The sequence below is a fragment of the Streptococcus sp. S1 genome, from assembly GCF_034137685.1.
GTDB lineage: Bacteria > Bacillota > Bacilli > Lactobacillales > Streptococcaceae > Streptococcus > Streptococcus dentalis.
In genome coordinates this window covers 173015-270000 of the sequence record NZ_CP139418.1, presented here as the reverse complement: position 1 = coordinate 270000, position 96986 = coordinate 173015, and the positions used below count along the sequence as shown (strand labels likewise).

Annotated in this window: 90 protein-coding genes, 1 tRNA gene, 1 other RNA gene and 2 pseudogenes (2 of these 94 running past the window's edge); 75 read left to right on the top strand and 19 right to left on the bottom strand. The window is 43.2% G+C overall.

What is annotated here, in order from left to right:
- The 4 genes from SM121_RS01265 to SM121_RS01250 all read left to right on the top strand — a co-directional run.
- Positions 1-500: the 3' portion of a metal ABC transporter ATP-binding protein gene (locus tag SM121_RS01265; protein ID WP_003009673.1), read on the top strand. The gene continues 205 nt to the left of window position 1, outside the view; only the last 500 of its 705 coding nucleotides appear in the window; its start codon lies off the left edge, out of view; it ends in the stop codon at positions 498-500.
- A complete protein-coding gene (locus SM121_RS01260; protein WP_003009676.1) occupies positions 493-1296 on the top strand; it encodes a metal ABC transporter permease in 804 nt (267 codons plus the stop codon). Before SM121_RS01265 ends, SM121_RS01260 begins: the two co-directional genes overlap by 8 nt.
- 2 nt (positions 1297-1298) lie before the next feature.
- A complete protein-coding gene (locus SM121_RS01255; RefSeq protein WP_320910999.1) occupies positions 1299-2804 on the top strand; it encodes a zinc ABC transporter substrate-binding protein AdcA in 1506 nt (501 codons plus the stop codon).
- Positions 2805-2942: 138 nt separating this feature from the next.
- On the top strand, positions 2943-3491 hold the full coding sequence (locus SM121_RS01250) for a DUF6287 domain-containing protein (protein WP_320910998.1): 549 nt from the start codon (positions 2943-2945) through the stop codon (positions 3489-3491).
- A 36-nt stretch (positions 3492-3527) separates the two neighbouring features.
- On the opposite strand, the gene SM121_RS01245 is transcribed toward SM121_RS01250, so the two are convergent.
- Entirely contained in the window at positions 3528-5603 is a 2076-nt protein-coding gene (locus SM121_RS01245; protein ID WP_320910997.1) for a GH92 family glycosyl hydrolase, read from the bottom strand.
- Positions 5604-5819: 216 nt separating this feature from the next.
- Between SM121_RS01245 and SM121_RS01240 the strand changes: the two genes are divergently transcribed.
- The 12 genes from SM121_RS01240 (at position 5820) to SM121_RS01185 (ending at position 21528) form a co-directional block, all read left to right on the top strand.
- Positions 5820-7100 (top strand): glycoside hydrolase family 125 protein, encoded by a 1281-nt coding sequence (locus SM121_RS01240; protein WP_270299863.1) that lies wholly within the window; start codon positions 5820-5822, stop codon positions 7098-7100.
- 185 nt (positions 7101-7285) lie between these two features.
- Positions 7286-9931 carry an alpha-mannosidase gene (locus SM121_RS01235; RefSeq protein WP_320910996.1) on the top strand — a complete coding sequence of 882 codons (2646 nt, stop codon included), beginning with the start codon at positions 7286-7288 and terminating at the stop codon, positions 9929-9931.
- Positions 9932-10021: 90 nt separating this feature from the next.
- Positions 10022-10891 (top strand): ROK family protein, encoded by an 870-nt coding sequence (locus SM121_RS01230; protein WP_320910995.1) that lies wholly within the window; start codon positions 10022-10024, stop codon positions 10889-10891.
- Positions 10885-12765, top strand: a complete 1881-nt coding sequence (locus tag SM121_RS01225; protein ID WP_320910994.1) for a beta-N-acetylhexosaminidase — start codon at positions 10885-10887, stop codon at positions 12763-12765. The genes SM121_RS01230 and SM121_RS01225 overlap by 7 nt, the downstream gene beginning before the upstream one ends.
- A 226-nt stretch (positions 12766-12991) precedes the next feature.
- On the top strand, positions 12992-13921 hold the full coding sequence (locus tag SM121_RS01220; protein WP_003009701.1) for an ABC transporter permease: 930 nt from the start codon (positions 12992-12994) through the stop codon (positions 13919-13921).
- Positions 13922-13934: 13 nt separating this feature from the next.
- Entirely contained in the window at positions 13935-14867 is a 933-nt protein-coding gene (locus tag SM121_RS01215; protein WP_003004100.1) for a carbohydrate ABC transporter permease, read from the top strand.
- Between the two features lie 79 nt (positions 14868-14946).
- The gene (locus SM121_RS01210; protein ID WP_101770923.1) at positions 14947-16428 is read left to right on the top strand and encodes an ABC transporter substrate-binding protein; all 1482 of its coding nucleotides are present in this window, start codon (positions 14947-14949) and stop codon (positions 16426-16428) included.
- Positions 16429-16598: 170 nt separating this feature from the next.
- Positions 16599-17210, top strand: a complete 612-nt coding sequence (locus SM121_RS01205; protein WP_045758983.1) for a YesL family protein — start codon at positions 16599-16601, stop codon at positions 17208-17210.
- Positions 17211-17212: 2 nt separating this feature from the next.
- Complete coding sequence (locus tag SM121_RS01200) at positions 17213-18859, top strand: sensor histidine kinase (RefSeq protein WP_320910993.1); 1647 nt, start codon at positions 17213-17215, stop codon at positions 18857-18859.
- Between the two features lie 10 nt (positions 18860-18869).
- On the top strand, positions 18870-20174 hold the full coding sequence (locus SM121_RS01195) for a response regulator transcription factor (RefSeq protein ID WP_320910992.1): 1305 nt from the start codon (positions 18870-18872) through the stop codon (positions 20172-20174).
- 197 nt (positions 20175-20371) lie between these two features.
- Positions 20372-20965: a TetR/AcrR family transcriptional regulator gene (locus SM121_RS01190; protein ID WP_320910991.1), complete on the top strand. Its 594-nt coding sequence runs from the start codon at positions 20372-20374 to the stop codon at positions 20963-20965.
- Entirely contained in the window at positions 20965-21528 is a 564-nt protein-coding gene (locus SM121_RS01185; protein ID WP_003004666.1) for an NAD(P)H-dependent oxidoreductase, read from the top strand. The genes SM121_RS01190 and SM121_RS01185 overlap by 1 nt, the downstream gene beginning before the upstream one ends.
- Before the next feature lie 198 nt (positions 21529-21726).
- Here the strand turns inward: SM121_RS01185 and SM121_RS01180 are convergent, their stop codons facing one another.
- A complete protein-coding gene (locus tag SM121_RS01180; RefSeq protein ID WP_320910990.1) occupies positions 21727-22581 on the bottom strand; it encodes a methyltransferase domain-containing protein in 855 nt (284 codons plus the stop codon).
- Positions 22582-22639: 58 nt separating this feature from the next.
- Between SM121_RS01180 and SM121_RS01175 the strand changes: the two are divergent.
- From SM121_RS01175 to SM121_RS01155, 5 genes and pseudogenes are all read left to right on the top strand, one after another.
- Positions 22640-22726 (top strand): annotated as a pseudogene (locus SM121_RS01175) (winged helix-turn-helix transcriptional regulator); the annotation flags it as partial.
- 124 nt (positions 22727-22850) lie between these two features.
- Positions 22851-23717: an ABC transporter ATP-binding protein gene (locus SM121_RS01170; RefSeq protein ID WP_320910989.1), complete on the top strand. Its 867-nt coding sequence runs from the start codon at positions 22851-22853 to the stop codon at positions 23715-23717.
- Positions 23717-24559: an ABC transporter permease gene (locus SM121_RS01165; protein ID WP_320910988.1), complete on the top strand. Its 843-nt coding sequence runs from the start codon at positions 23717-23719 to the stop codon at positions 24557-24559. Before SM121_RS01170 ends, SM121_RS01165 begins: the two co-directional genes overlap by 1 nt.
- An 18-nt stretch (positions 24560-24577) precedes the next feature.
- Positions 24578-25033 carry a LytTR family DNA-binding domain-containing protein gene (locus tag SM121_RS01160; RefSeq protein ID WP_155172865.1) on the top strand — a complete coding sequence of 152 codons (456 nt, stop codon included), beginning with the start codon at positions 24578-24580 and terminating at the stop codon, positions 25031-25033.
- A gap of 9 nt (positions 25034-25042) precedes the next feature.
- Positions 25043-25456 (top strand): DUF3021 domain-containing protein, encoded by a 414-nt coding sequence (locus tag SM121_RS01155; RefSeq protein ID WP_031572583.1) that lies wholly within the window; start codon positions 25043-25045, stop codon positions 25454-25456.
- A 62-nt stretch (positions 25457-25518) separates the two neighbouring features.
- On the opposite strand, the gene tyrS is transcribed toward SM121_RS01155, so the two are convergent.
- On the bottom strand, positions 25519-26775 hold the full coding sequence (gene tyrS / locus SM121_RS01150; RefSeq protein WP_320910987.1) for a tyrosine--tRNA ligase: 1257 nt from the start codon (positions 26773-26775) through the stop codon (positions 25519-25521).
- A gap of 182 nt (positions 26776-26957) precedes the next feature.
- Between tyrS and pbp1b the strand changes: the two genes are divergently transcribed.
- From pbp1b to folK, 23 genes are all read left to right on the top strand, one after another.
- Positions 26958-29429 carry a penicillin-binding protein PBP1B gene (gene pbp1b, locus SM121_RS01145; protein ID WP_320910986.1) on the top strand — a complete coding sequence of 824 codons (2472 nt, stop codon included), beginning with the start codon at positions 26958-26960 and terminating at the stop codon, positions 29427-29429.
- Positions 29430-29780: 351 nt separating this feature from the next.
- Positions 29781-33350: a DNA-directed RNA polymerase subunit beta gene (rpoB, locus tag SM121_RS01140; RefSeq protein WP_003004415.1), complete on the top strand. Its 3570-nt coding sequence runs from the start codon at positions 29781-29783 to the stop codon at positions 33348-33350.
- Positions 33351-33509: 159 nt separating this feature from the next.
- Complete coding sequence (rpoC, locus tag SM121_RS01135) at positions 33510-37163, top strand: DNA-directed RNA polymerase subunit beta' (RefSeq protein ID WP_320910985.1); 3654 nt, start codon at positions 33510-33512, stop codon at positions 37161-37163.
- A 322-nt stretch (positions 37164-37485) separates the two neighbouring features.
- Positions 37486-38640 carry a non-hydrolyzing UDP-N-acetylglucosamine 2-epimerase gene (gene wecB, locus SM121_RS01130; RefSeq protein WP_320910984.1) on the top strand — a complete coding sequence of 385 codons (1155 nt, stop codon included), beginning with the start codon at positions 37486-37488 and terminating at the stop codon, positions 38638-38640.
- A complete protein-coding gene (locus SM121_RS01125; protein ID WP_003004116.1) occupies positions 38641-39429 on the top strand; it encodes a hypothetical protein in 789 nt (262 codons plus the stop codon).
- 9 nt (positions 39430-39438) lie between these two features.
- Positions 39439-39579 carry a hypothetical protein gene (locus SM121_RS01120; RefSeq protein WP_003004308.1) on the top strand — a complete coding sequence of 47 codons (141 nt, stop codon included), beginning with the start codon at positions 39439-39441 and terminating at the stop codon, positions 39577-39579.
- Positions 39572-40882, top strand: coding sequence for a glycosyltransferase family 2 protein (locus tag SM121_RS01115; RefSeq protein ID WP_003004511.1), 1311 nt, complete (start codon positions 39572-39574; stop codon positions 40880-40882). The genes SM121_RS01120 and SM121_RS01115 overlap by 8 nt, the downstream gene beginning before the upstream one ends.
- An 8-nt stretch (positions 40883-40890) precedes the next feature.
- The gene (locus tag SM121_RS01110) at positions 40891-41994 is read left to right on the top strand and encodes a glycosyl hydrolase family 8 (protein WP_320910983.1); all 1104 of its coding nucleotides are present in this window, start codon (positions 40891-40893) and stop codon (positions 41992-41994) included.
- Positions 41995-42215: 221 nt separating this feature from the next.
- On the top strand, positions 42216-42605 hold the full coding sequence (locus SM121_RS01105) for a DUF1033 family protein (RefSeq protein ID WP_037615753.1): 390 nt from the start codon (positions 42216-42218) through the stop codon (positions 42603-42605).
- Positions 42606-42692: 87 nt separating this feature from the next.
- Positions 42693-43634, top strand: a complete 942-nt coding sequence (gene comGA / locus SM121_RS01100; RefSeq protein WP_155127112.1) for a competence type IV pilus ATPase ComGA — start codon at positions 42693-42695, stop codon at positions 43632-43634.
- Complete coding sequence (gene comGB / locus SM121_RS01095; protein ID WP_320911301.1) at positions 43567-44598, top strand: competence type IV pilus assembly protein ComGB; 1032 nt, start codon at positions 43567-43569, stop codon at positions 44596-44598. The genes comGA and comGB overlap by 68 nt, the downstream gene beginning before the upstream one ends.
- A complete protein-coding gene (gene comGC, locus SM121_RS01090; RefSeq protein WP_003013558.1) occupies positions 44595-44912 on the top strand; it encodes a competence type IV pilus major pilin ComGC in 318 nt (105 codons plus the stop codon). The genes comGB and comGC overlap by 4 nt, the downstream gene beginning before the upstream one ends.
- Complete coding sequence (comGD, locus tag SM121_RS01085) at positions 44902-45306, top strand: competence type IV pilus minor pilin ComGD (RefSeq protein WP_003004513.1); 405 nt, start codon at positions 44902-44904, stop codon at positions 45304-45306. The genes comGC and comGD overlap by 11 nt, the downstream gene beginning before the upstream one ends.
- Positions 45272-45559, top strand: a complete 288-nt coding sequence (comGE, locus tag SM121_RS01080) for a competence type IV pilus minor pilin ComGE (RefSeq protein WP_003004353.1) — start codon at positions 45272-45274, stop codon at positions 45557-45559. Before comGD ends, comGE begins: the two co-directional genes overlap by 35 nt.
- Positions 45549-46001 (top strand): competence type IV pilus minor pilin ComGF, encoded by a 453-nt coding sequence (comGF, locus tag SM121_RS01075; protein ID WP_151190960.1) that lies wholly within the window; start codon positions 45549-45551, stop codon positions 45999-46001. The genes comGE and comGF overlap by 11 nt, the downstream gene beginning before the upstream one ends.
- Positions 45988-46425, top strand: coding sequence for a competence type IV pilus minor pilin ComGG (gene comGG / locus SM121_RS01070; RefSeq protein WP_320910982.1), 438 nt, complete (start codon positions 45988-45990; stop codon positions 46423-46425). The genes comGF and comGG overlap by 14 nt, the downstream gene beginning before the upstream one ends.
- Before the next feature lie 30 nt (positions 46426-46455).
- A complete protein-coding gene (locus SM121_RS01065; protein WP_155127115.1) occupies positions 46456-47409 on the top strand; it encodes a class I SAM-dependent methyltransferase in 954 nt (317 codons plus the stop codon).
- A gap of 51 nt (positions 47410-47460) precedes the next feature.
- Positions 47461-48654 carry an acetate kinase gene (locus SM121_RS01060; protein WP_003004202.1) on the top strand — a complete coding sequence of 398 codons (1194 nt, stop codon included), beginning with the start codon at positions 47461-47463 and terminating at the stop codon, positions 48652-48654.
- A 72-nt stretch (positions 48655-48726) separates the two neighbouring features.
- Entirely contained in the window at positions 48727-49458 is a 732-nt protein-coding gene (locus SM121_RS01055) for a CPBP family intramembrane glutamic endopeptidase (RefSeq protein WP_320910981.1), read from the top strand.
- 162 nt (positions 49459-49620) lie between these two features.
- Complete coding sequence (folP, locus tag SM121_RS01050) at positions 49621-50571, top strand: dihydropteroate synthase (RefSeq protein ID WP_320910980.1); 951 nt, start codon at positions 49621-49623, stop codon at positions 50569-50571.
- A complete protein-coding gene (locus SM121_RS01045) occupies positions 50572-51882 on the top strand; it encodes a bifunctional folylpolyglutamate synthase/dihydrofolate synthase (RefSeq protein WP_320910979.1) in 1311 nt (436 codons plus the stop codon).
- 8 nt (positions 51883-51890) lie between these two features.
- Positions 51891-52445, top strand: coding sequence for a GTP cyclohydrolase I FolE (gene folE / locus SM121_RS01040; protein WP_155127127.1), 555 nt, complete (start codon positions 51891-51893; stop codon positions 52443-52445).
- 25 nt (positions 52446-52470) lie between these two features.
- Positions 52471-53280 (top strand): 2-amino-4-hydroxy-6-hydroxymethyldihydropteridine diphosphokinase, encoded by an 810-nt coding sequence (gene folK, locus SM121_RS01035; protein WP_320910978.1) that lies wholly within the window; start codon positions 52471-52473, stop codon positions 53278-53280.
- 335 nt (positions 53281-53615) lie between these two features.
- Here folK and SM121_RS01030 read toward each other — a convergent pair whose 3' ends face one another.
- Both SM121_RS01030 and pepA read right to left on the bottom strand, forming a co-directional pair.
- Entirely contained in the window at positions 53616-55100 is a 1485-nt protein-coding gene (locus SM121_RS01030) for a DUF1846 domain-containing protein (protein WP_320910977.1), read from the bottom strand.
- A gap of 244 nt (positions 55101-55344) precedes the next feature.
- Positions 55345-56409, bottom strand: coding sequence for a glutamyl aminopeptidase (gene pepA, locus SM121_RS01025; RefSeq protein ID WP_070661102.1), 1065 nt, complete (start codon positions 56407-56409; stop codon positions 55345-55347).
- A gap of 142 nt (positions 56410-56551) precedes the next feature.
- Here pepA and SM121_RS01020 point away from each other — a divergent pair, with 142 nt between their 5' ends.
- From SM121_RS01020 to SM121_RS00930, 19 genes are all read left to right on the top strand, one after another.
- Positions 56552-56842 carry a DUF4651 domain-containing protein gene (locus SM121_RS01020; RefSeq protein WP_003004245.1) on the top strand — a complete coding sequence of 97 codons (291 nt, stop codon included), beginning with the start codon at positions 56552-56554 and terminating at the stop codon, positions 56840-56842.
- Positions 56839-57156: a thioredoxin family protein gene (locus SM121_RS01015; protein WP_320910976.1), complete on the top strand. Its 318-nt coding sequence runs from the start codon at positions 56839-56841 to the stop codon at positions 57154-57156. The genes SM121_RS01020 and SM121_RS01015 overlap by 4 nt, the downstream gene beginning before the upstream one ends.
- A 9-nt stretch (positions 57157-57165) precedes the next feature.
- Positions 57166-57792 (top strand): YtpR family tRNA-binding protein, encoded by a 627-nt coding sequence (ytpR, locus tag SM121_RS01010; protein WP_003013664.1) that lies wholly within the window; start codon positions 57166-57168, stop codon positions 57790-57792.
- A gap of 101 nt (positions 57793-57893) precedes the next feature.
- Positions 57894-58289 carry a single-stranded DNA-binding protein gene (locus SM121_RS01005; RefSeq protein ID WP_003004675.1) on the top strand — a complete coding sequence of 132 codons (396 nt, stop codon included), beginning with the start codon at positions 57894-57896 and terminating at the stop codon, positions 58287-58289.
- A gap of 188 nt (positions 58290-58477) precedes the next feature.
- Positions 58478-59461 (top strand): substrate-binding domain-containing protein, encoded by a 984-nt coding sequence (locus SM121_RS01000; protein WP_320910975.1) that lies wholly within the window; start codon positions 58478-58480, stop codon positions 59459-59461.
- A complete protein-coding gene (locus SM121_RS00995; RefSeq protein ID WP_155172889.1) occupies positions 59461-60777 on the top strand; it encodes a sensor histidine kinase in 1317 nt (438 codons plus the stop codon). The genes SM121_RS01000 and SM121_RS00995 overlap by 1 nt, the downstream gene beginning before the upstream one ends.
- 5 nt (positions 60778-60782) lie before the next feature.
- Positions 60783-61466: a response regulator transcription factor gene (locus SM121_RS00990; RefSeq protein WP_037585171.1), complete on the top strand. Its 684-nt coding sequence runs from the start codon at positions 60783-60785 to the stop codon at positions 61464-61466.
- On the top strand, positions 61463-62761 hold the full coding sequence (locus SM121_RS00985) for an ABC transporter substrate-binding protein (protein WP_155172893.1): 1299 nt from the start codon (positions 61463-61465) through the stop codon (positions 62759-62761). The genes SM121_RS00990 and SM121_RS00985 overlap by 4 nt, the downstream gene beginning before the upstream one ends.
- Before the next feature lie 140 nt (positions 62762-62901).
- On the top strand, positions 62902-63339 hold the full coding sequence (locus SM121_RS00980) for a PTS sugar transporter subunit IIA (protein WP_003019069.1): 438 nt from the start codon (positions 62902-62904) through the stop codon (positions 63337-63339).
- Positions 63340-63353: 14 nt separating this feature from the next.
- On the top strand, positions 63354-63848 hold the full coding sequence (locus SM121_RS00975) for a PTS system mannose/fructose/N-acetylgalactosamine-transporter subunit IIB (protein WP_000261775.1): 495 nt from the start codon (positions 63354-63356) through the stop codon (positions 63846-63848).
- Positions 63849-63904: 56 nt separating this feature from the next.
- Positions 63905-64747 (top strand): PTS mannose/fructose/sorbose/N-acetylgalactosamine transporter subunit IIC, encoded by an 843-nt coding sequence (locus tag SM121_RS00970; protein ID WP_003019182.1) that lies wholly within the window; start codon positions 63905-63907, stop codon positions 64745-64747.
- Complete coding sequence (locus tag SM121_RS00965; RefSeq protein WP_037585172.1) at positions 64731-65585, top strand: PTS system mannose/fructose/sorbose family transporter subunit IID; 855 nt, start codon at positions 64731-64733, stop codon at positions 65583-65585. Before SM121_RS00970 ends, SM121_RS00965 begins: the two co-directional genes overlap by 17 nt.
- A gap of 101 nt (positions 65586-65686) precedes the next feature.
- The gene (locus tag SM121_RS00960) at positions 65687-65980 is read left to right on the top strand and encodes a hypothetical protein (protein WP_003004348.1); all 294 of its coding nucleotides are present in this window, start codon (positions 65687-65689) and stop codon (positions 65978-65980) included.
- 129 nt (positions 65981-66109) lie between these two features.
- Complete coding sequence (gene groES / locus SM121_RS00955; RefSeq protein ID WP_024055367.1) at positions 66110-66391, top strand: co-chaperone GroES; 282 nt, start codon at positions 66110-66112, stop codon at positions 66389-66391.
- 21 nt (positions 66392-66412) lie between these two features.
- The gene (groL, locus tag SM121_RS00950) at positions 66413-68038 is read left to right on the top strand and encodes a chaperonin GroEL (protein WP_003004647.1); all 1626 of its coding nucleotides are present in this window, start codon (positions 66413-66415) and stop codon (positions 68036-68038) included.
- A gap of 876 nt (positions 68039-68914) precedes the next feature.
- Positions 68915-69649 carry a response regulator transcription factor gene (locus tag SM121_RS00945; RefSeq protein WP_031577029.1) on the top strand — a complete coding sequence of 245 codons (735 nt, stop codon included), beginning with the start codon at positions 68915-68917 and terminating at the stop codon, positions 69647-69649.
- A gap of 31 nt (positions 69650-69680) precedes the next feature.
- Positions 69681-70967: a sensor histidine kinase gene (locus SM121_RS00940; protein WP_238676505.1), complete on the top strand. Its 1287-nt coding sequence runs from the start codon at positions 69681-69683 to the stop codon at positions 70965-70967.
- Between the two features lie 288 nt (positions 70968-71255).
- Positions 71256-71936 (top strand): ABC transporter ATP-binding protein, encoded by a 681-nt coding sequence (locus tag SM121_RS00935; RefSeq protein ID WP_320910974.1) that lies wholly within the window; start codon positions 71256-71258, stop codon positions 71934-71936.
- Positions 71933-72640: an ABC transporter gene (locus SM121_RS00930; RefSeq protein ID WP_320910973.1), complete on the top strand. Its 708-nt coding sequence runs from the start codon at positions 71933-71935 to the stop codon at positions 72638-72640. Before SM121_RS00935 ends, SM121_RS00930 begins: the two co-directional genes overlap by 4 nt.
- A gap of 199 nt (positions 72641-72839) precedes the next feature.
- On the opposite strand, the gene SM121_RS00925 is transcribed toward SM121_RS00930, so the two are convergent.
- The 3 genes from SM121_RS00925 to SM121_RS00915 all read right to left on the bottom strand — a co-directional run bounded on the left by SM121_RS00925 (position 72840) and on the right by SM121_RS00915 (position 76230).
- Positions 72840-73370 carry a hypothetical protein gene (locus SM121_RS00925; RefSeq protein WP_129824460.1) on the bottom strand — a complete coding sequence of 177 codons (531 nt, stop codon included), beginning with the start codon at positions 73368-73370 and terminating at the stop codon, positions 72840-72842.
- A gap of 562 nt (positions 73371-73932) precedes the next feature.
- Positions 73933-75084, bottom strand: a complete 1152-nt coding sequence (locus SM121_RS00920) for a low temperature requirement protein A (protein ID WP_320910972.1) — start codon at positions 75082-75084, stop codon at positions 73933-73935.
- Positions 75085-75387: 303 nt separating this feature from the next.
- Positions 75388-76230 carry an aldo/keto reductase gene (locus SM121_RS00915; protein WP_070465251.1) on the bottom strand — a complete coding sequence of 281 codons (843 nt, stop codon included), beginning with the start codon at positions 76228-76230 and terminating at the stop codon, positions 75388-75390.
- Positions 76231-76333: 103 nt separating this feature from the next.
- On the opposite strand from SM121_RS00915, the pseudogene SM121_RS00910 reads away from it, so the two are divergent.
- Positions 76334-76675, top strand: a pseudogene (locus SM121_RS00910) (T6SS immunity protein Tdi1 domain-containing protein); the annotation flags it as partial.
- Between the two features lie 531 nt (positions 76676-77206).
- Here SM121_RS00910 and SM121_RS00905 read toward each other — a convergent pair.
- From SM121_RS00905 to SM121_RS00885, 5 genes are all read right to left on the bottom strand, one after another.
- Positions 77207-77722: an HdeD family acid-resistance protein gene (locus SM121_RS00905; RefSeq protein WP_023022109.1), complete on the bottom strand. Its 516-nt coding sequence runs from the start codon at positions 77720-77722 to the stop codon at positions 77207-77209.
- A 218-nt stretch (positions 77723-77940) separates the two neighbouring features.
- Positions 77941-78357, bottom strand: coding sequence for a helix-turn-helix domain-containing protein (locus SM121_RS00900; RefSeq protein WP_225305933.1), 417 nt, complete (start codon positions 78355-78357; stop codon positions 77941-77943).
- Positions 78358-78453: 96 nt separating this feature from the next.
- Positions 78454-78526: transfer RNA gene (locus tag SM121_RS00895), tRNA-Lys, on the bottom strand.
- A 5-nt stretch (positions 78527-78531) separates the two neighbouring features.
- Positions 78532-78724: non-coding RNA, 6S RNA (gene ssrS / locus SM121_RS00890), on the bottom strand.
- A gap of 66 nt (positions 78725-78790) precedes the next feature.
- Complete coding sequence (locus tag SM121_RS00885) at positions 78791-80062, bottom strand: replication-associated recombination protein A (RefSeq protein ID WP_151379101.1); 1272 nt, start codon at positions 80060-80062, stop codon at positions 78791-78793.
- Between the two features lie 114 nt (positions 80063-80176).
- Between SM121_RS00885 and SM121_RS00880 the strand changes: the two genes are divergently transcribed.
- The 7 genes from SM121_RS00880 to dtd all read left to right on the top strand — a co-directional run bounded on the left by SM121_RS00880 (position 80177) and on the right by dtd (position 86505).
- Positions 80177-80647: a DUF3013 family protein gene (locus SM121_RS00880; protein ID WP_227223514.1), complete on the top strand. Its 471-nt coding sequence runs from the start codon at positions 80177-80179 to the stop codon at positions 80645-80647.
- A 12-nt stretch (positions 80648-80659) separates the two neighbouring features.
- Positions 80660-81100 (top strand): NUDIX hydrolase, encoded by a 441-nt coding sequence (locus SM121_RS00875; protein WP_151379103.1) that lies wholly within the window; start codon positions 80660-80662, stop codon positions 81098-81100.
- Positions 81097-81570 (top strand): GNAT family N-acetyltransferase, encoded by a 474-nt coding sequence (locus SM121_RS00870; protein ID WP_045759021.1) that lies wholly within the window; start codon positions 81097-81099, stop codon positions 81568-81570. The genes SM121_RS00875 and SM121_RS00870 overlap by 4 nt, the downstream gene beginning before the upstream one ends.
- Positions 81571-81707: 137 nt before the next feature.
- Entirely contained in the window at positions 81708-82658 is a 951-nt protein-coding gene (prmA, locus tag SM121_RS00865; RefSeq protein ID WP_320910009.1) for a 50S ribosomal protein L11 methyltransferase, read from the top strand.
- 1 nt (position 82659) lies between these two features.
- Complete coding sequence (locus SM121_RS00860; protein WP_070845857.1) at positions 82660-83403, top strand: 16S rRNA (uracil(1498)-N(3))-methyltransferase; 744 nt, start codon at positions 82660-82662, stop codon at positions 83401-83403.
- 162 nt (positions 83404-83565) lie between these two features.
- Positions 83566-85785 carry a RelA/SpoT family protein gene (locus tag SM121_RS00855; protein ID WP_320910971.1) on the top strand — a complete coding sequence of 740 codons (2220 nt, stop codon included), beginning with the start codon at positions 83566-83568 and terminating at the stop codon, positions 85783-85785.
- A 276-nt stretch (positions 85786-86061) separates the two neighbouring features.
- Positions 86062-86505 (top strand): D-aminoacyl-tRNA deacylase, encoded by a 444-nt coding sequence (dtd, locus tag SM121_RS00850; protein ID WP_320910970.1) that lies wholly within the window; start codon positions 86062-86064, stop codon positions 86503-86505.
- A 22-nt stretch (positions 86506-86527) separates the two neighbouring features.
- Here the strand turns inward: dtd and SM121_RS00845 are convergent, their stop codons facing one another.
- Positions 86528-87181, bottom strand: a complete 654-nt coding sequence (locus SM121_RS00845) for a metal-dependent transcriptional regulator (protein ID WP_320910969.1) — start codon at positions 87179-87181, stop codon at positions 86528-86530.
- Positions 87182-87305: 124 nt separating this feature from the next.
- Between SM121_RS00845 and SM121_RS00840 the strand changes: the two genes are divergently transcribed.
- Positions 87306-88331 (top strand): DUF3114 domain-containing protein, encoded by a 1026-nt coding sequence (locus SM121_RS00840; RefSeq protein WP_320910968.1) that lies wholly within the window; start codon positions 87306-87308, stop codon positions 88329-88331.
- A gap of 33 nt (positions 88332-88364) precedes the next feature.
- Here SM121_RS00840 and tpx read toward each other — a convergent pair whose 3' ends face one another.
- From tpx to SM121_RS00820, 4 genes are all read right to left on the bottom strand, one after another.
- Positions 88365-88859, bottom strand: a complete 495-nt coding sequence (gene tpx / locus SM121_RS00835) for a thiol peroxidase (RefSeq protein WP_003013564.1) — start codon at positions 88857-88859, stop codon at positions 88365-88367.
- Positions 88860-88937: 78 nt separating this feature from the next.
- Positions 88938-89870 (bottom strand): metal ABC transporter substrate-binding lipoprotein/fibrin-binding adhesin FimA, encoded by a 933-nt coding sequence (fimA, locus tag SM121_RS00830; protein WP_320910967.1) that lies wholly within the window; start codon positions 89868-89870, stop codon positions 88938-88940.
- An 11-nt stretch (positions 89871-89881) separates the two neighbouring features.
- Positions 89882-90724 (bottom strand): metal ABC transporter permease, encoded by an 843-nt coding sequence (locus tag SM121_RS00825; protein ID WP_003013629.1) that lies wholly within the window; start codon positions 90722-90724, stop codon positions 89882-89884.
- Positions 90721-91443, bottom strand: a complete 723-nt coding sequence (locus SM121_RS00820; protein WP_270299817.1) for a metal ABC transporter ATP-binding protein — start codon at positions 91441-91443, stop codon at positions 90721-90723. Before SM121_RS00820 ends, SM121_RS00825 begins: the two co-directional genes overlap by 4 nt.
- 148 nt (positions 91444-91591) lie before the next feature.
- Between SM121_RS00820 and SM121_RS00815 the strand changes: the two genes are divergently transcribed.
- On the top strand, positions 91592-93487 hold the full coding sequence (locus SM121_RS00815) for a M13 family metallopeptidase (RefSeq protein WP_320910966.1): 1896 nt from the start codon (positions 91592-91594) through the stop codon (positions 93485-93487).
- Positions 93488-93902: 415 nt separating this feature from the next.
- Positions 93903-94994, top strand: coding sequence for a glycerol dehydrogenase (locus SM121_RS00810; RefSeq protein WP_003004290.1), 1092 nt, complete (start codon positions 93903-93905; stop codon positions 94992-94994).
- A gap of 316 nt (positions 94995-95310) precedes the next feature.
- Here SM121_RS00810 and SM121_RS00805 read toward each other — a convergent pair whose 3' ends face one another.
- Positions 95311-96633: a DUF1958 domain-containing protein gene (locus SM121_RS00805; protein ID WP_050783833.1), complete on the bottom strand. Its 1323-nt coding sequence runs from the start codon at positions 96631-96633 to the stop codon at positions 95311-95313.
- Between the two features lie 165 nt (positions 96634-96798).
- On the opposite strand from SM121_RS00805, the gene SM121_RS00800 reads away from it, so the two are divergent.
- A protein-coding gene (locus tag SM121_RS00800) for a peptide ABC transporter substrate-binding protein (protein ID WP_003004166.1) crosses the window boundary here: on the top strand, positions 96799-96986 show its start. 1789 nt of this gene lie beyond the right edge of the window; the window shows 188 of its 1977 coding nt (coding positions 1-188); the start codon lies at positions 96799-96801; its stop codon lies off the right edge, out of view.

Below are 96986 nucleotides of genomic sequence, written 5' to 3'. Positions count from 1 at the left end.
GAAAGAAGTTAAGGATTGCTTATTTGCCACAACAGATTGCTAGTTTTAATGCAGGATTTCCCAGTACGGTCTATGAATTTGTGAAGTCAGGTCGGTATCCTCGTAAAGGCTGGTTTCGAAAGTTGAATGAGCACGATGAAAAGCATATTCTAAAGAGTTTAGAATCTGTTGGGATGCTGGAGTTCAAGGATAGGGCGATTGGTTCTTTGTCTGGTGGTCAGAAACAACGGGCTGTCATTGCTCGGATGTTTGCTTCAGATCCGGATATCTTTGTTTTAGATGAACCGACAACAGGGATGGATGCGACGACAAAGAGTGATTTTTATGAGTTGATGCATCACAGTGCGCATCACCATCAAAAATCTGTTTTGATGATTACGCATGATCCTGAAGAGGTTAACCAGTTTGCGGATCGGAATATTCATTTGGTTCGCGACCAGAGCTCTCCTTGGAGATGTTTTAACGTCCATGATATAGAAGGGGAGGGTGACCATGCTTGATTTATTCCAGTATGATTTTATGCAGCGAGCCTTGTTGGCTATGGTTGCCATGAGTCTTTTTTCTCCTGTATTAGGGATTTTCTTGATTTTGAGACGGCAGAGTCTGATGAGTGATACGCTGAGTCACGTCTCTCTTGCGGGTGTCGCTTTTGGGCTTTTCCTTGGGATCTCTCCGACGCTTTCGACTATGATCATTGTCATTATAGCTGCGGTTTTTCTTGAGTATTTGCGGACCTTATTTAAGGACTTTATGGAGATCGGGACGGCAATTCTAATGTCCACTGGTCTTGCCCTAGCTTTGGTACTGATGCGTGGTGGTGGGAAAAGCTCGATGAGCTTGGATCAATATTTGTTTGGTTCTACCTTAACCATTACAGATGAACAGGTGATCGCCTTGTTTGTGATTGCTTTCGTTGTATTAGTGCTGACGGCCTTATTCTTGCGGCCTATGTATATTTTGACCTTTGATGAAGATACGGCCTTCGTAGATGGCCTTCCTGTCCGGACTATGTCCATTTTATTTAATGTGGTAACGGGGGTTGCTATCGCCTTAATGATTCCTGCAGCAGGATCGTTATTGGTTTCAACCATCATGGTCTTACCGGCTAGTATTGCCCTGAAATTAGGGAAGAACTTCCGTGGGGTCATGCTGATTGCGGTCATCATTGGTTTTATCGGGATGTTTAGTGGGTTGATTTTGTCTTATATTGCAGATACACCAGCGAGTGCCAGTATTACGCTTTTATTTGTGGCACTGTTCTTGCTTGTGAATCTTGGATCACGTTTGAGGAAGTAGATATGAACGTTAAAAAATTTGGTTGGTTATTGTTAGTGGCTTTGGCCCTTGTTTTGACAGCTTGTGGCAAAAGTCAGAGTCAAAATGGGAAATTAAAAGTGATGACCACTTTCTATCCGGTTTATGATTTTACAAAAAATATTGTCGGAGATGAAGGAACGGTAGACCTGCTCATTGGAGCGGGATCAGAGCCTCATGAATATGAATTGTCTGCTAAGGGGCGGGCTATGATTCAAGATTCGGATGTTTTCGTCTATGAAAATGAAAACATGGAAACCTGGGTTCCAAATCTTTTGAAATCAATGAAGGATAAGAAAACCAAAGTGATCGATGCTACCAAGGGCATGGTCTTGCTTCCTGGATTGGAAGAGGAACATGAACACGAAGGGGGCGAAGAACACCATCATGAATATGATCCTCACCTTTGGCTCTCTCCACATCGTGCCATGAGGATGGTAGAGTCGATTCGTGATCAGTTGATGGCAGCTTATCCAGATAAGAAAAAGACGTTTGAGAAAAATGCCCAAGCCTATCTAAAGAAATTACAGGCCTTGGATCAAGCTTATCAGGATGGCTTGAAAGATGCGAAACAAAAGAATTTCGTGACCCAACACGCGGCTTTCCGTTACTTGGCCTTGGATTATGGCTTAAACCAGGTGGCCATTTCAGGGATTTCACCTGATAGTGAGCCTTCTGTTGCACGATTGCGTGAATTGACAGAGTATATCAAGAAAAATGAGATCAAGGTCATTTACTTTGAGGAAAATGCTTCTAATTCCTTGGCGAAAACCTTGTCTTCTGAAGCTGGTGTTGAGTTAGCTGTCTTAAATCCTTTGGAAAGCTTGACGGATCAAGAAATGAAAGATGGCGAAGACTACGTGTCTGTTATGAAGGAAAATCTGAAGGCGCTCGAGAAAACAACGTCACAAGCTGGTAAGGATATTCAACCGGAACATGAGGAAGATGATAAGACAGTTCAAAAGGGCTATTTCGAGGATAGTCAAGTGAAGGATCGTAGCTTGGAAAATTATGCGGGTGATTGGAAATCGGTTTATCCATATTTGCAAGATGGAACTTTGGATCAGGTCTTTGATTATAAGGCAAAATTAAATCCAACTATGACGGCTGCTGAGTATAAGGAATATTATACCAAGGGTTACCAAACAGATATTGATCGGATTAAGATTGATAAGGATTCAATGGAGTTTTATCAAAAAGGATCTTCTAAGAAATATACTTATAAATACGTTGGTAAGCACATTTTGACTTATAAGAAGGGGAATCGTGGTGTTCGTTATCTCTTTGAAGCGAAAGAGAGCGATGCGGGAGACTTCAAATATGTTCAATTTAGTGACCATGAAATTACTCCGGTAAAGGCAGCTCACTTCCACATTTTCCATGGAGGAAAGAGTCAAGAAGCGCTTTATGATGAGTTAGAAAATTGGCCAACTTATTATCCTTCCAACTTATCTGGTTTAGAAGTGGCACAGGAAATGCTGGCTCATTAAGAGCTGTATCAAAAGAGAGACTAGGACTGATTATCCCGGTCTCTTTTTGATTAAAAATGGGGAGTGAAGCTTGTCAAATGCTTGAAAATACGTTACAATGAAAGGGCTTTAAATTAAAAAATGTATGGGGAATTTTAAATGAAAAAAGTTGGTGCAATTCTTGTGAGTCTTCTCAGTGTGGTTCTGTTGGTAGCTTGTTCGCAACGGGGAGCGAGCAAAAAATCAACCGCCTCCTCTAGTCAAACGACGACCTCTTCTGAAGTCAAAAAGACGGATGCTTCTAGTTCGGAAGTGAAGGAGAAAGAAGAAAAAAAAGAAGTGAAGAAAATGGATCTTGAAGCGATTGCCAATGGAGATTACAGTAGTATTGCTGGTGTCTGGCAAGATGATAAAGGAAATAAGCTGGTCTTTAACGACAAAGGGTTGGTCTCACAAGAGTTAGAGGGCTATGGAGCTTCTTTGACAGATTATGGAACAGCATCAGAAGGCATTTATGGTGGTCGTGATGGGGGCTTCTTGTTGGAGTATATTCCTGCGGGAGTAACCATTGGTGATCAGGTCGATGATCAAGGACAAGTCGTCTTTAAGGACACATCAGATGCCTCTAAAAACCGCTTGTGGACTGGTGTTGGTATCGCTAGTTTTGGGGAACAAGGCTCGATCTACTATCAAGTAGGAGATGAATAACAGAAAAAAAGTCGTCTGTTTTCAGACGACTTTTTCTTATGCTTGTGGGGGGAGCCAAGAAAGCTCAAATTGGAGTACTTGGGCTTCAAGGAGATCTTGATGGGAAACCTCTTGTTTCTCTTTGCCATCTAACAGGGCTTTTTGGATGAAATAGGCGCCTGCAGTGTGTGAATTGGCGCAAATCTTGAGCTCTTGCTTGGGAAGATGGAGAAGGACTTCTTTAAAGAGAGGGAGTCCCAGATCATAGATTGGTTTTCCTGGGCAAGTTGGATAGAGTCCAAGGGCTGACCAGATGTACCAAGCAGATAGACTACCATTGTCCTCATCACCTGGATAGGCTTGGAAATCTTGATGAAAAGCTTGGGAACGGATCTGGTGGATCAGGAGATTGGTGTATTCGGGATGAAGGCTGTGACGGAAGAGGTAGGGAATGTGAAAGCTGGGTTGATTGGAGATGGCAATCTGCCCAAATGGGGCTTGGGCCATTTCACTCATTTCGTGGATTTCATAGCCATATCCTCTTACATCAAATTGAGGTTTTTGATTGGCCAGATCCAGCAGTCGTTGGGTGAAGGCTTTTTTGCCACCCATCAGCTCTATTAGGCCGGAGAGGTCGTGTAAGGCTCCAAAAGTAGCTTGGGTTGCAGAGCATTCTGCATAATCTCCTCCCCAGCTGGTAGGAGAGAAGGGCTCTTTAAAGTTTCCATTGGTGGATCGTGCTCTCACAAAGCCTGTTTGGGCATCATACAATGTTCGGTAGGAGAGGCTAGAAGCAGCATACCGAGCGGCTGTTTCTGTCTGACCCAATTGCTTGGCAACGGTAGCAATGCAAAAATCACTATAGGCATAATCTAGGCTATGGCTCACACTTTCGTGAAAATCTTCGGGGAGGTAGCCAAGGACCTTGTAGCTTTCATTACCATGGCGACCAAAATGTTGAGTAGGATCTGTTTTTTGGGCTGTCTGGAGCATGGATGTGAGCATGTTTTCATGTAGGTCTGGTGCGATCCCCTTTGTGACAGCATCCGCAAAGACTCCATCGATAAGGGTACCTGGCATCATTCCACGTTCATCTGGGGCCAACCATTTTGGCAGAAAACCAGTATCCTGGTAAGTGTTTAAAAATCCTTCGAGAAAGCGACGGTAGTAATCGGGGTAGACAAGGCTAAAGAGCGGAAAAGATGTCCGAAAGAGGTCCCAAAATCCGATATTGGTATAAGCTTTTCCTGGTTTGATTTTCTGATGGGTGACATCCAGGTGCCAGTCATTCCCCGTGCTATCTGTTTCATAAAAGGTTTGAGGGAAAAGGAGGAGTCGGTACAGGCAATGGTCGAAAAAGGCTTGGTCACGCCCTCCGGCATCTTTTACTTCAATTCGTTTTAGCAGCTGATTCCATTGATCGGCTGCTTCTTTTTTAGCTTCCTCTAAGGAAAGGTTGGGAAGATAGCTGTGAGCCATATCTTGGGACAGATAAGACGTTCCTAATTGGACGGTCACTTCATTGCTAGAAAAGGTGAGAAAAAGATCTTGATCGATGTGAGTGACGCTCTCAATCGGCTGGCTAAATTGCCACTGGAGATAGAAAGAGTAGGAAGTATCTGCGGTATGAGCTTGATCCAGAATGTGGAAGTGGCAAGTTTGGCCTGTCAGAGTCAAGTCCTCTAGTTCATTTGCTGCATGAAAGCAGAGTGTCAGCTTTTCTGGTGCTCGAAAGCGCATGACAGCCCCGTAGCGGCTTGGAACTAGCTCGCTTTGAATCTGATAACGTTCCGAAAAAATACGAAGGTAGTGAGGCTGGAAAAGAGCCTTTTTCATCGAATAACTGCTTTGGCGACGGAAGAGGTCGGAACTTGTAACTTCTCCTGTGATGGGCGTGATGAGGCACCAAGCGTAGTCTCCTATCCAAGGACTAGGCTGGTGGGTGAGACGAAATCCCTGAAAAATAGGGAGATTGGGGTTAAAAAACCAAGCTCCTTGTTCGTGTGTCGTCTGGGGAAGGAAGTAGTTCATCCCAAAAGGGACCCCGGTATAAGGGAGGGTATTTCCGTGGGAATAGTGGGGATGATTATCGCTTCCCCAGCGGGTATCGATGGTTTGGCAATGTGTGCGCATCTTGTCTCCTTTTTCTTCATCAACCTTAAATGATCTGTGTTTTTCTTGGAACACGCAGTGGTATTTTCTTCAATTGTATCAAAGCGTTGTCAAATATGATAGCGTTTTTATCAAATGGAAAATTTTGTAGAAAAAGGGCTATAGTTTGCGTATGTATTTCCCCTTTGAAATCTTTTATACTGAATAGGAAAGAATCGATACGTGTGAGGAAAATAAATGACTTATTCAAAAGAAATTGTGCGAGAATGGTTGGATCAAGTGGCTGAGCGAGCTAAAGAGTACCCTGAGTGGGTGTATGTCTTTGAACGTTGCTATACAGACACTTTGGATAATACAGTTGAAATTTTAGAAGACGGTTCAACCTTTGTGTTAACAGGGGACATCCCAGCTATGTGGTTGCGTGACTCAACGGCTCAATTGAGACCCTATCTTCATGTGGCTAAACGAGATCCCCAATTGCGCCAGACCATTGCTGGCTTGGTCAAACGCCAGATGACTTTGATTCTCAAGGATCCCTATGCCAACTCTTTTAATATTGAGGAGAACTGGAAAGGCCATCACGAGACTGACCATACAGATCTCAATGGCTGGATTTGGGAGCGCAAGTATGAGGTGGATTCGCTGTGCTATCCCTTGCAACTGGCTTATCTTCTTTGGAAGGAAACTGGTGAGACTAGCCAATTTGATGAAACCTTTGTCACTGCGACCAAGGAAATCCTTCATCTCTGGGCAGTGGAACAAGACCACAAGAACTCCCCTTATCGCTTTGTTCGGGATACAGATCGTAAGGAAGACACGCTGGTGAATGACGGCTTTGGACCTGACTTTGCCGTGACAGGGATGACCTGGTCAGCCTTTCGTCCAAGTGATGACTGCTGTCAGTATAGTTACTTGATTCCGTCCAATATGTTCGCAGTCGTTGTCTTGGGCTATGTCCAAGAAATCTTTGCAACATTGAATCTAGCTGATAGCGAAAGCATCATTGCAGATGCCAAACGCCTGCAAGCTGAGATTCAAGAAGGGATTGAAAACTACGCCTACACGACTAACAGCAAGGGCGAGAAAATCTATGCCTTTGAGGTAGACGGTCTAGGAAATGCTAGTATCATGGATGACCCTAACGTCCCAAGCTTATTGGCGGCTCCCTATCTTGGCTACTGCGCGATCGACGATGAGGTCTACCAAGCCACTCGTCGGACGATTTTGAGCCCTGAAAATCCTTACTTCTATGAAGGGAAGTACGCAAGTGGACTCGGGAGTTCTCATACCTTTTATCGCTATATCTGGCCGATTGCTTTATCTATTCAAGGATTGACAACAAATGATAAAGCTGAGAAAAAACATTTGCTGGACCAGTTGGTTGCCTGCGATGGAGGCACGGGTGTCATGCACGAAAGTTTCCATGTAGATGATCCAACCAAATACTCGCGTGAATGGTTCTCGTGGGCCAACATGATGTTCTGCGAGTTGGTCTTGGATTACTTGGATATTCGCTAATACTCTTCGAAAATCAAATTCAAACCACGTCAGCTTCGCCTTGCCGTACTCAAGTACAGCCTGCGGCTAGCTTCCTAGTTTGCTCTTTGATTTTCATTGAGTATAAGGAGCACGCTTTAGCTTCACTGATTCTTGTTAGAATCACAAATAGATCTTTAAATTTAAGTTAGAATGAGGTTTTACTCATGGAAAATGTTGTTGTACATATCATCTCTCATAGCCACTGGGATCGTGAGTGGTATCTACCTTTTGAAAGCCACCGCATGCAATTGGTGGAACTGTTTGACAATCTGTTTGATCTTTTTGAAAATGATCCGGAGTTCAAAAGTTTCCACTTAGATGGACAAACCATTGTCCTTGACGACTATTTAGAAATTCGCCCTGAAAACCGCGACAAGGTGCAACGTTATATCGACGAGGGCAAGCTCAAGATTGGTCCTTTCTATATCTTGCAGGATGATTACCTGATCTCCAGTGAAGCCAACGTCCGCAATACCTTGATTGGACAGGCTGAATGCGCTAAATGGGGCAAATCCACTCAGATTGGTTACTTCCCAGATACCTTTGGAAATATGGGGCAAGCACCTCAAATTCTTCAAAAATCAGGTATCCACGTAGCAGCCTTTGGTCGTGGAGTCAAACCAATCGGATTTGACAACCAAGTCCTCGAAGATGAGCAGTTTACCTCTCAATTTTCTGAAATGTACTGGCAAGGGGCGGATGGTAGTCGCGTACTCGGTATTCTTTTTGCCAACTGGTACAGTAATGGGAATGAAATTCCAGTGGATAAAGATGAAGCCTTGGCTTTCTGGAAACAAAAATTAGCAGACGTTCGTGATTATGCCTCAACCAACCAATGGTTGATGATGAACGGTTGTGACCATCAACCAGTTCAACGGAACTTGAGTGAAGCTATTCGCGTGGCCAATGAACTCTTCCCTGACGTGACCTTTATTCATAGCTCTTTTGATGAATATGTTCAAGCAGTGGAAAGTGCGCTTCCTGAGCAATTATCTACGGTTACGGGAGAATTGACCAGTCAGGAAACCGATGGTTGGTACACACTGGCAAATACGTCTTCCTCTCGGATTTATCTCAAGCAAGCCTTCCAAGAAAACAGCAACTTGCTCGAGCAAGTGGTGGAACCTTTGACCATCATTACTGGTGGGCACAACCACAAGGATCAATTGACCTATGCCTGGAAGACACTCTTACAAAATGCGCCACACGATAGTATTTGTGGATGTAGCGTGGATGATGTTCACCGTGAAATGGAAGTTCGTTTTGCCAAGGTCAACCAAGTTGGAAACTTTGTCAAGACCAACCTTCTGAACGAATGGAAGGGTAAACTAGCAACTCAAAAAGCCCAGAGTGAGCACCTCTTTACGGTCATCAATACTGGCTTGCATAATAAGGTAGATACCGTCAGCACGATTGTCAATGTAGCAGTTTGTCCATTTAAGGAATTGCACCCGACAGAGGGCTTCAAGAAAATGGCCGCTTTGAGCTTGCCAGACTACCACGTAGAAGATTTAGATGGGCATCTTGTAGAAGCAGAGATTGAGGACTTGGGAGCAAGCTTTGGCTATACTCTGCCTAAGGATAAATTCCGCCAACCCTATATCGCGCGTCAAGTGCGCGTGACGGTTCCGGTTCACCTAGCGCCTCTTTCTTGGACCACCTTCCAGCTCTTGGAAGGCAAAGCACCTCATCATGATGGCCTTTTCCAAAATGGGGTGATCGATACGCCATTTGTAACCCTTAGTATCGATGATGGCTTGACCCTCTATGATAAAACGACCAATGAGGCTTATGAGGATTTCCTTCGTTTTGAAGATCGTGGTGATATCGGAAATGAATATATCTACTTCCAACCAAAAGGAACAGAGCCGATCTATGCGGAGTTAACAGCTTATGAGGTCTTGGAAAACAATGCTCGCTATGCTAAGGTCTTGCTCAAACATGACTTGACCATTCCAGTTAGCGCAGATGAACAATTGGATGCGGAGCAAAGAGGCATTATCGAGTTTATGAACCGCAAGGCAAGTCGCTCAGAAGAGGTGATAACTATCCCTCTTGAAACGGAGATGACCATTTTTGTAGATGATCCGCAAATTCGCTTCAAGACGCGCTTTACCAATACAGCCAAGGATCACCGCATCCGTCTCTTGGTCAAGACTCACAATACACGTCCAAGCAACGATTCTGAAAGTATCTATGAAGTTGTGACACGGCCAAATAAACCGGCTGCTTCTTGGGAAAATCCTGAAAATCCCCAACACCAACAAGCCTTTGTCAGCTTGTATGATGACGTTAAAGGAGTGACCGTATCTAACAAAGGATTGAACGAATACGAAATCCTTGGAGACGACACGATAGCTGTAACCCTTCTTCGTGCTTCAGGGGAACTCGGTGACTGGGGCTACTTCCCAACACCAGAAGCACAATGCTTACGGGACTTTGAGGTTGAATATGCAGTAGAATGCCATCAAGCTCAGGGGCGCTTCTCCGCTTATCGCCGAGCGAAAGCTTTGCAGACACCGATGACCAGCCTTCAAGTTGAAAAACAAGAAGGAAGTGTAGCAGCGTCTGGTAGCTTACTCAAGCATACAGCCTTGACGCATCCTCAGGTTTGTCCAACAGCCTTTAAGGTAGCAGAAAATGAAGAAGGTTACATCCTTCGCTATTACAACATGAGCCAAGAAAATGTGCGCGTGTCAGAAGGACAACAAACGGTTGTCGATCTTCTGGAACAACCGTATCCGGTCCATACAGGTTTATTGGCACCGCAAGAAATCCGGACAGAATGGATTAAAAAAGAAGAAGTATAGCTGTTTGCAGCTGAAGAAACAATAAAAGGAAAGGAGGAGCGAAAAAGTAAGAACCGACTGCTGACTCGCTCCTTTTTACAGGTAAAAGCCATGACCATTGCAACGATTGATATCGGAGGGACTGGGATTAAGTTTGCTAGTCTCACTCCGGATGGAAAGATTTTAGATAAGGCCAGTACCCCAACTACAGAAACTCTAGAAGATTTGCTAGCTTGGCTGGACCAGCGATTGTCAGAACGTGACTACCGTGGGATTGCCATGAGTGTGCCAGGGGCTGTTAACCAAGAAACAGGGGTAATTGAGGGGATCAGTGCCATTCCATACATCCATGGTTTCTCATGGTATGAGGCGCTTGCTCATCATAAGCTACCTGTCCATCTAGAAAATGATGCCAACTGTGTTGGACTTAGTGAACTGCTAGCTCATCCTGAGATTGAAAATGCAGCCTGTGTTGTCATTGGCACAGGGATTGGCGGGGCTATGATTATTAATGGCAAAATTCACCGTGGTCGCCATGGCTTGGGTGGAGAGTTTGGTTACATGACAACTATCGAACCAGCAGAAAAACTCAATAACTGGTCACAACTAGCTTCTACAGGAAACATGGTTCGTTATGTGATTGAAAAATCGGGTCAGTCAGACTGGGATGGCCGTAAGGTTTATCAAGAGGCTGCAGCAGGCAATGCCCTTTGCCAAGAAGCCATTGAGCGTATGAATCGTAATCTAGCTCAAGGCTTGCTCAATATCCAGTATCTAATCGACCCAGATGTCATTAGCCTAGGTGGCTCTATTAGTCAGAACCCAGATTTTATCAAAGGGGTGCAAAAAGCGGTAGACGTCTTTGTGGAAAGATATGAAGAATATACAATTGCGCCAGTCATCCAAGCCTGCACCTATCAGGCAGATGCCAATCTCTACGGTGCCCTTGTCAACTGGTTACAGGAGGAAAACCAATGGTAAATTTTACCGGAATTAGCAGTAAACAACAGCAAGCTATAGACTTACTTCAAAAGCACATTTCTCTACCAGATGTAGAAGTGGCAGTCGCTCAGTCTGACCAAGCTTCTATCTCTATCAAGGGTGAGGGCGGAGAATATCAATTGACTTATCGCAAATCTCATCAGCTTTACCGTGCCTTATCGGTTCTCGCAACAGCATTAGCAGAAGGGGACAAGGTAGAGATTGAAGAGCAGGCGGCTTATGAAGATTTAGCCTACATGGCGGATTGTTCGCGCAATGCCGTGATCAATGTTGCATCTGCCAAGCAGATGATTGAAGTCTTAGCTCTGATGGGCTACTCAACCTTTGAGCTTTATATGGAAGACACCTATCAGATTGAAGGGCAACCTTATTTTGGTTATTTCCGTGGGGCTTATTCAGCTGAAGAATTACAGGAAATCGAAGCCTATGCCCAGCAGTTTGATATGACCTTTGTACCATGTATTCAGACCTTGGCTCACTTATCAGCCTTTGTCAAATGGGGTGTCAAAGAAGTTCAGCAACTCCGTGATGTAGAGGACATTCTCCTTATCGGCGAAGAAAAAGTTTACGACCTAATCGACGGCATGTTTGCGACTTTGTCTGAGCTACAAACACGCAAGGTCAATATCGGCATGGACGAAGCCCACTTGGTTGGTTTGGGTCGCTATTTGATTCTCAATGGTGTTGTGGATCGTAGTCTCCTTATGTGCCAACACTTGGAGCGCGTGCTGGATATTGCAGACAAGTATGGTTTCCACTGCCAGATGTGGAGCGATATGTTCTTCAAACTCATGTCAGCAGATGGCCAGTACGACCGTGATGTTGAAATTCCAGAGGAAACACGAGTTTTTCTTGACCGTCTCAAAGACCGTGTCACCTTGGTTTACTGGGATTATTATCAAGATAGCGAGGAAAAATACAACCGAAACTTCCGTAATCACCATAAGATTAGTCAGGATATTGCCTTTGCTGGTGGTGCCTGGAAGTGGATTGGTTTTACGCCCCACAACCAATTTAGTCGCTTAGTAGCTATTGAAGCCAATAAAGCCTGCCGTGCCAACCAGATCAAGGAAGTCATCGTGACAGGTTGGGGGGACAACGGTGGTGAAACGGCCCAGTTCTCGATCCTGCCTAGCTTACAAATCTGGGCGGAGCTCAGCTACCGCAATGATTTAGAGCGTCTGTCTGCTCACTTTAAGGGCAATACAGGCCTCTCAGTTGAGGACTTTATGCAGCTGGATCTGGCCAATCTCTTGCCAGACCTACCAGCTAATCTCAGTGGGATTAACCCCAACCGCTATGTTTTTTATCAGGATGTTCTTTGCCCAATTCTTGACAAGCACATGACTCCTGAACAGGACAAACCTCACTTTGCCAAGGCAGCTGAGATTCTTTCTGACATTAAAGAAAAAGCGGGCGTCTACGCCTATCTCTTTGAAACTCAGGCTCAGTTGAATGCTATTTTAAGTAGTAAAGTCGATGTAGGACGACGCATCCGGGAGGCTTATCACGCAGGTGATAAAGAGAGCTTGCAACAAATCGCTCAGGAAGAATTGCCAAAACTTAGAAGCCAGATTGAACACTTCCATGCTCTCTTTAGCCACCAATGGTTGAAAGAAAACAAGGTATTTGGTTTGGATACCGTAGATATTCGTATGGGTGGACTCTTGCAGCGGATCAAGCGAGCTGAAAGCCGTATTGAAAACTACCTAGCAGGCGAAATCCCTCGTATCGATGAACTAGAAGTAGAGATCTTGCCATTCAACGATTTCTACGGGGATCAGGACTTCGCAGCCACAACGGCTAACCAGTGGCATACTATTGCGACGGCTTCAACCATTTATACAACGTAAAAAATGCCAAGTTGGATGACAGAAGTCTCATCCACAGTGGCTAGGAGTAGAAGAGGAGCTGTCTTTACGACCACCCTTTTCTACTCTTTTTTAAAACTATGTCATAAATTTGTAGAATTTTTTCTATAATTAGGAGTTTGAAAATGTAAATGGGCTATCTTATAATAGGTGATGTAAACGCTACCAAAGCAAATAAACACGCTCAAGGCTCAAAGGGGGGAGTTAAATGAAAAAGTTTGTAAGGACTCTGAGAGAAAATTTCATTTTTCTTTTAATGGTCTTACCTGGTGCAGCGTGGTTAATCTTATTCTTCTATATTCCGGTTTTTGGGAATATCGTAGCATTTAAGGACTATCATATTACGGGAGAGGGCTTCATTGACAGTGTCATGAAGAGTAAGTGGGTTGGCTTTGACAATTTCAAGTTCCTCTTTAGTTCCAAAGATGCCTACATTATTACAAGAAACACGGTATTGTACAACTTAGGATTCATCTTCTTAGGATTGATTGTTTCCGTTGGGATCGCCATCATCTTTAGTGAGTTGAGATCAAAAAGAGTGGTCAAGGTGCTTCAAACCTCCATGCTCTTCCCATACTTCCTATCATGGGTTATCATCAGCTTCTTCACCGATGCCTTTCTTAACGTGGACAAAGGATTGGTCAACCACATCTTAACTTCATTTGGTATGAAAGCCATCAATTTCTACTCGGAATTGTGGATCTGGCCAGCGCTTCTCCTCTTCTTAGGAATCTGGAAAGGCTTTGGTTATAGTAGTGTCATGTACTATGCAACCATCATGGGAATTGACCCAACTTACTATGAAGCAGCGACTGTGGATGGTGCGTCTAAGTGGCAACGCATTCGCAACATCACCATTCCTCAGTTGTCTTCCTTGATTACGGTTTTGACTATTCTTGCAGTCGGAAATATCTTCCGCGCAGATTTCGGTCTTTTCTACCAAATCCCGCATAATGCTGGAGCGCTCTATAGTGTGACCAACGTTATTGATGTTTATGTCTACAACGGTTTGACCAAGTCAGGGGATATCGGGATGACAGCAGCAGCCGGTCTTTACCAATCGGTAGTCGGTTTGGTTCTTGTTTTAATCTCAAATATCATTGCCCGTCGCATTGATAAGAATGCCGCTCTCTTCTAGAAAGGAGGATCGTATGAAAAAATCAACCATTCAAAAAGAAAAAATTGATAATGTCGGGATCCATTCTTTCAGTAAGAAGAGCAACTTCTTCTTTACCTTGTTGTTGACCTTGGTCGGCTTGACCTGTGTGCTTCCCTTCATCTTCGTTGTCATGATCTCTTTGACAGACGAACAAAGTTTGGCAGTCCATGGTTTCCAATTCTGGCCAGCAAAATTTGGATTTGATGGTTACCTCTTCTTGGTACAGTTCAAAGACAAAATCTTGCAAGCCCTCTTCATTACCTTGTTTGTGACCATTGTGGGAACAGCATGTAATGTCTTTATCACCACAACTTATGCTTACGCAATCTCACGGAGTACCTTTAAATACCGCAAGTTCTTTACCGTATTTTCACTCCTTAGTATGCTCTTTAGTGCAGGGTTGGTTCCAAGCTACATTGTGACCACTCAACTCTTGCAGTTAGGTGATACCATCGGAGCTTTGATTATCCCAATGTTGCTCAGTCCATTTAACATCATATTGATGCGGACCTTCTTTAAACGGACCATTCCAGAAGCTATCCTTGAATCCGCTCGGATCGATGGGGCAAGTGAAACACGGATCTTCTTCCAAATCTGCTTGCCATTGTCTCTACCAGGGATTGCGACTATCAGTTTGTTCACTGCTTTAGGGTTCTGGAACGACTGGTTCAATGCCCTCCTCTATATTAAGAGTGACAACCTTTACCCATTGCAATACCTCTTGATGCAAATCCAAAACAATATGGATTACATCGCTAAAAACGTCGGGGTATCCGGCCAATTGGCAGGAGCTGTACAATCCATCCCACGGGAAACAGGACGTATGGCCATGGTGGTTGTGGCAACAGTGCCAATCGCCATTCTCTATCCATTCTTCCAACGCTACTTTGTAAAAGGCTTGACCATCGGTGGTGTGAAAGAATAACATCGTTCATTGAAAATCAGCAGGATTTTCAACTCATAACTTAGTCTAAAAAGAAAATAACATAAAGGAGATTTTTCTTATGAAAAATTGGAAAAAATACGCGTTAGCATCTGCTAGTGTCATCGCTCTTGGAGCTACTCTTGCTGCTTGTGGAAGCCTTACAGGTAACAACAAGAAATCTGCAACAACTGAAGACGGTAAACCAATCATCAAGATGTACCAAATCGGTGATAAACCAGATAACTTGGATGTTCTTCTTAAAAATGCCAACAAGATCATTGAAAAGAAAGTTGGCGCAAAATTGGATATCCAATATCTTGGTTGGGGTGACTACGCACAAAAAATGAACGTTATCATCTCATCTGGTGAAAACTATGATATTGCCTTTGCTAATAACTACGTTATCAACGCTCAAAAAGGTGCTTATGCTGACTTGACAGAATTGTACAAGAAAGAAGGAAAAGACCTTTACAAAGCACTTGACCCAGCTTACATCAAAGGGAACACTGTAAATGGCAAGATCTATGCTGTTCCAGTAGCAGCTAACGTGGCATCTTCTCAAAACTTTGCCTTCAACGGACCACTTCTTGAAAAATATGGTATCGACGTTTCAAACGTGAAAGACTATGCTTCTCTTGAACCAGTCTTGAAAGCTATCAAAGAAAAAGATCCAAACGTTGTTCCATTTGCAATGAACAAGAGCTACGGTGGACCTTCAGATGACTTCGACTATGTGGCTGTTGATGGACTTCCATTCGTTGTTGACTTGAAAGGTGACACCACTAAGATCGTTGACCGTTACACAATTCCTCGTTATGTAGAAAACTTGAAGACTCTTCACAAATACTACGAAGCAGGATACATTCCAAAAGACGTAGCAACGAGCGACACTGGTTATGATCTTTCTCAAGATACATGGTTGGTTCGTGAAGAAACAGTAGGACCAGCTGACTACGGTAACAGCTTGCTTACTCGTGTAGCAAACCGTAAGATCGAAATCAAACCATTTACTGAACTTTACAAGAAGAACAACACTACTCAAGTAGCTAACTTTGTTATCTCAAACAACTCTAAGAACAAAGAAAAAGCAATGGAAGTGTTGAACCTCTTGAACACTGATCCAGAACTCTTGAACGGCCTTGTTTATGGACCAGAAGGCAAGAACTGGGAAAAAGTTCCTGGCAAAGAAAACCGTGTCAAAGTCTTGGATGGCTACAACGGAAACACTCACATGTCTGGATGGAACACTGGTAACAACTGGATTCTTTACATCAACGAAAACGTAACAGATGAACAAATTGCACAATCTAAGAAAGACTTGGAAACTGCAAAAGAATCTCCAGCACTTGGCTTCATCTTTAACACAGATAAAGTGAAATCAGAAATCACTGCTCTTACAAATACTTTGAACCAATTCGCAGGTGCTATCAATACTGGTACAGTGGATCCTGAAGTAGAAGTTCCTAAGATGCTTGAAAAATTGAAATCAGAAGGTGCTTACCAAAAAGTGCTTGACGAAATGCAAAAACAATACGACGAATTCCTTGCTTCTAAAAAATAAGAACAGGTAGTGCGAAAAGGCTTTGGAGGGATCTCCAAAGTCTTTTTGTGTCTTTATGAAAATGAATCCTGTAAATGAAAATCAATATTTCAATTTACCAATGCAAATAGGGGGAAAGCGTTTTATTTTTATGGTATAATAGAATCACTAATTGGAAAAGAGGCTGAATGATGGGAAAAATCATCGAGTTCATTTTTACGAGAGTCTATGTTGCTATGCTGGTAACAGGGATTTTTTGGGTCTTGACGATCTGTGGGGGTGTTCTGCTAGGAGTAGGACCGGCTAGTGCCACTATCATGAGCCTCTATGCGGAAAATGGCATGACCTACAAGGACTATCATTGGTCACGCGCTTGGGAACTCTTCAAAGAAAATCTACGCCCGGCTAATCAAGTCTTTTATACCTTCTTTGCCATTGAAGGGGTTCTCCTATATGGCATGTACCTCATGGTCCAGATTCCTCACTTGAATTTCTTCCAAATTTTGGTTCTCTTGTTTAATCTGGTTTTCCTCTTGGTTGCGCCTCTAGCTTACGCCGTTTATTTGAAATTGCAAGTTCATTTTGATCTCTCTTATGCCAACAGTATCAAGCTCAGTTTGATCGGAATGTTGCTGGACATTCGTCCGGTTCTGAAGCTCATCCTTGGAACAGCGCTACTTGGGGTCATTAGCTACTATATGCCAGCCCTTCTCTTTTTCGTCTTGATCGGTGTATGGCATTTCTTTGTCAATGATATCTTTGACCCTGTTTATCAAAACATCCACGAAAAATTGGTATCCTAACGATGAAAAAAATCTGGTTAAGTACGCTTTTAAAATTCTACGCCTATGTCATGGTGGTCATTTTGACCATTATGGGCCTAGTTGTCGCGGGGATCTCTTGGAAAAACCAGCAAGCTGAAGCCGACCGGATCGCCCAACGGGTCTTGACCGAAGTGGTGACGGATCTCGAGACTTCTTATCAACGGGTCACACAAGAAGGACGTAGCCTCGTTGAAAACCCTGCAAAATTAGAAGGAGTTTATCGCTATTTTACCTTGTCACCATCGGAGTATGAGACTTGGCGATTGAATGCCCAATTCCCTTCTTATATCCAATTGTCCCTACATAAGAATATTGACAGTCTCTATTTGAGCAATAAAAACATCGAGGGTATCGATGTCACCTTGTCTGATTACAAGACGGTATTTGTCTCTACCCGGCAATCACAGGGAGGCAAGCAAGTCTCAGCGGACCATTACAAGGCTCCTGCGACAGCCATTCCGGTTCCTTTGACAGATCCGACTACGGGTGCTGGAGTTGGGATTGCTTATATGACGCTGAACCAAGAAATTTTGACGGCAGCGATTGATAATGCCAGAGGCGATCTTCCGGTCGCTGTACGGATCTTCACTCCCTTTGGGAAAGAGATGTACCATGAAGGGGATAAGGGACAATCAAAAGATGTTAAATGGCAAACCCGTAGCACGATCTATGGCTACAAGGTGGATGTAGCTGTTTCTGAAAGTTATCTGGTCAAAAAGGGTCTAGCTAACCTGACCACTTTTCTCTCCATTGCTTTCCTAATTTTCTTGATCCTTTACTTGTTATTAGGTCAGATTTTCAAAAATTACCGGCGTCAAGTCCTTGATTTGGTCGATACCATGAATCAGATCAGTCAAGGGGAGAGTGAACGACGGATTGATATCTCGACCAAGGACCAAGAACTTCTGGTTATTGGGAATATGATCAATACCATGTTAGACAATATGGATAAGAATATTCGGGATATCTACCAGCTACAGCTCAGCCAAAAAGATGCCAATATGCGGGCACTACAAGCCCAGATCAATCCCCACTTCATGTACAATACACTGGAATTTATCCGGATGTATGCCGTCATGCAAGAGCAGGATGAGTTGGGTGATATTATCTATGAGTTTAGTAGTCTCTTGCGCAATAATATCTCAGATGAGCGAGTGACGACAGTTGAAAATGAGCTCGAATTTTGTCGCAAATACAGCTACCTCTGCATGGTGCGTTATCCAAAATCGATTGCCTATGGCTTTAAGATCGATCCAGGCTTGGAAAAAATGAAGATTCCAAAATTCACCATCCAGCCTTTGGTCGAGAACTATTTTGCGCATGGAGTGGACCACAAACGCAAGGACAATGTGATTAGTGTCAAAGTCTTGCAAGGAGAAAGGCAAGTCATGATCCTGATCAGTGATAATGGGCGCGGGATGGAAGAAGAACAGCTAGAAAAAATTCAAGAGATACTAGCCAATCGCAATTCACGCTCAGAAATCGAAGAAAAGAGTGGGCGGCAGTCCATCGGAATTGTCAATGTCCATGAACGCATGCTACTCTATTTTGGAGATCGCTACCATATCCAAGTCTTCTCCCAACCTCACCATGGAGTGACCTATACGATAACTATTCAAGATGAATAAAGGAGACAGAATGTACAAAGTCTTATTAGTAGACGATGAGTATATGATTACAGAAGGGTTAAAAAAATTAATCCCCTTTGACCACTGGAATATGGAAGTGGTCGCAACTGCAGAAGATGCAGACCAGGCCCTTGATTATGTGCGAGAGCATCCGGTGGATGTAGTGATCACGGATGTCAATATGCCTGGAAAGACCGGACTTCAGATGATTGCAGAGATGAAGGATTTGATGCCAGATGCTGCTTTTATCATTATGTCAGGCTATCAGGATTTTGAATATGTCAAGACAGCTCTCAATTTGCGCGTGGCAGACTACCTGCTCAAACCTGTCAATAAGGTGGAGATGGGCAATATCCTAGAAAAAATTCAGCACCAAATCCAGCAACCAAGCCAAGAGTTGGCCAACCGCTTGATTCACGATGATATCTCTGAGGAAGAGTTTTGTCGGTATATCGCAGGACGAAATTCACTGTGGATTGGGGTTGCTAAGGAGAAAAAAGGTTTTATCAGCTCGTCTTACCAAGTTCTCGGGCAAAATCTTCAACTCTTTATCTCAGATCAAGAAGAAGAAGCCATGATTGAGAAGGCCTTTGAGCCCCCTTATAAGGAGCACTTTCATCAATTTAAGGACCTAGTGGAGCGGAGTCTCTTTTATGGAGCGACCCCTCTCAATCAAGATGAAGAGGTCTTCCATTACTACGAGCCGGCCTACCGGGTGATCATGCAAGGAAATATCCAACAGATCTTAGAAGAACTGGATTGGTTGGAAAAAATGATCCTTGAGAAGACACCTAAGGTTTCACTGACCAAGCAGCTCTTTATCCAATTTTTGATGGATGTCTTTCATTTGTTTGAATACCTGCAAGGAGATGATTTGGCTGATGTAGTCAAGAAAGTCCATGATGCTGCCACCTTTAGCGAGATGATTAGCTTCATCCAGGAAGAGTTGTCCCGTTTCTTATCCCACTATCGAATGAACGAAAATGTAGCGAGTGTCCTCCAAGTGATTAGCCGTGATTACCAAAAAGAGCTGTCACTCAAGGATATTAGTCAGGCTCTCTTTATCAATCCAGTCTATTTAGGCCAATTGATTAAACGAGAAACCAACGCAACGTTCGCAGAACTCCTCAACAAACAGCGGATTAAGGCTGCCCAGCAGCTCCTCTTATCGACCAATGACAGTATTGAAGATATCTGTTATAAAGTCGGTTACAGCAATGTGGGCTATTTCTACAAGGTTTTCCGTAAACTCTGTGGGAAATCACCTAAAACCTATCGCTTACAAGTCATGACAGAGCATGCAGAAGATGAGTAAAAGGCTGAGACGATTTGTCTCAGCCTTTTGATTGAAGACAACGTCTTCTTAGAAACTTTCCTTAGGTGAGTACATAACAGAAGGTCAGAGACTATGAAGCTAACTTTTGAGTATTTTTTTATTTGACAAATATAAGTAGACAGTGTATACTTTATAAAAAGTAGACGGCGTATACTTTGATAAGGAAAGGTGATCAAATGAAACGGAATACGGAAGAACTGAAAGAAAAGTTAATTTTGGTCGGCATTGAAGAAATCAGAACTAACGGGATTGACCGGATGTCTATGCGTACAATAGCTCAAAAATGTGGGGTGACTCATGGAGCTCCCTATAAGCATTTTGGAAGTAAAGATAGATATATTCAAGTGGTTATGGAACACTTATCAATGTTCTTTTTGAAAGATATGATACAAGGGATTGATACTTCCATAGATGCAAGAACTCAACTAACTCTGATGGGCTGTAACTTTGTAAGGTTTGCCCAAGAGGAAACCTATCTATTTGAAGCATTATTTATCAAATTTCCATATAACTATATGGAGTTATCCCATGAAACTATTTCAGTCAACTCCTCTTTACCAGGATTTGAACATTTTAAGTCGGTAGCGTTAAGACTTAAAGATGAGGAAAATCTTTCTAATAGTGACGCAGAAGTTTTGATCCATTTTTGGAGTTTTATTGCTGGTTTGGCTCTATTGGTAAGGAGTCCCGTTGGAGAAAGCTTTAAAGAAAATGATGTTCAAAAGACCGTCAGAACGATGCTTGATATTTATATAAAAGGAGATAGCTGATGAATGTTTTAATAATCTATTCACATCCGAATGAAACAAGTTATAATGCATCAATCCTTCAAACTGTGCAAAAGCATTTAGCACCAGAGCATGAGGTTAAAATAGTAGACTTATATAAAGAAAACTTTGATCCGGTTTTACGTTTTGATGAAAGGCATAAAAGGAGAGATTTACAGCATAATGAAGACATGAAACCGTATAGAGATTTATTGAGTTGGGCGGATCAGTTGATTTTTATTTTCCCTACTTGGTGGAGTGGAATGCCAGCTATTTTAAAAGGTTTTATTGATCGTGTTTTTGTTGCAGGTTTTGCTTATCAGAATGGACCTCGAGGTCCGGTGGGGCAACTAGATGGAAAAGCGTGGATCATTACGACGCATAATACGCCAAAAATTTTTCTTCCTTTTTCTCAAGACTACGCAAAGGTTCTAAAATCCCAAATCTTGAAACCCTGTGGTATTAAACCGGTTAAAGTGACACAAGTTACACGAGTGGAGTATATGAGTGATCGTCAACGGAAAGAAGAACTCGAAAAAATCGCACAAATAGCAAAAAGGATTTAAAATGAGCTTTACAAGTCATGACAGAGCATGCAGAAGATGAGTAAAAGGCTGAGACAAATCGTCTCAGCCTTTTTACTTTTCATTTTACGTTCTTTGTATCTTGATTGAAATGAACACGGACTGCGGATTGTGTCAAAAAGATGTATCCTCCTAGAATCTAATGATTCTGCGTCGAATACCCTATTTTGACTTTATCCGCTACGTCCTTTGTATCTTGATTTTCCCAACTAGCAGCTCCGCTTCAATGGTGATTTCTGTGAGTTGATTCCAGTCGATCTTTTCTTGATCTACGTTAAATAGAAGGGGGGTCATGGCGAGGAGCGCTTGGCGTTCTTCAGGAGTTAAACTCTTGGTGAGGCTGACCGTTTCGGATGAGAGGATCTGGCAGTGGTCTTCAAAGTGCACCAAAATTTCCTGGTTGGAGTAGGACTGCTTGGTCAATTGATCTTGGGCCAACTGACGAATTTCTTTTAGATGAGAAGAGGTTGGAACGACCTTAATGATGACCCCTTCAGCCTTTAAGACACGCTCAAATTCAGCGTAATTAGCCGGGGAGAAGATGTCCAAAATGACATCCATACTCTTGGATTGAATGGGTAGATGAGCCAAGTCTCCTACAAACCAATTGACCTTCCAGCTAGCGTCGCTCTTGGCAGCTAGTTGCACAGATTCCTTGGAAAGATCAAAGGCATAGAAAGTAGCTTCGGGATAAGCTTCTTGTAGCTTTCGGGAGTAATAGCCTTCTCCACAACCGATATCTAGAATCTTGGCATCACTGGTCGGAATTTTTTGTCCGATCGCTGTTAGAATCGGCTCATAAAAACCTGCTTCCAAGATTAGCTGACGATTCTGGAAATTTTCTTTGTCATAGTCCTTCGATTGCTTGATCTGAGGTGCCAGGTTGACATAGCCGAATTTCGCTAAATCAAAAGAATGGCCCCTGGGACATTTAAAACTGGTCTCCACAAGTTCTAGGTCCAGTTGACAGATGGGACAGGCAAAAGCAGTGGCTGTTTGAAATCGTTGTAATTTTGGTTTAATCGGTGTATTCATATTAGTAGTGTAACAAAAGAGCCTCTAGATAGCAACCGATGCTCTAATAGAGTACCGAACAGAATATGAGCTGACAGAAAAAGGCAAGTCACTGATGCCAATTTTAAAGGACTTGAATCAATGGGGAAAAGAATGGCTGCAATAAATTTTTTACTCATTTTAATCTCTCCGATCTCGCCACTCATCTCTTTATTTTAACCACTTATCCCCAAAAGCCGTTTTTTAAATGGCTTTTTTGCTAGACTGGTTCTATCAAAAGGAGAGAGAACATGATATTACAAGCTAAAAACATCAGTAAACGATATGGAAATCATTTAGCCGTAAACAATATTCACTTACAGTTTGAAAAGGGAACCTTTAATGCGATTCTAGGACCAAATGGGGCGGGGAAATCAACGACGATTTCCATGTTGATTGGTTTGAAACAAGCAACGCAAGGTGAAATCATCTATGAACCAGGTACTAAAATTGGTGTGGTCTTCCAGACTAGTGTCTTAGATGAGATGCTGACGGTTAGGGAAAATCTGACCATTCGTGCGAGACAGTACAAAGACCTAAAACCAAATCGTGTGTCTGATCTTATTGATCGGCTAGGCCTATCAGCTTTCCAAAAACAGAAATATGGGACGCTTTCAGGTGGCCAAAAGCGTCGGGTTGACATTGCGCGTGCCCTGCTCTCACAACCAGATATTCTTTTCTTAGACGAACCAACGACAGGTTTGGATATCCAAACTCGGAAGTCTATCTGGGATTTGCTCTATCAATTGCAGAGAGAAGAGGGAATGACTGTTGTATTGACCACGCATTATCTTGACGAAGCAGATGAAGCTGATCAAATTTATATTGTAGACCGTGGGGAAGTGATTGCTCAAGGATCAGCACTAGATATTAAGAGCCAGTATGCAAAAAACATCTTGAAGATTCGTTTCAAGGAGAGACAGCAGATAGAAAGTCTCAAATCTTCGGGAATGTCAGTAGAACAACAAGGACCATTAGAATATGTTTTTCAACCCGAGAGTGAAAGGGAAGCCATTGATTACCTGGCACAAGTTAGAGATAGAATAGCCCATTTTGAGTTTCGCCCAGGGACCATGGATGATGCCTTTATTGCACTTACAGGAAGGGAGGTTCGCTAATGCTAGCCTTACTAAAGCGAAATTTTTTATTGTACTTCAGAAATCGTTCAGGAGTTTTCTTCTCTCTGTTGGGAGCCTTGATTTCCTTTGTTCTTTATATTATTTTTCTTCAAAAAAATCTAACAGATGCTTGGGCTCAGCTCCCCAATAGTGGTCCTGTGTTAAATAATTGGTTAATGAGTGGGACGCTGGCTGTGACAGGGATTACGACAAGTCTGGCTGCCCTGACTCAGTTAGTAAAGGACCGTGAACATCAAGTAGATCAGGATCTTTATTTATCGGATCAGGGAAAGTGGCGGTTACCATTTTCGTATCTAACGAGCGCAATCATCATCTCTTTTTTCATGCAGGCCCTTATGTATGTGCTGATGTGTGGCTATTTTAGAGAAGTTCCAACCCTTTCTCTATTACCTGAGGTACTCCTCATCATGTTGCTTAGTAGCCTGCTTTCTAGTTTAGTGAATGCCATTTTTGTTTATTTTTTCCAATCCGTAGACAGTCTTGGGAAGTTTTCGACCATAGTGGGGACAGCTTCTGGTTTTTTGGTAGGGACTTATGTACCTTTAGGTGTTCTACCTGATTTTGCACAATTTCTAATGAAGTGCACGCCAGCAACTTATATTGCATCACTTTATCGGCAAGTACTCATGAAAGAAGCATTAAATGAAACATTTAAAGGTCAAGATAATCTTCTTCGAGAATTTCAAGAAAAAATGGGTGTTCAGCTCAAATGGCAAGCTTTATTGACAAAGGAACAAACATACCTTATAGTGTTAGGAGGTATTCTTCTAGCTTTGGGGATTTGGATTTCCTTGGCAAAAAGATCGAGTAAAAGAAAGTAAGTGAAAATTGGAGTAGGAATGAAGATTCGTTTTGAGGAAAAACAGGATATCCCAGAAAACAACCCCTGTGTGGTCATTCAAGCCAAGCAATTATCTGATCAAGCACGAGAGGTGATGGACTATCTCGAACAGTTTTCGACAGTGAATCAAGTAGTGATTCCTATCAAAACAGATGATCATTTGATCATGGTGAAAATTGATGACATTATTTTAGCCGAGATTGATAAGAATCAGCTAACCATTTATACGACAGACAAAACGTTTACCGTCAGAGATACTTTGACAAATTTTCAACATCGGATTAATCGTCGTAATTTTTTACAGATATCCCGCCACGCGGTGATGAATATCGACCATTTGGAATCGCTATCGGATAGTTTTTCAGGCAATATGATGGCTAAACTGACACGCGGCGTGAAATCAAGTGTCAGTCGGAAATATGTCAAATCCTTGATGGATTATTTAGGGGTATAGGAGAAAGTGATGAAACGAGTTATAGCTTATTTTGTATCTGGTATGAGGACAGGTTCCTTCTTTTATTTGTGTTTGGTGTTATTATCCCATGTCTATCCCAACATCGTCTATCCCGCTGTAAATGTCCGCAACATCCTAGCGATCTTTTTGATGAGTGGGACAATGGGGGTCTTGACATTCATTCTTGAGGAAGAAGAGTTTTTGACCTATAGTTTGCGTGTGATCTTGCATTTAGTTGTGACAGCTACCATCTTAGCATTGACCTACTTATTTTTTGGCTGGGGGGCAGCCTTACGGAGCCCGATTCCTTGGTTGATCTTTCTAGCTATTTACGGCCTGATCTGGCTTTATCAGATTTGGCAGCTCCATAAAAAAACTCAACGAATCAACCAAGCTTTGTTGCATCGCAGAAAAGGGAAATAGTCCCAGAAAAAAGTGTATAAGAAAACCACGAAGTTCATACCAAACTTCGTGGTTTTACTTTCTTAATATGTCAAAACAAAGTATTTTTTCTTACCGCGACGGATAACGGTCAATTCATTTTCTAATTTATCGCTATCGCTTAAGACATAGTCAAGGTCTTGGATGCGTTCGCCGTTGACGTAGATAGCTCCGTTCTGAACATCTTCGCGGGCTTGGCGTTTAGAATTTACCACCCCAGCTGTGACCAAGAGTTCAACAATGTTGAGGTTGTCTTCTGCTTGGACCTGGTAGTTTGGCACACCACGAAGGCCTTGTTTGAGTTCTTTGACAGAAAGGTTTTTGATGTTTCCTGCAAAGAGTTGTTCTGTGATGTTGAGGGCTTCCTTGTAGGCTTCTTCACCGTGGACAAGGGTGACCACTTCACGCGCCAAGATCTTTTGAGCCAAGCGTTCATGAGGAGCAGCTTCAAACTGTTTACGGATCTCTTCAATCTCATCAAGTGACAAGAATGTGAAGATCTTCAAGAAGCGCACAGCATCTGCATCCATCACATTCATCCAGAATTGGTACATTTCGTATGGAGATGTTTTGTCTGCATTGAGCCAAACCGCATTGCCTTCTGATTTACCAAATTTCTTACCAGTTGCATCTGTGATCAAAGGCACAGTCATAACATGACCGGTTTTATCTGCTTTACGACGCATCAACTCAGTACCGGCTGTCATGTTTCCCCATTGGTCAGATCCACCGATTTGAAGGGTTACATTGTGTTCTTGATTGAGGACGTAGAAGTCATAGCCTTGCATAATTTGGTAGGCAAACTCTGTGTAAGAAATCCCTGTCTCAATCCGTTTTTTAACAGATTCTTTACTCATCATAGCATTGACCGTAAAGTATTTTCCGACATCACGAAGGAAGTCAATAAAGCTAATGCTTCCGAACCAATCGTAGTTGTTGACCATTTCGGCTTTATTGTCACCATTTTCAAAATTGAGGAAACGAGACAATTGCCCTTGAATGGAGCGAACCCATTCTTGTACAGTTTCTTTTGTTTGGAGACTACGTTCAGCATCTTTGAAGGACGGATCACCAATGAGACCAGTCGCACCGCCAACGAGCGCATAAGGTTTGTGGCCTGCTAGTTGAAGACGACGACTCGTCAAGATGGCAACCAAGTGACCAAGATGAAGGCTGTCAGCAGTTGGATCATAACCAGTATAATAAGAAACCTGACCTTCTTCCAGTGCTTTGCGTAAGGCTTCTTCATCCGTCGTTTGAAATACCAAACCACGCTCTTTTAGCTCATCAAAAATGTGCATATGTCTTTTCTCCTTTATAAGATTATTCATTTCTCTATTCTACCATAAACCACGGAAATGGCAATGCTTTCCATCATTTTCTTGTCCTTACCCAAGAAGAATGAGCGACAATTTTTATGATATTGTAATTGAAAATAAAGTGCCTAATCTGCTATAATATAGGGAACAAGGAGAAAGAATCAGTGAATCAATTAAAAGAGAAGTTGCAAGAATTTTGGAAGAAGGTTCAAAAATTCTTTGAAAATATGTATACAGAAACTCCGAATAAGGAAAAAAATGAGGAAAGTAACTGGTCTGTCGGTGATGTTTTTGCGACCTTTTTGAGGACCCTCAAACTCTTGTGGGATGTGATGATCGCCCTGTTCGTGTGCCTCTTTTTATTTGGCGCAGGGATCGGGATTGGTTATGCAGCGAGCCTCTTTAGTAATGTCAAGGTTCCAAAGACAGAAGAATTGGTCCAGCAGGTTCGCAATGTCAGTAGTGTTTCAAAACTAACCTATTCCGATAAGAGCTTGATTGCAGAAGTAGACAGTGATCTGATCCGCACGCCGGTAGCTGGAGATGCCATTTCTGATAATGTCAAAAAGGCTGTGATCGCTACTGAGGATGAGAATTTTGAAAGCCACAAGGGGGTTGTGCCCAAGGCTGTTCTTCGGGCGACGCTTGGATCTGTAGCCGGTGTGGGTTCCTCTAGTGGGGGATCAACCCTGACCCAGCAGTTGATCAAACAGCAAGTCGTGGGAGATGCTCCAACCTTTACTCGTAAGGCGACAGAGATTGTCGATGCCTTGGCTTTAGAGCGGGGGATGGATAAAAATGAAATCCTAACTACCTACTTAAACGTCTCGCCTTTTGGACGAAACAATCGGGGACAAAATATTGCAGGTGTGGAAGCCGCAGCTCAGGGGATTTTTGGCGTCTCTGCGAAAGACTTGTCCGTTCCACAAGCGGCCTTTATCGCTGGCTTGCCACAAAGTCCGATTGTCTACTCCCCTTATGCTGCTGATGGTAGCCTAAAGAGCAAGGAAAACCTAGAGTTAGGTTTGGCGCGTGCTAAAGATGTCTTGTTCAACATGTACCGGACGGGAGTCTTGTCGGAAAAAGACTATGAAACCTATGCTAAGTACGACTTAACCAAAGACTTCATCGATCCAGATGGTATCGAGAAAACACCGCATGACTACCTCTACTTCCAAGCCATGGCAGAAGCTAAAGAGGCCATGTATGACTACTTGATCAAGCGAGACAATGTAACCAAGCAAGACCTAAAAAACAATGAAACCGTCAAGGCTTATCAAGAATTAGCTGAGAGTGAGTTGCGCGAAGGTGGCTACACCATCCAAACCACTATAAACAAACCGGTTCACAATGCGATGCAGGCCGCAGTAGCGAATTTTGGAAGCGTCTTGGATGATGGAACGGGACTTGTAGAAGTTGGGAATGTCCTTATGGACAACCGAACAGGTGCCGTTTTAGGCTTTATCGGCGGACGTAATTTTGATGGTAACCAAAACAACCATGCCTTTGATACAGAGCGTTCACCAGGATCTACTATTAAGCCACTGTTGGCTTATGGGATTGCGATCGACCAAGGCTTGATGGGAAGCAATAGCATCCTTTCTAACTACCCAACTAATTTCTCAAGTGGTGAGCCAATCATGCACGTGGATAGCCGAGGGACAGCGATGATGGATCTCCGTGAGGCCCTCAATACCTCGTGGAATATTCCAGCTTACTGGACTTACCGAACTCTTCGCGAAAAGGGTGTGGATGTTCCATCCTACATGAAGAAAATGGGGTATGATATTCCTGAATATGGCATTGAGAGTCTGCCGATGGGCGGAGGAATTGAGGTCACCGTTGCCCAACATACCAATGGTTTCCAAACCATTGCTAACAATGGGGACTACCTCAAACGCTACATGGTAGAGCAAATTATTGATCGAGATGGAGATGTGGTTTACAAGCACGAGGCAGATCCTGTTCGTGTCTACTCTCCAGCAACGGCAACGATTATGCAGGATCTCTTGCGAGGGGTTATTACGTCTGGTGCTACAACGACCTTTAAGTCACGGATTAGCCAAATCAATCCAACACTGGCGGGTGCTGACTGGATTGGAAAAACCGGTACGACCAACTCAAATGGGGATATGTGGTTGATGTTATCCACACCAAGTGTTTCTTTAGGAGGTTGGATCGGCCATGACAACAATGCTTCCATGCAGACCTTGACCGGCTACAACAACAATGCTCAATACATGGCGCAGTTGGCGAATGCTATCTACCAAGCAGATCCAAGTCTCTTTGGGATTCAGGATAAATTCACTCTCGATAAGAGTGTGATCCGTTCTGAAGTGCTCAAAGCGACTGGTGAAAGACCAGGTCGCGTCAATGTCAATGGCCGGGATATCGATGTGAGCGGTCAAATGGTGACGAGCCTTTGGGCTAAAAACGGAGCTCCAACTACTCAATATCGTTTTGCAATCGGAGGATCGGATAGCGATTATCAAAGTGCTTGGGCGGCGATGCTGGGCAATACCAGTGGGAATCAGTCGAATAATAAGAACAATTCAACAACAAATAGTTCATCAAACAATAGCTCAAATCGAAACAGCTCAAATCGAAACAGCTCAAATCGTGACAATCGGCGCTAGTCTTATCTCGTAGAAAACCTAGTGAAAGTCTTGATTTTTGAAGGAAAAAACGGTATAATAGTGACAACTAATTTGTCGTGTGCTTTATTTGAAATATTGTCCAAATAAGAGCTTACAGCAGTTAAATCTTACTTGAATAAGTCGATTTAGCTGCTCTTTTTGTGCCTATTTTTTAAGAAACTTGTAGTTTGTTACACAAATTTAATTTTTCTAAAAATTGCAAAAAGCGACGAATGAGATGAAGAGACAACTCTTCACGTGATGCAAATCACACAATTGTAGTTAAAACCGGATAGGTGGTAGGAGTGATGCTACCAAGCTATCCTAGTATGGAAAAAGGAGCTAAAAACTTTGGCAGGACATGACGTTCAATACGGGAAACATCGGACCCGTCGTAGTTTTTCAAGAATCAAAGAGGTTCTTGATTTACCAAACTTGATTGAAATCCAGACAGATTCATTCAAAGATTTCTTGAATCATGGCTTGAAGGAAGTCTTTGAAGATGTGCTTCCGATCTCAAACTTCACGGATACAATGGAATTGGAATTTGTGGGTTATGAAATCCGCGAACCCAAGTATTCGCTTGAAGAAGCGCGCATCCACGATGCCAGCTACTCAGCACCAATCTTTGTGACCTTCCGTTTGGTTAACAAAGAAACAGGTGAAATCAAGACCCAAGAAGTTTTCTTTGGTGATTTCCCAATCATGACTGAAATGGGAACCTTCATCATCAATGGTGGAGAACGGATTATCGTTTCTCAGTTGGTCCGTTCACCAGGTGTCTACTTCAATGATAAGGTGGACAAGAATGGTAAGGTTGGTTATGGATCAACTGTTATCCCTAACCGTGGGGCTTGGTTAGAACTTGAAACCGACTCAAAAGACATTGCCTACACCCGCATCGACCGCACACGTAAAATTCCATTTACAACGCTTGTGCGTGCTCTTGGATTTTCAGGAGATGATGAAATCATTGATATCTTTGGGGACAGCGAATTGGTTCGCAATACCATCGAAAAAGATATCCACAAAAACCCAATGGACTCACGGACAGATGAAGCCCTCAAAGAAATCTACGAGCGTCTTCGTCCAGGTGAACCAAAAACAGCGGAAAGCTCACGTAGCTTGTTGGTAGCCCGTTTCTTTGATCCACGTCGTTATGATTTGGCACCAGTTGGTCGCTACAAGATCAACAAGAAACTCAATATCAAGAACCGCTTGTTGAATCAAACAATCGCAGAACCATTGGTGGATGCTGAAACAGGGGAAATTCTTGTAGAAGCTGGCACAGTGATGACGCGCGATGTGATTGACAGCATCTCAGAACAATTGGATAACGGTTTGAACAAAATCACCTACATTCCAAATGATGCTGCTGTTTTGACAGAGCCAGTAGAATTGCAAAAATTCAAAGTTGTCGCTCCGACAGATCCAGACCGCGTTGTCACCATCATCGGAAATGCTAACCCATCTGACAAAGTGCGCATCATCACACCTGCTGATATCTTGGCAGAGATGAGCTATTTCTTGAACCTTGCAGAAGGTCTTGGCCGTGTAGATGATATCGACCACCTTGGAAACCGTCGGATTCGTGCTGTTGGTGAATTGCTTGCCAACCAAGTGCGTCTTGGACTTTCACGGATGGAGCGAAACGTTCGCGAACGGATGTCTGTACAAGATAATGATGCCTTGACACCACAACAAATCATCAACATTCGTCCAGTAACTGCAGCGATTAAAGAATTCTTTGGATCTTCCCAATTGTCACAGTTCATGGACCAACACAACCCACTTTCTGAGTTGTCACACAAACGTCGTTTGTCTGCCTTAGGGCCTGGTGGTTTGACACGTGACCGTGCCGGATATGAAGTGCGCGACGTGCACTATACCCACTATGGTCGTATGTGTCCAATCGAAACACCTGAAGGACCAAACATCGGTTTGATCAACAACTTGTCTTCATATGGACATTTGAACAAATATGGCTTCATTCAAACACCATACCGTAAGGTAGACCGTGCAACTGGTAAAGTAACTAACGAAATCGTTTGGTTGACAGCTGATGAAGAAGATGAATACACAGTTGCGCAAGCTAACTCAAAATTAAACGCCGATGGAACTTTCGCAGAAAAAGTTGTCATGGGACGCCACCAAGGGGTTAACCAAGAATATCCAGCATCAAGTGTTGATTATATGGATGTTTCTCCAAAACAGGTAGTTGCCGTTGCGACTGCATGTATTCCTTTCTTGGAAAATGATGACTCAAACCGTGCCCTCATGGGTGCCAACATGCAACGTCAGGCTGTGCCATTGATTGATCCCAAAGCCCCTTATGTGGGTACTGGTATGGAATACCAAGCAGCACATGACTCTGGAGCGGCTGTTATCGCTCAATACGATGGTAAAGTTACTTATGCAGATGCGGACAAGGTAGAAGTTCGTCGGGAAGATGGATCTCTTGATGTTTACCATATCCAAAAATTCCGTCGTTCAAACTCAGGTACGGCCTATAACCAACGTACTCTTGTAAAAGTTGGCGATGTCGTTGAAAAAGGTGATTTTATCGCTGATGGCCCTTCTATGGAAAAAGGTGAAATGGCGCTTGGACAAAACCCAATCGTTGCCTACATGACATGGGAAGGGTACAACTTCGAGGATGCCGTTATCATGAGCGAACGCTTGGTGAAAGACGATGTCTACACATCTGTTCATTTGGAAGAATTCGAATCAGAAACACGCGATACCAAGTTAGGCCCTGAAGAAATTACTCGTGAAATTCCAAACGTTGGGGAAGATGCTCTTCGTGACTTGGATGAAACAGGTATTATCCGTATTGGTGCGGAAGTAAAAGAAGGCGATATCCTTGTCGGTAAGGTCACACCGAAGGGTGAAAAAGACCTTTCTGCTGAAGAACGTCTCCTTCACGCGATCTTTGGAGATAAATCTCGTGAAGTGCGTGATACATCACTCCGTGTACCTCACGGTGGAGATGGGGTCGTTCGCGACGTTAAGATCTTTACCCGTGCAAACGGAGATGAATTGCAATCGGGTGTCAACATGTTGGTTCGTGTTTACATCGCACAAAAACGCAAGATCCGCGTCGGAGATAAGATGGCTGGTCGTCACGGAAACAAAGGGGTTGTGTCTCGTATTGTTCCAGTTGAAGATATGCCTTACCTTCCAGATGGTACACCGGTTGATATCATGTTGAACCCTCTTGGGGTGCCATCTCGTATGAATATCGGTCAGGTTATGGAACTTCACCTTGGTATGGCAGCTCGTAACTTGGGTATTCACATCGCAACACCAGTCTTTGATGGAGCAAGCTCAGAAGATCTCTGGGATACTGTGAAAGAAGCTGGTATGGATAGCGATGCCAAGACCATCCTTTACGATGGACGTACAGGTGAGCCGTTTGACAACCGTGTTTCTGTCGGTGTCATGTACATGATCAAGCTTCACCACATGGTTGATGATAAACTCCATGCCCGTTCAGTCGGACCATACTCAATGGTTACCCAACAACCACTCGGAGGGAAAGCTCAGTTTGGTGGACAACGTTTCGGGGAAATGGAAGTGTGGGCCCTTGAGGCTTATGGTGCATCAAATGTCCTTCAAGAAATCTTGACCTACAAGTCAGATGATGTCAACGGACGTTTGAAAGCTTATGAAGCGATTACCAAAGGTAAACCAATTCCAAAACCAGGTGTACCAGAATCCTTCCGCGTTCTTGTCAAAGAATTGCAATCACTTGGTCTTGACATGCGTGTCTTGGACGAAGATGATCAAGAAGTGGAACTTCGTGACCTTGATGAAGGGGAAGACGATGATGTGATTCATGTGGATGACCTTGAAAAAGCACGTGAAAAAGCAGCCAAGGAAGCAAAAGCAGCCTTTGATGCTGAAGAATCAGAAAAATAATCAGTAAAAATGATTGTCCTGTGAGAAACGAATGCTTCTGACAGGATGATTCGATAACAAGATACAGACACAAGGAGGTGGAAAGAAAGTTTCTTTTCTTCCCCCACCTAAGCTGTATCCAAATGAAACAAGTATGAAAACAAGGAAAGGTAAGAAATAGTGGTTGATGTAAATCGTTTTAAAAGTATGCAAATCACCCTAGCTTCTCCAAGCAAGGTCCGTTCATGGTCTTATGGAGAGGTCAAGAAACCTGAAACAATCAACTACCGTACATTGAAACCAGAACGTGAAGGTCTCTTTGATGAAGTCATCTTTGGACCTACAAAAGACTGGGAATGTGCGTGTGGGAAATACAAACGGATCCGTTACAAAGGGATCGTTTGTGACCGCTGTGGGGTTGAAGTAACACGTGCCAAGGTTCGTCGTGAACGTATGGGACACATCGAGTTGAAAGCGCCTGTATCACACATCTGGTACTTCAAAGGCATCCCTTCTCGTATGGGATTGACCTTGGATATGAGCCCTCGTGCCCTTGAAGAAGTTATTTACTTCGCAGCTTACGTGGTGATCGATCCAAAAGATACACCACTTGAGCACAAATCCATCATGACAGAACGTGAATACCGTGAACGCTTGCGTGAATACGGACCAGGTTCCTTTGTGGCTAAGATGGGTGCAGAAGCGATCCAAGACCTCTTGAAACAAGTGGATTTGGAAGCTGAAATTGCTCTCTTGAAAGAAGAATTGAAGACTGCAACTGGTCAAAAACGTGTGAAGGCTGTTCGTCGTTTGGATGTCTTGGATGCCTTCTACAAATCTGGTAACAAGCCAGAATGGATGGTTCTCAACATCCTTCCGGTTATTCCACCAGATCTTCGTCCGATGGTCCAATTGGATGGTGGCCGTTTTGCTGCCTCTGACTTGAACGACCTCTATCGTCGTGTGATTAACCGGAACAACCGTTTGGCACGTTTGCTTGAGTTGAATGCCCCTGGTATCATCGTGCAAAACGAAAAACGGATGCTCCAAGAAGCCGTTGATGCTTTGATCGATAACGGTCGTCGTGGTCGTCCAATCACAGGACCAGGTAGCCGTCCATTGAAATCATTGAGCCACATGCTCAAAGGGAAACAAGGACGTTTCCGTCAAAACTTGCTCGGTAAACGGGTTGACTTCTCAGGACGTTCCGTTATCGCCGTTGGTCCAACTCTTAAGATGTACCAATGTGGTGTGCCACGTGAAATGGCGATCGAGCTCTTCAAACCATTCGTCATGCGTGAAATCGTTGCGCGTGATATCGTGCAAAACGTCAAAGCTGCAAAACGCTTGGTCGAACGTGGAGATGAACGCATCTGGGATATCCTAGAAGAAGTGATCAAAGAACACCCAGTTCTTTTGAACCGCGCACCGACCCTTCACCGTTTAGGGATCCAAGCCTTTGAACCTGTCTTGATTGACGGGAAAGCCCTTCGCTTGCACCCACTTGTCTGTGAAGCCTATAATGCCGACTTTGACGGTGACCAAATGGCCATCCACGTACCGCTTTCAGAAGAAGCTCAAGCAGAAGCTCGCATCTTGATGTTGGCTGCTGAGCACATCTTGAATCCAAAAGACGGGAAGCCGGTCGTTACCCCATCTCAGGATATGGTATTGGGGAACTACTACCTCACTATGGAAGAAGCTGGTCGTGAAGGCGAAGGCATGGTCTTTAAAGACCGTGATGAAGCGGTGATGGCTCTTCGCAATGGCTATGTTCACTTGCATACACGTGTCGGAATTGCGACAGATAGCTTGAACAAACCATGGACAGAAGCGCAACAACACAAGATTCTCTTGACAACTGTTGGTAAGATCCTCTTTAACGATATCATGCCTGCAGAACTTCCATACCTTCAAGAGCCAAATAATGCCAACTTGACTGAAGGCGTTCCAGCTAAGTACTTCTTGGAGACTGGTCAAGATGTCAAAGCAGCGATTGAGAAATTGGAATTAAACGTTCCATTCAAGAAGAAAAATCTTGGAAATATCATCGCAGAAATCTTCAAACGCTTCCGTACAACTGAAACGTCTGCTTTCTTGGACCGTTTGAAAGACTTGGGTTACCATCATTCAACCCTTGCTGGTTTGACAGTGGGGATTGCCGATATTCCGGTCGTTGAAGACAAGGCAGAAATCATTGAAGAATCTCACAAACGTGTGGAACAAATCACCAAACAATTCCGTCGTGGTTTGATCACAGATGACGAACGCTACAATGCCGTTACAGCTGAATGGCGTGCAGCCCGTGAAAAATTGGAAAAACGCTTGGTGGATAACCAAGATCCGAAGAACCCAATCGTTATGATGATGGACTCTGGAGCCCGTGGTAACATTTCAAACTTCTCGCAACTTGCCGGTATGCGTGGTTTGATGGCCGCTCCAAACGGACGGATCATGGAATTGCCAATCCTGTCAAACTTCCGCGAAGGTTTGTCAGTACTCGAAATGTTCTTCTCAACTCACGGTGCCCGTAAAGGGATGACCGATACGGCCTTGAAGACAGCCGACTCAGGTTACTTGACTCGTCGTTTGGTTGACGTGGCCCAAGACGTGATTATTCGTGAAGACGACTGTGGAACAGACCGTGGACTTGTGATCCGTGCCATTACTGATGGTAAGGAAATGATCGAGCCACTCGAAGAACGTTTGACTGGTCGTTATACCAAGAAATCTGTTAAACATCCTGAAACAGGTGAAGTCATCGTTGGTCCAGATACCTTGATTTCAGAAGACCTAGCACGTGAAATTGTCAATGCTGGTGTGGAAGAAGTCACTATCCGCTCTGTCTTTACATGTAACACTCGCCATGGTGTCTGCCGTCACTGTTATGGTATCAACTTGGCGACGGGTGATGCGGTTGAAGTAGGTGAAGCAGTCGGAACTATCGCTGCCCAATCTATCGGGGAACCTGGTACACAGTTGACCATGCGTACCTTCCACACGGGTGGGGTTGCCTCAAATACCGATATCACTCAAGGTCTTCCTCGTGTCCAAGAAATCTTTGAAGCCCGCAATCCAAAAGGGGAAGCGGTCATCACTGAGGTCAAAGGGGAAGTCACAGCGATCGAAGAAGATGCTTCTACACGGACCAAGAAAGTCTTTGTTAGCGGAGCAACTGGTGAGGGTGAATATGTTGTCCCTTACACTGCCCGCATGAAAGTCGAAGTGGGAGATCAAGTCTCTCGTGGTGCGGCTCTTACAGAAGGGTCTATCCAACCAAAACGTCTCCTTGCCGTTCGTGATGTCTTGTCTGTTGAAACTTACCTTCTTGCGGAAGTACAAAAAGTATACCGTAGCCAAGGGGTAGAAATCGGCGACAAACACATCGAGGTAATGGTGCGTCAAATGATCCGTAAAGTACGTGTCATGGATCCAGGAGATACAGACCTTCTCATGGGTACTCTGATGGACATTACAGACTTTACAGATGCCAATAAGGATGTCCTTATTTCTGGTGGAGTTCCTGCGACTGCTCGTCCAGTCCTTATGGGAATTACCAAAGCCTCACTTGAAACCAACAGTTTCTTGTCTGCGGCTTCCTTCCAGGAAACAACTCGTGTTCTTACAGACGCAGCGATCCGTGGTAAGAAAGACCATCTCCTTGGACTTAAGGAAAATGTTATCATTGGTAAGATTATTCCTGCAGGTACAGGTATGGCTCGTTACCGTAACTTGGAACCACAAGCGATTAATGAAGTTGAAATTATCGAAGAAGTGCCATTAACAGATGGAACAGTTGATGAAGTTCAAACAGCTGAAGTCGTAGAAGAATAAGAAAATTAGTCGGAACTACAAGTTCCGGCTTTTTTTTGAAAAAATTATAAAAATTTATTATTTGAAAAATAATTGTATAATTATTGAATTATTTTTTTACCAAAAATATTAGCCCGTAAAAAGCAATGTCTTATTTGCTTACAATTAGTGATAAAATGGATATGTATTCTAAACTTCAAAATAATAAAATGACTAACTATTAGTAATTTCTTTATAAAACCCAAAATCGGTTTGACAATTCAAGTCATTGGCAGTAGAATGAAAAAAGATGTACACAAATTAAAAAAATGTCGAATTACATGCATGTCGACGGGGGAAGTTTATGGGAAAATTGAAAATTATGGTTGTGTTTGGGACGCGACCGGAGGCCATTAAAATGGCCCCTTTGGTGTTGGAGTTGCAAAAACAAAAGGAGGTTATTGAGACCATCACAGTGGTCACTGCCCAGCACCGTCAAATGCTGGACCAGGTTTTAGAAACCTTTAACATCGTACCTGATTACGATTTGGATATTATGGGGAAAAGCCAGACCTTATTAGACATTACCTCTAAAATTCTGAATCAATTAGATCCAGTTATCAAAAAAGAAAAGCCGGATATGGTGCTCGTCCATGGAGATACGACAACCACCTTTGCGGCGAGTCTGGTTGCCTTTTACAACCAAGTCCGCATTGGTCACGTCGAAGCTGGTTTGAGAACCTTTGATAAATATTCTCCATATCCAGAAGAGATGAATCGTCAAATGACGGATGATTTAGCGGATCTGTATTTTGCGCCGACGGGTGAAAGTAAGGCCAATCTCTTAAAAGAAAATCATCCGGAATCCTCTATTGTGGTGACAGGAAATACTGCCATTGATGCGCTGAAACTCACGGTTCAAGAGGACTATCACCACGAAGTGTTGGATCAATTGGATCCAGCTAAAAAAGTCATCCTGGTCACCATGCATCGAAGAGAAAATCAAGGCCAACCCATGCGAGCGGTCTTTGGGGCTCTGAGAGAAATGGTGGATCAAGAACCGACTATTGAAGTGGTTTACCCAGTGCATCTTAGTCCAGCGGTCCAAGAGGCGGCAAACGATCTATTAGGAGATCATGATCGGATCCACCTCATCGCACCTTTAGATGTGCTTGACTTCCACAACTTAGCTTCTAGAAGTTACTTTATCATGTCGGATTCAGGTGGGGTGCAAGAGGAGGCACCATCATTAGGAAAACCGGTATTGGTATTGCGCGATACAACGGAACGCCCAGAAGGGGTCAAAGCAGGGACCTTGAAATTAGTTGGAACGGATCCTGCCGTCGTTAAAATGACGATGACAGAGCTCTTAACCAACGAAAGCCTGTATCTTCAAATGGCAAATGCCCGAAATCCTTATGGGGATGGAAAAGCTTCTGAGCGAATCGTACAAGCCATTAAACATTCCTTTGGCCAGGGGGAGGCTGCCGAAGAATTTCATGAGGGAGAGAAAGAATAAATGAAAAAAACGGAAAAGTTAAGTAGATGGTTGCTGATTTTGATTGTTTTTGAAGTACTTCTTTTACTTTACTGCTTGTTTTTTGCAAGAGAGATTCTGATTGAAGAAGGATTATTCTTTGTTTTAGGATTATTTTCTGCCATTGTTTTATCGGATTTATTGTTGACATGGACCATCCTGTTGTCATTTGCCCTAGGGATTGTCTTTTTGGTGGCGGGTGTTGTCTATATCCCGTTCCATCAAGCCTTACTCTTACTTTTTAGTTTTCCGATCTTGATTGGAATCTTGATTCAAATTCGTTATCACCTCTTTAAAGAGATTGCAAAAGTAAAGGATCAAGAGCCAGAAGCTTACGCAGATTACCGCAATCGCATCGCTTCTTACAGCGGACAAACCAATGATACGATTCAAGCCTTACTCATTCACTGGTCGCACGAGGAATTGTTCTTCCAATTGCAACCGAGGGAATACAATCGGACCTTGAACCAAATCAACTATTTGTTAACGCATCATCTGAAACCAAATGAAAGCTTGTATTATGTATCAGACGGTAATTTTTTGATCTTATCTTCTAATAGTGAGCAGGATCTGCAGAGCAATTATATGACGGTCTTAAAACCGCAGTTGGAAGGACTGGTTTTCCAAGGAGAAGATGGAATTCAGGGCATCCAATTTCAGTCAGGATTTCTTGTAGTGGATCAATCCAATCGAACTAAATACTATCGCTATAAAGAAGTGATTCGTTACTTAAAACGTCAACTTGAAACAGATATTATTGTGGAATATTAGGAGGAAGACATGTCTCTTACAAATATATTTTTTAATATAGCTGTAGGCATTAGTGTATTTTTTGCCTTGTGCTTTATTGTATTATTTGTAGCTTATACGGTGATTTACCGCCGTGTCAATAAAAACTTTAAGGCGGTGGACCATGATTAGTCAAATTGTGATGATTATTGCCTTGATTTCGATTTGGCTGTCCTTAGCATGGGGCCTAGTAATCCTCTTTTCAGCTGTTCATTTTTGGTTTAAACACAGTGATTTTCGTGTCAATACGGATCCGCTTCCTTATTATCCAAAAGTGACGATCGTCGTACCCGCCCATAATGAAGATGTGGTTATTGCACAAACCGCCAAAGCGATCCTTGATATGAACTACCCACATGATCGTGTAGAATTACTGCTCTTTGCGGATAATTGTTCCGATCGCACCTATGAAGAGTGTTTAGCGGTTAAAGCATTGCCAGAGTATGCAGGACGTGATTTGACCATTATCAATCGAAGTGGGACAGGTGGGAAAGCCGGTGTGCTAAATGACGCTTTGGCGATGGCGACTGGAGACTATATCTGCGTCTATGATGCAGATGCCATGCCTGAAAAGAATGCTCTTTATTTCCTTGTGAAAGAAGTGCTCAAAGATCCAGAACGTCATGTGGCTTCTTTCGGTCGCAATAAAACACGGAATGCCAATCAAAACTTCTTGACCCGCTGTATCAACCAAGAGATTGTTGTCACCCAACGGGTTCATCATGTGGGCATGTGGCATCTCTTCAAGATTGGACGGATTCCAGGAACCAATTTCATTATTCAAACTGAGTTTGTCAAGAGTATTGGAGGATGGAAAAATGGTGCCTTAACAGAAGATACCGATATTTCCTTCAAGATTATGCAAAGTGGGAAGTTGATTGCGCTAGCCTATAATTCAGAAGCCTTCCAACAAGAGCCGGAAACTCTGAAGAGTTATTATATGCAACGGAAACGTTGGGCCAAAGGGAATTATGAAGTGGTTCTTTCTAACTTCAAGCATTTATTTGGTAAGGGAAATTGGCGTGTGAAGTTAGAAGTGACTAACTATTCCTGTGTTTTCTTCTGGTTTAATGCAGCGATCATCTTATCTGATTTGATCTTTTTTGCCAATATTCTGGCCATGTGTATCCATACAGTGGTACCAGGTGTTCAGATTCCGTTTGCTTTTGATTCTGAAAATATCTATATTGCGCAGTTGATGCTCTTCAATTGGGTCTTGATGATTGGGCTTTATCTTCTTCAGATTAATGTGGCTCTTGCCTCACAATTTGGTCAAGCAACCACCAAGCAAATTTGGTTAGCCCTAGCTGCCTATTTCACCTATTCTCAACTGTTTATCATTGTGTCAATTGATGCCATCTCTTCGATTGTGATGGATAAACTATTGCACCGGAAAGAAACCAAATGGGTTAAAACAAAACGATTCGCAGGATAGGAGAAATTATGAATACGAAAAAGATGAGATATGTATGGTTTCTAGTCATCCTTTGCATTTTCTGTTTGACCTTGTTTTTAGCGAGAACGAGAAGTAAAGTGGAGATGCGAAATCGAATTTATCGTCAGTGGAATGAGCATTTTGTTGTTTCAAAAGGGAAAGAATCCTATGTTCGAACTACCAATGATCGCAATCAAACGGTGGTTTTATCCGAGGCACAAAGTTATGGAATGCTGATTACTGTCGCAGCTGCCGAAAAAGGACAAGCCCAACAAGCAGACTTTGACCGACTCTATCAATATTATCTAAATCATCGCTTAGAAGGCACCCAATTGATGTCTTGGAAACAAACTATTGCCAATGGGGAGGCGAGTGTTGAGGGGCATAACGCAACAGATGGGGATCTCTACATTGCCTATGCTCTTCTAAAAGCTGCTCGGCCATGGCCAAAGCAAGCTAAAGACTACCAAGCACAAGCAAAAGCGATTTTAGAAGATGTTCTCTCATACAATTACAATGAAGAAAACGGTGTATTAACGGTGGGAAATTGGGCCAATCAGGATTCGGAATTTTATCATTTGATGCGGACGTCTGATACATTGCCAGCACAATTCCAGATCTTTTATGAAGTGACAAAAGATTCGAAGTGGTTGGCTATCAAAGAAAAGATGTTGCAGCAACTCCAAACGATTAGCTCCCAAACAAAAACAGGTTTACTACCTGATTTCATCTGGGTAGATGAGCAAGGAACGCGTGTAGCGGATCCCAAGACGATTGAATCCAAGTATGATGGTGCCTATTCTTATAACGCTTGTCGTCTTCCATACAACCTTATTCAAAGCAAGGACGCAGACAGTCAAAAATTGGTGAAAAAGATGCTAAACTTTTTCAAGAGTCAAAGAAACCTGTATGCGGGTTATGATTTGAAAGGGAAGGCCCTGAATATTCATCAGGCAGCAAGCTTTTTGGCACCGATTGTCTATGCCTCTGAACAAGAAAAAGGCTATTTGAAATTGGTTCAACAGAACAAGTATATCTTTACACAAGATCTACCTCTGAACAACTATTACGATGCAACCATGACAACTATGATTGCACTTGAATTGTTCTAAATACTTGAGAAGAGAGAGTTCCCCAAGATGGCTCGCCATTTTGTTGGGAAGCTCTTTTTTTGATTCTCGAAAAAAGGACCCAAGAGAAATCAAGTAGTCTATTTTTGAAAAAAATAGCAAAAATCAATTGAAAATTACCTGAAAAATGATGCTCTGAGCAGAAAACTTTTATTCTCAAAGGATTTTCTATATAATAGAGGATACAAAGGATGGAAGAGTTAATGTATCGAGTAATTGAAATGTACGGGGACTGTGAACCCTGGTGGTTTTTAGAAGGTTGGGAAGAAGATATCGTGAGTAGTCGGAAGTTTGAAGACTATTACCAGGCTTTGAAATACTACAAGCAGAAATGGTTGGAGTTGAATGCACACTTTCCAAGTTATAAGAGTCGGAGTGATCTCATGACAATCTTTTGGGATACCAAAGAGCAAGAGTGGTGTGAGGACTGCAGTGATGATGTGCAGTTTTTCCACTCGCTTGTCCTCTTAGAAGACGAGCATAAGATCCCTAAAAGCAAGCTCCGTCCAGGTTATGAAAAGGAAAAAGGCAGTCGCAAACACCGTTCTTGTCAATATACAATCGATTCAAAAAAGGGGACGACCCTGTCATAAGAGAAATTCGGAAGATTTTTTAGAGCGATCTAGAAAGTCTTCTTTTTTTGTCTTCTTTTTCGAATAGTATAAGTGAGAGGAGGAACTATGGTTCAAGAAATTGCAAAAAAATTGATCCGCCTGGGGAAAAAGGAAGAAGCTCAGGATCTTTACTTCATTCCTCGGAAGGAGGAGTACCAGGTTTTTATGAGGGTGGGAGATGAGAGACGTTTTGTACAGTCCTTCCCTTTTGAGGACATGACAGCTATTATTAGCCACTTCAAATTTGCAGCAGGGATGAATGTAGGAGAAAAAAGGCGCAGCCAGCTAGGATCGTGTGATTACCCATTAGAGGATGGAGTGGTTTCGATTCGCTTGTCGACAGTGGGGGATTATCGTGGCTATGAAAGCTTGGTCATTCGGCTCTTGCATGATGAGGAACGTGAATTGCGGTTTTGGTTTGACCAGTTGCCGGACTTGCAGAAGAAATTGGCTGGTCGTGGGCTTTATCTTTTTGCGGGTCCCGTTGGCTCGGGAAAGACCACTCTCATGCATGCGTTGGCGCAAGAGCGCTTTGCGGACCAGCAAGTCATGTCCATTGAAGATCCTGTCGAGATCAAGCAAGAGAATATGCTTCAGCTCCAGCTGAATGACCAGATCGGCATGACCTATGACAACCTGATCAAACTCTCCTTGCGCCATCGGCCGGACCTTCTCATTATTGGAGAAATCCGAGATAAGGAAACAGCTCGTGCAGTCGTACGAGCTAGTTTGACAGGAGTCACCGTCTTCTCTACTATTCATGCCAAGAGCGTTCGAGGTGTTTATGAGAGGCTCTTAGAACTTGGAGTGAGCGAGGAAGAGCTCAAGACAGTTTTACAAGGTATTTGCTACCAACGATTAATTGCAGGAGGAGGTGTGGTCGATTTTGCGACGGAAAACTACCAAGAGCACTCAGCCAGCCGCTGGAACCAACAAATGGATCTCTTGGCTCAATCGGGATATATCCAGCTGGCTCAGGCGCAAGCCGAAAAAATTATCTACCGCTAAACAAAAGCAAATCATTGAATTGTTTTTGAATCTTTATTCGAGTGGTTTTCATCTGTCTGAGATCGTCGATTTTCTGGATCGCTCTCACCTAGTGGAGAGTCGTTTGGTTTCCCAGATGCGAGAGGACCTTTCTCGGGGGCGGAGTTTTTCAGAGATGATGGCGGGGATCGGTTTTTCAGATGCAGTGACGACACAGCTGTCTCTCGCTGAGCTCCATGGCAATCTTTCATTGAGCTTGGAGAAAATCAGTGCTTACTTAGAAAACATGCGCAAGGTCAAGAAAAAGCTGATTGAGGTGAGCACCTATCCTCTCATCTTGCTTGGATTTTTAGTTCTGATTATGCTAGGCTTGCGTAATTATTTGCTCCCCCAAATGGATGCTCAAAATATTGGGACGCAATTGATCAGTTCCTTCCCCCAACTCTTTTTGGCCTTAGGAGCGGGACTGGTGACCTTCTTCTTACTCGGCTTTCTCTATTATCGAAAGTCAGGCAAGATCAACGTTTTTAGAACCTTGTCTCATCTGCCTTTCGGAAAAGGCATGATTCAAGCTTATTTGACAGCCTATTATGCTAGAGAATGGGGCAATCTGATTGGGCAAGGATTGGAGTTGTCTCAGATTTTTTCCATGATGCAGGACCAAAAATCCCAGCTTTTTCAAGAAATTGGAAGGGACTTAGCTCTTTCTTTAGACCGTGGCCAGTCTTTTTCAGAGACGGTCGGGGGGTATCCTTTTTTCAAAGAAGAATTGCCCCTTATGATTGAATATGGTGAAGTCAAATCAAAGCTCGGAAATGAACTAGAGATCTACGCTGAAAAAACATGGGAAGATTTCTTTCGTCGGGTTCACAAGGCCATGAATGTGATACAACCCTTGGTGTTTATCTTTGTGGCTCTTGTGATTGTGTTACTCTATGCAGCCATGTTGCTGCCGATTTATCAAAATATGGAGGTTCATTTATGAAAAAAATAAAAACCTATAAGGTTAAAGCTTTTACACTTATTGAAATGTTGGTGGTCTTATTGATCATCAGTGTGCTCTTATTGCTCTTTGTGCCGAATTTGACCAAGCAAAAAGACTCCGTGAAAGAGACAGGAAATGCAGCGGTTGTGAAGGTGGTCGAAAGCCAGGCTGAATTGTATGAGCTCAATCATACCAATGACCAAGCCACTCTAGCAAAACTGATTGCGGATGGAAATATTACCAACAAACAAGCTGAATCCTACCGTGCCTATTATGCGAAAAATAGTGGAGAAACTCGTGCGGTTGCAGATTAAGGCCTTCACTTTGGTGGAGACCCTTCTGACCTTGATGATCGTCAGTTTTATCTATCTGGGCTTATCGGGATCGATCAAGACGAGCTTTCAGCAGGTGGAAGAAAAAGTATTTTTTGCAGAGTTTGAACATCTCTATCAAGAAAGCCAAAAGATAGCATTGGCAAGGCAAACGGAATTGGATGTTGAAGTGACTGCAAGGAAGATTCAAACGCCCTACCAGACGGTGGAGATTCCTGATTCTGTCATTTTGCAAGATCCTAAAACTATTCGATTGGACCGAGCAGGTGGCAATTCTTCGCTAGCCAATGTTCACTTTCAGACACAGAGAGGAGTGGTGACTTATCAGCTTTCACTTGGAAATGGGAAAATTAAAAAAAGCATCCGTTCCCGCTAGTATTCTCATAGAATCCTTAGTAGCCTTGGGTTTATTTGCCATGATTACGACCTTATTGTTAGGGGAGATCCGCCGTTCGCGCAAGGAGCGACTAGCGGATTTCAAAGAGGTAGAAGTCTTGTCGGTCGCTCAAATGGCGCTTCAGACAGGGCAAAATCATCTGGAGGCCAATGGTATTCAAGTTCAAGTCGAAAAAGATGCCGATCAACTTACGGTCTATCATCAAGGAAAGGTGGTGCTGCATGTGGAATAAAGGAAAGGTAAAGGCCTTTACCCTGCTCGAAGCCTTGGTCGCTCTCTTGGTGCTCAGTGGGGGAGTGTTGGTCTTTCAAGGCTTAACCAAGCTCCTGCATGCTGAATTGGACTACCAGGCGCATCAAAAGCAAGAAGAATGGATACTTTTTCAGCAACAATTGCAGGTGGAATTGGACCGGAGTCATTTTGAAAAAGTAGCGGACAATCATATCTACTTGGTTCAGGATCAAAAACCAATTGCTATTGGCCAATCTAAAGGAGATGATATCCGAAAAACAGATGATAAGGGCAGGGGCTATCAGCCTATGATTTCAGGTGTTCACTCTAGTCAGATTTGGCAGGAGGGAGAGTTGCTTCATCTGCGTTTGAATTTTGAAGAAGGTCTAGAAAGGGAGTATGTCTACCATGTGGTACCAGCGATACAAAATGAAAAAAGTTAAGGCTGGTGTCTTGCTCTACGCCCTCTTGATGGCAGTAATTTTCAGTCTCTTGCTTCAGTTTTACCTGCACCGTCAGGTCGCGGAAAAACGGATCTTAAAGACGAGTCAAGATCGTCTTCGAGCCTACGCTTTGGTACAACTGGCTCTTGAAAAAGGAAAAAGTGACGAGAAGGCATCAGAGATTCATTTAAAGTCTGGAGTTGTTCAGCTAAAGAAGGACAACGATTTTCTTCATGCCCAAGCTGAGATGAATGGCGAAAGCTATGAGTTTGTGCTTCCTGTAAGGGAAGAAAAAGAAAGCAAGAAGAGTCAAAAAGAAAAGAAGAAGAAACAGAAAGATAAGGAGAAGGCAGGGACCGAAACGCCTTCTGAAGAGACGCCAAACGAGGCCAAGGACCCATCAGAAAATAGCGAAAAAGACTAATTTTTGGTATGATAGGGTGCGGAGGAAATCATGAATTTCGAAAAAATTGAACAAGCTTATACCTATCTATTAGAAAACACTCAAAGTATTCAAAATGAATTGTCGACCAACTTTTATGACGCCTTGATTGAACAAAATGTCATGTATTTGGATGGCAAGACGGATCTAGACCTTGTTAAAAACAATAGCAAAAAATTAAAAGAACTAGGTTTAAGTAAGGAAGAATGGCGCAGAGCCTACCAATTCCTTTTTATGAAAGCTGCTCAGACAGAACCTTTACAAGCGAATCACCAGTTCACACCAGATGCGATTGGTTTTATCATTACATTTTTGATCGATCAGTTGGCTAAAAGCGACCATTTGGATGTCTTAGAAGTGGGAAGTGGAACCGGAAATCTCGCTGAGACCATTGTCAACAATAGCCGCCTCACGATTGATTACTTAGGATTGGAAGTGGATGATCTTTTGATTGACCTATCTGCTAGTATCGCAGATGTGATGGAATCCAGTGTTGTCTTTGCACAAGGCGACGCGGTGCGTCCACAAGTGTTGAAAGAAAGTGACTTGATCGTTAGCGACTTACCGATTGGCTATTATCCAGATGATGCGATTGCACAGCGCTATCAGGTAGCGAGCTCCGAAGGCCATACCTATGCCCATCACCTTATGATGGAACAGGCTCTGAAATATCTGAAACCTCAAGGAGTTGCCATCTTTTTAGCTCCAAATAACCTCTTGACGAGCCCTCAGAGTGACCTTTTAAAAGCTTGGCTAACAGACAAAGCTCAACTCCTTGCCATGCTGACCTTGCCAGAATCTCTTTTTTTAAATCCAGCCTATGCTAAGACGATTTTCGTCCTACGAAAACAAGAAGAAGAGTCTGTTCAGCCCTTTGTCTATCCGTTTACCGATCTCCAGGATCAAGACCAGGTGGTTCACTTTATGGAAAGTTTCCAAAACTGGTTAAAGGATAGTGAAATTTGATCAAAGATCTGATATAATAGAGGAAGTGAAAACGCTTAATGAGGTGAATATATGTCGAAAACAATTTCTATTAATGCAGGAAGCTCTAGTTTGAAATGGCAATTGTACCAAATGCCAGAGGAAACTGTTCTTGCAAAAGGGTTGATTGAACGGATCGGTTTGAAAGATTCTATTTCAACTGTTAAATTTGATGGACGCTCTGAAAAACAAGTATTAGATATCCAGGACCATACACAAGCTGTAAAAATTTTGTTGGATGATTTGATTCGTTTTGATATTATCAAATCCTACGATGAGATTACAGGTGTGGGCCACCGCGTCGTTGCTGGTGGAGAATACTTCAAGGATTCTGCCTTGGTAGATGACGAAGTCCTTCGAAAAGTAGAAGAATTGTCTTTATTAGCACCTCTTCATAATCCTGCAAATGCAGCTGGAATTCGTGCCTTTAGAGAGATTTGTCCAAATATTACCAGTGTTGTGGTATTTGATACTTCTTTCCATACAACCATGCCGGAAAAAGCTTATCGTTACCCTCTTCCAACCAAATATTACACAGAAAATAAGGTCCGTAAGTACGGTGCTCATGGGACCAGTCATCAGTATGTGGCTGGAGAAGCAGCTAAACTTCTCGGAAAACCATTAGAAGAATTGAAATTGATCACCTGTCACGTTGGAAATGGTGTATCTGTTACAGCGGTTGACAAGGGAATCTCTGTCGATACTTCAATGGGTTTCACCCCTCTAGGTGGAGTCATGATGGGAACCCGTACAGGGGATCTCGATCCAGCGATTATTCCTTACTTGATGGAACATACAGAGGATTTCAGTAAGCCTGAAGATATCAGCCGCATCCTCAATCGTGAATCAGGTCTTCTGGGTGTTTCTGAATCTTCTAGCGACATGCGGGATATTCATACAGCGATGCAGAATGGAGACGAAAAAGCTAAATTGGCTTACGATATCTTTATCGATCGTTTGCAAAAATACATCGGTCAATACTTGGCTGTCTTGAACGGTGCAGATGCCATCATCTTTACAGCAGGAATCGGTGAAAATGCAGTAAACGTTCGTTCTTCTATTATCAATGGGATCAGCTGGTTTGGCTGCAAGGTCGACCCTGAAAAGAACGTCTTTGGAGTTGTTGGAGATATTTCCACAGATGATTCCCGTGTGAAGGTATTGGTGATTCCAACTGATGAAGAGTTGGTGATTGCGCGTGACGTTGAACGTTTCAAAAATCAGTAAACTGAAATAAAGTGAGAAGGCTGGAGGCGAAAGCCCCAGCCTTCTTATTTTATACAAGAAAGAGGTTGTCCATTGAAAAATATACAGTCTTTTGTTCGAGAGCACCCATTATGTAAGAATGCCCTCTGGCTCCTGCTTTTTGTGCCCTTATTCTTTCTCTCACAATTTCCCCTCATCACCATGGTTTATTCCCTTCAAGAAGGAATGGATGCAAGGTGGGTCACCATCCTCACTCTCTTGGTGACAGTGGCGGTGCTCTTTGTTTTTTATAGGGTCATTAAGATGAGCCCTCTGGAGAACTTGGATGTTCGGGTCATAACCTGGCCGGCTCTGGGGAGAAATTTTCTTTTTCTTCTCTTGTTGATGGCTAATAACCTGCTCGCCTATCCCTTGTTGAAACAAGAGGCAGGTGGTACGACGGCAAACCAAGCGGCTCTGAATGAACTACAATCTCATGCTCCTTTTCTTGCTATGGGCATGGTCGTGATCCTTGTCGCTCCGATTCTAGAAGAGCTGCTCTGTCGGGCCATCATCCCTCGTTTGATCTTTCGAGGGGCAGAACCGATCGGTTACCTAGCCGGTGCTCTCTTTTTTACTTACTTGCATGGTCCGAGTACCCTGGGGGAATGGGTAGCTTACGGAGGCATGTCCTTGATCTTAACTTGGGTGGCTTATCGCTACAAGCGGATCGAGTATAGCATCTGTCTCCATATGACTTTGAATGCGCTAGCTTATTATTATCCGGCTGTACTCCTCCTTTGTTTATTGCCGGTATCGAGAGTTTTCTTCCATGATAAATTATGATAAAATGGTAGGTACCAATGAGTTTTGATGCAGAATCTTCGTACAGAAGGTCAGAAAAAATAAGCAATCCGTATGGAGAATGAACTCAGAGGTTTAGAACATTTGTTCTAGCCTCTTTTGTTCGCAATCATGCTGTAGGAAGGGAATCAAAGGAGGACGAAAATGATTGATAATAAATGGCTGAGTGGCCAAGGGACCCTTCTTTGTGGGATCTTAAATGTCACTCCGGATTCATTTTCTGATGGCGGTAAGTATACGAGTGTGGATGCAGCCTTGCAGCAGGCGAGAAAACTGATCCAAGAAGGGGCTCAGATCCTAGATATTGGAGGAGAATCAACCCGACCAGGTAGTCATTATGTAGAGATCCAAGAAGAGATTGACCGTGTGGTTCCGGTGATCGAAGCCATTCGGAAAGAAAGTGATGTCTTGATTTCAGTGGATACCTGGAAGTCCCAGGTGGTGGCGGCAGCGCTGGAAGCTGGAGCCGATATTGTCAATGATATTACTGGTTTTCTTGGAGATTCTAAGATGGCTACTGTGGTTGCGGAGCATGAAGCCAGCGCAGTTCTCATGTTTAATCCAGTGATGGCAAGACCGCATCATCCAAGTTCCACTATCTTTCCACGTTTTGGTTTCGAACCAGTCTTTTCAGAGCAAGAACTTCAACAGATGGCTCAAGAGCCGATTCAAGACGTGATGTGGACCTTCTTTGACCGCTCGCTTGCGGTCGCAAAAGAAGCCGGTGTCCAGACGGAACGGATCATGCTAGACCCTGGGATCGGCTTTGGTTTGACCAAGCGCGAGAACTTACTCTTATTACAAGAACTTGGGACGATTCACCAAAAGGGGTATCCGATCTTTCTAGGGGTCTCCCGCAAACGCTTTGTGGTCAATATTATTGAGGAAGCTGGATTTGAGACAGATCCTGCAACGGAGACTGGTTTTTGGAATCGGGACCTGGCTTCGAGCCATTTGACGAGTATTGCGGCCAGTCAAGGAGTCGAAGTAGTGCGGGTGCATGATATTCCTCTTCACAAGATGGCAGCCAGTCTGGGGCAAGCCATTTTCCAAGCCCAAGAGGCAGCAGATACCAATTTAAAACAATACAAGTAAATGAAGACAAAAGAACATCAGTTGGATCTTCGTTGGCTAGAAGCCTATCGTTCCCAAGATCCACATTTCGGCTTGGAGCGCATGGAAGCTCTCTTGGCTTTGAGAGGAAATCCTCACCTAGACTGTCGGGTCATTCATATTGCGGGGACCAATGGCAAAGGCTCTACCATTGCTACCTTGTCCCAACTCTTGAGGCAGTCAGGTTTACGCGTTGGAGTCTTTACCTCTCCTTATCTGATCCATTACAATGACCAGATCACCATTAATGGCGAAGCCATCTCCGATCAAGACCTGCAAACCTATCTGGATAGCTACCAACAGCTCTTGGAAGCTGAAGAATCAAGAGACATCTTTCAAGGTTTGACGGAATTTGAAGTGATGACGGCGATCGCCTATGATTATTTTGCTCATGAGGAGCTGGATTATGTGATTATGGAAGTCGGTATGGGGGGACGACTAGACAGTACTAACGTCTGCCAGCCCGTTCTGACTGCGATCACATCGATCGGCTTGGATCATGTTGCTCTTCTTGGGCCAGATCTGGCTTCCATTGCCCGTGAAAAGGCAGGTATCATTAAGCCAGGAATTCCTCTGGTTCTAGGGAAATTAGAAGCAGAAGCTAGCCAAGTCATTGAAGGCATTGCGATTCAAGAGCAGGCACCGATAACAGCCTATGACAGAGATTACCAAGTTGAGCTAGAGGCCTCTTGTTTATCAGGCCAATCCTTTTCTTATCACAGTTCCAAAAGAGAAACAGCTTCTTATCAAGTAGCGCTCTTAGGTCATCACCAGGCCAGAAATGCAGCTCTTGCTATCAGTATTTGTGATGTACTTTTTGAAAGAGAAGGGCGTGAAGTCTTGTCAAAAGAGTTGGTAGATAAGGCTTTGCGTCAGGTTGTCTGGCCTGGTCGGATGGAAGTGATCTCTCAAAAACCCATGCTCTTGCTGGACGGGGCCCATAACCCCCATGCCGTTGCGCCTTTGATCGCAAGTCTTCGAGAACTGTTCCCAAGTCAAAAAAAGACCATTCTTTTTACTTGCATCCGGACCAAAGCCTTAGAAGAGATGCTCATTCAGTGGCAGGAACTGGAAAATAGTCGCTTGATCCTCACGACCTTTGAAGATCCAAGAGCCTATTCTCAAGAAGAGATGATAGCTGCTGCAAACCACCACCAGCTTGAGGAAGTGGACTGGCGAGAATTTCTACAAAACTGGCAAGCTGGAGATGATGAGCTCCTCATTGTAACGGGATCGCTCTATTTCCTTAGCCAGGTACGACCTTATTTATTAAAAACAGAAAAATCCAACTAGGAGATGATATGGATACAAAGAAAATTGAAGAAGCAGTAAAAATGATCATCGAGGCAGTCGGTGAAGATGAGAACCGTGAAGGGCTTCAAGAAACCCCGTCCCGCATTGCAAAGATGTACCAAGAAATCTTTTCAGGACTAGGACAGACGGCAGAAGAGCACCTGTCTAAATCATTTGAAATCATTGATAACAATATGGTGGTTGAGAAGGATATTTTCTTCCATTCCATGTGTGAGCATCACTTTTTGCCGTTTTATGGAAAAGTGCACATTGCCTACATTCCAAATGGCCGTGTTGCTGGGCTTTCAAAACTGGCTCGTACGGTCGAAGTTTATGCTAAAAAACCACAGATTCAGGAACGATTGACGGTAGAAATCGCAGATGCCTTGATGGAATATCTTGGAGCGCAAGGTGCCCTTGTCTGTGTAGAAGCAGAGCATATGTGTATGAACATGCGGGGTGTCCGTAAACCTGGGACTGCAACAGTGACAACTGCTGCACGTGGACTGCTTGCGACAGATAAAGACTTGAAAAATGAAGCCTATAAACTCATGGGCCACTAATGGCCGGCTATAAGAGGTGAAGAGAGTGGATCAATTACGGATCAAGGACTTAGAGGTATACGCCTATCATGGTGTTTTTCCAGCAGAAAAAGAATTAGGACAACGCTTTGTCCTAGACCTATGGGTAGATTATGAGATGACCCGTGCTGCCCGCACAGGAGATTTGGATGCTTCGATCCATTACGGGATCTTGGCGGAACAGTTGACCGAGTGGATGCAGGCAGAAAAGATCGATCTGATTGAAACGGTTGCCTTTCAATTGGTGCAAAAGATTTTCGAAAGTTATGCCTTTGTAGAAAAAGTTCGTCTGGAGTTGAAAAAACCTTGGGCTCCTGTTCCCTTGCCACTCGAGACTTGTTCGGTGACAATCGAGCGAGAGAAAAAACGAGCCTTTATTGGCCTTGGTACCAATATGGGAGATAAACAACTGCAGCTAGAGACGGCGCTAGAAAAAATCAAGGATCGAGGCATTCACCTTCTTCAAACGTCCACAAGGATTGAAACGGAACCTTGGGGAGGAGTGGAGCAGGATACCTTTTTGAATCAAGTGGCAGAGGTTGAAACCTGGATGACCCCAGAGGATTTACTAGAAACCTTACTTGCCATTGAGCAAGAAATGGGGCGTGTTCGTGAGGTCAAGTGGGGGCCACGTGTGATCGATCTAGATCTGCTCTATATGGATGACACCATTTGTTACAGTCCGAGCTTGATCTTGCCGCATCCTTATGTGGCAGAACGTGCCTTTGTCCTAGAATCTTTGAATGAAATTGCTCCTCATTTTGTGGACCCTGTTCAAAGAAAGCCCATTCGCCAATTATGGGAGGCTGTCAAATAGTTTCTCTTCTTTGCATTATAAAAAAACAATCCCTCGAGCAGGGATTGTTGAGAGCGTAGATAAACGAATCTTTAATAGAATCTAATCAATTCTTTAAAAATTATACTCGTTATAGTTATTCAGTCATCTAATGAAACTTTCCGCCGTGAGAAAAGTGCCTGAAACAATACCGTTTCAGGCACTCGGAATTATTGAGACCTTAGGCTCAATAATTAGTCATGGAACTTCGTAGAAGTTCGCTGACGTCCGTACTCACCTAAGGAAAGTTTTTTAAGAAGACTTTGTCTTCAATCTGAACAATTCCTAAAACAGGGATTGTTTTTGTTTGTCTTAGTTTATTTACGATACAAACGATCGTACTGGTAGACAGGGTCCATGGTGACGTTGATACCGAGCTTGCGAAGGACATTCTTGTCTTCGTCTGTTAGCATCACGGTTGAGTGGGCTTCACTGCCTTTCAACTTGCCTAATTCTTGCATAGCAAGCTTAGCGTCTTCATTGGTCATGGCTGTAATAGCAAGGGCAATGAGGATCTCGTTTGAGTGAAGACGAGGGTTGCGGCTACCCAAATGATTGATCTTCAAGCCTTGGATAGGTTGGACGTATTCTGGCTCGATTAATTTGGTTTCTTTATCAATATGCGCCAATTTCTTGATCGCATTGATCAAGAGGGCTGCGGTTGGGCCAAAGAGATCGGAGGTTTTTCCGGTTACCATCTCGCCGTTTGGCAATTCAAGTGCCAAGGCTGGCTCTCCTGTTTCTTCTTCTTTCTGACGAGCAAGAACGGTCACTTTCCGATTATTTGGAGTAATGCTCAAATCATTCATCAAGAGCTCAATCTTCTTGACAGCTCCTTCACCGACGCGTTCAGCTTTGACATCCAAGATAGTTTGGTAATAGCGACGGATGATTTCTTGTTGGGAAGCTTCAATCGCAGCGTCATTGTCCACAATGGCAAAACCGACCATATTGACGCCCATGTCTGTTGGAGAAGCATAAGGTGAGGTTCCTAGGATGCGTTCCAACATGCGCTTCAAGACAGGGAAGATTTCAATATCGCGGTTGTAGTTGACCGTTGTTTCCCCGTAGGTTTGGAGGTGGAAGGGATCGATCATATTGACATCGTCTAGATCGGCAGTCGCTGCTTCATAAGCCAAGTTGACTGGGTGGTGCAAAGGAAGATTCCAAACTGGGAAGGTTTCAAACTTAGCATAACCAGATTTGATTCCATTTAATTGGTCATGGTACATATTGGACATACAAGTTGCGAGCTTACCAGAACCAGGTCCAGGAGCCGTCACAACGACCAAATTGCGACTAGTTTTGATGTAGTCATTTTTCCCCATCCCTTCAGGAGAGATGATATGGTCCATATCGGTCGGATAGCCCTTGATCGGATAGTGGAGATAAGAGGCGATCCCGCTCTTATCCAGTTGCTTGCGAAAGGCGTCTGCTGCAGCTTGTCCAGCATATTGGGTGATCACGACAGAGCCCACAAAGATCCCTAATTCATTGAATTTGTCGATCAAACGTAGCACTTCTTGGTCATAAGAAATTCCTAGGTCTCCACGGGCTTTTGAGTGTTCAATGTTGTTGGCGTTGATGGCAATGACAATTTCCACCTGGTCGCGCAATTCTTGGAGCAGCTTGATCTTATTGTCTGGTTCGTATCCAGGGAGGACACGAGCAGCGTGGAAGTCCTCTAACATCTTACCACCAAATTCAAGGTAGAGCTTGCCATCGAATTGATTGATCCGCTCAATAATGTGGTCACGTTGCAAGTTCAAATACTTTTCAGAACTAAAAGCTTGTTTTTTCATGTAAAACTCCTGTATATAAGGGAAGGGCCTGCTACACGGAACCAAGGATGAGTGTTCAGTTCCTTACCATTTCATTCTTTCATATTATATCAGAAAACAGATGGAAGATAAAATATTCTAAGATACTTTCCATAGGGGAGTGTGGATGCCAAAGGGCTTAATGGTGACTCATGCTGGAAAGTTTCAAAGAGAACCTTGTTTTCCCTCTAAAAAAGCCCCTTACGGGGCTTCAGATCGATGTTGCTTAATAGTGTTTGATCAAATCAACTGTAGAGCGATCCAATTTCTTAACCAATGCTTGTAAGAAGGCTTGCGCTTGCAAGAAATCATCCATGGCATAGAGGGTTTGGTGAGAGTGAATGTAACGGGCACAGACACCGATGGTGGTAGATGGCACTCCACCATTCTTCAAGTGTGCGGCACCAGCGTCGGTTCCACCCTTACCACAGTAATATTGGAATTTGATGCCCGCTTCTTCAGCAGTAGTGAGCAAGAAATCTTTCATATTTGGTAGCATGATGTGACCTGGATCGTAGAAGCGAAGCAGTGTTCCTTCCCCAATCGCACCTTGGTCTCCAAAGACATCGGCCGCTGGCGAACAGTCTACAGCAAGGAAGATTTCAGGATCAAATTTAGTGGTTGAAGTGTGAGCTCCACGAAGTCCCACTTCTTCTTGAACGTTGGCCCCTACATAGAGTTCGTTGTTTAAGGCTTGTCCAGAGAGGTTCTTGGCCAATTCGCTGACCATCAAGACGCCATAGCGGTTATCCCATGCTTTTGAGATGACGTTTTTACCATTAGCAGTGAGAATCGCAGAGCTATCTGGGACCAAGGTATCTCCAGGACGAACCCCATAGCTTTCAGCTTCGGCTTTAGAGCTAAAGCCTGCATCAAAGACGATGTCGCTAATGGCAGGTACGGTTGGTCCACCTGTTCCACGTGTCAAATGAGGAGGAACAGATCCTGAAATAGCAGGGTATTCACGTCCGTCGCGTGTAAAGAGTTTGAAGCGTTGGCTGCTAACGACCATCGGATTCCAACCTCCGATTGGGACAACACGGAAAGTTCCGTCAGCTTTGATTTCGCTGATCATAAAACCAACTTCGTCCATGTGGGCAGCTACTAAGATACGAGGAGCATCGGCAGCTGTTGAATGTTTGACCCCAAAGATCCCACCGAGACCATCTGTCACGATTTCGTCAACATGAGGGGTCAATTGTTGGCGCAAATAATCCCGTACAGGAGCTTCATGACCTGAGATAGCAGGGATTTCAGTTACTTCTTTGATTTTAGAAAATAAATCAGTCATAGGTTACCTTCTTTCTGATGCTATTTTATCACTTTTTCTACAAGGATGGTAGCGTTATTATGGAAATCAGTCTCTAAAATCGGAGGGAGAGATCCAGCTTAGACCGTTGTCCCTCTGCTTATTTTGTGTTACAATAGGCACTATGAAAGCTAAAAAAATTATTTTGTCTAGTCTGGCTGTAGCAAGTGCAGGAGCTCTTGCGGCCGGTGTTTATAAAATCGCCAAAGATCAAAAGCGTCTCCGTACCCAAGAAGAGTTGGTAGCAGAAGTACGGGAGCAAATGGAAGCCATGGGGACGATTGCGACCCTGTACGTGGAACTCTACGAGTCTAGTGAAGAGCGCTTAGTAGGTGGTGTCATTTTTGAAGATGAGCGCCATTACCGCTTTGTCTACGAGGACGGTCTCTTGCATTACGAAGAGGAAAAACTATGATTATACCGAGTTCTATAGAAGAAATTGCTTCATATGTAGAGCAAGATGGCAAGAAAGTGTTTGTCTTTTCAGCAGATTGGTGTGGGGATTGTCGTTACCTCAAGCCTTTTTTGCCGGAGATTGAGACTGAAAATCCTGAATTTACCTTTATCTTGCTTGACCGAGATGCCTATATGGATCTGGCGAAAGTCTGGGATGTTTATGGGATCCCTAGTTTGGTGGTTCTGGAAAAGGATAAGGAAATCGGTCGGTTTGTCAATCGAGATCGGAAAACCAAAGCGCAGATTACAGCATTCTTAGCAGGATTAAAATAGGAGAAAATCATGATTGTAACATACAACAAAGAACAAGTCGGCGATGTCTTGATGCTGACCTTGAAAAATAGTGGAGATGCAAAGCTCGCGGTGGAGAGAAAAGGGAAAGTGGCACGCGTTTACCGTGAGGACAAGCAAGAAACCGTTGCCTGGAATATCTTTGATGCCTCATCTTTCTTCGCCATCGAAGGCAAGGGACAAGTCTTTTTGACAGATGAGCAAGTGGATCGTTTGAACCAAGAATTGGAAAAAGAAGGCTTCGCAGAACGTTTGGTCAATGATCGGGAACCAAAATTTGTGGTGGGAGAAATCCTTGAAATGGTAGCCCATCCAGATAGTGACCACTTGAATATCTGCCAAGTAGCAGTTGGACCAGATAAGACGGTTCAGATCGTAGCAGGAGCTCCAAATGCGCGTGTTGGCCTCAAGACCATTGTCGCTCTTCCAGGTGCTATGATGCCGGATGGTAGCTTGATTTTCCCAGGGGCTCTTCGTGGAGAAAAAAGCTATGGCATGATGTGCAGCCCGCGTGAATTGCACTTACCAAATGCTCCTCAAAAACGAGGCATTATTGAATTGGATGACGCAGAAGTAGCAGGGACACCTTTTGATCCTGCTCGTCACTGGCACGAATAAAGAGAAGAATCTAGGATGTTTTGGATCCTAGATTTTTTTGATTTTGGTTTGTCACCTCCATTTTTTGAAATTTTTTCGAATAAATAGATAGGAGGTAAATGATGTATAATAAAGTTATTTTAATCGGTCGCCTGGTGGCGGCTCCAGAATTGCACAAAACCAGCACAGATAAATCCGTTGCCCGAGTGACTGTTGCAGTCAATCGTCGCTACAAGGATCAAAACGGGGAGCGAGAGACTGATTTTGTTAATGTCGTTGTCTGGGGGAAATTGGCTGAAACCATGGCTAGTTATGCCAGTAAAGGGAGCTTGATCTCTTTGGATGGAGAGATTCGGACGCGCCGCTACGAGAAAAATGGGGTCATGCAGTATGTGACAGAGGTCCTCTGCCAAAGTTTTCAGTTGCTAGAGAGCCGCGCTCAGCGAGCGATGCGCGAAAATGGTGGAACGGGAGATTTAGCCGACATCATCTTAGAAGAGGAAGATCTTCCTTTTTAGGATCAAAAAAGAAAGCTGGTTCGTTTATAGACCAGCTTTTTTGCTACTTGCTAGGGGTTTCATTCGGGAACTACTCTTTTAAAAATAAATCAAAAATATGCATCTGTACAATAAAAGCCAGCATTTATCTTGAAAAAGTAGTAAAATAAAGTAATATATATTCAAAATTTTCAGAAAAGGAACGGGGTTTGAAGGGGAAAGAAGAAAGAAAAGAACGGTTAAAATGGCTGATAAAACGAGTTCTACTGGTGATTCCAGTGACCTGCATCCTCTTGTGGATCTATGCCGTTTGTCAAACCAGTAGCATCAAGGATCAGACCAAGATTGGTGTCACCTATATGACCATGAACAATGAGTTCTATAAAAGTATTCATTCGGAAATTAGTCGGATTGCCGATGAGAGAGGGGCTCTTGTATCTGTTCGAGATCCGGAATTGGATGAAAAAAGGCAGAGCCAGCAGATCGATGATTTTTGCGCCCAAAAAGTAAATGTGATTGTGATTAATCCGGTCAAAGGGGATAGTCAGCCCATTTTAAGGGCTCTTAAAAAAGCTAGAAAACAAGGAATTAAGATCATTGCAGTTGATACCCAGCTCAAGCATTTTAAGCCGGATGCCAGCATTGTCTCCGACAACTACCAAGCAGGAGTCTTGATTGCGAAAGAGCTGATGAAACGCTCTTCAAATGCTCAGATCCTTCTCTTGGAGCACAAAGGGACTGTTTCAGCAGATACGCGGATTCAGGGATTTAAGGATACGATCAAAGGACATGGGGCTTATGAGATTATCTCGGAACTAGAAACCAAGGGTCAGACGGAGATCGCCATGCCAGCTGTCCGTAAGTTCTTGCAGTCAGGGGGGAATGTCGATACACTAGTTGCCCTAAATGACCGCTCGGCTATAGGAGCTTTAGCAGCGATCAAGGAGCAAGGAATCACCCATCCCATTGCGATTTATGGGATCGATGGCTCACCAGATATGAAAGCCTTGCTGCACTCGACAGATGATGTTGTAGGAACCGTTGCCCAGTCTCCTTTGAAGATGGGAGACCGCGTGATGGAGGTCATACAAGATATGGCTGATGGGAAGAACTACCAAAAAGAAATAACCATTCCGGTGCAAATGATGACAAAGGAAAACATCGATCACTTTGATGTGAATGGGTGGCAGTAATGAGAAAATTTAGAGGTGTGAGATACAGTTTGGCCATCCTGATGGTCGTAAATTTTATCGCTGTTATGCTCAACAGTATCATCTATCTTCAAGCAACCAACTATATTATTGCCCAACGGCAAGCTTCTCTATTAGTAGAACGCTTAGAGCGCATTCCTTTTGCGCCCTCTACAACTTTTTGGTTGTCTGCACTCTTATTTGCTGGGATTGCCTTGATTTCCATGAGTCGTTATCGGTCTCAAACGAGTCGATGGTCCATTTTTGATAAGTGGAATATTCTGGAGATCCTCCTGATGTTGCTCTTGATGTGGGTCCAAAATGTAGCTTATAACGGGCTCATTCTCTTGGTTTTTGCGGATATCTTCTATGGTTCCAAAGAGTTGAATACCAAGCGAGACCGCAAGTATTGGTTTGCGTTTATCCTAGTAAGTTTCTTGATGCTTCTTGTGACCAATTCAGACGTCTTTTCGCTTTTCTTTCCGATACCTTCTCTGGATGTCTATATTCATTTTTACCCCGCCTCCATCCGGATTCTGGCCTTTTTCTTAAAGAATTCCCTCTATGCCTTGAATATGGTGCTCTTCATTATTTCGCTTTTGTTCTATATTATGAATGTCCTTGCGGAAAACCACGAAGTGGAAGAAGAGTTGGCCATGGTTTCAAAGGTCAATACAGAGTTGAACAACTATATGGCCTTGTCTGAGAAGATTGCAGAAGATCGGGAACGTAAGCGGATTGCTCGGGAAATTCACGATACCTTGGGGCACGCGCTAACAGGGATCTCGGCAGGGCTGGATGCTGTCGGAGTCTTGATTGATATCGATCCCAATCGGGCAAAAGAGCAGGTGAAAAGCGTATCAGAAGTGGTTCGTGAAGGAATCCAGGATGTGAGAGGCTCTCTCAACCGCCTCCGTCCAGGTGCCCTTGAGGGACGAACCCTCAAAGATGCTTTAGAAAAGATGATCCGTGAGTACCAAACGCTTTCCAACTTGCAGGTTGATTTACACTATGAATGGGTCGATGTCGATATGGACGTCATGATTGAAGATACAATCTTTCGTGTGATCCAAGAGTCTACGACCAATGCGGTTCGCCACGGTCATGCTAGTCAGATGAGCCTTCATTTTTTTGAAGATAAGGAAGATTACCTGATCGAGTTGCAGGACAATGGGGTTGGGTTTGAAACCTTGACCTATGGCTATGGGCTCAAGCAGATGATGGAGCGCATTTCCATCCTAGGAGGACAGCTTCAATTTGAAAGTCGCGATGGATTTTTCACGCGCGTCAGTTTACCGAAATATAAAGAAGGGAGATAGAGATGGTGATAAAAGTAATGGTGGCAGATGACCAGGCCTTGATTCGAGAATCTCTGAAAATTATTTTGTCAGCCCACCCCGATATCGAAGTGGTGGCCACAGTGGAAGATGGGAATCACGTCTTGTCTAGCATTCCACAGACACATCCTGACCTGATCTTAATGGATATTCGGATGCCAGGCATGGATGGGGTTTTGGCGACAAAAGAGGTAAAAGAGCACTATCCGGATATCAAAATTATTATTTTAACGACCTTTGATGATGATGAATTTATCTATAGTGCACTCAAGTATGGTGCTTCAGGTTATCTTTTAAAGGGAGCCTCGACAGAGGAACTCTATGAAGCGATTAAGGTGGTGTATCAAGGCGGAGCCATGATCAACCCGAATATCGCTAGTAAAGTCTTTCAAATTTTCTCACAAATGGCCAAGACCAACTTCTCTATTGCTGTAGATGAGGACAATGTCAAGGATTTGAGCACGACGGAATGGCGCATTATCCAAGAAGTCGGCTATGGGGAGTCCAATAAAGAAATTGCGGCCAAACTCTTCTTGTCAGAAGGAACCGTGCGTAATTACTTATCAACGATTTTGGCGAAATTAAACCTAAGAGATCGAACGCAATTAGCGATCTGGTCAGTCCAAACGGGAGTGACGAGACGTGATTTTTCTAAAGGAAATACAGAATGAAATTGAAGCGAAAGCATCTTTGTTGGGGGCTTGGTCTCCTTTTAGCGCTCTGTGCGAGCGCTGGTTTTTATTGGTGGAAACAGCAACCGACCGTGCTTCATATTGGCGTGTATGCAGGCTCTAGCTGGGATGTGCCGACCAGTCAACGTTCCCATGCCTTGGATCGTGCGATTCAAAAATTTGAGAAGTCCCATCCCCACGTTCGTGTAGAGTATGAAAACGGGATTCCGCAGTCAGATTATTCAGATTGGCTCTCCGAAAAGATTGTCTCAGGAAAGACGCCGGATGTGTTTATGGTCTCTGAGCAAGATCTTTCCTTATTAGCAGCGCGAGGCGTGCTAGAAAAGTTAAACGGCTATATGGATCGAAAAGATCAAGCTGCCTTTTATCCCGTTGCATTTGAATCGGGTGTCTATCAAGGGCAAACCTATGCTTTACCTTATGAAAGCAATCCGATTTTGATGTGTGTCAATAAAGATCTCTTGGATAAAGAAGGCATCGCGGTTCCCAAAGAAGGTTGGACCCTTGAAGAGTTCTATACGATTTGCAAGAAACTAACCAAAGATACCAATGGAGATGGGCAATTGGATCAATTTGGGAGCACAGAATACACCTGGAAAGAAGCCTTGGCGGCAAATGGGGGTCATCTCTTCCAAGGTGGCATGCTCAAGCTGACAGCTCCAGAAGTGAAAGAGTCTTTGACTTTTCTGCAAAAATTGGAAGATCTAAATAAAAATTACAAGGTGAGCTCTAAAGATTTTGACCAGGGGAAAGTCGCCTTCTATCCCATGACCTTGGCCCAATATCGGACCTATAAACCTTATCCCTACCACGTTTCTAAATATTCAAACTTCACCTGGACCTGTATCCCGATGCCTGCTAAGTCAAAAACGACCAAGGCAACCTTGGTCACGACGACTTCTTTTGCTATGTCAGCTCGAAGTTCTCATTCCAAGTTGGCTTGGGAATTGATGCAACTCTTAACAGAGGATCCAGAAATTCAACAAACCCTATTTGCCCAATCCCAAGGGATTTCTGTCATGCCACAGGTCGTCAAGAGTCGCTCTAGTAAAGACCTCCTGCAGGTGGATGATTTTGGAACAGATTCCTTGACCAATCAGACCTTGAACCGCATCATGGAACAAGCTGTTGAGAGTAGTCCGAAAAATGTCTCAAAAGAGGTGCTAGAAAAGCTAGACTACTTGATCGGTAATGCCTTGCGCGATCAGGATGTCGAGAACCGCTTGCCTCAAATTCAGAGGGAGATTGAGAGTAGTCTACAGGTAGGAGTTTAGAGTAAAATAAGATGGCATTTTGTCAAGTGACAGATGTCATTTTTTTATTGCTAAATGTCATATTAGGAATGTGACATTTGACAATGTAAAAACGCTTTCAAATAATCTACAATAGAGTCAAATAAAGGAGGCGTAGAAAAATGAAATACCTCGTTTTGGTCAGTCATGGCGGACTGGCAGAAGGTCTAAAAACATCACTAGCCATGTTTGCTGGTGACAAGTTGGATCAGGTCATCGCAGTTGGACTCAAAGAAGGAAAATCAGTTGATGACTTCGCAGTTGATTTCAGAGAGAGCATTTCAGGATTGACAGCTGATGATTCTGTTTTGGTCTTGGCAGATATCGTAGGTGGTAGTCCATTAACCACTGCAGCCACGGTTCTAGAAGAAGCTGGAAAGCTCGATGGAGCCTTGATCCTTGGTGGGATGAACCTTACCATGGCCTTGACGGCAGTTGTGATGAAGGATGTATTGGATGGAGACGATTTGTCAGCCACCATCTTATCAGAAGCACGATCTGCGCTACAGCCTTTTGAAGTTTCAGCCACTAGTGCTGAAGAAGATGATGACGATATTTAATAGGGAGGTACCTTATGGTAGTAACATTTGTACGGATTGATGACCGCATGATTCACGGTCAAACAGTCACACGCTGGGCAAAGGAAAAACCATGTGATGGTTTGATTGCCGTAAATGATGCAGCAGCATCAAACAAGGTTTTGATCCAAGCTTACAAAGGCGCATCAGACAAGAAAACCTTTGTATGGACAAAGGAAGCCTTTAAAGAAAAATCAGCAAAAGTAACAGAATCAGATAGTCGTTACTTCTTGATCACCAAAAATCCAATCGATATGAAGGAAATTTTGGTCGACCAAGGGTTTGTCCCAGGTGATGTCAAAGAAATCATTGTTGGCCCTGCAAATGATCGTCCTGGAGCTGTAAAATTGGGAAATAACCAATCCATCACTCAGGAAGAAGCAGAAGCCTTCCAAGCTATTCAAGCAGCAGGCTACAAGGTGAAATTCCAATTGTTGCCAGATGTTTCCATCGGGTATTGGGATGATTTCAAATCAAAATTTGGTTTTTAAACCCAACAGTCTTATCTGTTAGGTAAATAAATTTACAAACAAAAGGAGCGTTTGTTATGACAATTTCATGGATTCAAGCAATCTTGCTTGGTATTTTCGCCAGCTTGTCTTCAATGCCTGGTATGGGAGGTTCCAGTATCGGGAACTATACACTCGGTCGTCCTTTGATCGGTGGGTTGATTTCAGGTTTAATTCTTGGAGATGTGACAACCGGTATTATGGTCGGGGTTGCCCTTCAAGTCGTTTATATCGCCTTGGTAACACCTGGTGGTACCGTATCTGCCGATGTGCGTGCCATCTCTTACATCGGTGTTCCTCTTGCTATCTTGTTTGTGCATGCTAATAACATCACAGATGAAGCTGGAATCGCCGCAGCTGCAGCTCCAATCGGTGCAGCCGTTGGGACAATCGGTACAGTTCTTTTCTACGGTACCGCTACTATGAACTTGGTTTGGCAACACATTGGTTGGAAAGCCGTTGAAGAAGGAAACTTCAAAAAACTCTACGCAGTTGACTGGGTTTACCCTTGGATCTCTCACTTCCTCTTCTCTTTCCTTCCAACAATGATTATCACCAAATACGGTGAAAACATGGTTGATTTGATGAAACAATACCTTCCTATGGATGGTTACTGGATGAAAGCCCTCTTTACAGTCGGTGCTCTTCTCCCATGTGTCGGTATTGCCATCTTGTTGAAACAAATTGTTACAGAAGCAACTGACTTCATTCCATTCTTTGTTGGATTTACCTTGGCAAAATCTCTCGGATTGAACTTGGTATCCAGTGCCGTTGTTTCATTAATCTTTGCAGTAATCTACTATGAACTTGAAGTGATCAAATCGATGAAAGCTGCTCCGGCTGGAGCGGTGGATCTAGACGATGATGAGGAGGATATTTAAAATGGCTGATAGAAAGAAAATTTCAAAGAAAACATTAGCAAAAGCATTCCATCATTGGTATTATGGTCATTTGACTTGTTTCTCTCAAGAACATATGCAAACCTTCGGGTACTTGACTTCTATGCTTCCAATCGTAGAAGAAATGTATGACACAAAAGAGGAACAAAAGGATGCTATGCAAACCTATACGGCCTTCTTCAACACTGAACCACAACTTGGATCTCTTGTTGTAGGGATCACAGCTGGTTTGGAAGAAGCGCGTGCAAACGGAGATGCAGTGGATGGCGAAACCATCAACGGTATGCGTGCCGGTTTGATGGGACCAATCGCTGGTATTGGTGACTCATTGGTTGTTGGTACCTTGATCCCAGTTCTCTTAGGGATTGCCCTTGGTCTTTCTAAAGGTGGTAACGTCGCTGGTGCTCTCTTCTACATCGTCGTATGGAACCTCTTAGTCTACTTTGGTATGCGCTTTGCCTTCTTCAAAGGTTACCAATTAGGGGATAAAGCCGTTGAATTCCTTGTAGGACCAAAAGGACAAGCTCTTCGTAAAGCGATCAGCGTTGTCGGTGGTATGGTTATCGGTGCCGTAGCAGCTACTTGGGTATCTGTTACAACAGCCCTTCAATTCAAGAATTCTGAAGGAAAAGTCTTCTTGAACATCCAAGAAAAGATCGATGGTGTTTATCCAGGTCTCTTGACAGCAGCCTTCATCACTCTTTGCTGGTGGTTGATGTCTAAGAAAAAAATTTCACCAAACAAAGTCATGTTACTTCTCGTTGTAGTTGCTTTGATCGGTGTTGCCCTTGGTATCTTCGACCCACATCTTAAATACTAAGGAAAAGAAAAAACGAATTTGCTAGTAGGAGTTTTTGAGAATGAAGTGAATTGACCTCCTTTACTTGCACTTCATTCTCAATTTTTATAAGGAGGAATCCCATGGTTACAAAACAAGAACTTGTCAATGGATATGAAACAGAAATCAAGTACCAACGCCACATGCTTGAAAACCTTGGTCGTTGGTTCAGCTTACTCTTTATCATTGCCAGTATTGGTGTGGTATTGATCTATCTCTTTCACAAAAGTTTCCTCCCACTCTTGATCCTCGGGATTTTACTAGCCTTGGTTGGAATTTTAGGCATGATTGTTTTTGGATATGGCATCTACCGCGGGCGGATCAATCTTCAAAAAGTGATCGACGATTTCAATCAAAAATTGACAATTTTAAATTGATATTTTAGAAACATCTCATCTATTTTTGAGGTGTTTTTTTCTTGACTATTTCTGACCAAGTGATACAATAGAAACATAAGTTAGCACTTACGTATAGAGAGTGCTAAAAACACGTATGGAGGAATGAACATGTTAAAACCATTAGGAGACCGTGTGGTCTTAAAAGTAGAAGAAAAAGAACAGACTGTTGGAGGTTTTGTCCTCGCAGGTGCGAGCAAGGCCGATACAAAAACAGCTGAAGTAGTGGCCGTTGGCGAAGGTGTGCGTACCCTAAGTGGCGAACTCATTGCTCCAGCTGTAAAAGCAGGAGACCACGTTTTGGTTGAAAGCCATGCAGGAATTGAAGTTAAAGATGGGGAAGAAACCTACACCATCGTTGGAACAGCAAACATTCTTGCAATTGTAGAGTAAGAGAAGAAAGAGGTAAGAGAAATGGCAAAAGATATTAAATTTTCATCTGATGCACGTTCTGCAATGGTCCGTGGTGTCGATGTCTTAGCAGATACAGTGAAAGTTACGTTGGGCCCTAAAGGTCGCAATGTGGTTCTTGAAAAATCATTTGGTTCACCCTTGATCACAAATGATGGGGTGACCATCGCAAAAGAAATCGAATTGGAAGACCATTTTGAAAATATGGGTGCTAAATTGGTGTCAGAAGTGGCTTCTAAGACCAATGATATCGCAGGTGACGGTACAACAACTGCAACGGTTTTGACTCAAGCCATCGTCCGTGAAGGAATCAAAAACGTCACTGCAGGTGCTAATCCAATTGGCATCCGTCGTGGGATTGAGACTGCTGTTGCAACAGCAGTAGAAGCTTTGAAAAACAATGCGATCCCAGTATCGAGCAAGGAAGCGATTGCTCAAGTAGCTGCTGTGTCTTCTCGTTCTGAAAAAGTCGGTGAGTACATCTCTGAGGCCATGGAAAAAGTTGGCAAAGATGGAGTTATCACGATTGAAGAGTCTCGTGGAATGGAGACAGAACTGGAAGTCGTTGAAGGAATGCAGTTTGACCGTGGTTACCTTTCACAATACATGGTCACTGATAATGAAAAAATGGTGGCAGACCTTGAAAATCCATACATTTTGATCACTGACAAGAAGATTTCAAATATCCAAGAAATCTTGCCATTGTTGGAAAGCATTCTTCAAAGCAACCGTCCACTCTTGATCATCGCTGATGATGTCGATGGCGAAGCTCTTCCAACACTTGTCTTGAACAAGATCCGCGGTACCTTTAATGTCGTAGCTGTCAAGGCACCAGGATTTGGAGATCGCCGCAAAGCCATGCTAGAAGACATTGCCATCTTGACAGGTGGTACAGTCATTACAGACGATCTTGGTTTGGAATTGAAAGATGCAACCATTGAAGCACTTGGTCAAGCAGCTAAAGTTTCAGTCGATAAAGACAGTACTGTCATTGTCGAAGGTTCTGGTAACCCAGAAGCGATCGCTAACCGTGTGGCTGTTATCAAGTCACAAATCGAAACCACAACCTCTGAGTTTGACCGTGAAAAATTACAAGAACGTTTGGCTAAATTGTCTGGTGGTGTTGCCGTAATCAAGGTCGGTGCTGCAACAGAAACAGAATTGAAAGAAATGAAACTTCGTATCGAAGATGCCCTTAATGCGACTCGCGCAGCCGTTGAAGAAGGGATCGTTGCCGGAGGTGGTACAGCCCTTGTCAATGTCATCTCTGCAGTCGCAGCCCTTGAATTAGAAGGAGATGAAGCGACCGGACGCAATATCGTTCTTCGTGCTTTGGAAGAACCGGTGCGCCAAATTGCCCACAATGCCGGTTACGAAGGATCTATTGTGATTGATCGCTTGAAAAATGCCGAAGTCGGAACAGGTTTCAATGCCGCAACAGGTGAATGGGTGAATATGATTGATGCAGGAATCATCGACCCAGTTAAAGTGAGCCGTTCAGCCCTTCAAAACGCCGCTTCCGTAGCGAGTCTGATCTTGACGACCGAAGCAGTCGTAGCCAACAAACCAGAACCAGCAGCCCCAGCAGGACCAGGAATGGATCCAAGCATGATGGGTGGGATGATGTAACCTGATACCAATGATTGGTGCTAAAGCACCGAATCATTGGACGGTAGCCGCTATGTTGCGGCCTACCTAATCATCTTACTAGCTCAAAGGGAGGAAAATATCGTTCCTCCCTTTTCACGTCGTAACCCCTTGATTAATTGATCAGGTGCATTTATTGTTATGGCAAGCACCATGGTGCCTTGCCGTAGTGTCTTACTAAGAAAATAAAGAAGGCGTTATTGGCCTTCTTTATTTTCTGTCGTAACTGTTACAAATGATTGAGGCTATGCCTCTCATCGTTGGACGGTAGCCACTATGTTGCGGCCTGGTTAATCGTCCTACTAGCTCAAAGGGAGTGGAAGATTCTTTCCTCCCTTTTTATCTTGTTTTGGAATTTTCATTTGTTATGGAATAATATTTTTATTTTAAATTTTGTAACAGAAATGATAAATACTAATTAAAGAGGACTTGCGTAGATGCTTGGGAATCAAGCATTTGCGGTGTTTTTAGGCAGAGGGATATTTGCCAACAAATTGCAATACAAATTAACTGATTTTGTAATAATTCTAGTGTATACTAGTAAGAGTAGATCACAGGTCTACATTGTTGCAAGGGGAGAACTTCCCACATACATGTCTATTGACAATAAAACTTGATCGTAATATCGCTGTTAGTAAAATGAGAGTTTGAACATAGCATAGATTTTATCGACCTTTTTCATATTAAAAAATATTTTTCAAATTCCCCTTGCGCAAGCTCTTCCGGATTCCTCCGGGAGAGTTTTTTTGTTAAGGAGAAAAGGTAGAAGGGCTATTAAGTCTCTTTTGAAAGAGTGGCTCAGCAGGCATCATTTATGGTAAAATAGAACATATTCGTAGAGGGGAAGGAGTGAGGACTTTGTTGAAGATTTTTGTGTTAGAAGATGAGTGGATCCAGCAATCACGAATCGAATCGGTCTTGCAGGAACTTATCGCTCAGAAGTCCTTGCAATGCAAAGCGCCAGAAGTGTTTGGGAAATCAAGCCAGTTGCTAGATGCTATCACAGAGAGAGGCGCTCATCACCTATTCTTTTTAGATATCGAGATTAAAGGTGAGGAGAAAAAAGGTCTGGAGATTGCAAAAGAGATTCGTAAGAAAGACCCCCATGCGACCATTGTCTTTGTCACCACTCACTCTGAATTCATGCCCATTACCTTTCAGTACAAAGTAGCCGCCTTGGATTTTATCGATAAAACGCTGGGTGAGGAAGAGTTCAGAGAGAGAATCAGCTCAGCCATCGATTATACCTTGGAGCAAGCTGGGACCACGATTGCACAAGATGCTTTTACATTTGAGAGTGCGATGGCGCGTGTACAAGTTCCCTTTAATAAGATTTTGTATGTTGAAACGTCTCCAACTATTCACAAGGTCATTTTACACACCCAGGATGAGCGCTTGGAATTTTACGCTAGTATTGCCGATATCGAAAAAGCAGATCCCCGCTTGTATCGGTGCCACCGCTCCTTTGTGGTGAATCCACAAAATATTACGAAGATTGATAAGGAAGCCAAGAAAGCTTTTTTTGAAAATGGGGACAATTGCTTGATCTCACGGACCAAGTATAGAGGCTTACTGGAAGCTTTGAAAAAATAGAAGGGAGAAGGAATTGCTGTTAGATATTCTAATGTCTTACCTAAAGTTCTTCGTCAGCATGCTGATCTATCGTCATATCAGTAGACAAGAGTTCACCTTGCGCTGGCTCTTTTTGTGCCCCTTCCTCTTCGCAATTATCTTTACCCTTGTACCACCGGTAGGCTTTTTTGGCTATTTCTTAGTATTTATTGCCTATAGTTTCTACCGAAATCGTAACATACGACACCTTTTGAATATTTTTTATGGGCTCTATCCGGTTGTCATGGAGAGTCTCATTGGGCGTCTCTTAGCCTTTTATGTCTTTCCAATGTTAGGGATCGTACTTGTTCATGAGGCATCTGTCAGCTGGTATGATGCTCTACTTGAATTGCTGGTCTTTCCTGTTTATATAGGAATCACTAAATTGTTAAAACTAGATTTTACAGATTTAAAAGTAGGGTTTCAACGGCAGTATTTTAATCGTTTCCTACTCCCAATGGATCTTTCCATGTTTGTGTATTTGCTCAGTGTTGTAGGTCTGGTGGTTTTTGAGGATAAGATCCCGCATGCAGATGCTTTACGGGAACAGTTAAATAGTATTTATCTGATTTTGTTTTTTGTGATGCTCTTGTATTTCAATGCAGTGTCCAAAGAACGATTGAAACAAGAGATTCTAGAGCAAAAAGATAGGCAACTGCAGGAGTTAGCCACCTATAGCCAACACGTCGAAATGCTCTACGGGGAGATTCGTGCCTTTCGTCATGATTACCTGAATATTTTAACCAGTCTCAAATTAAGTATTGAGCATGAAGATCTTAACGCGATCAGGGAAGTCTATGAGAATGTTCTTCGAGAGAGTGGCCAGCAATTTTACGATAGCAAGTTTGATATTGCCAAACTCAGTCACATTGAAAATCCAGCTGTAAAAAGTGTTCTGTCCGCAAAATTATTGGAGGCTCAAAACAAAGGGATTGGGATCTCTGTCGAGATCGATGAACCTGTTCGAGATTTATTCATCGAGGTTTTAGATTTCATCACCTTCTTATCTATCCTTTGTGACAATGCTATCGAAGCGAGTCTTGAATCAGAGGACCCCCAGCTGACTCTTGCCATGCTCCAGGAGGAAAACTCCCTCATCTTAATAGTTGAAAATAGTACAAAAGCTGAAAAAATAGATCTGGCGAGAATTTTTGAAAAGGACTACTCCAGTAAAGGAGAGGGCCGCGGTCTTGGCTTGTACAAGATCCAACAATTACTGGAAAAGTATCCCAAAACGACAGTGTCTACCAAGAGTTCAAACTACCGATTTACTCAGAGTCTGACCTTTTGGAAGGAATAATAGAAGAGAGAGTGGGACAGAAATCGGTAATTCGTTAGAATTCGATTTCGTCGTCCCACCTCCGCACAGTTGAGTAGGGCTGTAAAAGCTGATGAAATCAGCGTAGTAGAGCCTACTCAACCACTGCGTCTTGCTCGACAATCCAAAATAATTGAGAGGCTAGGACTTTTGTCCCAGCCTCTTTTTTGACCGTTCACGACGATTTTCTGACCGATTCTGACAGAGAGCTACAAAGCCTGTCCCTTTGAAGTATACTGTACACAAGATCAATAAGAAAAGAGGGATCGTATGTTTCAGGTAGCATCTATTACAAAATCATTTAAGGAGAAGACAGTATTAAAAGGGGTGTCTTTTTCGATAGAAGAAGGAGACAAAATTGCCTTGCTGGGAAATAATGGAGCAGGAAAAAGCACCCTGTTCAACATTATCGCTGGGCAACTCCAGGCCGATTCGGGAACGATAAAGACTTCGCTTGATTTTCAAAGAGAAATTGGGATGATGCCTCAGGGAGATCTGCTTATCGAGGATCTAACTGTTGCTGAATTCGTCGAATTAAAAAGCCGGATGAATCAGCTGAAGCAGGCCGATATCAATGGACTCTTAGAAATGGTCGAATTAAGAGAATCAAGAGAGCAGATGGTGGGAAGTCTTTCCGGTGGTCAAAAGAGACGCTTGTCCTTGTTGTTAACTATTTTGAATCATCCAAAGTTAATTTTTTTAGATGAGCCAACGACTGGCATGGACTTGGAAGCAGTGGATAACTTTTGGAAACTACTGGAGCAGCAAGAGTTTACATCTGTTGTGGTGACCCATGATTTTAACCAAATTGATGCCTTTTTTACAAAAGTCCTGATTTTAAAAGAGGGTCGAATTGCTGCAATAAAGGCTGTTGAGGACATTCACCAGGCTGGTCAAACCATTGAGCAGTATTTCCGAGAAGAGATGAATAAAGGAGGGGAACAAGCATGAGAAAGATTCAATTAAAACAAGTTTTACGAAATAAGCGCTTCGTATTATTCACCATTATTTTACCCATAGGCTGGTATATCTTCTTTTATCAGCTTCAAAAAGGGGTTTCGCCAAGTATTTTATTAGGCATTGCCGTATTTATCGGGGTCATTGGCAATAGCCTTGCAACGTTTAGTAAGCGAATCGCCTCAGATATCGGGTTTTATTCTTTTGAATCCCACTTTACAAGCTATAGTGTCAAGAACTATTTATGGGATCAAAGTATCGTACAACTGATTCTGAACAGCTTGATCTTTTTAGCAGTACTAGTAGTTGCTGTTCTAGGTTTTCACTTTCCGGTGACGACTAGCCTGTTGGTACAATTTTTCCTCTTATCCTTGATGGGGATCTACTTTAGTGTGATTGGCTTTGTACTTGGGGTCAGGGTAGATGCCAAGACGATTGACACCATTGGCTTTCCTGTTATTATTTTGGCCGCTATGACCATTATTCCCTTTGATACGCTTGGCGCAAGTGGAGGATTTATGGACTTAGTTGGCAAGCTACAGCGGGCTTTCCCAGGCTATTATTATACAAAACTGGTCCAAGATTTGACCGAGAAACAAACGATCGATGTCCCTCAATTAGCGCTCTTTGTTGCCGTATTTGGATTGAATTTGCTATTTTTCTATCTGCTCGTACCCAAAGGAAAAATGGGGAATTAAGAACAGATAAAAAAGAGAGTGAGACAGAAATCGGTAATTCGTTAGAATTCGATTTCGTCGTCCCACCTCCGCACAGTTGAGTAGGGCTGTAAAAGCTGATGAAATCAGCGTAGTAGAGCCCACTCAACCACTGCGTCTTGCTCGACAATCCAAAGATAATTGAGAGGCTAGGACTTTTGTCCCAGCCTCTTTTTCTTTGCTACAAAACGGTTATTTGATATTCGTTCGTCAAGTACTTGGATAGGTTTTGCCAATCTTCTTCCTTAAATTTACAAAAATTGACGAAGAGTTTTACGGTATGGTGCTCTGTGTTAATGATCGTATTGGATTTTGAGAGATTTTCTAGTGCAGTATTTTCCCTCAGCTGAAATTCGATAAAATAACTCTTACTATTTTGGTGATCGGGGTCACTAACGTCAGCCACTTTATAGGCTGCACTCACCAAATCTTCCTTGGGAATAAAGATGTCTTTTGTCAGAATCACTCCTTGATAAGCATAGATCCCATCAGAAGTCAGCTCAAAGGCGATCTGACGACTGGTCAGCCTTTTGATCCCAGCAATGGTTGCATAGATCGCAATCAAAAATAAAAGGATTTGAATGAGAGTGATAAAAGTGATTTTTGGAAAACCCTCAAAACCTAGGACCGATAAAAAAGCTAAGTGGACAAAGAGCGCACAAGCAAAAGCCAGAGAGCCATATCCGATATATTTTGAATAATAGATTTTCATTTTGGACTCCTTACATTTAAGATGCAACGAAAACTTGGAATTTCAAGTACCCTTATCATAGCGGATTCGGTGAAGAGCTGTCAAATGTTTGCTAGGGTTCAAAGGTGCTTTTTTATTTTATATGGAATAACAATGATGCAGGATGTTCTAACTTCGTACGCTACATTATAGTATATAAAAATATGAGCCAAATACTTTTGAGACAAGCAAAAAAGCCTTGGTTTTCAAGGCTTTTTCCTGTTGATTTAGATGCCCCCTGCATGGATTTGTAAGAACTTTTCATATTGAAAATAAACAAAAATGTTGAAATATAGCTGATTTTAGGGAAATACTTTTAGGTATTTTCAATGTAAATATTTCAAAATGGGGCAAAAGTGGGGCAAAAACGAATGACTCGTATTTTGTTTGAAAACCTATAATACCTAATGATTATACCATACTAGATATATAGTGTTGTTATAAATAAATGTCAGTGCGAGTTCAAATCGGAGGATAAAATGGAAAAACAAATTAATGAAAAAAAAGCCTTGGTTCCCAAAGCTTTTTTTATGTTATAAACTCATTAAAAGAACCCCCAGTTAGATTTGGAATATTTTTTATTCTGTGTCACATAAAAATAAATAAAATGAGTGGCTATAGCTAGAGCTAAAATGGTTGTTATACTCACTACTATTATAGGATTAGAAGCAAAGATTAAAGAGAGAATCAAGGCAGCCAGATAGAGTGTCGCTTGGACACAGTAGTAACTTTTCGAATAGCGAAGATAGTGTTTGTTATAGGGCCCATTTACTAGGACAGCAGCTTGAAAGAGGCCAAATCCGATATAAGAGAAGCTGGTTGCAAAGAGACGATTAACTTCAGGATTCTGAAGAAAGCCAATCGATACAGTCATCATCATAAGTCCAATGAAAATAGGATAGTGACTGTAAATTAGAAATAGTCCCTTTTGATCAGATTTTTCATCAATAGCATGGTCGAATTGACCAAAATAAAACAAGAACAGAGAAAGCATAATAATGAAATAAAGAACCGAATAAATCGAGAAATTCTCGATTGTAAAGAAGTTAGCTAGCTCCATAATCATCTCTCCAAACGTAATAATGACAAGAAGGGAGATGCGCTCGATTAAATGGGGGAGATTTACCTGGTAATGCTTATCTTTACTAAGCAAGATAATTGGCATAATAAACGTTAGCAGAATACTAGCAAAGAAGATATAGACTCTAACGTAAATAGGAAGAGGAAGAAGAGCTGCTAAATAGACTCCTAAACTTCCTAGCCCTGTTATCCATAGAAAACCTTTGATACTTTCCCGATTAACATCATCGGTTGATTTTCTAAAAAACTCAACCAAATATTGAAAAAACAAGGTAAGGGTTAATGTACCAATAGCCCAACAGAGATAATGAAAATATTGTTGCCAATCAGGTCCCATCATATTGGCTATAAAGAGTAAAATTCCCATTTTGATAAACATGATTACCATGTTAAATAAAGAGTTCTTTCCATAGCGATTGGTATAAAGGGTTTGAATCATCCAGGAATCGGTGAGAACCAAGACAGCTATGAAAAAATCAAGGAAAGAATTCCAAGTCAAAATACCGTTATGAAGATGCTCAATTAAAGTAGTTACTTTTGAAATTGCAAAAACAAAAACTAGGTCATAAAATAGTTCTGAAAATTCTACACGTTTATGCTTAATAAGAGTTGTCATATTAATACCTTTCTACTTTAGAAATACAATTCATTATAACAGAAAATGGTAATGAGAGAAAAAGGTTATGCTTAAATAATTTCATGTGGCGCGAATTGTAAAAACCTTGGACACATTTACCTCATGTACCAACTTACAGGCGGAGTGTTTGATGATTGGTAATGAAGTACGTGTATTCTGAGGCAAAAGATTTCGAGACTCCATTACGTAACTCCCATCTATAAATAAAAAATGATAGTTTCATCATAGCAAATCTAAAGAAACACACTAAAAAGCAACCCTGATGGGTTGCTTAAAATCCTATTAAAAATTAACTGTGTCAGGATCATCCTGAGTTTTGATGCCTTGAATCTTATCCAAGACTGCCATATCTTCCTCTGATAAGTCGAAGCCGAAGATATCCAAGTTAGCTTTTATATTTTTAGGTGTCACAGACTTAGGTAGTGGCAAGAAACCTTTTTGAAGGCTCCAACGCAGAGCAACTTGTGCCACAGATTTACCGTTACGTTCAGCCACTGCTTCAACATCTTCATTTGCAAAAATGCTACCTGTACCTAGTGGACTATAGGCTTCAAGAAGGATATCGCGCTCTTGGCAATAGGCAACTAAGTCTTCTTGGTCACAACCTGGAGCCAAGAGGATTTGATTGACATGTGGAACAATTTTAGCTGTTTCAAAAAGAGCTTCTAGGTGATGTTGCATAAAGTTTGACACACCGATAGCACGCACCTTACCTTCTTTGTAGGCTTCTTCCATAGCCTTCCATGCACCCGCATTGCCAGCCTTCCAAGCATCATTCTCACGAAGCGCCTTTGGATTAGGCCAATGGATAAGCAAAAGATCCAAATAATCCACACCAAGTCTTTCGAGAGACTCATCGATAGAAGTCTTAGCCAACTCGTAATCGTGCTTATCATTCCAAAGTTTGGTAGTTAGGAAAATATCCTCACGTGCCAAATCACTATCAGCAATCGCCTTACCTACAGAAACCTCGTTACCGTAAATTTGTGCGGTATCAATATGTGTGTAACCCGCCTTAAGTGCGAAGCTAACGCTGTTATAGGCTTCTTCGCCTTCAGCAATTTGCCAAGTTCCAAAACCAATTTTAGGAATAGCAACCCCATTTGCAAGTGTATATGTTTCCACGATTTTCACCTTTTCTTTTTTTTAATAGTACTATCTTAAAAAAGATAAGGCAAAAATGCAAAGATTTGCTACGGCTATTATTATGAATAGTTCCTTACTTCTTTTTCCGATGTTCGTAACAGCCTTTGGAGATATTATTACTTGGGAAGAGAATGAATTTGTTGGTATTGTAAAATACAATCTTCAAAACTGCGACATTATTATCAAGAGCTTGAAATATTTTCTTCAGTATTTAGATAACTCATATGTGACTGATAACTTTGAACTGGATTTATATAGACAGGCTGTGTTAAAAGATGGTCCCTTGTCTTATAACCAATGTTTCGGTTTTGTTCCTTTACTAGCATTAGGTGCCTTTAAAGATGTGGAACATATGGATAAGCTAAAAACCTTGGAGCACATTTATCTCATGTACCAACTTACAGGCGGAGTAATGGACGATTGATAATAAGTAATCACCGTGAGGTGTTTTTTTCTATTAAATCGAGGTGTTAGATAAATAGCGAGTCTTTGATGAGAGTCGCTTATTTTGTGAATATAAACTTTTTGGTACAAAAAACAAAATGACAAGCAAAAAAGCCTTATAAATCAAGGCTTTTTCCTGTTGTTTAGATGCCCCCTACATGGATTTGTAAGAACTTTTCATATTGAAAATAAACAAAAATGTTGAAATATAGCTGATTTTAGGGAAATACTTTTAGGTATTTTCAATGTCAGGATTTAAAAATGGGGCAAAAGTGGGGCAAAAACGAATGACTCGTATTTTGTTTGAAAACCTATAATACCTAATGATTATGCTATTCTAGATATATAGTTTTGTTATAAATAAATGTCAGTGCGAGATCAAATTGGAGAATAAAATGGAAAAACAAATTTCTACGCAGAATGGAATGCGAAAAAGTGATAATTAAAGAGACAAAAAAGCTGAGAATATGATTTCCCAGCTTTTTTGAATGCGATAGAAATAGCAACTAGACTATTTACGAAAGGCCTCAATAATGTAGGTGAAGCCAGTAACTAAAACTGAAAAGGCAATGACATAAACGACAAAGACACCTGTAGCCACTGGATTGAACAGAATCACTAGACCTAGTAAAAATTCAAGCAAGGCTACCCACGTGATATTGCTACCAATAATAGGGAAAGTCAATCTTAGACGATTGCCTTTAAAGAAAGCAATAATGGCTTCTACAATTAACCAAATTCCTACAATGGTCGGAATGACGACCGGCAGGGTCACAAAGCCATAAGCAACGAGGTAAAGAGCTAAGAGAAGACTAACAAATCCTTGGAAAAGATAAACAGGTGAGCGAAGCTCTTTTGGTGCAGAGAAATAGCCTAAAATAGCTGCTATAGAAGAAACCAGTAAACCAAATGAAATCCACCAGCTGTAAGCAACAAGATTAGCTACTGGGTTTGTAAATAGGAAAAGTCCTAAAAGGACAAAAACAACTCCTGCAAGGAATAGCAGTAAACGATTAGAAAATTTCATTTCAATACCCCCTATATAGTATAGTTTTCTAATAAAACTATTATACTTATTTTTATAGAAAATGTCAATAAAATAAATAAACAATTTGGAAGTTTCAGTCTGACTTACAAAAAGAAAAGGAGTTTTCACTCCTTTTCACAGATTGAAGACAAAGTCCTTATAAAAGTGTCTTCTAAAGATTTTAACTTCAATCTGAAGCGAGGTTATCCTCGCTTTTTCTATTTATCAAACAATTCCTTATTTTCAATTAAGAGTTCTAGTGGAGATTTATCCCTTGCTTCAATAAAACCAGGTTCATATTGGTTATGAAGTGTTCTTTTCTGAGAAGTTGGATCAATATACAACTCATCTCCATCTTCTGTGTATAGTTGGTTGCCTCTTGTTAAGTAAAGTAAATCCTCTAAGTACTGTCCATCAGTTTCTAGAAAATCTTCGATGTATTTGACAGCTTTTAAAATCTCACTTACTTTATCAGAGTATTCATTCGATTCAAGAACACTCTTTTCTAATTCAATCTCCTTACTTGTTCCAAAAAGTTGAGTTGGAGTTGCATTAAAATATTCTGCTATCTTATCTAAATTTGCAAAGGTAGGATAGCTTTTTTGTTTTTCGTAGTCAGAGATGTCTGGAAAGATTGCTCATAAAAAAATGTGGGGCAAATGATGGGGCAAATAAGTTATAGACAAACAAAAAAGCCTTGTAAATCAAGGCTTTTTCCTGTTGTATGTAGATGCCCCCTACAGGGCTCGAACCTGTGACCCATAGATTAAGAGTCTACTGCTCTACCAACTGAGCTAAGGAGGCAAATATAAAAAGCTGTATTGGTGCCGATACTTCACGATTTGTATTGAACCCGCGCAATTAAGCAGGTGGGCAACTCGCTCTGACTTAGCTGCTTCCGCGTGAAACGGCCTGCATACTGCCAGAAGTCTTTTGTTTCCCTAATAATACAAAAAATAGTCGGTCAACACTTAAGTGTGAAGTCGTACACCACAGCGTTTCTATATGTATATGATACCACATTTTGAAAATATTTCAAGGAAAAATCTCAATTTTTTGAAACCGATGTCACTTTTTCTTAAATTGATCAATCTTCTCCTTGGTGGCTCCGAGAGCACGCTCGTACTTGCCATTTTCATTGGGAATAAAGTAGGAAGCGTGTTTGAGCTTGTCTGGCAAGTAGTCCTGATTGACCCAGTTGCCAGGGTAGTTGTGAGGGTATTTATAGTTTTGCGCATTTCCCAGTTCCTTGCTTCCAGCATAATGACCATCGCGGAGGTGGCGAGGAATAGGAAGGTTGCCAGAACTTCTAAGATCAGCCAGCGCCTTGTCCATGGCAACGTAGGCTGAGTTGGATTTCGGCGAAAGGGCTAGATCGATGACGATGTTGGCGATGAGAATGCGGGCCTCAGGAAAGCCGATGCGCTCAGCTGCTTGTAACGCTGTCACGGTATGAATCTGCGCATCTGGATTGGCCAGACCGATATCCTCATAAGCGATGACAGTCAAGCGACGAGCTAGGCTGGGTAGATCTCCGGCTTCGATCAAACGAGCTGCATAGTGGAGACTAGCATCGACATCCGAACCACGGATAGATTTTTGCAGAGCAGAGAGCACGTCGTAGTGGCCGTCTCCATCTTTGTCCATGGTGATGTAGCTGCGCTGGAGACTGTTTTCCATGATCTCTAGCGTAATATGGCGAATTCCTTCTGCATTTTCAGAGGTCGACAGCACCGCCAGATCGAGAGAATTAAAGGCAGAGCGAAGATCTCCATTGGTTGAGGTAGCGATGAAATCCAAAGCGTCCTCATCGAGCACGACTGGAAAATCAAAGCCACGGTCGGGATCATCCAGCGCCGTTTTTAGAGCTTGCTTGACCTCCTCCGTCGTCAACGGTTCCAGCTCAAAGATTTGTACGCGGCTACGAATAGCGGGTGTGACAGAGAAAAAGGGATTTTCAGTCGTTGCACCGATCATGATGACCAGACCGCTTTCGAGCAAAGGCAGGAGAAAATCTTGCTTGGTTTTATCGAGGCGATGGATTTCGTCCAAGAGCAGGACCAAGCCACCAGAAAATTTGGCCTCCTCTGCGATTTCTTGTAGGCGTTTTTTACTGTCAACCGTTGCATTATAGGTCCGAAAAGCATACTTGGTCGTTCCTGCGATCGCAGAAGCAATACTGGTCTTTCCGATCCCCGGAGGTCCATAGAGAATCATAGAGGACAGACGATTGGCTTCGACCATGCGACGAATGATTTTGCCTTCTCCGACCAGGTGCTGTTGACCGATGACTTGATCGATCGTCCGTGGTCGCATACGGAGTGCGAGATTGTCGGGCATTTCATTCTCCTTTCTAGCTTTGTCTCCTTTCAAAGAGGCGTTTTTTATGGTAAGATTGTAGTAACTATTGTATCATATTCCGCTCTAAGAGTGGGAATTTAGAAAGAGGACGCTATGTCTAAATATGGATTTTTGGATGTTTTAGAAGAGGAGATGGACAAGGTTTTTCCCTTTGATTTTGAGATCAATTGGGATAAGAAAAACCATGCGGTAGAAGTGGCTTTTCTCTTGGAAGCACAGAATACGGGAGGGGTTGCACTGGTTGATGAAGCTGGCGAAGAATCTGATGAGGATATTTTCTTTGAAGAAGCCGTTATCTTCTACAATCCAGCCAAGTCGCATGTGGACGAAGATGCCTATTTAACAGCGATTCCTTATGAGCCTAAAAAAGGCTTGTCTCGTGAGTTTCTAGCCTATTTTGCGACTTTCCTTCGAGATACAGCCGAGCTAGCCTTGGATGAGCTCATGGATTTCTTAGCAGACGAAGAAGCAGAGAGCTTTGAAATCGTCTGGAACCAAGAAGTTTTTGAAGAAGGCAAAGTCGGCCTAGAAGAAAGCACCTTTTATCCCTATCCGAGATACTAGGAGGGAAAGCTCATGCTTGAGGATTGCTTAGAAGAACGGTTCGAATTTACGGGTTGTAAAATTACTCTGATATACAGAGATAAGATTTTGACCATCTTGCGAGATGATAAAGAAACGATTCCATACCCCAATATGTGGGACTTGCCAGGTGGTGGTCGGGAAGGAAATGAGACACCTTTTGAGTGTGTGGCGCGTGAGGTTTATGAGGAATTGAACATCCAACTGTCGAAAGAGGAAGTGATCTGGTCTGGGATCTATCCTGGCATCTTGGATGAGAAGAAACAGTTCGTTTTTCTAGTTGGCAATCTAGCCCAAGAAGAGTTTGATCTCATTGACTTTGGAGATGAGGGACAGGGCTATAAGTTAGTGAGCTTTGAAGAGTTTTTAACTTCAGATCGAGTGGTTCCCCAATTGCAAGAACGAGTGAGAGATTATGTGGAGGAAAGTTTATGATAAGACTTGAGAGAGCAGGGGCGGAAGATTTAGAAACCATTATTGCCATTCAAAGAGCCAGTTTTAAGGCAGTTTATGAAAAATATCAGGATGAATATGATCCTTATCTGGAGGACCGTGAACGAATCAAATGGAAACTGGCAGAGCGCCCCAATAGTTATTACTACTTTGTAAAAAAAGATGAAGAAAACATCGGATTTTTACGAGTTCAGACCAATGAAGAGTTAACGGAAGCTTGGTTGGGGACCGCAGCGATACTGCCTCCGTATCAGGGAAAAGGGTATGGTTCTGAAGGATTGCGCTTGCTAGAAGAGGAATTTTCAACCGTTTCACAATGGGATTTGTGTACGGTGTTACAGGATGCAGGCATGGTCGCGTTCTACGAGAAGAATGGCTACCATCAAACCCATATCGAGCCTGAAAAAGAAGGCATGGATATGGTCTACATGAAAAAATTGATAGAGAAATAGAAAGGATGGTTCGGTTAAATTTCTAAACTGAACCCGCCCTAAACACTGTGCCAAAAAGATAAACTTCTCCTAGACACAAGTGTCTTCAGAGAGTTTCCTATTTTGGCTTTGTGTTTTACGGGCTTGGTATCTTAATGATGGAAACATGGCAAGAGTTAAAAGTTACAGTCAAGCGTGAGGGTGAGGAACTAGTCTCCAACCTCTTGATCGAGTTAGGTGCCCAAGGGGTCGCGATCGAAGATAGCATGGACTATGTGGGCAACGTGGACCGCTTCGGTGAGATTTTTCCTGATGTCGAGCAGCAAGAAGAAATCGTGGTGACCGCCTACTACCCGGAAACGGTTGATGTAGCAACAGTTGAAGCGGATTTGCAGGATCGCTTAGCAGAATTGACGGATTTTATGGATCTAGGAGAGGTCAAGATGGGCACGACTGCCTTGGCTGAGGAAGACTGGGCCGACAACTGGAAGAAATACTATGAACCAGCTCGCATCACTCATGACTTGACCATCGTGCCGTCATGGACGGACTATGAGGCGACTGCTGGAGAAAAGATTATCAAGCTGGATCCTGGTATGGCCTTTGGAACAGGAACTCACCCGACCACTAAGATGAGCCTCTTTGCCTTAGAGCAAGTCCTTCGTGGCGGGGAGACAGTGCTAGATGTGGGGACAGGATCAGGCGTCCTTTCCATTGCTAGCTCCCTTCTTGGTGCCAAGGAAATCTTTGCCTATGACTTGGATGACGTAGCGGTTCGCGTCGCTCAGGAAAATATTGAACTCAACCCAGGCATGGAAAACATCCATGTAGCCCCAGGCGATTTGCTGAAAGGCGTGGAGATTGAGGCAGATGTCATCGTGGCCAACATCCTGGCGGATATCCTTATCCATCTGACAGATGATGCTTATCGCTTGGTCAAGGATGAAGGTTATCTCATCATGAGTGGCATTATCAAGGACAAGTGGGACATGGTGCGCGAGTCGGCTGAGTCAGCAGGATTCTTCCTTGAAACCCACATGATCCAAGGGGAATGGAATGCCTGCGTCTTCAAGAAGACCAAGGATGTCTCCGGTGTGATTGGAGGCTAGCATGCAGCAGTATTTTGTAAAAGGTTTGGCTAGCTCACCTGTCGCCATTGAGGACAAGGAAACCAGCAAGCACATGTTTCAGGTCATGCGCTTAAAAGAAGATGATGAGGTGACTTTAGTCTTTGATGATGGGATCAAGCGCTTGGCGCGCGTGGTCAATGTAGAAGCCCGTCAGTTGGAGCTGGTTGAGGAATTAGCTGACAATGTGGAACTGCCAGTCCAAGTGACCATCGCATCAGGCTTTCCCAAGGGAGACAAGCTGGAGTTCATCACTCAGAAAGTAACAGAACTGGGTGCTAGCCAAATCTGGGCCTTTCCTGCAGACTGGTCCGTTGCCAAGTGGGACGGCAAGAAGTTGGGTAAAAAGGTCGAAAAACTAGAAAAAATTGCCCTTGGAGCAGCCGAGCAAAGCAAGCGGAATTTGGTCCCAAGCATTACCCTTTTTGAGAAAAAGGCAGACTTTCTGGCTCAGTTAGAACAGTTTGATCGGATCGTGGTGGCTTATGAAGAGTCGGCTAAAGAAGGAGAGGCAGCAGCTTTACTTCAGTCTCTGACCGGATTGGAAGCTGGAAGCAAATTGCTCTTTATCTTTGGGCCAGAGGGAGGCCTCTCCCCTGCAGAAATTGAAAGTTTTACAGTTAAAGGAGCCATTCTTGCAGGACTTGGTCCTCGCATCCTGCGAGCAGAAACAGCGCCACTCTACGCCCTCAGCGCCGTGAGTGTTGTCACAGAATTAATGAACTAACGAAGTGAAGGAATCGCTTCGTTAGTTTTTTTACAAGAATGATGAAAGCAAGGTGGATCCCAGAATGATCTTCGAGAAGTATCCGTATATTAAAGTAGCTTCATTGGTTCCCATCTGCTTCTAAAAGTGTTAAAATAGTATCCAAGAAACTGGAGAAAATACATGCCGAAAGAAGAGAATTTAACAGGGGACCAAGTCGTTGCCCTTACAAAAAAATATTTATCACCTGAAGATGTTGCTTTTGTGCAAAAGGCTTTGGTCTATGCGGTTGATTGCCATAATGGGCAATTCCGTCAGTCTGGCGAGCCTTATATCATCCACCCAATTCAAGTGGCAGGAATCCTTGCCAAGCTGAAACTGGATGCTGTGACAGTCGCCTGCGGCTTTTTGCATGATGTCGTAGAAGATACGGATGCGACTTTAGATGATTTAGAGCGCGAATTTGGTCATGATGTGCGCGTGATTGTCGATGGGGTGACCAAGCTCGGGAAGGTCAAGTACAAGTCCCATGAAGAGCAGTTGGCGGAAAACCATCGCAAGATGCTCATGGCCATGTCTCAAGATATCCGTGTCATTTTGGTCAAATTGGCAGACCGCTTGCATAATATGCGTACCCTCAAGCATTTGCGCAAGGATAAACAAGAGCGCATTTCGCGTGAGACCATGGAGATCTATGCACCGCTAGCCCACCGTCTCGGGATTTCCAGCGTCAAGTGGGAGCTTGAGGATTTGTCCTTCCGTTATCTGAATGAAGTCGAATTCTACAAGATTTCTCATATGATGAAGGAAAAACGTCGCGAGCGAGAAGAGTTGGTCGAAGAGGTTGTCCACAAGATTGAGACCTATGCTGGGGAACGCCATCTGCATGGGAAAATTTATGGTCGACCAAAGCATATCTATTCGATCTATCGCAAAATGCAGGATAAAAAGAAACGCTTTGATGAAATCTATGACTTGATTGCCATCCGTTGCATCCTGGATACTCCAAGTGATGTTTATGCTATGCTAGGCTACATCCATGAGCTCTGGAAGCCAATGCCGGGGCGTTTTAAGGACTATATTGCCAACCGGAAGGCCAATGGTTATCAGTCCATCCATACGACTGTATACGGCCCTAAAGGACCGATTGAATTCCAGATCCGAACCAAGGAAATGCACGAGGTTGCTGAGTATGGGGTTGCGGCTCACTGGGCCTATAAAAAAGGGATCAAGGGTCAGGTCAACAGCAAGGAATCGGCTATTGGGATGAACTGGATCAAGGAGATGATGGAACTCCAAGACCAGTCAGGCGATGCCAAAGAATTTGTTGAAAATGTAAAAGAAGACATCCTGGCAGAAGAGATTTACGTCTTCACACCAGATGGAACCGTGCGCTCGCTTCCGAAAGATTCCGGACCGATCGATTTTGCCTATGAAATCCACACCAAGGTTGGGGAAAAAGCGATTGGTGCCAAGGTCAACGGCCGGATGGTGCCCCTCAATACCAAACTTCGGACGGGAGATCAGGTGGAGATTATCACCAATGCCAATTCCTTTGGTCCGAGCCGTGACTGGCTGACCCTTGTTAAAACTAGCAAGGCGCGCAACAAGATCCGTCAATTCTTTAAAAATCAAGACAAGGAATTGTCGATTAACCGTGGTCGGGACCTCTTGATGGCCCAATTACACGAGCATGACTTGGTAGCCAATAAGTTCATGGACAAAAAGCACATGGACAAAGTGCTACAAAAATCAAGTTACAAGACAGAAGAAGCCTTGTTTGCGGCGATTGGTTTTGGAGAGATTGGGGCTATTACCATCTTTAACCGCTTGACGGAGGATGAACGCCGAGAAGAAGAGCGGGCTAAGGCACGCGCAGAAGCAGAAGAGCTAGTCAAAGGTGGCGAGGTCAAGGTTGAAAATAAAAAAGACACCTTGAAGGTCCGTCACGAAGGTGGCGTGGTTATCCAAGGTGCTTCTGGACTCTTGATTCGGATTGCTAAGTGTTGTAATCCAGTTCCAGGTGATGAAATCGTCGGCTACATCACCAAAGGACGCGGTGTTGCCATTCACCGTCAGGACTGTATGAACCTCCGAGCTCAAGACAACTACGAGCAACGCTTGATCGATGTAGAATGGGAAGATAACAATACGACCAAGGACTACATTGCTCACATCGATATATACGGACTCAACCGTGCCGGACTTCTGAACGATGTACTACAAGTCCTCTCCAATACAGCTAAGATGGTCTCAACCGTCAATGCCCAGCCAACCAAAGATATGAAATTTGCCAATATCCACATTTCCTTTGGGATTCCAAACTTGTCTATGTTGACAACAGTTGTGGATAAGATTAAGAGTGTGCCGGAGGTGTATTCTGTTAAGCGTACCAACGGCTAATCGGCTGCTCAGTTATCTTTTATTGCTTCGTTAGCTCGCCTCGCCGTACTTAAGTACTGTCTTTGTCTCGCTGCCTCGCACTAAAAGCAACTGAACAGCCTTTACTTTTCAGATAGTATGCCTGCGTCTCACCGCCTTGTCTGATGTCGATTTTCTTTGAAGAAGCTAGGATATGTTCAGAACTCTTTTATTGCTTGGTTAGCTTGTCGTCTGAGATTGATGTTCTTTGAAGGTTAGCAGTGAATGCTCAATAGATTTATAAAATAGGATAATAAAATGAAATTAGTGATTCAACGTGTCAAGAGTGCCTCGGTTTCCATTGATGGTCAAGTCTACAATGCGATCCAGCAAGGTTTGCTGCTCCTAGTAGGTGTCGGTCCAGATGACGATCAGAAAGATTTAGATTATGCGGTCCGCAAGGTATCGCAGATGCGTATTTTCTCAGATGAGGAAGATAAGATGAATCTTTCGGTCAAAGATATCCAAGGGGAAATCTTGTCGATCTCTCAATTTACCCTCTTTGCGGAGACAAAAAAAGGCAACCGTCCTGCTTTTATAGGGGCTGCCAAGCCAGATATGGCCAGTCAGTTATATGATGCCTTTAATGATCAATTAGAAAAAGAAGTCCCTGTCAAACGAGGGATCTTTGGAGCCGATATGGCAATCGAACTCATCAATGATGGCCCGGTGACCATTATCCTCGATACGAAAAATCCATAGAAAGTAAAAAACATGCCCTTGATTAAAGGGCATGTTTTTCTATGTAAAGTTGTTGGGCGATCACTTGATTGATAGAAATCTCTTGCCCGTGGATAGCTAAATGATAGAGGCCAGTGTAATCGTCATAGGCTTTGAAGAGAATGTCATCTCCAATGGTCAGCTGGATTTGGTCTAAAAAATTAAGCAATTCAAAGTTATCTTGGACTCTTCGCAAACGATAGGTTCCCGGTTCGCTGACATCGCTCAAACGATCCTGGTAAGCCTCTATGAGAAGTTGTCCTTTGGGTGGAATTGTCCCACCGTGAGGGCAGGTCTTAGGATTTCCAAGCATGTGATCCAGCCGGTCGATGAAATGTTCAGAAACAGTATGCTCGAGAACTTCTGCCTCTTCATGGACTTCTTCAGTTATGTAGCCAAGATTTTCCAGCAGAAATACTTCGATCAAGCGGTGCTTGCGGTAGAGATCAGAGACCAATTGCGAGCCCAGATCTGTTAGTAGATAGCCATGAGTCTTATCTTTCACCAAGAGGCCCTCAGAGATCATGCGCTTAATCATCTCGGTCACAGCGGGCGGAGAGACCTGCATGCGACTGGCGATTTCCTTATTACTGATTTTTTCTACTTCTGTGCCAATTTCATAAATGCACTTGAGGTAATCTTCTTTGTTTGGTGTCATGCTTTCCTCTTTTCTTCGCTCACTTCTAGTATATCAAAAAAATCCTCAAAAACGCTAGTGGAGTAATGAGAATTGTCTCAAGCTCCAAAAGATGGTAGTATAGAAACATAGAAAGGACGGCACTATGAACAGACGGGAATTAGCGAGATTAGGCTGGAGAGAAAATAGTTTAGCCTATCTAGAGAAGCACTTGCAGGGATACAAAGATCCACAAGCCTACCAAGAACAATACCAGTCTGTCTTTTTCTTTGCCAGTCCTCTGTTTCAAAACATGTGGTTTCAAGAGATCAAGGATCTAACGGAAACTGCTGCCCAAGACTTGCTGAGGGGCGTCATGAAAATTCTCCTGATGCCGAGTGACTTGTCTGGAACTTGTGAAGAAACAGCCTTTCTTCTGAGTAGGATGGCTCCAGATTGTCCGCCAGGATCCGACTTTTGGAAGGCTTTTTCACGCGTCGTGCAGGTCGCCTTTGAAAAGGATCCTTTAGCAGATCAGTCGGGAGATCAGCTTTTGAAACGCCAGGTTCACCAGTTGCGCTACCTACTTTCAAGTTACCAGGCGCAATGGATTCGGATACATAATGCGAGAGCTGGACAGACTGACGAAGAGGCCTTACAAGCTTACCTACAGGAGACTATAGCTGTCACGGTGGATGCTTATGCGGCTGCCCGCCTTCACAACAAGGTCTCCCTAAGACCAGATGGTCACCTTCATTATCCATCAGGGGCCTCCCAACAAGTCAATTTCAAGGTCTTGTTAAATTTTCATACGGAGTATATTCTCGATCAAGCTGGGCATTTCCTCAATGAAGTCGATCCAGTAGAAGTTTCTGAAAATGGCATTGTCAATGGTGCAAGTTTTAACTACGGGTTGGCTAGGGGCCGGACCCATAAGGACTTGGATATTGACCCCGTCAAAGCGTGGGACCCAGCCTTTCGCAAGCAGGTCCTCTATCAGCAAGGTGTTCGCTATCTAGCTCCGAAGAATGATCGCGGAGAGCAAGGTTATTGGAGTCGAAAAGGAGTCTTTGCACAGGGGGGTAAGAGCTATAAGCAACAAGTAGCAAGACGCGTGCGAAGTTTCCTCAGAGGCATCCCTCGCTTACGCTGGCGGGTTCTCCTCCAGAATGGGCTCCATCGGATTTTATAGCAATGAAAAAGAGGCAGTAGACCTCTTTTTACTTTAATCAAGTGCTTTGACAGCTTCAATTGCAGCGTCATAATTGGGTTCGCTGTTGATGTTGTCCAGGTATTCGACGTAAGTGACCTTGTTATCCGCATCTAAGACCAAGACAGCACGCGCCAGCAAGTGCCATTCATTGATCAAGAGGCCGTAAGCTTTCCCGAAGGAATGGTCGTAGTAGTCTGAGAGCATGATGGCATTGTCGAGTCCTTCAGCAGCGCACCACTTACCTTGAGCAAAAGGAAGGTCGACAGAGACCGTCAAGACGACAGTGTCTTCCAAGTCCGACAAGGTCTTGTTGAAGTGACGTGTTTGCATAGAACAGATCCCTGTGTCGATGGATGGGATGATGCTGAGGACTTTTTTCTTGCCAGCAAAATCAGCTAAAGATTTCTTCTCCAGAGCTGGAGTGATCAATGAAAAATCATGAGCCATTTCCCCTACTTGCAGTTGAGATCCGGTAAAGGTAACAGGGTTTCCTAAAAATGTTGCCATAAAAAGACTCCTTTTTTTGTTTTTATTGTACCTCAATACCGGAGGAGGGGCCACTGATTTGTTTAGAAATCTGAAGGGTTACTGACTCAATCCTTCTGCGATCTTGTCTAAGTTCCACTTCATCATGCTGTAGTAGCTATCGCCCTTTTCTCCTTCTTTGGCAATGGAATCAGTGAAGATCTTTGCATAGATCGGGATATTGGTATCTTTAGAGACAGTTTTCATAGGACGTTCATCGACACTGGATTCAACAAAGAGGGCCGGCACCTTGGTTTGACGCAATTTCTCTACCAGTGTTTTGATTTGGTCAGGTGTGCCTTCTTCTTCCGTATTGATTTCCCAGATATAGGCAGATGGGACGCCATAGGCTTTGGAGAAGTACTTGAAGCAACCTTCGCTGGTTACAATCATTTTCTTGTCTGCCGGGATGTTATTGAATGCTTGCTTAGCTTCTTGATCCAGCTTGCTGAGCTTTTCAGTGTAGGCTGCTAGATTTTTTTCGTAGAAGTCCTTATTTTTTGGATCTTTTGCGATTAATTGTTTGGCAATGTTTTTAGCGTAGAGGATTCCATTTTCGAGATTGAGCCAAGCGTGAGGGTCTTCTTTTCCAGCCTGGTTTTGGCCTTCTAGGTAGATGACGTCGACTCCGTCGCTAGCTGCGAAATAGTCCTTGTTTTCTACTTTATTGGCATTTTTGACCAATTTAGTAAACCAAGCATTGCCACCCGTTTCGAGGTTGATCCCATTGTAGAAGATCAGGTCGGCTTGTGAAGTTTTTTTGACATCTTCTGGGAGTGGTTCGTACTCGTGGGGATCTTGACCGACAGGGACAATACTGTGTAGCTCGATTTTATCCCCCGCGATATTTTTGGTCATATCTGCGAGAATGGAGTTGGTGGTAACCACCTTCAATTTATCGGATGAGGACTTGGAAGAAGAGCCTTTGCTACAGGCCAACAGACCAAATAAGAGCGCCACAAAGAGGGCGAGGACAGAAGCGATTTTTTTCATGTGTTTCTCCTTTAATGAGGCGAAAGAGCGTGCTTGTTCTTTCTCTGCTTAGGAGCGATAAAGAAGCTGATGAGAAAGAAGACAGCAGAAGTGAGGACAATACAAGACCCGACGGCGATATTCAAGCTATAGCCAATAAAGAGTCCTAGGATGGATGCAAGAGCACCTAATCCGGATGAAAGGAGCATCATGGACCAGAGGCTGTTGGCATAGAGATAGGCCGTCGCAGCGGGTGTGATGAGCATGGCGACGATGAGAATGGTCCCGACACTCTGCATAGCAGTGACAGAAACCAAGGTCAAGAGCACCATGAGAAGGTAGTGATAGACCTTGACCCGGACGCCCATGGATTGAGCCAGAACAGGATCAAAAGATGTGAGCAGTAAAGGTCGAAAGAGCAGGCAAATCACCAGCAAGACCGCCACCCCAATACCGATGGTCATCCACATATCCTGGTCTTGCACGGCCAAGATATTCCCAAAGAGGATGTGGAAAAGGTCGGTGGAACTTTTAGCGACTCCGATCAGAATGACTCCTAGGGCGAGAAAAGAAGAAAAGGTAATCCCAATTGCAGTGTCGCTCTTGATGATGGAGTTGCTCTTGATATAGGTGATCAGGATGGAAGCTAAAAGCCCGAAGGCAATGGCGCCAATAAAGAAGTTGATGCCAAGGATAAAGGACAGAGCCACACCTGGAAGGACCGCGTGTGAGATAGCATCTCCCATGAGAGACATGCCTCGCAAAATGATGAAACATCCGACTGCACCAGCGACGATCCCGATGGCAATAGCTGTAATGAGAGCGTTTTGTAGGAAATGAAATTGTTGTAATCCATCGATAAATTCTGCAATCATCTGATTTCACCTCCTATAAAGAGTTCATGACCGTAGGCTGCATGCAGATTCTCCTTGGTAAAGGTTTCCTCTGTTTTTCCAAAAGCAATCAGCTTACGATGGAGAAGGAGGACCTGGTCGAAGTAAGCAGGGACCTTGCTGAGGTCGTGATGGACGATCAGGATGGTCTTGCCTTCTTTTTTCAAGGTTTTTAGTGTTTGCATGATGATGTCTTCGCTAACGGAGTCAATCCCTGCAAAGGGCTCATCCAAAAAGATGACCTCTGCTTCTTGGACCAAGCAGCGGGCGATTAGGACCCGTTGGAATTGCCCTCCTGAAAGCTGACCAATCTGGCGATCTGCTAGATCAAGAAGATTGACAAGCTTCATTGCATTTTCCACCTTTTGGAGATCTTCTTTGCTTTTTCGCTTGAAGATCGAAAGATGGGGATAGAGACCCAGTGAGACACACTCCCGCACCGTGATGGGGAAGTGGAAATCAATAGCGGATTTCTGTTCGACGTAGGCCACTCGTTGAAGAGCTTGGCCGAGATCTTTTTGATCGAGCAGGACCTTTCCCGAATGAGGGAGAAGTCCTAGCATGGCCTTGATCAGGGTTGACTTTCCTGCTCCGTTGGGTCCAAGAATGCCTAGGATGGTTGGACCCTGGATGGTGAGGGAAAGATCCTCTAGGGCCAGTGTTTGCTGGTAGGCAACACTTAGATGTTCAATTTGAATCATGAGTTTGCTCCTTTACTATTAATATACATAAATGAAAAAATTAAGTCAAGTTAATTTTTAAAATAATTTAGATTAACTTACTTGTAATCATTGAAAAAAGTTCCTATTTTTGATAAGGTTATTAGAAAAGAACGAAAGCGAGAAGATCATGGTACGTTTACAAGATGATTTTTATGATTATGTCAATGGGGAATGGGCTGAGACAGCTGTGATTCCTGATGACAAACCGTCAACTGGTGGTTTTATGGACTTGATCCAAGATATCGAAAACTTGATGTTGGATATCACTGGAAAATGGCAACGGGGAGAAGAGTTGCCTGAAGACAGCATTCTGCAAAACTTTGTCAAATACCACAAAATGGTGGCAGATTTTGATGCGCGAGAAGCAGCTGGTGTGGCACCAGTCATACCCTTGATCAATGAAATCAAGGCCTTGTCTTCTTTTGAAGACTATACCAGCAAGTTGGGCACCTATGAACTAGCTGGCAAACCAAATCTCATGCCATTTAGCGTGTCACCAGACTTTATGAATGCCCAAATGAATGTCTTGTGGGGAGAGTCCCTTGCTCTCATCTTGCCAGATACAACCTATTATGAAGAAGGCAACGAAAAAGGCCCAGAATTACTGGCTATCTGGCGCCAAATGATGGAAAAACTCTTACCTAAATTTGAATTCTCAGAGGAAGAAATCAAGGATATCCTGGATAAGGTCATTGCGGCGGATGCAGAATTGGCCAAATATGTCTTGTCAAATGAAGAAAGATCCGAGTACAACAAACTCTATCATCCTTATGAGTGGGCAGATTTCAAGGCCTTGGTCCCAGAATTGCCACTCGATGCCTTCTTTACTGAAGTGATCGGACAAACACCAGATAAAATCATCGTGCCAGAAGAGCGTTTCTGGAAGGAATTCGCACCAAAATACTACTCGGCAGCCAACTGGGAAACCATTCATGCCAAATTGAAACTCGGTGCAGCTTTAGATTGGACGTCTTTCTTGACGGAAGAAATCCGTGTCTTGTCTGGTGAATATGGACGGATCATCACGGGGATTCCAGAACCTCGTCCAAAAGAAAAAGCAGCTCTGGCCTTGGCAGAAGGACCTTATAGCCAAGCACTTGGACTCTGGTATGCGGGCGAAAAATTCTCACCAGAAGCAAAAGCAGACGTAGAGCATAAAGTCGCGACCATGATTGACGTCTACAAGGAGCGCTTAGAAAAAGCAGACTGGCTCGCTCCTGAGACTCGTGAAAAAGCCATTGTCAAACTCAATGTCATTACACCGCATATTGGCTATCCTGAAAAATTACCAGAAACATACGCCAAAAAAATCATCGACGAAAGCAAGACCTTGGTGGAAAATGCTCAAGCTCTCTATGAAATTTCCATTGCCCATACTTGGAGCAAGTGGAACCAACCAGTTGATCGAAGCGAATGGCACATGCCAGCCCACCTGGTCAATGCTTACTATGATCCGCAACAGAACCAAATCGTCTTCCCAGCAGCGATTTTACAAGCACCTTTCTATGACCTTCACCAATCATCATCAGCCAACTACGGCGGAATCGGTGCAGTCATTGCCCATGAAATCTCCCACGCCTTTGACACCAATGGAGCATCCTTTGACGAGCATGGTAGCTTGAAAGACTGGTGGAAACCAGAAGATTACGAAGCCTTTACCGCTCGCACACAAAAAGTTATCGATCAGTTCGAAGGCCAAGACTCCTACGGTGCTAAGATCAACGGGAAATTGACCGTTTCTGAAAACGTAGCAGACCTCGGAGGGATCGCTGCAGCCCTTGAAGCCGCGAAGAAAGAGAAAGATTTCTCAGCAGAAGAATTCTTCACCAACTTTGCTCGCATCTGGCGCATGAAAGCTCGGACAGAGTACATGCAACTCCTCGCAAGTGTCGATGTCCACGCACCAGGAAAACTCCGTACCAATGTTCAATTACCAAATTTTGACGAATTCTTTGAAACTTTCGATGTCAAAGAAGGCGACGGCATGTGGCGCGCACCAGAAGACCGTGTGATCATTTGGTAGTCTAAGATACTAAGCCCGTAAAAAAAGCGAGAAGAAAATAGGAGATTGACCATGTGGGCCAGGCCCACCAGTCAATCTCTCTTTTTCTCGACGCTTTTAGTGCGAGTTCAATTTCGCGATACTAGTTTTGTTGATCAAAGGAAGTAGTCTCAACTTCAGTTAGGCGATTGATTTTCTTGATCGCTCGTGAAAAAAATAAAAATCCCCAAAGTCAAGTTTCAACCTACTGAAACTAGCTTTGGGGATTTTTGAGCGAATTAGAAAATCATAAGATTCATCAAATAAAAATGAAACGCTTCCAATGACTGCGTGAACAGATAAATTTAATTGATTGGAGCCTTGTATAATTCTTTGAATTTCATAGAAATAAATGCTACTATGAGTGTGAACTAAATAAATTTTAAAGGAGCAGACTATGAGAAATTTTGCAAGTCCGTCACGTTACATTCAAGGTGAAAATGCCTTATTTGAAAATGCGCAATCTATTTCAGAATTAGGGACTCACCCTGTTTTGCTATGTGATTCAGTGGTCTATGATATCGTAGGGAAGCGTTTTGAAGAATACCTTGGTCAAAATGGGCTCACGGTTTTACCAGTCTTCTTTAATGGAGAAGCTTCTGACAACGAAATCAATCGTGTGGTTAGTCTGGCAGAAGAAAATGGCTGTAATTTGGTCATTGGACTTGGTGGAGGAAAGACCATCGATAGTGCAAAAGCTATTGCTGATCTTCTAAAATCACCAGTTGTGATTGCTCCGACCATCGCCTCTACAGATGCTCCCGTTTCAGCCTTGTCGGTTATCTATACGGATGAGGGTGCCTTTGAGCGCTATATCTTCTATTCTAAGAACCCAGAATTGGTCTTGGTGGATAGCAAAGTGATCTCTCAAGCACCAAAACGCTTGCTCGCTTCTGGTATCGCAGATGGCCTAGCAACTTGGGTAGAAGCGCGTGCAGTGATGCAAGCGAATGGAAAAACCATGTTGGGTCAACGACAAACCTTAGCGGGTGTCGCCATTGCACAACGTTGTGAAAAAACCTTATTTGCTGATGGTCTCCAAGCCATGGCTGCTTGTGAAGCCAAAGTCGTAACCCCTGCTCTTGAAAACATTATTGAAGCTAATACCCTTCTCAGTGGTATTGGATTTGAAAGTGGGGGATTAGCAGCTGCCCATGCCATCCATAATGGCTTTACAGCCCTTACTGGGGACATCCATCATTTGACACATGGTGAAAAAGTAGCCTACGGAACGCTAGTTCAATTGTTCTTGGAAAACCGTCCGAAGGAAGAATTGAATAAATACATTCGTTTCTATCAACAAATCGGTATGCCAACCACTCTGAAAGAAATGCATCTTGAAACTGCAAGTTATGAAGATCTTCTCAAGGTTGGCCAACAGGCCACCATCGAAGGAGAAACCATCCATCAAATGCCATTTGAAGTGAAGGCTTCTGATATTGCCCAAGCCATCGTAGCAGTAGATGCCTACGTTCAAGGTTTAGACTAAATCAATATCTGTCATTCACAGATAATGTAGACAAACTGATTTTTTACATCAAACAAACTAATGGATGCCTAAAAAATTAAAATTAGATACTTTTTAAGGCTCATTAAAAAATGCTTAGGAACTTTCCGCCGTGAGAAAAGTGCTAGAAACACGATTGTTTCTAGCACTCGGGAGTTTTGGAACTTTAGGTCCAAAACTAAGTCATGGAACTTCTTCGAAGTTCGCTGACGTCCGTACTCACCTAAGGAAAGTTTCTAAGATGACTTTGTCGACAAACCAAGAACTCCCATACCTTATGGTAATGGGAGTTCTTTTTCTATTTTCTTCTTTTTGGATCGGTTTGTTTAAAGATCAGGTATAAAATTCCGGCAGGCAGGAAGCAGAAGAGCCACATGACATCGAGTCCCTTGCTTTTACTGCTAGAGGTCGTTGTTTTAGACTCACTGACAGCCACTCCCGGTTTAATGCTTGGAGATACCTGTTGCAAGCCGTTCTGGACGACTAGGCGGTTGTCTTCTAGTTTAAGGGCTGGCTTCGTTCCCTTCTTAACGGTCGCATAGAAGTCTTGCTTCAAGTGAATGGTCTTACCATCGATGGTATGATCGCCTGCAGAAAGGATTTTTTTATACTGGTAGTCTGCGAACATTTTCTCAGCCAAGGTATTCCCGATTTGATTGCGGTAGCTTTCGGCGATCTCGACATCGTAGTTCCCAACCCCCAAAATCACTTCGATAATCCGTTGTTTCCCCCGCTTGGTTGTCGCGGTGTAGTTGTAGTCAGCAGTTGGGCTGGATCCGGTCTTGAGTCCATCTGTTCCTTTAAGGGCGAACTTTCCACCTTCGAGGGAAGTATTGTAGTTATCGTAGCTTTGCTCGTAGGGGGTTCCTTCCATGATGGTAGTGTGAGCTTGCTTGGTGTATTCCAGCATTTCTGGCAGGTCGTTTACGATGTGATAAGCCAGAATAGACATGTCCCGCGCTGTAATTTCGTTATTGGCATTGACATCGTAGCGCTGAGGATTGTAGTAGCCCTGAAGGACCGAAATCATCGCCCCATTTGGATTATGCCATTTGGTATGGCTCATCCCCATTTCTTGTGCGTACTGATTCATTAAGTCCAAAAACTTATCGGGATCATTGTCAGTGACGGCGTTGGCGAGCATAATCACGGCCGCACTGGAAGATGGAACAAAGAGCATCTTGATCAATTCAGATACCTTGTAGTCAACACCAGCTACAATAGGTGAGTTACTTAACAGATTGTTTTCCGAGATGGCTTGGTCCGCCTCTGTTGCTGTGATCACGGTATCGTACTTGATCTTGCCTTCTTTAAGGGCTCGAAAGACCACGTAGGCACTCATGAGCTTAGCCATGCTTCCTGAGTCACGGACCGTGTCGATATTGTCTCCGTACAAAATGGCTCCAGTATTGGCGTCGATGACGATGTCAGCCTTAGGTTTGTAAAAATCGTCCAATACCAGTCCAGCGTCGGCTGCGATTTTCATGACATCTTCTTGCTGGTAGATGTCGTCCGCAAAGGCAGTGGAAATAGGGCCAAATGCCAAGACTCCTACAAGGAGGGACAAGAGGTTGCGTTTAAGTCGTTTGTGTAAATGTCTCCCATAATTCATAGATTCCATTATATCATACAGGCCAGGGATTCAACTTGAAAAAATTCTAGAAAAAGAAGAAATTGAAAAAATAAAGAAAAAATAGAATAATTTCACAGTAAAAGCGTTTACATTTCCCTAGAAAGTGCTATAATTTAAATTGAGTATAACATTTTTTACAATGAGGTGATTTATATGAACAAAGGGAAGGTACTCTTAGCTACCAGCGCTCTGCTTTTATCAGCTGGTGTACTGGCAGCCTGCTCAGGAGGGAAATCTGGAAGTTCTGGCGAACAGACTTTTAGCTATGTCTATACCCAGGATCCAGATACCCTCGACTATTCGATTTCTAATAAAAAATCGACTTCCGAGTTTACAGGAAA

Bases quoted from the DNA above. Each gene is read 5' to 3' on its own strand.
- SM121_RS01205 (WP_045758983.1), top strand. From the start codon at position 16,599: ATGGGAAAAATCATCGAGTTCATTTTTACGAGAGTCTATGTTGCTATG.
- SM121_RS01215 (WP_003004100.1), top strand. From the start codon at position 13,935: ATGAAAAAATCAACCATTCAAAAAGAAAAAATTGATAATGTCGGGATC.
- SM121_RS01060 (WP_003004202.1), top strand. From the start codon at position 47,461: ATGTCGAAAACAATTTCTATTAATGCAGGAAGCTCTAGTTTGAAATGG.
- SM121_RS01115 (WP_003004511.1), top strand. From the start codon at position 39,572: ATGATTAGTCAAATTGTGATGATTATTGCCTTGATTTCGATTTGGCTG.
- SM121_RS01065 (WP_155127115.1), top strand. From the start codon at position 46,456: ATGAATTTCGAAAAAATTGAACAAGCTTATACCTATCTATTAGAAAAC.
- SM121_RS01235 (WP_320910996.1), top strand. From the start codon at position 7,286: ATGGAAAATGTTGTTGTACATATCATCTCTCATAGCCACTGGGATCGT.
- SM121_RS00980 (WP_003019069.1), top strand. From the start codon at position 62,902: ATGAAATACCTCGTTTTGGTCAGTCATGGCGGACTGGCAGAAGGTCTA.
- SM121_RS01185 (WP_003004666.1), top strand. From the start codon at position 20,965: ATGAATGTTTTAATAATCTATTCACATCCGAATGAAACAAGTTATAAT.
- SM121_RS01120 (WP_003004308.1), top strand. From the start codon at position 39,439: ATGTCTCTTACAAATATATTTTTTAATATAGCTGTAGGCATTAGTGTA.
- SM121_RS01030 (WP_320910977.1), bottom strand. From the start codon at position 55,100: ATGAAAAAACAAGCTTTTAGTTCTGAAAAGTATTTGAACTTGCAACGT.
- SM121_RS01005 (WP_003004675.1), top strand. From the start codon at position 57,894: ATGTATAATAAAGTTATTTTAATCGGTCGCCTGGTGGCGGCTCCAGAA.
- ytpR (WP_003013664.1), top strand. From the start codon at position 57,166: ATGATTGTAACATACAACAAAGAACAAGTCGGCGATGTCTTGATGCTG.
- SM121_RS00860 (WP_070845857.1), top strand. From the start codon at position 82,660: ATGCAGCAGTATTTTGTAAAAGGTTTGGCTAGCTCACCTGTCGCCATT.
- SM121_RS00960 (WP_003004348.1), top strand. From the start codon at position 65,687: ATGGTTACAAAACAAGAACTTGTCAATGGATATGAAACAGAAATCAAG.
- SM121_RS01020 (WP_003004245.1), top strand. From the start codon at position 56,552: ATGAAAGCTAAAAAAATTATTTTGTCTAGTCTGGCTGTAGCAAGTGCA.
- SM121_RS00845 (WP_320910969.1), bottom strand. From the start codon at position 87,181: ATGACACCAAACAAAGAAGATTACCTCAAGTGCATTTATGAAATTGGC.
- SM121_RS00875 (WP_151379103.1), top strand. From the start codon at position 80,660: ATGCTTGAGGATTGCTTAGAAGAACGGTTCGAATTTACGGGTTGTAAA.
- SM121_RS00965 (WP_037585172.1), top strand. From the start codon at position 64,731: ATGAGGAGGATATTTAAAATGGCTGATAGAAAGAAAATTTCAAAGAAA.
- SM121_RS00930 (WP_320910973.1), top strand. From the start codon at position 71,933: ATGAGAAAGATTCAATTAAAACAAGTTTTACGAAATAAGCGCTTCGTA.
- SM121_RS01230 (WP_320910995.1), top strand. From the start codon at position 10,022: ATGACCATTGCAACGATTGATATCGGAGGGACTGGGATTAAGTTTGCT.
- SM121_RS01250 (WP_320910998.1), top strand. From the start codon at position 2,943: ATGAAAAAAGTTGGTGCAATTCTTGTGAGTCTTCTCAGTGTGGTTCTG.
- SM121_RS00935 (WP_320910974.1), top strand. From the start codon at position 71,256: ATGTTTCAGGTAGCATCTATTACAAAATCATTTAAGGAGAAGACAGTA.
- SM121_RS01240 (WP_270299863.1), top strand. From the start codon at position 5,820: ATGACTTATTCAAAAGAAATTGTGCGAGAATGGTTGGATCAAGTGGCT.
- SM121_RS00805 (WP_050783833.1), bottom strand. From the start codon at position 96,633: ATGGAATCTATGAATTATGGGAGACATTTACACAAACGACTTAAACGC.
- fimA (WP_320910967.1), bottom strand. From the start codon at position 89,870: ATGAAAAAAATCGCTTCTGTCCTCGCCCTCTTTGTGGCGCTCTTATTT.
- comGE (WP_003004353.1), top strand. From the start codon at position 45,272: ATGGGAAAATTAAAAAAAGCATCCGTTCCCGCTAGTATTCTCATAGAA.
- SM121_RS01045 (WP_320910979.1), top strand. From the start codon at position 50,572: ATGAAGACAAAAGAACATCAGTTGGATCTTCGTTGGCTAGAAGCCTAT.
- SM121_RS01170 (WP_320910989.1), top strand. From the start codon at position 22,851: ATGATATTACAAGCTAAAAACATCAGTAAACGATATGGAAATCATTTA.
- SM121_RS00970 (WP_003019182.1), top strand. From the start codon at position 63,905: ATGACAATTTCATGGATTCAAGCAATCTTGCTTGGTATTTTCGCCAGC.
- SM121_RS01190 (WP_320910991.1), top strand. From the start codon at position 20,372: ATGAAACGGAATACGGAAGAACTGAAAGAAAAGTTAATTTTGGTCGGC.
- SM121_RS00880 (WP_227223514.1), top strand. From the start codon at position 80,177: ATGTCTAAATATGGATTTTTGGATGTTTTAGAAGAGGAGATGGACAAG.
- groL (WP_003004647.1), top strand. From the start codon at position 66,413: ATGGCAAAAGATATTAAATTTTCATCTGATGCACGTTCTGCAATGGTC.
- comGF (WP_151190960.1), top strand. From the start codon at position 45,549: ATGTGGAATAAAGGAAAGGTAAAGGCCTTTACCCTGCTCGAAGCCTTG.
- SM121_RS00985 (WP_155172893.1), top strand. From the start codon at position 61,463: ATGAAATTGAAGCGAAAGCATCTTTGTTGGGGGCTTGGTCTCCTTTTA.
- SM121_RS00815 (WP_320910966.1), top strand. From the start codon at position 91,592: ATGGTACGTTTACAAGATGATTTTTATGATTATGTCAATGGGGAATGG.
- tpx (WP_003013564.1), bottom strand. From the start codon at position 88,859: ATGGCAACATTTTTAGGAAACCCTGTTACCTTTACCGGATCTCAACTG.
- SM121_RS00810 (WP_003004290.1), top strand. From the start codon at position 93,903: ATGAGAAATTTTGCAAGTCCGTCACGTTACATTCAAGGTGAAAATGCC.
- SM121_RS00870 (WP_045759021.1), top strand. From the start codon at position 81,097: ATGATAAGACTTGAGAGAGCAGGGGCGGAAGATTTAGAAACCATTATT.
- SM121_RS01195 (WP_320910992.1), top strand. From the start codon at position 18,870: ATGTACAAAGTCTTATTAGTAGACGATGAGTATATGATTACAGAAGGG.
- SM121_RS00820 (WP_270299817.1), bottom strand. From the start codon at position 91,443: ATGATTCAAATTGAACATCTAAGTGTTGCCTACCAGCAAACACTGGCC.
- SM121_RS00995 (WP_155172889.1), top strand. From the start codon at position 59,461: ATGAGAAAATTTAGAGGTGTGAGATACAGTTTGGCCATCCTGATGGTC.
- SM121_RS01245 (WP_320910997.1), bottom strand. From the start codon at position 5,603: ATGCGCACACATTGCCAAACCATCGATACCCGCTGGGGAAGCGATAAT.
- SM121_RS00975 (WP_000261775.1), top strand. From the start codon at position 63,354: ATGGTAGTAACATTTGTACGGATTGATGACCGCATGATTCACGGTCAA.
- SM121_RS01160 (WP_155172865.1), top strand. From the start codon at position 24,578: ATGAAGATTCGTTTTGAGGAAAAACAGGATATCCCAGAAAACAACCCC.
- SM121_RS00905 (WP_023022109.1), bottom strand. From the start codon at position 77,722: ATGAAATTTTCTAATCGTTTACTGCTATTCCTTGCAGGAGTTGTTTTT.
- SM121_RS01260 (WP_003009676.1), top strand. From the start codon at position 493: ATGCTTGATTTATTCCAGTATGATTTTATGCAGCGAGCCTTGTTGGCT.
- folE (WP_155127127.1), top strand. From the start codon at position 51,891: ATGGATACAAAGAAAATTGAAGAAGCAGTAAAAATGATCATCGAGGCA.
- SM121_RS01225 (WP_320910994.1), top strand. From the start codon at position 10,885: ATGGTAAATTTTACCGGAATTAGCAGTAAACAACAGCAAGCTATAGAC.
- SM121_RS00825 (WP_003013629.1), bottom strand. From the start codon at position 90,724: ATGATTGCAGAATTTATCGATGGATTACAACAATTTCATTTCCTACAA.
- wecB (WP_320910984.1), top strand. From the start codon at position 37,486: ATGGGAAAATTGAAAATTATGGTTGTGTTTGGGACGCGACCGGAGGCC.
- SM121_RS01210 (WP_101770923.1), top strand. From the start codon at position 14,947: ATGAAAAATTGGAAAAAATACGCGTTAGCATCTGCTAGTGTCATCGCT.
- SM121_RS00920 (WP_320910972.1), bottom strand. From the start codon at position 75,084: ATGACAACTCTTATTAAGCATAAACGTGTAGAATTTTCAGAACTATTT.
- SM121_RS01200 (WP_320910993.1), top strand. From the start codon at position 17,213: ATGAAAAAAATCTGGTTAAGTACGCTTTTAAAATTCTACGCCTATGTC.
- groES (WP_024055367.1), top strand. From the start codon at position 66,110: ATGTTAAAACCATTAGGAGACCGTGTGGTCTTAAAAGTAGAAGAAAAA.
- SM121_RS01125 (WP_003004116.1), top strand. From the start codon at position 38,641: ATGAAAAAAACGGAAAAGTTAAGTAGATGGTTGCTGATTTTGATTGTT.
- SM121_RS01155 (WP_031572583.1), top strand. From the start codon at position 25,043: ATGAAACGAGTTATAGCTTATTTTGTATCTGGTATGAGGACAGGTTCC.
- SM121_RS00940 (WP_238676505.1), top strand. From the start codon at position 69,681: ATGTCTTACCTAAAGTTCTTCGTCAGCATGCTGATCTATCGTCATATC.
- folP (WP_320910980.1), top strand. From the start codon at position 49,621: ATGATTGATAATAAATGGCTGAGTGGCCAAGGGACCCTTCTTTGTGGG.
- SM121_RS00840 (WP_320910968.1), top strand. From the start codon at position 87,306: ATGAACAGACGGGAATTAGCGAGATTAGGCTGGAGAGAAAATAGTTTA.
- SM121_RS01255 (WP_320910999.1), top strand. From the start codon at position 1,299: ATGAACGTTAAAAAATTTGGTTGGTTATTGTTAGTGGCTTTGGCCCTT.
- SM121_RS00925 (WP_129824460.1), bottom strand. From the start codon at position 73,370: ATGAAAATCTATTATTCAAAATATATCGGATATGGCTCTCTGGCTTTT.
- SM121_RS01015 (WP_320910976.1), top strand. From the start codon at position 56,839: ATGATTATACCGAGTTCTATAGAAGAAATTGCTTCATATGTAGAGCAA.
- SM121_RS01105 (WP_037615753.1), top strand. From the start codon at position 42,216: ATGTATCGAGTAATTGAAATGTACGGGGACTGTGAACCCTGGTGGTTT.
- SM121_RS01220 (WP_003009701.1), top strand. From the start codon at position 12,992: ATGAAAAAGTTTGTAAGGACTCTGAGAGAAAATTTCATTTTTCTTTTA.
- SM121_RS00885 (WP_151379101.1), bottom strand. From the start codon at position 80,062: ATGCCCGACAATCTCGCACTCCGTATGCGACCACGGACGATCGATCAA.
- comGA (WP_155127112.1), top strand. From the start codon at position 42,693: ATGGTTCAAGAAATTGCAAAAAAATTGATCCGCCTGGGGAAAAAGGAA.
- SM121_RS01180 (WP_320910990.1), bottom strand. From the start codon at position 22,581: ATGAATACACCGATTAAACCAAAATTACAACGATTTCAAACAGCCACT.
- comGG (WP_320910982.1), top strand. From the start codon at position 45,988: ATGAAAAAAGTTAAGGCTGGTGTCTTGCTCTACGCCCTCTTGATGGCA.
- comGC (WP_003013558.1), top strand. From the start codon at position 44,595: ATGAAAAAAATAAAAACCTATAAGGTTAAAGCTTTTACACTTATTGAA.
- SM121_RS01165 (WP_320910988.1), top strand. From the start codon at position 23,717: ATGCTAGCCTTACTAAAGCGAAATTTTTTATTGTACTTCAGAAATCGT.
- tyrS (WP_320910987.1), bottom strand. From the start codon at position 26,775: ATGCACATTTTTGATGAGCTAAAAGAGCGTGGTTTGGTATTTCAAACG.
- dtd (WP_320910970.1), top strand. From the start codon at position 86,062: ATGAAATTAGTGATTCAACGTGTCAAGAGTGCCTCGGTTTCCATTGAT.
- pepA (WP_070661102.1), bottom strand. From the start codon at position 56,409: ATGACTGATTTATTTTCTAAAATCAAAGAAGTAACTGAAATCCCTGCT.
- SM121_RS01110 (WP_320910983.1), top strand. From the start codon at position 40,891: ATGAATACGAAAAAGATGAGATATGTATGGTTTCTAGTCATCCTTTGC.
- prmA (WP_320910009.1), top strand. From the start codon at position 81,708: ATGGAAACATGGCAAGAGTTAAAAGTTACAGTCAAGCGTGAGGGTGAG.
- SM121_RS00855 (WP_320910971.1), top strand. From the start codon at position 83,566: ATGCCGAAAGAAGAGAATTTAACAGGGGACCAAGTCGTTGCCCTTACA.